Origin of the sequence: Kitasatospora sp. NPDC052896, from assembly GCF_044547075.1 — a bacterium.
In the GTDB taxonomy this organism is placed as follows: Bacteria; Actinomycetota; Actinomycetes; order Streptomycetales; family Streptomycetaceae; genus Kitasatospora.
In genome coordinates, this window is record NZ_JBITZU010000003.1 from 115,344 (window position 1) to 227,547 (window position 112,204).

At 74.0% G+C, this 112,204-nt stretch carries 96 protein-coding genes and 3 pseudogenes (1 of these 99 running past the window's edge); 46 read left to right on the forward strand and 53 right to left on the reverse strand.

The window, feature by feature from the left end; translation table 11 throughout:
• The first annotated feature begins 99 nt into the window (after positions 1-99).
• Together ACIGXM_RS09215 and ACIGXM_RS09220 are read left to right on the forward strand one after the other, a co-directional pair.
• Positions 100-876, forward strand: a complete 777-nt coding sequence (locus tag ACIGXM_RS09215; RefSeq protein WP_396558545.1) for an ABC transporter ATP-binding protein — start codon at positions 100-102, stop codon at positions 874-876.
• 4 nt (positions 877-880) lie between these two features.
• The gene (locus tag ACIGXM_RS09220; RefSeq protein ID WP_396558547.1) at positions 881-3,514 is read left to right on the forward strand and encodes an ABC transporter permease; all 2,634 of its coding nucleotides are present in this window, start codon (positions 881-883) and stop codon (positions 3,512-3,514) included.
• A 68-nt stretch (positions 3,515-3,582) separates the two neighbouring features.
• Here the strand turns inward: ACIGXM_RS09220 and ACIGXM_RS09225 are convergent, their stop codons facing one another.
• From ACIGXM_RS09225 to ACIGXM_RS09235, 3 genes are all read right to left on the reverse strand, one after another.
• The gene (locus ACIGXM_RS09225; RefSeq protein WP_396558549.1) at positions 3,583-4,140 is read right to left on the reverse strand and encodes a cysteine hydrolase family protein; all 558 of its coding nucleotides are present in this window, start codon (positions 4,138-4,140) and stop codon (positions 3,583-3,585) included.
• A gap of 2 nt (positions 4,141-4,142) precedes the next feature.
• Positions 4,143-5,789, reverse strand: coding sequence for an MFS transporter (locus ACIGXM_RS09230; protein WP_396559146.1), 1,647 nt, complete (start codon positions 5,787-5,789; stop codon positions 4,143-4,145).
• Positions 5,790-5,902: 113 nt separating this feature from the next.
• The gene (locus ACIGXM_RS09235; protein ID WP_396558551.1) at positions 5,903-6,352 is read right to left on the reverse strand and encodes a MarR family winged helix-turn-helix transcriptional regulator; all 450 of its coding nucleotides are present in this window, start codon (positions 6,350-6,352) and stop codon (positions 5,903-5,905) included.
• Between the two features lie 109 nt (positions 6,353-6,461).
• On the opposite strand from ACIGXM_RS09235, the gene ACIGXM_RS09240 reads away from it, so the two are divergent.
• The 3 genes from ACIGXM_RS09240 to ACIGXM_RS09250 all read left to right on the forward strand — a co-directional run bounded on the left by ACIGXM_RS09240 (position 6,462) and on the right by ACIGXM_RS09250 (position 9,020).
• Positions 6,462-6,749 carry a hypothetical protein gene (locus ACIGXM_RS09240; protein ID WP_396558553.1) on the forward strand — a complete coding sequence of 96 codons (288 nt, stop codon included), beginning with the start codon at positions 6,462-6,464 and terminating at the stop codon, positions 6,747-6,749.
• A gap of 171 nt (positions 6,750-6,920) precedes the next feature.
• On the forward strand, positions 6,921-8,495 hold the full coding sequence (locus ACIGXM_RS09245; protein WP_396558555.1) for a peptidoglycan-binding protein: 1,575 nt from the start codon (positions 6,921-6,923) through the stop codon (positions 8,493-8,495).
• A gap of 108 nt (positions 8,496-8,603) precedes the next feature.
• Positions 8,604-9,020: a DUF302 domain-containing protein gene (locus tag ACIGXM_RS09250; RefSeq protein ID WP_396558557.1), complete on the forward strand. Its 417-nt coding sequence runs from the start codon at positions 8,604-8,606 to the stop codon at positions 9,018-9,020.
• A gap of 10 nt (positions 9,021-9,030) precedes the next feature.
• On the opposite strand, the gene ACIGXM_RS09255 is transcribed toward ACIGXM_RS09250, so the two are convergent.
• Both ACIGXM_RS09255 and ACIGXM_RS09260 read right to left on the reverse strand, forming a co-directional pair.
• Positions 9,031-9,933: a CAP domain-containing protein gene (locus ACIGXM_RS09255; protein ID WP_396558559.1), complete on the reverse strand. Its 903-nt coding sequence runs from the start codon at positions 9,931-9,933 to the stop codon at positions 9,031-9,033.
• Between the two features lie 187 nt (positions 9,934-10,120).
• Positions 10,121-11,986 carry a SpoIIE family protein phosphatase gene (locus tag ACIGXM_RS09260; protein ID WP_396558561.1) on the reverse strand — a complete coding sequence of 622 codons (1,866 nt, stop codon included), beginning with the start codon at positions 11,984-11,986 and terminating at the stop codon, positions 10,121-10,123.
• A gap of 183 nt (positions 11,987-12,169) precedes the next feature.
• Between ACIGXM_RS09260 and ACIGXM_RS09265 the strand changes: the two genes are divergently transcribed.
• On the forward strand, positions 12,170-12,907 hold the full coding sequence (locus ACIGXM_RS09265; RefSeq protein ID WP_396558563.1) for a GNAT family N-acetyltransferase: 738 nt from the start codon (positions 12,170-12,172) through the stop codon (positions 12,905-12,907).
• A 75-nt stretch (positions 12,908-12,982) separates the two neighbouring features.
• Here the strand turns inward: ACIGXM_RS09265 and ACIGXM_RS09270 are convergent, their stop codons facing one another.
• Together ACIGXM_RS09270 and ACIGXM_RS09275 are read right to left on the reverse strand one after the other, a co-directional pair.
• A complete protein-coding gene (locus ACIGXM_RS09270; RefSeq protein WP_396558565.1) occupies positions 12,983-14,440 on the reverse strand; it encodes a catalase in 1,458 nt (485 codons plus the stop codon).
• Between the two features lie 174 nt (positions 14,441-14,614).
• Positions 14,615-15,256 (reverse strand): phosphoribosyltransferase, encoded by a 642-nt coding sequence (locus ACIGXM_RS09275; RefSeq protein ID WP_396558567.1) that lies wholly within the window; start codon positions 15,254-15,256, stop codon positions 14,615-14,617.
• A 246-nt stretch (positions 15,257-15,502) separates the two neighbouring features.
• On the opposite strand from ACIGXM_RS09275, the gene ACIGXM_RS09280 reads away from it, so the two are divergent.
• The 7 genes from ACIGXM_RS09280 to ACIGXM_RS09310 all read left to right on the forward strand — a co-directional run bounded on the left by ACIGXM_RS09280 (position 15,503) and on the right by ACIGXM_RS09310 (position 21,314).
• On the forward strand, positions 15,503-16,729 hold the full coding sequence (locus ACIGXM_RS09280; RefSeq protein WP_396558569.1) for a serine hydrolase domain-containing protein: 1,227 nt from the start codon (positions 15,503-15,505) through the stop codon (positions 16,727-16,729).
• A gap of 95 nt (positions 16,730-16,824) precedes the next feature.
• A complete protein-coding gene (locus tag ACIGXM_RS09285; RefSeq protein ID WP_396558571.1) occupies positions 16,825-17,127 on the forward strand; it encodes an urease subunit gamma in 303 nt (100 codons plus the stop codon).
• Positions 17,128-17,138: 11 nt separating this feature from the next.
• Positions 17,139-17,450, forward strand: coding sequence for an urease subunit beta (locus tag ACIGXM_RS09290; protein WP_396559148.1), 312 nt, complete (start codon positions 17,139-17,141; stop codon positions 17,448-17,450).
• The gene (locus ACIGXM_RS09295) at positions 17,443-19,170 is read left to right on the forward strand and encodes an urease subunit alpha (RefSeq protein ID WP_396558573.1); all 1,728 of its coding nucleotides are present in this window, start codon (positions 17,443-17,445) and stop codon (positions 19,168-19,170) included. Before ACIGXM_RS09290 ends, ACIGXM_RS09295 begins: the two co-directional genes overlap by 8 nt.
• Positions 19,167-19,835 (forward strand): urease accessory protein UreF, encoded by a 669-nt coding sequence (locus ACIGXM_RS09300; protein WP_396558575.1) that lies wholly within the window; start codon positions 19,167-19,169, stop codon positions 19,833-19,835. The genes ACIGXM_RS09295 and ACIGXM_RS09300 overlap by 4 nt, the downstream gene beginning before the upstream one ends.
• A gap of 34 nt (positions 19,836-19,869) precedes the next feature.
• Positions 19,870-20,535 carry an urease accessory protein UreG gene (gene ureG, locus ACIGXM_RS09305; protein WP_396559150.1) on the forward strand — a complete coding sequence of 222 codons (666 nt, stop codon included), beginning with the start codon at positions 19,870-19,872 and terminating at the stop codon, positions 20,533-20,535.
• Positions 20,520-21,314 carry an urease accessory protein UreD gene (locus ACIGXM_RS09310; RefSeq protein WP_396558577.1) on the forward strand — a complete coding sequence of 265 codons (795 nt, stop codon included), beginning with the start codon at positions 20,520-20,522 and terminating at the stop codon, positions 21,312-21,314. Before ureG ends, ACIGXM_RS09310 begins: the two co-directional genes overlap by 16 nt.
• 141 nt (positions 21,315-21,455) lie before the next feature.
• Here ACIGXM_RS09310 and ACIGXM_RS09315 read toward each other — a convergent pair whose 3' ends face one another.
• From ACIGXM_RS09315 to ACIGXM_RS09350, 8 genes are all read right to left on the reverse strand, one after another.
• On the reverse strand, positions 21,456-22,418 hold the full coding sequence (locus ACIGXM_RS09315; protein ID WP_396559152.1) for a cytochrome c oxidase assembly protein: 963 nt from the start codon (positions 22,416-22,418) through the stop codon (positions 21,456-21,458).
• 224 nt (positions 22,419-22,642) lie between these two features.
• On the reverse strand, positions 22,643-23,668 hold the full coding sequence (locus tag ACIGXM_RS09320) for a 6-phosphofructokinase (protein WP_396558579.1): 1,026 nt from the start codon (positions 23,666-23,668) through the stop codon (positions 22,643-22,645).
• Between the two features lie 373 nt (positions 23,669-24,041).
• Positions 24,042-24,770, reverse strand: a complete 729-nt coding sequence (locus tag ACIGXM_RS09325; RefSeq protein ID WP_396558581.1) for a type 1 glutamine amidotransferase — start codon at positions 24,768-24,770, stop codon at positions 24,042-24,044.
• Between the two features lie 62 nt (positions 24,771-24,832).
• Positions 24,833-26,101 (reverse strand): MurT ligase domain-containing protein, encoded by a 1,269-nt coding sequence (locus tag ACIGXM_RS09330; RefSeq protein ID WP_396558583.1) that lies wholly within the window; start codon positions 26,099-26,101, stop codon positions 24,833-24,835.
• Between the two features lie 240 nt (positions 26,102-26,341).
• Positions 26,342-27,718: a GNAT family N-acetyltransferase gene (locus ACIGXM_RS09335; RefSeq protein ID WP_396558585.1), complete on the reverse strand. Its 1,377-nt coding sequence runs from the start codon at positions 27,716-27,718 to the stop codon at positions 26,342-26,344.
• Positions 27,719-27,810: 92 nt separating this feature from the next.
• Positions 27,811-29,259, reverse strand: a complete 1,449-nt coding sequence (locus ACIGXM_RS09340) for a pyridoxal phosphate-dependent decarboxylase family protein (protein WP_396558587.1) — start codon at positions 29,257-29,259, stop codon at positions 27,811-27,813.
• Positions 29,260-29,296: 37 nt separating this feature from the next.
• Positions 29,297-29,932, reverse strand: coding sequence for a TetR/AcrR family transcriptional regulator (locus tag ACIGXM_RS09345; RefSeq protein ID WP_396558589.1), 636 nt, complete (start codon positions 29,930-29,932; stop codon positions 29,297-29,299).
• A gap of 31 nt (positions 29,933-29,963) precedes the next feature.
• Positions 29,964-31,280 carry an MFS transporter gene (locus ACIGXM_RS09350; protein WP_396558591.1) on the reverse strand — a complete coding sequence of 439 codons (1,317 nt, stop codon included), beginning with the start codon at positions 31,278-31,280 and terminating at the stop codon, positions 29,964-29,966.
• A 254-nt stretch (positions 31,281-31,534) separates the two neighbouring features.
• Between ACIGXM_RS09350 and ACIGXM_RS09355 the strand changes: the two genes are divergently transcribed.
• Together ACIGXM_RS09355 and ACIGXM_RS09360 are read left to right on the forward strand one after the other, a co-directional pair.
• On the forward strand, positions 31,535-32,554 hold the full coding sequence (locus ACIGXM_RS09355; RefSeq protein WP_396558593.1) for a PP2C family protein-serine/threonine phosphatase: 1,020 nt from the start codon (positions 31,535-31,537) through the stop codon (positions 32,552-32,554).
• 531 nt (positions 32,555-33,085) lie between these two features.
• Positions 33,086-33,475: a transglycosylase SLT domain-containing protein gene (locus ACIGXM_RS09360; RefSeq protein ID WP_396558595.1), complete on the forward strand. Its 390-nt coding sequence runs from the start codon at positions 33,086-33,088 to the stop codon at positions 33,473-33,475.
• 74 nt (positions 33,476-33,549) lie between these two features.
• On the opposite strand, the gene ACIGXM_RS09365 is transcribed toward ACIGXM_RS09360, so the two are convergent.
• Positions 33,550-34,734, reverse strand: a complete 1,185-nt coding sequence (locus tag ACIGXM_RS09365) for a hypothetical protein (protein WP_396558597.1) — start codon at positions 34,732-34,734, stop codon at positions 33,550-33,552.
• A gap of 233 nt (positions 34,735-34,967) precedes the next feature.
• Here ACIGXM_RS09365 and ACIGXM_RS09370 point away from each other — a divergent pair, with 233 nt between their 5' ends.
• A complete protein-coding gene (locus ACIGXM_RS09370) occupies positions 34,968-36,353 on the forward strand; it encodes an FAD-dependent oxidoreductase (protein WP_396558599.1) in 1,386 nt (461 codons plus the stop codon).
• On the opposite strand, the gene ACIGXM_RS09375 is transcribed toward ACIGXM_RS09370, so the two are convergent.
• Positions 36,320-37,198: a sigma-70 family RNA polymerase sigma factor gene (locus tag ACIGXM_RS09375; RefSeq protein ID WP_396558601.1), complete on the reverse strand. Its 879-nt coding sequence runs from the start codon at positions 37,196-37,198 to the stop codon at positions 36,320-36,322. The genes ACIGXM_RS09370 and ACIGXM_RS09375 overlap by 34 nt on opposite strands.
• 91 nt (positions 37,199-37,289) lie before the next feature.
• Between ACIGXM_RS09375 and ACIGXM_RS09380 the strand changes: the two genes are divergently transcribed.
• Positions 37,290-38,456 (forward strand): alkene reductase, encoded by a 1,167-nt coding sequence (locus tag ACIGXM_RS09380; protein ID WP_396558603.1) that lies wholly within the window; start codon positions 37,290-37,292, stop codon positions 38,454-38,456.
• On the opposite strand, the gene ACIGXM_RS09385 is transcribed toward ACIGXM_RS09380, so the two are convergent.
• Positions 38,366-40,003, reverse strand: a complete 1,638-nt coding sequence (locus ACIGXM_RS09385; protein WP_396558605.1) for an APC family permease — start codon at positions 40,001-40,003, stop codon at positions 38,366-38,368. The genes ACIGXM_RS09380 and ACIGXM_RS09385 overlap by 91 nt on opposite strands.
• 25 nt (positions 40,004-40,028) lie before the next feature.
• The gene (locus ACIGXM_RS09390; protein ID WP_396558607.1) at positions 40,029-41,120 is read right to left on the reverse strand and encodes a hypothetical protein; all 1,092 of its coding nucleotides are present in this window, start codon (positions 41,118-41,120) and stop codon (positions 40,029-40,031) included.
• A gap of 155 nt (positions 41,121-41,275) precedes the next feature.
• Between ACIGXM_RS09390 and ACIGXM_RS09395 the strand changes: the two genes are divergently transcribed.
• Complete coding sequence (locus ACIGXM_RS09395) at positions 41,276-41,806, forward strand: GNAT family N-acetyltransferase (RefSeq protein ID WP_396558609.1); 531 nt, start codon at positions 41,276-41,278, stop codon at positions 41,804-41,806.
• A 22-nt stretch (positions 41,807-41,828) separates the two neighbouring features.
• Here ACIGXM_RS09395 and ACIGXM_RS09400 read toward each other — a convergent pair whose 3' ends face one another.
• On the reverse strand, positions 41,829-42,710 hold the full coding sequence (locus tag ACIGXM_RS09400; protein ID WP_396558611.1) for an alkaline phosphatase family protein: 882 nt from the start codon (positions 42,708-42,710) through the stop codon (positions 41,829-41,831).
• 456 nt (positions 42,711-43,166) lie between these two features.
• Between ACIGXM_RS09400 and ACIGXM_RS09405 the strand changes: the two genes are divergently transcribed.
• Both ACIGXM_RS09405 and ACIGXM_RS09410 read left to right on the forward strand, forming a co-directional pair.
• Positions 43,167-43,586, forward strand: coding sequence for a GNAT family N-acetyltransferase (locus ACIGXM_RS09405; protein WP_396559154.1), 420 nt, complete (start codon positions 43,167-43,169; stop codon positions 43,584-43,586).
• Between the two features lie 347 nt (positions 43,587-43,933).
• Positions 43,934-44,110, forward strand: a complete 177-nt coding sequence (locus tag ACIGXM_RS09410) for a hypothetical protein (protein ID WP_396558613.1) — start codon at positions 43,934-43,936, stop codon at positions 44,108-44,110.
• 81 nt (positions 44,111-44,191) lie between these two features.
• Here the strand turns inward: ACIGXM_RS09410 and asnB are convergent, their stop codons facing one another.
• Positions 44,192-46,042 carry an asparagine synthase (glutamine-hydrolyzing) gene (gene asnB / locus ACIGXM_RS09415; RefSeq protein WP_396558615.1) on the reverse strand — a complete coding sequence of 617 codons (1,851 nt, stop codon included), beginning with the start codon at positions 46,040-46,042 and terminating at the stop codon, positions 44,192-44,194.
• A 328-nt stretch (positions 46,043-46,370) separates the two neighbouring features.
• Between asnB and ACIGXM_RS09420 the strand changes: the two genes are divergently transcribed.
• Complete coding sequence (locus ACIGXM_RS09420) at positions 46,371-46,913, forward strand: DUF4383 domain-containing protein (protein WP_396558617.1); 543 nt, start codon at positions 46,371-46,373, stop codon at positions 46,911-46,913.
• Positions 46,914-47,036: 123 nt separating this feature from the next.
• Positions 47,037-47,876, forward strand: coding sequence for an S-methyl-5'-thioadenosine phosphorylase (locus tag ACIGXM_RS09425; protein ID WP_396558619.1), 840 nt, complete (start codon positions 47,037-47,039; stop codon positions 47,874-47,876).
• Positions 47,877-47,993: 117 nt separating this feature from the next.
• Here the strand turns inward: ACIGXM_RS09425 and ACIGXM_RS09430 are convergent, their stop codons facing one another.
• The 7 genes from ACIGXM_RS09430 to ACIGXM_RS09460 all read right to left on the reverse strand — a co-directional run bounded on the left by ACIGXM_RS09430 (position 47,994) and on the right by ACIGXM_RS09460 (position 54,759).
• On the reverse strand, positions 47,994-49,124 hold the full coding sequence (locus ACIGXM_RS09430) for a hypothetical protein (RefSeq protein WP_396558621.1): 1,131 nt from the start codon (positions 49,122-49,124) through the stop codon (positions 47,994-47,996).
• A gap of 669 nt (positions 49,125-49,793) precedes the next feature.
• Positions 49,794-50,351 carry an SMI1/KNR4 family protein gene (locus ACIGXM_RS09435; protein ID WP_396558623.1) on the reverse strand — a complete coding sequence of 186 codons (558 nt, stop codon included), beginning with the start codon at positions 50,349-50,351 and terminating at the stop codon, positions 49,794-49,796.
• A 125-nt stretch (positions 50,352-50,476) separates the two neighbouring features.
• Positions 50,477-51,268, reverse strand: coding sequence for an ABC transporter permease (locus tag ACIGXM_RS09440; protein ID WP_396558625.1), 792 nt, complete (start codon positions 51,266-51,268; stop codon positions 50,477-50,479).
• A complete protein-coding gene (locus ACIGXM_RS09445; RefSeq protein WP_396559156.1) occupies positions 51,265-52,257 on the reverse strand; it encodes an ATP-binding cassette domain-containing protein in 993 nt (330 codons plus the stop codon). Before ACIGXM_RS09445 ends, ACIGXM_RS09440 begins: the two co-directional genes overlap by 4 nt.
• Positions 52,258-52,344: 87 nt before the next feature.
• Positions 52,345-53,193, reverse strand: coding sequence for a DUF4097 family beta strand repeat-containing protein (locus ACIGXM_RS09450; protein ID WP_396558627.1), 849 nt, complete (start codon positions 53,191-53,193; stop codon positions 52,345-52,347).
• Between the two features lie 80 nt (positions 53,194-53,273).
• Positions 53,274-53,792, reverse strand: coding sequence for a hypothetical protein (locus ACIGXM_RS09455; protein WP_396558629.1), 519 nt, complete (start codon positions 53,790-53,792; stop codon positions 53,274-53,276).
• Positions 53,793-54,087: 295 nt separating this feature from the next.
• Positions 54,088-54,759 carry a TetR/AcrR family transcriptional regulator gene (locus tag ACIGXM_RS09460; RefSeq protein ID WP_396558631.1) on the reverse strand — a complete coding sequence of 224 codons (672 nt, stop codon included), beginning with the start codon at positions 54,757-54,759 and terminating at the stop codon, positions 54,088-54,090.
• A 142-nt stretch (positions 54,760-54,901) separates the two neighbouring features.
• On the opposite strand from ACIGXM_RS09460, the gene ACIGXM_RS09465 reads away from it, so the two are divergent.
• Together ACIGXM_RS09465 and ACIGXM_RS09470 are read left to right on the forward strand one after the other, a co-directional pair.
• Positions 54,902-56,035 (forward strand): FAD-dependent oxidoreductase, encoded by a 1,134-nt coding sequence (locus tag ACIGXM_RS09465; RefSeq protein ID WP_396558633.1) that lies wholly within the window; start codon positions 54,902-54,904, stop codon positions 56,033-56,035.
• Between the two features lie 289 nt (positions 56,036-56,324).
• A complete protein-coding gene (locus ACIGXM_RS09470) occupies positions 56,325-57,692 on the forward strand; it encodes a glycosyltransferase 87 family protein (protein ID WP_396558635.1) in 1,368 nt (455 codons plus the stop codon).
• Here ACIGXM_RS09470 and ACIGXM_RS09475 read toward each other — a convergent pair.
• From ACIGXM_RS09475 to ACIGXM_RS09490, 4 genes and pseudogenes are all read right to left on the reverse strand, one after another.
• On the reverse strand, positions 57,652-57,873 hold the full coding sequence (locus ACIGXM_RS09475) for a dodecin (RefSeq protein WP_396558637.1): 222 nt from the start codon (positions 57,871-57,873) through the stop codon (positions 57,652-57,654). The two genes, ACIGXM_RS09470 and ACIGXM_RS09475, sit on opposite strands and share 41 nt — an antisense overlap.
• Positions 57,874-57,995: 122 nt before the next feature.
• Complete coding sequence (locus ACIGXM_RS09480) at positions 57,996-58,688, reverse strand: SAM-dependent methyltransferase (protein ID WP_396558639.1); 693 nt, start codon at positions 58,686-58,688, stop codon at positions 57,996-57,998.
• Positions 58,688-59,365, reverse strand: coding sequence for a DUF2064 domain-containing protein (locus ACIGXM_RS09485; RefSeq protein ID WP_396559158.1), 678 nt, complete (start codon positions 59,363-59,365; stop codon positions 58,688-58,690). Before ACIGXM_RS09485 ends, ACIGXM_RS09480 begins: the two co-directional genes overlap by 1 nt.
• Positions 59,339-60,013 (reverse strand): annotated as a pseudogene (locus ACIGXM_RS09490) (glycosyltransferase family 2 protein); the annotation flags it as partial. The pseudogene ACIGXM_RS09490 and the gene ACIGXM_RS09485, both read right to left, overlap by 27 nt.
• Before the next feature lie 175 nt (positions 60,014-60,188).
• Here ACIGXM_RS09490 and ACIGXM_RS09495 point away from each other — a divergent pair.
• Entirely contained in the window at positions 60,189-60,974 is a 786-nt protein-coding gene (locus ACIGXM_RS09495; RefSeq protein WP_396558641.1) for a response regulator transcription factor, read from the forward strand.
• Positions 60,971-62,152, forward strand: a complete 1,182-nt coding sequence (locus tag ACIGXM_RS09500) for a sensor histidine kinase (protein WP_396558643.1) — start codon at positions 60,971-60,973, stop codon at positions 62,150-62,152. Before ACIGXM_RS09495 ends, ACIGXM_RS09500 begins: the two co-directional genes overlap by 4 nt.
• A 45-nt stretch (positions 62,153-62,197) precedes the next feature.
• Here the strand turns inward: ACIGXM_RS09500 and ACIGXM_RS09505 are convergent, their stop codons facing one another.
• The 3 genes from ACIGXM_RS09505 to ACIGXM_RS09515 form a co-directional block, all read right to left on the reverse strand.
• Complete coding sequence (locus tag ACIGXM_RS09505) at positions 62,198-62,572, reverse strand: YybH family protein (protein ID WP_396558645.1); 375 nt, start codon at positions 62,570-62,572, stop codon at positions 62,198-62,200.
• 127 nt (positions 62,573-62,699) lie between these two features.
• Positions 62,700-63,410 (reverse strand): SDR family NAD(P)-dependent oxidoreductase, encoded by a 711-nt coding sequence (locus ACIGXM_RS09510; protein ID WP_396558647.1) that lies wholly within the window; start codon positions 63,408-63,410, stop codon positions 62,700-62,702.
• A 110-nt stretch (positions 63,411-63,520) separates the two neighbouring features.
• The gene (locus ACIGXM_RS09515; RefSeq protein ID WP_396558649.1) at positions 63,521-64,567 is read right to left on the reverse strand and encodes an alpha/beta fold hydrolase; all 1,047 of its coding nucleotides are present in this window, start codon (positions 64,565-64,567) and stop codon (positions 63,521-63,523) included.
• Positions 64,568-65,058: 491 nt separating this feature from the next.
• On the opposite strand from ACIGXM_RS09515, the gene ACIGXM_RS09520 reads away from it, so the two are divergent.
• On the forward strand, positions 65,059-65,889 hold the full coding sequence (locus tag ACIGXM_RS09520) for an alpha/beta fold hydrolase (RefSeq protein ID WP_396558651.1): 831 nt from the start codon (positions 65,059-65,061) through the stop codon (positions 65,887-65,889).
• Positions 65,890-65,909: 20 nt separating this feature from the next.
• Here the strand turns inward: ACIGXM_RS09520 and ACIGXM_RS09525 are convergent, their stop codons facing one another.
• Complete coding sequence (locus ACIGXM_RS09525) at positions 65,910-66,974, reverse strand: NAD-dependent epimerase/dehydratase family protein (protein WP_396558653.1); 1,065 nt, start codon at positions 66,972-66,974, stop codon at positions 65,910-65,912.
• Between the two features lie 208 nt (positions 66,975-67,182).
• Between ACIGXM_RS09525 and ACIGXM_RS09530 the strand changes: the two are divergent.
• From ACIGXM_RS09530 to ACIGXM_RS09585, 12 genes and pseudogenes are all read left to right on the forward strand, one after another.
• Positions 67,183-69,033 (forward strand): annotated as a pseudogene (locus tag ACIGXM_RS09530) (cholesterol oxidase substrate-binding domain-containing protein).
• 123 nt (positions 69,034-69,156) lie between these two features.
• Entirely contained in the window at positions 69,157-70,272 is a 1,116-nt protein-coding gene (locus tag ACIGXM_RS09535; RefSeq protein ID WP_396558655.1) for a PP2C family protein-serine/threonine phosphatase, read from the forward strand.
• Positions 70,273-70,335: 63 nt separating this feature from the next.
• Positions 70,336-71,163, forward strand: a complete 828-nt coding sequence (locus ACIGXM_RS09540) for a hypothetical protein (RefSeq protein WP_396558657.1) — start codon at positions 70,336-70,338, stop codon at positions 71,161-71,163.
• 170 nt (positions 71,164-71,333) lie between these two features.
• Positions 71,334-72,212 (forward strand): SigB/SigF/SigG family RNA polymerase sigma factor, encoded by an 879-nt coding sequence (locus ACIGXM_RS09545; RefSeq protein ID WP_396558659.1) that lies wholly within the window; start codon positions 71,334-71,336, stop codon positions 72,210-72,212.
• A 142-nt stretch (positions 72,213-72,354) separates the two neighbouring features.
• Entirely contained in the window at positions 72,355-74,781 is a 2,427-nt protein-coding gene (locus ACIGXM_RS09550; protein ID WP_396558661.1) for a SpoIIE family protein phosphatase, read from the forward strand.
• A 122-nt stretch (positions 74,782-74,903) separates the two neighbouring features.
• The gene (locus tag ACIGXM_RS09555) at positions 74,904-75,380 is read left to right on the forward strand and encodes an STAS domain-containing protein (RefSeq protein ID WP_396558663.1); all 477 of its coding nucleotides are present in this window, start codon (positions 74,904-74,906) and stop codon (positions 75,378-75,380) included.
• Positions 75,304-75,567 carry a hypothetical protein gene (locus tag ACIGXM_RS09560; protein ID WP_396558665.1) on the forward strand — a complete coding sequence of 88 codons (264 nt, stop codon included), beginning with the start codon at positions 75,304-75,306 and terminating at the stop codon, positions 75,565-75,567. The genes ACIGXM_RS09555 and ACIGXM_RS09560 overlap by 77 nt, the downstream gene beginning before the upstream one ends.
• Positions 75,568-75,711: 144 nt before the next feature.
• Complete coding sequence (locus ACIGXM_RS09565; protein WP_396558667.1) at positions 75,712-78,924, forward strand: HAMP domain-containing protein; 3,213 nt, start codon at positions 75,712-75,714, stop codon at positions 78,922-78,924.
• A gap of 47 nt (positions 78,925-78,971) precedes the next feature.
• Positions 78,972-79,532 (forward strand): hemerythrin domain-containing protein, encoded by a 561-nt coding sequence (locus tag ACIGXM_RS09570; RefSeq protein WP_396558669.1) that lies wholly within the window; start codon positions 78,972-78,974, stop codon positions 79,530-79,532.
• Positions 79,529-80,164 (forward strand): endonuclease, encoded by a 636-nt coding sequence (locus ACIGXM_RS09575; protein WP_396558671.1) that lies wholly within the window; start codon positions 79,529-79,531, stop codon positions 80,162-80,164. Before ACIGXM_RS09570 ends, ACIGXM_RS09575 begins: the two co-directional genes overlap by 4 nt.
• A 138-nt stretch (positions 80,165-80,302) precedes the next feature.
• Complete coding sequence (locus ACIGXM_RS09580; RefSeq protein ID WP_396558673.1) at positions 80,303-80,683, forward strand: STAS domain-containing protein; 381 nt, start codon at positions 80,303-80,305, stop codon at positions 80,681-80,683.
• 40 nt (positions 80,684-80,723) lie between these two features.
• Complete coding sequence (locus ACIGXM_RS09585; protein ID WP_396558675.1) at positions 80,724-81,182, forward strand: ATP-binding protein; 459 nt, start codon at positions 80,724-80,726, stop codon at positions 81,180-81,182.
• A 56-nt stretch (positions 81,183-81,238) separates the two neighbouring features.
• On the opposite strand, the gene ACIGXM_RS09590 is transcribed toward ACIGXM_RS09585, so the two are convergent.
• Positions 81,239-83,539, reverse strand: a complete 2,301-nt coding sequence (locus tag ACIGXM_RS09590; RefSeq protein ID WP_396558677.1) for a SpoIIE family protein phosphatase — start codon at positions 83,537-83,539, stop codon at positions 81,239-81,241.
• Positions 83,540-83,615: 76 nt separating this feature from the next.
• On the opposite strand from ACIGXM_RS09590, the gene ACIGXM_RS09595 reads away from it, so the two are divergent.
• Together ACIGXM_RS09595 and ACIGXM_RS09600 are read left to right on the forward strand one after the other, a co-directional pair.
• Positions 83,616-84,026 carry a hypothetical protein gene (locus ACIGXM_RS09595; RefSeq protein ID WP_396558679.1) on the forward strand — a complete coding sequence of 137 codons (411 nt, stop codon included), beginning with the start codon at positions 83,616-83,618 and terminating at the stop codon, positions 84,024-84,026.
• A gap of 49 nt (positions 84,027-84,075) precedes the next feature.
• Positions 84,076-84,276 (forward strand): annotated as a pseudogene (locus ACIGXM_RS09600) (DJ-1/PfpI family protein); the annotation flags it as partial.
• A 120-nt stretch (positions 84,277-84,396) separates the two neighbouring features.
• Here the strand turns inward: ACIGXM_RS09600 and ACIGXM_RS09605 are convergent.
• Positions 84,397-84,678: a hypothetical protein gene (locus ACIGXM_RS09605; protein WP_396559178.1), complete on the reverse strand. Its 282-nt coding sequence runs from the start codon at positions 84,676-84,678 to the stop codon at positions 84,397-84,399.
• A gap of 107 nt (positions 84,679-84,785) precedes the next feature.
• Positions 84,786-84,959, reverse strand: a complete 174-nt coding sequence (locus ACIGXM_RS09610; RefSeq protein ID WP_396558681.1) for a CsbD family protein — start codon at positions 84,957-84,959, stop codon at positions 84,786-84,788.
• A 251-nt stretch (positions 84,960-85,210) separates the two neighbouring features.
• Between ACIGXM_RS09610 and ACIGXM_RS09615 the strand changes: the two genes are divergently transcribed.
• Positions 85,211-85,525 carry a hypothetical protein gene (locus ACIGXM_RS09615; protein ID WP_396558683.1) on the forward strand — a complete coding sequence of 105 codons (315 nt, stop codon included), beginning with the start codon at positions 85,211-85,213 and terminating at the stop codon, positions 85,523-85,525.
• A gap of 107 nt (positions 85,526-85,632) precedes the next feature.
• Here the strand turns inward: ACIGXM_RS09615 and ACIGXM_RS09620 are convergent, their stop codons facing one another.
• Positions 85,633-85,956, reverse strand: coding sequence for a plasmid stabilization protein (locus tag ACIGXM_RS09620; RefSeq protein WP_396558685.1), 324 nt, complete (start codon positions 85,954-85,956; stop codon positions 85,633-85,635).
• A 209-nt stretch (positions 85,957-86,165) separates the two neighbouring features.
• Here ACIGXM_RS09620 and ACIGXM_RS09625 point away from each other — a divergent pair, with 209 nt between their 5' ends.
• The 3 genes from ACIGXM_RS09625 to ACIGXM_RS09635 all read left to right on the forward strand — a co-directional run bounded on the left by ACIGXM_RS09625 (position 86,166) and on the right by ACIGXM_RS09635 (position 89,032).
• Positions 86,166-86,591 (forward strand): VOC family protein, encoded by a 426-nt coding sequence (locus ACIGXM_RS09625; RefSeq protein WP_396558687.1) that lies wholly within the window; start codon positions 86,166-86,168, stop codon positions 86,589-86,591.
• Between the two features lie 121 nt (positions 86,592-86,712).
• Positions 86,713-88,107 (forward strand): class II fumarate hydratase, encoded by a 1,395-nt coding sequence (locus tag ACIGXM_RS09630; protein ID WP_396558689.1) that lies wholly within the window; start codon positions 86,713-86,715, stop codon positions 88,105-88,107.
• Between the two features lie 136 nt (positions 88,108-88,243).
• Entirely contained in the window at positions 88,244-89,032 is a 789-nt protein-coding gene (locus ACIGXM_RS09635) for a VOC family protein (protein WP_396558691.1), read from the forward strand.
• A gap of 27 nt (positions 89,033-89,059) precedes the next feature.
• On the opposite strand, the gene ACIGXM_RS09640 is transcribed toward ACIGXM_RS09635, so the two are convergent.
• Positions 89,060-89,560: a hypothetical protein gene (locus ACIGXM_RS09640; RefSeq protein ID WP_396558693.1), complete on the reverse strand. Its 501-nt coding sequence runs from the start codon at positions 89,558-89,560 to the stop codon at positions 89,060-89,062.
• Between the two features lie 449 nt (positions 89,561-90,009).
• Between ACIGXM_RS09640 and ACIGXM_RS09645 the strand changes: the two genes are divergently transcribed.
• Positions 90,010-90,222 carry an amidohydrolase family protein gene (locus tag ACIGXM_RS09645; protein ID WP_396558695.1) on the forward strand — a complete coding sequence of 71 codons (213 nt, stop codon included), beginning with the start codon at positions 90,010-90,012 and terminating at the stop codon, positions 90,220-90,222.
• Positions 90,223-90,289: 67 nt separating this feature from the next.
• Here ACIGXM_RS09645 and ACIGXM_RS09650 read toward each other — a convergent pair whose 3' ends face one another.
• The 12 genes from ACIGXM_RS09650 to ACIGXM_RS09705 all read right to left on the reverse strand — a co-directional run.
• The gene (locus ACIGXM_RS09650; protein WP_396558697.1) at positions 90,290-90,712 is read right to left on the reverse strand and encodes a cold-shock protein; all 423 of its coding nucleotides are present in this window, start codon (positions 90,710-90,712) and stop codon (positions 90,290-90,292) included.
• Positions 90,713-90,803: 91 nt separating this feature from the next.
• Positions 90,804-91,625: an SAM-dependent methyltransferase gene (locus ACIGXM_RS09655; protein WP_396558699.1), complete on the reverse strand. Its 822-nt coding sequence runs from the start codon at positions 91,623-91,625 to the stop codon at positions 90,804-90,806.
• A 117-nt stretch (positions 91,626-91,742) separates the two neighbouring features.
• A complete protein-coding gene (locus ACIGXM_RS09660) occupies positions 91,743-93,575 on the reverse strand; it encodes a glycoside hydrolase family 15 protein (RefSeq protein ID WP_396558701.1) in 1,833 nt (610 codons plus the stop codon).
• Positions 93,576-93,697: 122 nt separating this feature from the next.
• Positions 93,698-95,269 carry an AMP-binding protein gene (locus ACIGXM_RS09665; RefSeq protein ID WP_396558703.1) on the reverse strand — a complete coding sequence of 524 codons (1,572 nt, stop codon included), beginning with the start codon at positions 95,267-95,269 and terminating at the stop codon, positions 93,698-93,700.
• A 21-nt stretch (positions 95,270-95,290) separates the two neighbouring features.
• Complete coding sequence (locus tag ACIGXM_RS09670) at positions 95,291-96,499, reverse strand: acyl-CoA dehydrogenase family protein (protein ID WP_396558705.1); 1,209 nt, start codon at positions 96,497-96,499, stop codon at positions 95,291-95,293.
• A gap of 60 nt (positions 96,500-96,559) precedes the next feature.
• Positions 96,560-97,381 (reverse strand): 2,3,4,5-tetrahydropyridine-2,6-dicarboxylate N-succinyltransferase, encoded by an 822-nt coding sequence (locus ACIGXM_RS09675; RefSeq protein WP_396558707.1) that lies wholly within the window; start codon positions 97,379-97,381, stop codon positions 96,560-96,562.
• A 415-nt stretch (positions 97,382-97,796) separates the two neighbouring features.
• Positions 97,797-98,903, reverse strand: coding sequence for a class I SAM-dependent methyltransferase (locus tag ACIGXM_RS09680; protein ID WP_396558709.1), 1,107 nt, complete (start codon positions 98,901-98,903; stop codon positions 97,797-97,799).
• Positions 98,900-100,081, reverse strand: a complete 1,182-nt coding sequence (locus ACIGXM_RS09685) for a glycosyltransferase (RefSeq protein WP_396558711.1) — start codon at positions 100,079-100,081, stop codon at positions 98,900-98,902. The genes ACIGXM_RS09680 and ACIGXM_RS09685 overlap by 4 nt, the downstream gene beginning before the upstream one ends.
• A complete protein-coding gene (locus ACIGXM_RS09690; protein ID WP_396558713.1) occupies positions 100,078-100,920 on the reverse strand; it encodes an alpha/beta fold hydrolase in 843 nt (280 codons plus the stop codon). The genes ACIGXM_RS09685 and ACIGXM_RS09690 overlap by 4 nt, the downstream gene beginning before the upstream one ends.
• A gap of 2 nt (positions 100,921-100,922) precedes the next feature.
• Entirely contained in the window at positions 100,923-101,177 is a 255-nt protein-coding gene (locus ACIGXM_RS09695; protein ID WP_396559160.1) for a phosphopantetheine-binding protein, read from the reverse strand.
• A 68-nt stretch (positions 101,178-101,245) separates the two neighbouring features.
• Positions 101,246-105,748, reverse strand: a complete 4,503-nt coding sequence (locus ACIGXM_RS09700) for a beta-ketoacyl synthase N-terminal-like domain-containing protein (protein WP_396558715.1) — start codon at positions 105,746-105,748, stop codon at positions 101,246-101,248.
• Between the two features lie 14 nt (positions 105,749-105,762).
• Positions 105,763-112,204 carry the 3' portion of an SDR family NAD(P)-dependent oxidoreductase gene (locus ACIGXM_RS09705; protein ID WP_396558717.1) on the reverse strand. The gene runs 371 nt beyond the window's last position, so the window shows 6,442 of its 6,813 coding nt (coding positions 372-6,813); the start codon falls outside the window, past its right edge — the gene reads right to left on this strand; the stop codon is at positions 105,763-105,765.

Here is a 112,204-nt window from a genome sequence, read left to right on the forward strand (position 1 = left end):
ACGTCCCTTCAGGAGCGCTTCAGCTGCCGATGACTAGGGTCGCCGATCGTGTCCGGAGCCGAGCGGAGGCTCCTTGACTGCACCGGAGGTCAGCAGCCCATGTCCCTGCCCAGCACAGCGGTACCCGAGCCGGCCGCGAGCCGCGGCGACGTTCGGATCGCGGTCCAGGCGACCGGCCTGGTCAAGACCTACGGCAGCGGCGACGCCCAGGTCCGCGCCCTGGACGGGGTGTCGGCCGAGTTCGCGGCCGGTGAGTTCACCGCGATCATGGGCCCGTCCGGCTCCGGCAAGTCCACCTTCATGCACTGTCTGGCCGGCCTGGACACGCTGGACGGTGGTGCCGTCACCATCGGCGGCACCACCATCACCGGCATGAAGGACCGCAAGCTCACCCAGCTGCGGCGGGACCGGATCGGCTTCATCTTCCAGGCGTTCAACCTGCTCCCCACGCTCACCGCCGAGCAGAACATCCTGCTCCCGCTGAGCCTGGCCGGCCGCAAGCCCGACCCGGAGTGGTACGCCCGGCTCATCGAGGTGGTCGGCCTCAAGGACCGCCTGGGCCACCGCCCGTCCCAGCTCTCCGGCGGCCAGCAGCAGCGCGTCGCCTGTGCCCGGGCGCTGGTCGGCAAGCCCGAGGTGGTCTTCGCCGACGAGCCCACCGGTAACCTGGACTCGCGCTCCGGCGCCGAGGTGCTCGGCTTCCTGCAGAAGTCGGTGCGCGAGCTCGACCAGACCGTGATCATGGTCACTCACGACCCGGCCGCCGCCTCCTACGCGGACCGCGTGGTCTTCCTCGCCGACGGCCGCCCGGCCGGCGAGCTGGCCGACCCGACCGCCGAGTCGGTGCTGGACCACCTGATGCGCGCGGGGCGGTGACCTGATGTTCCGCACGACTCTGGCCGGGCTGCTGGCCAACAAGGTCCGGCTGCTGCTCTCCTCGGTCGCCATCTTCCTCGGCGTCGGCTTCGTGGCCGGCACCCTGGTGCTGAGCGCCTCGATGCAGCAGTCCTTCATGGACAGCTTCGCCCGTGACGCCAAGGGCGTCGACGCCGCTGTGCTCACCGACCAGGGCGCCGGCGGGTTCGGCGGTCCCGGCGGCCACGGTGGGCAGGGCGGTGACAACAGCGACCTGCTGCCCATCGCCGCGCTGGACGCGATCCGCGCCGTCCCCGGCGTCGCCGCCGCCGAGGGCCGGCTCAGCGGTTCCGCGCCGCTGCTCGGCGCCAACGGCAAGGTGATCACCAACGGTGACCGCCCCGGTGCCGGCATGGCCGTCGCGCAGGACGCCGCGCTGCGCGGCTTCACCCTCGACTCCGGCCGCGCCCCGACCGCCGACAGCGAGGTGGTGGTCGACCAGGCCACCGCCACCGCCCAGCACTTCACGCTCGGCCAGCAGGTCGGCGTGGTCGACCTGAACTCCACGGTCGAGCACTTCACCGTGGTCGGCACCATCGACACCGGCTCCAACAAGGCCTTCAGCAACGGCAGCGTGGTCGGCTTCACCACCCCAGTCGCCGAGCGGATCACCGGCGTCACCGGTTACAGCCAGATCAACGTCCGTGCCGCGAGCGGCACTTCGCCGGCCACCCTGGTCTCCCGGATCTCCGCGCTGAGCCAGGTCCACGGCGACCAGGTGCTCACCGGCAGCGCGCTGGCCACCCAGGAGGCCGACAAGGTCGTCCACTTCACCTCGGTCTTCACCGACGCGTTGCTGATCTTCGCGGTGGTCGCGCTCTTCGTGGCCTCGCTGGTCATCTACAACACGTTCACCATCCTGATCGCCCAGCGGATGCGCGAACTCGCGCTGCTGCGCTGCGTCGGCGCCTCGCGCAGGCAGGTCTTCGGCAGCACGCTGCTGGAGGCGGCGATCGTCGGTCTGCTCGCCTCGCTGCTCGGCATCGTGGTCGGCGTGCTGCTGGCGCTCGGCATGATGGCCGTGCTCAGCGCCTTCGGCGCGAGCTTCCCGAGCACCTCGCTGGTGGTCACCCCGCAGACGGCGCTGGCCTCGATGCTGGTGGGTACCGTGGTCACGGTCGGCTCGGCGCTGGTGCCGGCGCTGCGCTCCACCCGGGTGCCGCCGGTCGCGGCGCTCGGCGACCAGTACGAGCCGCCGGCCGAGTCCAGGAAGGTCGGCTGGCTGCGGCTCGCGATCATCGTGGTGTTCGGCTCGGCCGGCCTCGGCCTGGCGGTGCTCGGCCACGGCGACAGCTCCGGCCCCGACGGCCTGTTCAAGATCGTGGGCGGCGGCTGCGTGCTCTTCGTCGGCGTGCTGGCGGCCGGCCCGCTCTTCGTCGGTCCGCTGACCCGGGTCTTCGGCGTGATCCCGTCGCTCTTCCTCGGCGCGCCCGCCAAGCTGGCCACCGCCAACGCCACCCGCAACCCGTTCCGGGCCGCGTCCACCACGGCGGCGCTGACCATCGGCGTCACCCTGGTCACCCTGTTCACCATCATCTCGGCCTCGGTCACCGCCTCGGCGGCCGCGACCATCACCAAGCACTACCCGTTCGACTACCAGGTCGCGCCGCTCACCGGCGGCGGCCGGGGCCCGGGAGGCGACGGCGGACCGGTCGGCCACGGCGGACCGAACGCCCGGACCGTGCCGCAGTCGGTGGTCGCCGCGCTGCACGCCCGGCCGGAGCTGAACGTGGTCGCCGCCGAGTACGCCGACTCGCTCACCGTCAACGGCCACGACGCACGGGTGACCGCGATGGACCCGGACGCCTACGGCACGGTCTTCCTGCCCACCCTCACCAGCGGCTCGCTCGCCGACCTCCAGCCCGGCACCATCGGCCTGGACAGCGCCACCCTGGCCCGCACCGGTGCCCAGGCCGGCGGCACGGTGACCGTGCAGACCCCGGACGGCGGCACCGTCAACGCCAAGGTGGTCACCGTGATGACCAGCGGTGACGCGATCCCCGAGGTGCTGATGCCGGTCGCCGACTTCCAGCGCGACTTCCGGCCGAGCGGCGCGAGCAGTGTCTCCATCACCGCCAAGCACGGCGTCTCCACCGACGACTCGCTGGCCGCCGTGAACGCAGCCACGGCCAGCGACGCGCTGCTGACCGTGCAGAGCGCGACCCAGTACAAGGCCAGCCTCGGCGGTGGGATCAGCAGCGTGCTGACCTTCTTCAGCGCGCTGGTCGGCCTGGCCATCCTGATCGCGCTGTTCGGCATCGCCAACACGCTCTCGCTCTCGGTCATCGAGCGCACCCGGGAGTCCGCGATGCTGCGGGCGATCGGCCTGGGCAAGGGGCAGCTGCGCGGGATGCTGGTGCTGGAGGCCGTGCAGATGTCGCTGGTGGGCGCGGTGGTCGGCGTGCTGCTGGGCGGGCTGTTCGGCTGGGCCATCATGGGCGCCTTCATCAAGGGCAGCGGTGGCACCGGCGTCACCGTCTACCCGGCGGGGCAGCTCGTGCTGTACGTGGTGATCGCGGCGGTGGCCGGCGTCGTCGCCTCGCTGCTGCCGGCCCGGCGGGCGGCCCGGACCTCGATCGTCTCCGCCCTGGCGGGCTGAGGCCCCGGATACCGCCGACGGCGGTGACCAGCACCCGCTGGTCACCGCCGTCGCGGCGTTCTGGGGCGCTACTTGCCGACGGCGGTGATCCACTCGTCGATGGTGACGACCTCCGCCTGTCGGGGGAACACCTTCTCGGTGAGCACCCGGTGCACCTCGGGGTCGGCGTCCAGGCAGCCGTCCGCCAGGACGGTGAGGCCGAAGTCCAGGTCGGCGGCCTGGCGCAGGGTGGAGAGCACGACCCCGCTGGTGGCGATGCCGGTCAGGACCAGGCTGTCGATGCCACCGGCCCGCAGCACCATGTCCAGGTCGCTGCCGGCGAACGCGCTGACCCGCTTCTTGGTGACCACGAGCTCGCCGGGAGCGGGCGTGACGTCCGGGTGGATCCGCGCGTTGGGGTCACCCTCGGCGAAGGCGCCGCCCTGGGCGAGGCCGCCGAAGGCCTTGTTGCGCGGGCTGACCTCCGGGTGGCCGGCGCGGAACCCGATGACCACGTGGATCACCGGGAGACCGGCGGCCCGGGCGGCGTCGATCGCCCGGCCCAGCCGCGGCAGGTAGCCGTCGTCCGGCACGCGGTTCACGATGCCCTGCTGGACGTCCATCACGAGGAGGGCGCTACGCGACATGCTCACTGTCCTTTCTTCGAGCCGGTCGGGAGGTCCGAGCCGGCGGGGGTGGGGCGGCCGCGCAGCGCCGAGGCGAGCGCGCCGACCAGGGCCATCGCCGCGGCCGCGCCGAAGACGGTGACGAGCCCGTGGTGGAAGGGGCCGGAGACCAGCTCGGGGAAGAACCGGTTCCCGGTCAGGGCCCGTACGTTGGTCGCGGGCAGGGTGTTCAGCACGCCGCTGGGCCCGAGCAGGTGGCCGACCGGGTTGTTGCCGAGGAAGGTGGCGAACAGCGTGCTCACCGGCGGCAGCCCGGCCAACTGGTCGGCCGTAGCGGCGGGCACGCCCTGGGCCTGCAGACCGCTGGCCATCGTGTGCGGCAGAGATCCGGCCAGTCCGGCGACCATCAGCGAGAAGAACAGCCCGATCGACAGCGCGGTGCCCGAGTTCTGGAACGTCGAGCGCATGCCGGAGGCCACCCCGCGCTGCTCCGGCGGCACGCTGCCCATGATCGCCGAGGTGTTGGGGGCGGAGAACATCCCCTGGCCGAGCCCGCTGAGCAGCAGCAGGGCCGCGAACGCCGGGTAGGGGAAGTCGACCGGCAGCGCGACCAGTCCGACGAACGAGACGGCCACCAGCAGCAGGCCGGTGGTGGCGAACAGCCGCGAGCCGAACCGGTCCGAGAGGTAGCCGGAGGCCGGGCCGCCGATCAGGAACCCGACGGTCAGCGGCAGCATGAAGATGCCGGCCCACAGCGGGGTGCGCTCGAAGTCGTAGCCGTGCAGCGGCAGCCAGATGCCCTGCAGCCAGATGATCAGCATGAACTGCATGCCACCGCGGGCGATGGCGATCAGCAGCGCCGCCAGGTTCCCGGCGGCGAACGCGCGGATCCGGAACAGCCGGAGCTGGAACATCGGCTCGGCGATCCGGGTCTCCGCGACGCAGAACACCGCGAGCAGCAGGACGCCGGTGCTCAGCCCGCCCAGCACCCACGGGTTGGTCCAGCCGGTGGAGTGGCCGCCGTAGGGCTGGATGCCGTAGGTGATGGAGGCGAGCAGGGAGCCGGCCCCCGCGGTGAAGGTGAGGTTGCCGACCCAGTCGATCCGGCCCGGCCGGCGGGTGCCGGTCTCGCGCAGGCTGCGGTACGACCAGAAGGTGCCGACCACCCCGAACGGGACGCTGACCCAGAACACCGCCCGCCAGTCGACGGTGGCCAGCACCCCACCGGCGAGCAGGCCGAGGAACATGCCCGCCAGGCCGGTGATCTGGTTGATGCCCAGCGCCATGCCGCGCTGCCGGGCGGGGAAGGCGTCGGTGAGGATCGCCGCCGAGTTCGCGGTCAGCATCGCTCCGCCCACGGCCTGCACGATCCGGAAGCCGATCAGCCAGAGCGCGCCACCACCGCCCTTCAGCGGATCGAGCGAGAGGGCGAGCGAGGCGCAGGCGAAGACGGCGAAGCCCAGGTTGTACATCCGGACCCGGCCGAACATGTCGCCGAGCCGGCCCAGGGCGACCACCAGCACCGCGGAGACCAGCGTGTAGCCCAGGATCATCCAGAGCAGGTAGCCGATGTTGCCGGGGGCGAGCGGATCCAGCCCGATGCCGCGGAAGATCGCCGGCAGCGAGATGATCACGATCGAGCTGTCTATGGTCGCGATCAGCACGCCCATGGTCGTGTTGGAGAGTGCGACCCACTTGTAGCGTTCGCTCCTGCCGCGCCCGACGTCGGCGTGGTCGACGTCGGTGGCCGCGGTGGCCGAGCTCTTCGGCCCGGTCCCGGTCGTCACAACCGCTCCGCGAGGCGGTCGAGCAGTGGCAGCGCCGCGACCAGCTGCTGGCGCTCGGCGGGGGTGAACTCCTCCTCGACGGCGGTGGCCAGGAGCCGCACGGTCTCCGAGCGCCGGTCGGTCACCATCCGCCGGCCCGCCTCGGTGATCGTCATGACCGAGCGCCGGCCGTCGGCCGGGTCCGGCCGGCGGCTCACCAGACCGCGTTCCTCCAGCCCGGCCAGGGTGGTCGCCATGGCCTGCGGGCGCACCCGCTCCAGCTGGGCCAGCGCCCCCGGGGAGGCCGCGCCGTCCCGGTCCAGCCGGGTCAGCACGGACGCCTCGGAGTGGGTCACGTCCCCCACGGTGTGGGCCTGCCGCGCCCGGCGGGCGATCCGGCCCACGATCAGCCGGAGCGCCGCTCCGACCTCGACCGCGTCGGCCGCGGGTGATCTCATCTCGTCCATGGATAGTAACAGTAGCTTAATCAATTGATTGTTACTACTTCTGGGTGGCGATCTCCGGCCCGGCGGCCGCCGACGAGCGGGGCCGTGCCGCCGGCCGCAGACTGCAGGTATGACGACCTCGACCTTCGACGGCCCGGCGACGGTCTTCGGCCCGGGCGGCGCGATCCCGGTGCACGCCGAGCTCACCGGGGAGCGGCCGGCGCAGGGGCCGGAGAGCTGGAACGGCGACCTCTGGGCGGTCGCGCCGGAGGAGGACTTCGCCGCGCTGCTCGGCTCCCGCGCCGGGCGCCTGCAGTTCCGGGACGGCGAGACCCGGGAGTTCGTCGTCAGGCGTGTCGTCCAGGGGGAGGAGCGGGCGCTGCTGCACGTCACGGGGAGCGGCCCGGTTCCGTTCTGACCGGCGCCGACGCGGCTGACGGGTACCCGAACTCCGGCTGAACGGGGTTGCGGGCCGCGGGCGGACTCGGGGAGATTCGATGAAGTCGGCCGCCGCGATTTGCCGTTGACTGACTGTCATGGCAATGATCATTTGCGTCCCCAGCCGCAGCACCCTCCCGTGGAGCACCTGATGACGCACGCCCGAAAGCGATCACTCCGGCGCCGGGCCGCCCTGGCCCTGGCCGCCTGCACGTTGGCCGGATCGGCGGCCGTCGTCGTCGAGACCGGCGCCGAGGCCGGCATGACCACCCGCCCGAAGTCCGCCGCCGGCGCGACCGGTCAGTGGATCACCTTCGCCAACAACCACCTGAGCTACGGTCACGACGCCCAGGGCAACCGGATACCCGACTACTCGTTCGCCGGCTACGACGGAGGCGGTGTCCCGCTGCCCACCGTGGCCACCAAGGTGACCGTCCCGGCGCCCGGCGGCGGGGACGACACCGGCGCCGTCCAGGCGGCGATCGACAAGGTCTCCGCGCTCCCGCTGGACGCCAACGGCTTCCGCGGGGCGGTCCAACTCGCCGCCGGGAGCTACCAGATCGCCGGCAGCCTGACCATCAACGCCTCCGGCGTGGTGCTGCGCGGGGCCGACGGCAACGCCGCCGACACCACCCTGGTGGCGCGGGGCGCGAACGCGCGCACGCTGCTGGACATCGGCGGCAGGTCCAGCTACCAGACGCTGGGCACCGCGCAGCCGGTCACCGACGGCTACGTCCCGGTGGGCGCGACCTCGCTCACCATGGGGAGTACGGCCGGGTTCGCGGTCGGCGACCAGGTGGTGATCGAACGCCCCACCACCCAGTCCTGGATCGACGCGCTCGGCATGAACGGCGTCTGGTCGCCCAACTGGAGCCTGCGCTCGGAGCGCACCATCACGGGCATCCAGGGGAACCGGATCACCTTCGACGCGCCGCTCACCACCGCGCTGGAGAAGCAGTACACCCAGGCGACCGTCTACCACTACAGCTTCCCGCGGATCGACCACGTCGGCATCGAGAACCTGAGCGCCGACGGTCAGGCGATGGCTGCCGACCCCGACTACGCCACGGACTTCTACAACTCGGCCTTCGGCGTGTTCAACGCCGTCCAGGACTCCTGGGTCAGCAATGTGACGACCCATCACTTCGGCGACTACGGCGTGGCCCTGCCGAGCGAGCAGAGTCGCCGGATCTCCGAGGTGCACACCTCCGCCCTGGATATGGTGACCAACCTCAACACCTCGGCCAGGTCCTTCGGTTACCTCATCCAGGGACAGCAGAACCTGATCCAGGACTGCACCCTCACCGCCGCGAAGATCCACGCCTTCGTCACCGACGGCCGCCAGTCCGGCCCGAACGTGTTCTCCCACTGCACCGCGACCACCACTGACGTCAGCTACGACGCCGGCGGTCACGAGCGTTGGGGCAGCGGCACGTTGTACGACGACGTCAGCATCCAGGGCACCCTGGACCTGGTGAACAACGGCACCCGGGGCACCGGCCACGGCTGGTCGGACGCCAACAGCACGGCCTGGAACTGCGACACCACCGCGGGTTACGAGATCCAGAACCCGCCCACCGCCCACAACTGGGCGATCGGCTGCACCGGTTCGGTGCTGAAGGGCACCGACGGCGGGTTGCAGTCGGCAGGCGGCAACGTCGGACCGGCCAGCCTCTACGACGAGCAGCTCCGCGAGCGCCTCGCCGGTGCGCCTGCCGGGAGGTAGCGCTCCCCGGCACCCCGGCGACGCGTCCGGGTGTTTCCGGTCCTGACGTGGTACTCAGGACCGGAAGCACCCGGGCTCCGGGTGCCGCGGCCAGAAGGAGCAGCACACATGGCGGATGACGCGCAGGCCGGCCGGGCGCCCAGCGCCACCGGGACGGTGACGGTGCCCAGCCCGTTCCCGGTCGACGCCACCGCGGACCGCCTCGCGGCCGCGATCCGGCAGCGGGGCCTGATCCTGTTCGCGGAGGTGGACCACAGCGGCGGTGCCCACGAGGTGGGGCTCGCGATGAACGACGCCCGCCTGCTGATCTTCGGTCACCCCCGCGGCGGCACGCCGGCCATGGTCGCCGCCCCGCTGCTCGGCCTGGAGCTGCCGCTGCGGGCGCTGGTCTGGGCCGACGACGACGGGCGGTGCTGGGTGAGCTACCAGGACCCCGCCGACCTGGCCCGCCGCTTCCAGCTCACCGACGAGCTGGTGGCGCCCCTGTCGGGCGTCGCGCGGCTGGTGTCCGCCGCCCTGTCCTAGGCCTGGGGCCTCAGCCGGCGAAGTCCTGGGTGAGCCAGATCGTGCCGCTGGAGTCGCGCATGATCGCGATGCCGACCCGGGTGAAGGACGAGCTGAGGATGTTCTGCCGGTGGCCGTCGTTCGGCGGCTTCTCGTCGAGCATGGACTGGGTCAGGCCGACCGCCATCGAGGCGATCGACGAGTCCGTCGCGCTGACCGGGCCGCCCTCGCCGATGTTCTCACCGGCGGAACTCCACTGCACGCCCTGGTCCTGCTCGCGCTGCCCGAACGCCGGCTCGCCGGGGCACTGGTGGGAGAGACCGCAGCCGCCCGCCATCACCTGGTTGTGGGCCGCCGCGCTGCGGTTGAGGCCGTCGTCGAGGGTGTACGCGGGCAGGCCCTGGGCGGCGCGGGCCTGGTTGATCAGGTTCAGCACCTGCTGCACGGCATCGCTGTCGGTCGCCGAGGGGGTGACGGCCGGAACGGGCGCGGCGGGTGCCGAGGAGGCGGGGGAGGGGGCGGTGGACGACGCCCGGGTGGGCACGGCTGCCGCGGCGGTGGGGGAGGCCGCCGGGCTCGGCGTGGCGGAGGGCGCGCTGGTCGGGGCGGACGGGGTGGTCGGGGCCGGGTGGGTCGGGGGCTGGTTGGCCGCCCCGCCCGACCCCTGGGGTATCGGCGACTGCGACGGGCGCGCGGACGGCACCGGCTGCCCGCCCAGGGCCGCCGCCACCGGGGGGCTCTGCCGGTCAGCCGATCCGGCCGCCACCGGCGCCGGCCGGCCACCCGTGCCGCCGACGCACGCGAAGGCCGTTCCGCCGCCGATCACGGCGACGGCGGCGGCACTCGTCACGACCAGCCGCAGCCGTGGCGGACGTGGGCTGCGGTGTCTGCGAGTGGCCTGCGGCGGTATGTCGACACGGCGGTGGGAGCTCATCTGGGCTTTCACCTCGGGGAGTTGGTGAGTGGAGCCGGATCCCCGCTCGGCGGGCGGCTTCGAACAGCGAGTACGAACCTAGGCGGTTTCCGCGCTCCGAACCGCCCTGGAGGCCTGCCTTCAGTGGTTCTTAAGGAACCCCTCACCTGCTGCTTCACCGCGTCCGCGGGCGCGGTGGCCCCCGGGGTTACCGCGAGGCGGGGCGGGGGCGGACCCGGGCGGCGAGCAGCGCGATGTCGTCCTCGGCCGGGTGCGGGGTGAGGCCGTGCAGGACGGCGTCGAGCACGTCGTCGAGGTCGCCGGCGGCCGGCAGCGTCAGCGCTCCCAGCCGGGCGAGCGAGGCGTCGATGTCCTCCTCGCGGCGCTCGACCAGGCCGTCGGTGTAGAGCAACAGCACCTGGTCCGGCAGGAGTTCGCGGGTGGCCTGCTCGTAGCCGCCGAGCCCGGTGCCCAGCGGCGGGCCGGTCGGGACGTCGACGAACTCGTTGGGCCGGCCCGGCGTGAGCAGCGCGGGTGGCAGGTGGCCGGCGCTGGAGAGGGTCCACCGGTTGCGGGCCGGGTCGGCCAGCGCGAGCAGGCAGGTGGCCGGCCGGGCCGACTCGTTCTCGCAGATCAGGGTGTCCAGTTGGCGCAGGATCCGGTGCGGCGGCAGATCCGTGCTGGCCACGTAGCGCAGCATCGAGCGGTAGTTGCTCATGTCCACGGCCGCCTCGACACCGTGGCCCATCACGTCGCCCATCACCAGCAGGGTGCGCCCGAACGGCAGCCGGACGGTCTCGTACCAGTCACCGCCCACCACCGAGCTGGTGCCGGAGGGGAGGTAGCGGGAGGCGAGCTCCAGGTTGGGGTGCGGGTTGCCGGGCTCGGCCAGCAGCGCGCGCTGCAGCTCCAGCGCGATGCCCTGCGAGCGGGTGTAGCGACGGGCGTTGTCGACGCTGATCGCGGCCCGGCCGGCCAGGTCCTGGACCAGCTCGATCTCGTCCGTGGTGAAGCCCGCGCCGTCGTCGTGGGCCACGGTCCGGGCCAGCGACAGCACGCCGATCACGTGCCCGCGCGCCGCCAGCGGGACCGCCAGCAGCCAGCCGAGACCGGCTGCCCGGTAGGCCGCCGACGTCTCGGGGTCGGTCGGCGCGCTGCCCGGCGGCTCCTGCCGGCGCAGGCTCGCGAGCACCGGCCGGCCGCTCTCCAGGCTGCGCGCGGCGGCGGAGCCGTCCGGGTGGCGCACCGACTCGCCGGGCCGGGGCAGTTCCCGCACGTACGGGCGCAGCAGCCGCTTGCAGGAGACGGCGGTCCGGTGCAGCCGGGTGCCGCCGGCGGGGGCCGTGCCGCCGTGCTCCGCGGCGTCGTGGGGCACGATCTCCACGGTGGCGAGGTCGGCCATCCGCGCGACGGTGAAGTCGGCCAGCTCGGCGCAGGTGGCGTCGATGTCCAGGGTGGTGCCGATCCGGTCGGCCGCCGCGTCGAGCAGCGCCAGCCGGGCCCGGGCCTGGCCCAGCTCGTGCAGCTGCTGGGCGGCGGACGCCTCGGCCACGCTCGGCAGCGCGGCCGTCGAAGCCGTCGCCGTCTCCGCCGTCGCGGGCGGGGTGAGCACGGTCAGCAGCAGACCGGCCACCTGCCCGGCCGGCTCCAGCCGCCGGCACTGCGCGGTCCAGCCGGTCCGGGCGGTCCGGGCGGTCCGGGCGGACTGGCCGGCGGGGTCGCGAGGGCGGGCCGGGCCGACGGTGACCGGGCGCGACAGCCCGTCCGCGAGGACCTGGTAGAGGGTGTCGACGACCCCGGCGAGCGGCGTCGCGGCAGCCGACCGGCCCAGCAGCTCGGCCGGCGGCAGGCCGGTGGCCACGGTGAACGCCGGGTTCAGCCCCCGCCAGTACAGCCGCTGGTCGAGCACCGCGACCCCGAGCGGGAGCTGCTCGACGGCGGCCCGCAACAGGGCGCCGCTACCGCCCAGTACGGCGGCCGCCGCCGCGTCGACGGAGGCGTCGGCGGCGCTCGGGCCCGGAACGTCGGGGTGCACCGCTGCCTCCTCGAAGACCGTCCGACCACGCCTGCTCATGATCACGCTACCGGAATCCGCCCGCGCCGCTCGGCCTTTCGGGGTGGGAAGCGGATCTCTTCCGTATCGGCTGGTTCAGCTGTTCGACGTCCCGCCGAAAGACACCGGTCGGCGCGGTGAGCGGCCGGTCGGTCCGGCCGGAGTCCGGCGGACGAGCGCGCCGGGCCGTGTCAGGATGCCGGTATGAGCGATCAACCCGGCACGGTGGAGCAGGTCCTGGCCCGGGCCAAGCGGCTGTGGGCCGAGCTGGCGGGTGTCCCGGCGGCCTTCCCCGAGGCGCTCGGCCGGAGCACGATCGTGGTGGCACCCGAGTCGGGGCTCTGCCCGCAGGGCTGGGTGGGGGTGGTGGTGCTCGGGGGAGTGGCGCTGCTGACGGCCCCGAACGAGGCGGTGGCGGTGCAGCTGCGGCAGGCCGTGGTGGAGCTGCCGGCGGCGGCGCTCGCCGACCCGGCGGTCTTCGAGGTGGCACTGCACCCGGTCGAGGTGCTGGGCCCCGCGACGCTGGGCTACCTGGTGGCGGACGAGTTCCGGGCCGGCCCGGCGGGCGCCGTCGTGGAACTCGCGCCGGACGATCCGGCCGTGCGACTGCTGATGGACGGCTGCGATCCGACCGACGTGGACGAGAGCGGTCTGGCCGGGGTCACCTCGCCCGTGTTCGCCGTGGCCGGCGCCGGAGCGCGGGTACTGGCGGCGGCCGGCTACCGGACCTGGCCCGGCGGGGCCGCGCACCTCTCGGTGCTGACCGGCCCGGCGCACCGCTCGCGCGGGCTGGCCCGGCAGGCGGCCTCGGCCGCGGTGGCGCACGCGCTGGCCGCCGGACTGCTGCCGCAGTGGCGGGCCCGGGCGGCGGAGGCACGTCAGCTGGCCCGCGCGCTCGGATTCCGCGAACTCGGCGCCCAGCTCGGCCTGCGGCTGCCCTGAGCGGCCCGGCGCACGTCGCGAGGGACCACCCGCTCCTCGCGGGCAGCCCCTCGTGACCTCCGAAGGTCACCGCGGCTACTGCGGCTTGACCGCCGCCGCGATCCGGTCGCCGACCTTCTTGTCGATGTTCCGCCAGTACTGGTACGCGCGCTCCAGCACCGGCTGCGAGACGCCGTTCGACAGGTGGCCGGCCACGTTGGCGACCAGCCGGTCGCGGGCGTCGTCGTCCAGCACCTGCCGGACCATCGTGCCGGCCTGCCCCCAGTCGTCGTCCTCCCGGTGCAGCGGGTAGGCCTCGCGGACCATCGAGCCCGCGACGTCCCAGCCCAGCGGGTCACCGAAGCGTTCGGTGTCCGCCGCCGGACCGCCGTAGGAGTTCGGCGCGTACACCGCGCCGGTCCGGGCCGCGTCGAAGCGCATCGGGCCGTCCTTGGCGTACGAGTGCACCGGTACGTGCGGCCGGTTGGGCGGCAGCTGGGCGTAGTTCGGGCCGATCCGGTAGCGGTGGGTGTCGGGGTAGGAGAAGATCCGCCCGAGCAGCATCTTGTCGGGCGACACACCGATGCCCGGAACCATGTTCGCGGGCTCGAACGCGGCCTGCTCGATGTGGACGTGGTAGTTCTCGGGGTTGCGGTTGAGCGTCATCCGGCCGACCTCGATCAGCGGGTAGTCGCCGTGCGGCCACACCTTGGTCAGGTCGAACGGGTTGAACCGGTAGTCCCAGGCCTCGTCGAACGGCATCACCTGGACGTACAGCGTCCAGGACGGGTGGTCGCCGCGCTCGATCGACCGGTACAGGTCGCGCAGGTGGGCGTCCGGGTCCGCGCCGGCGATCCGGTCGGCCTCCGCCTGGGTGAGGAAGTCGATCCCCTGGTCGGTCTTGAAGTGGTACTTGATCCAGAACTTCTCGCCGCCCGCGTTCGCCCACAGGAAGGTGTGCGAACCGTAGCCGTTCATGTTGCGCCAGGTCTTCGGGATGCCGCGGTCGCCCATCAGCCAGGTCACCATGTGCGCGGACTCGGGGCTGAGGGTCCAGAAGTCCCACTGCATGTTGTTGTCGCGCAGGTGGGTGTCCGGGCGGCGCTTCTGCGACCGGATGAAGTCCTGGAACTTGATCGGGTCACGGACGAAGAAGATCGGGGTGTTGTTGCCGACCAGGTCGTAGTTGCCCTGCTCGGTGTAGAACTTGATGGCGAAACCGCGCGGGTCGCGCCAGGTGTCCGGCGTTCCGAGCTCGCCGGCCACCGTGGAGAAGCGGATCAGCAGCTCGGTCTTCTTGCCGGGCTGGAAGAGGTCCGCCTTGGTGAACTGACTGACGTCGTTGGTCACCTGGAAGAACCCGTACGCGCCGCCGCCCTTGGCGTGCACCACTCGCTCGGGGACCCGTTCGCGGTTGAACTGGGCCATCTTCTCGATCAGGTAGTGGTCGTGCAGCAGGATCGGGCCGACCGGGCCCGCGGTGAGCGAGTCGGCGTCGCTCTCGACCGGGACGCCCGCGTTGTTGGTCGTGTACGGGACCGCTGTTTCGGACATGAACGAAAAGCCTCCTTGCGGTACGGACGTACCAGCGGAGCCTGCGCCCGGGCGCAGACACGCCGGGGCTGAGCCGCACCTTTGCGGCTCTCCTTACGACTGAAGCACCGGCCGGGTGGTATCACAACCGCTACGTCGCCCGACCAGCCTCTGCTGTCCCATCCGTCGCGCCCGCTATCCGGCGGCGGCGCGGGCCGCGCTGAGCAGGCTCCGTACCTCCTCGTCGCTGGTCTGGTCGAAGTCCTCGTAGAACTGCCCGACCGCGTGGAAGCCGGGCGGGGCGGCCAGGCAGACCAGGTCGTCGGCGAGCGGTCCCAGCACCCGCAGCGCCTCGGGCGCGGTGACCGGCACCGCCAGCAGCAGCTCGCCCACCTGCCGTCGCCGCAGCACGGCCATCGCGGCCCGGACGGTCGCGCCGGTCGCGATGCCGTCGTCCACCAGCACCACCGCGCGCCCGGCCGGATCGAGCGGCGGCAGCGATCCGCGCAGCCGGACCGTGCGCTCGGCCACCTCGGTGGCGGTGGCGTCGGCGAGCCGCTCGAGCTCGGCGGACGACACGCCGAGGGCCGCGATGATGTCGTGGTTGTAGAGCCGGATCCCGCCCTCGCCGACCGCGCCCATGGCCAGCTCGGGCTGGCCGGGCGCGCCGATCTTGCGCACCACCAGGATGTCCAGCGACGCGCCGAGCGCCTTGGCCACCTCGGCGGCCACCGGGACGCCGCCGCGGGGCAGGCCGACCACGATCGGGTCGTCGGCCGCCCAGTCGGCCACTCGCACGCCCAGCCGGCGCCCGGCATCCGTCCGATCGCGGAACACGGTCATCGTCCTCACCGCCCGCCTGATACCTCCTCCAGCCTGCCACCGGTTTCGCCGGTCCGACCAGCCGGGAGCCGGAGCCGGCGGGCGGCCGGGCGGCGGGCCGGTCGCCCACCGGCCGGGCCGGAGCCCCGACGGGGTGTCAGGGACGATCCAGGGGTGGCTCAGGGGGATTCCGGAGCGCGCCGGCGAGGGTCGTTCGTGAAGCATCGGACCAGCACGTCCGACCGACTCCTGGGGGATCCGATGACCAAGCCGTCTCTGCTCGCCGCCGCGGCCCTGGTGCTGCTGCCGGCCGCCGTCCTGCCCGACACCGCCTGGGCCGCCGACGGCCCCGGCAGCGCGGCGCACGGCAGTGCCGCCTCCGAGCCGGCGCCCGGCCCGGACGCACCGGCCCTGCGGGCCGCGCTGGCCGCCCGCCCCGGCGAGCCGGTGGCCGGCGCACTGGGCCGGGTGGCCGAGGACGGCCGGACCTGGCGTGGCAGCACCGGCGACCTGGTCACCGGGCGGCCGGTGTCGCCCGACGCGGCGTTCCGGATCGGCAGCATCTCCAAGACCTTCACCGCCGTGGTCCTGCTCCAGCTGGCCGCCGAACACCGGATCGACCTGGACGGCACCGTCCAGCACTACCTGCCCGGGGCGATCCCCGACAGCTTCCGGCCGATCACGATCCGCCAGCTGCTCGACCACACCAGCGGCCTGCCGACCGGCACCGCCTGCGACCCTTCGGCCACCCCCGACCAGCAGATCGCCGGGCGTTTCGGCTACCAGAGCTTCGACGAGATCATCCAGCAGACCCTGCGTCCCACCGACTGCGCGTGGCCGGGGCCGGTCTTCGCACCCGGGACCGCCCAGCAGTACAACAGCTTCGGCTACCGGGTGGCGGGGGCGGTGATCGAGCACGTCACCGGTCACTCCTACCGGCAGGAGGTGACCGCGCGGATCCTCGCCCCGCTGGGCCTGCGGCACACCCTGGTGCCGTCCGGTGACCCGGAGCTACCCCCGCCGCACCTGCCGGGCTACTGGACGAACGGCGCGGGGCGGCCGGTCGACGTCAGCGAGGCGGGCGGCAATCCGGACTCGATGGTCTCCACCACCGGCGACCTGGACCGGTTCCTCCGCGCGCTGCTCGGCGGCGAGCTGTTGCCGCCCGCGGGGATGGCCGACCTGCTCGCGCTGCCGCGTGACCCAGCGGGACGGTTGGTCCCCTCGGTCGACCCGACCGCCTGCCCGTTCGGCCCGGACAAGGGGCTGGCCTGCTACAGCGAGGGCCTGATGCGCGTGCCGTTGCGGGACGGCACCGTGCTGTGGGGCAAGACCGGCCACGACCTCGGCTACGCCTCCGGCATGTTCGCCACGCTCGACCTGCGGGAGAGCGCGGAGTACGCAGTGGCCGAGACCGCCACCGAGCCGGGCCTGGCGGGGCCGGCCGAGCGACTCGGGGTGACGGCGTTCGGCCCGTTCGCCCCCTGAACGGCCGTCCGTCCGCTACCGTATCCGGCAGATCCGAACTCCCCGCGGCACAGCGCTGTGTCCGCGCCCTCTGAACTCCCCCGAGGTGCGCGCAGATGAGGCTCACCCCCCACGAGCAGGAGCGCCTGCTCATCCACGTCGCCGCCGACGTCGCCCGAGCCCGGCGGGCCCGCGGCCTGCGGCTCAACCACCCCGAGGCGGTCGCCGTGATCACCTCGTACCTGCTGGAGGGTGCCCGGGACGGACGCTCGGTGGCCGAGCTCATGGAATCCGGACGGCGGGTGCTGACCCGCGAGGACGTGATGGACGGCGTCCCCGAGATGATCCCGGACGTCCAGGTGGAGGCGACCTTCCCGGACGGTACCAAGCTGGTCACCGTGCACGGGCCGATCCTGTGACGGCCGAGTCGATCGTCCCGGGACAGATCCTCTACGGCGAGGGCGAGTTGACGCTCAACGCCGGCCGGCCGGTGACCACCCTGCTGGTCCGCAACGCCGCCGACCGGCCGGTGCAGGTCGGCTCCCACTACCACTTCTACGAGGCCAACCCGGGGCTGGAGTTCGACCGTGCGGCCGCCTACGGCCGGCGGCTCAACATCCCGGCGGGCACGGCGGTCCGCTTCGAACCGGGCATTCCGACGGAGGTCGCGCTGGTCCCGATCGGCGGCCGGCGCGAGGTGTTCGGGCTGCGCGGAGCGGTCGGCGGTGTGCTGGATGACTGATCGTCAGAATCCTTTGGTGGTGAGCCGGGAGCGCTACGGCGAGCTCTACGGGCCCACCGTCGGTGACCGGATCCGGCTGGCCGACACCAACCTGCTGATCGAGATCGAGGAGGACCGCTGCGCCGGCGGCGACGAGGTGGTCTTCGGCGGCGGCAAGGTGATCCGGGAGTCGATGGGCCAGGGCCGGGCCGCCCGCGCCGAGGGGGCGCCGGACACCGTGATCACCGGGGCGGTGGTGCTCGACCACTGGGGGATCGTCAAGGCGGACGTCGGGATCAGGGACGGTCGGATCGTCGCGCTCGGCAAGGCCGGCAATCCGGAGACCATGGACGGCGTCCACCCGGACCTGGTGATCGGCCCGGAGACCGAGGTGATCTCGGGCAACGGCCGGATCCTCACCGCCGGTGCGGTCGACGCCCATGTCCACTTCACCGCACCGCAGTTGGCCGACGAGGCGCTCTCCGCCGGGATCACCACACTGATCGGCGGCGGCACCGGTCCGGCCGAGGGGACCAAGGCCACCACGGTCACCCCGGGTGGCTGGCACCTGGCCCGGATGTTCGCCGCGCTGGACGACGTGCCGGTGAACCTCGGCCTGACCGGAAAGGGCAACACCGTCAACCGGGCTGCTCTGTACGCCCAGTTGAGAGGGGGTGCGATCGGCTTCAAGATCCACGAGGACTGGGGTGCCACCCCCGCGGTGATCGACGCCTGCCTGCGGGTCTGCGAGGAGAGCGGCGCCCAACTCGCGCTGCACACCGACACCCTCAACGAGGCCGGCTTCGTCGCCGACACGTTGGCCGCCATCGCCGGCCGCGGAGTGCACGCCTACCACACCGAGGGTGCCGGCGGCGGCCACGCGCCGGACATCATCAGCGTGGTCTCCGAGCTCAACATCCTGCCCAGCTCGACCAATCCGACCCGGCCGCACACGGTCAACACGGTGGACGAGCACCTCGACATGCTGATGGTCTGCCACCACCTCAGCCCGTCCGTCCCCGAGGACCTGGCCTTCGCCGAGTCCCGGATCCGGCCCAGCACGATCGCCGCCGAGGACATCCTGCACGACCTCGGCGCCATCTCGATCATCAGCTCCGACTCGCAGGCGATGGGCCGGATCGGCGAGGTGGTCAGCCGCACCTGGCAGACCGCGCACTGTATGAAGGCCCGGCGCGGCGCGCTGCCCGGTGACGGGCGGGCCGACAACCAGCGGGTCCGTCGCTACGTCGCCAAGTACACCGTCAACCCGGCCGTCGCGCACGGGATCGACCACGAGATCGGCTCGGTCGAGCCGGGCCGGCTGGCCGACCTGGTGCTCTGGAACCCGGTGTTCTTCGGAGTCAAGCCCGACCTGGTGCTCAAGGGCGGCCAGATCGCCTGGGCACAGCTCGGCGACGCCAACGCCTCCATCCCCACCCCGCAACCGGTCATGCCCCGGCCGATGTTCGGGGCGAAGGGGCGGGCGCCCGGCCGGAACTCGCTCAACTTCACCTCCTCGCTGGCGATTTCCGATCGGCTCCCGGAACGGCTGGGCCTGGCCAAGGAGTTCAGGGCGATCCGGAACACCCGGGCGGTCAGCAAGGACGACATGGTGAACAACACCGCGCGGCCGGAGGTCCGGGTCGACCCGGACCGCTTCACGGTGACCATCGACGGCGAACTGGTCACCCCCGCACCCGCCACCGAACTGCCGCTCGCCCAGCGGTACTTCCTCTTTTGACCGGGTCCGCCGCGCTGCTGCTGCTCGCGGACGGCCGGTTCCCGGCCGGCGGGCACGCGCACTCGGGCGGTGCCGAGGCGGCCGTCCGGGCCGGGCTGGTGCACGACCTGCCCAGCCTGGCGGCCTTCCTCGCCGGACGGCTGCACACCACCGGCCTGACCGCCGCCGGGCTCGCGGCCGCGGCCGCGGCCGGCCTGGATCCGGCCGAGCTGGACCGCGCCGCCGACGCCCGGACCCCCTCGCCCGCGCTGCGCGTCACCTCCCGCCGGCTCGGGCGGCAGCTGTTGCGCGCGGCCCGGGCCTGCTGGCCGGACCCGGCGCTGGCCCGGCTCGCCGCCGACCACCCGGGCGGTGCCCACCAGAGCGTGGTGCTCGGCCTGGCCGCTCGCGCGGCCGGTCTGGGACCGGCCGGGGCGGCCACCGCGGCCGCCCAGGAGAGCGTCAACGGACCGGCCACCGCCTGCGTCCGGCTGCTCGGCCTCGACCCGTACCAGGTCGCGGCCCTGCTGGCGCGGCTCGCCCCGGCGGTGGACGCGGTGGCCGCCGCCGCACTGGAAGCCGCCGAACACGGCGACCCGGCCCGGCTGCCGGCCGCCTCCGCCCCGCTGCTCGACCTCTACGCCGAGCAGCACCGCACCTGGAAGGTGAGACTCTTTGCATCGTGACCAACCCACGGACGCGTTCGGCGCGCCGGTGGCACTGGCCGCCCCGTTGACCCTGCCCGCCCCCGCGGTGTCCGCCGAGGACGGCAGGCGGCGGGCGCTGCGGATCGGGCTGGGCGGCCCGGTCGGCTCGGGCAAGACCGCGACCGTCGCGGCGCTCTGCCGGGAGCTGCGCGCGGAGCTGTCGCTGGCCGTGGTGACCAACGACATCTACACCACCGAGGACGCCGAGTTCCTGCTGCGCAACGCGGTGCTGCCGGCCGAGCGGATCACCGCGGTGGAGACCGGCTGCTGTCCGCACACCGCGATCCGGGACGACATCTCGGCCAACCTGGAGGCGGTCGAGCTGCTGGAGGCCGCGGTCGGCCCGCTCGACCTGGTGTTGGTGGAGTCGGGCGGCGACAACCTCACCGCGACCTTCAGCCGCGGCCTGGTGGACGCGCAGATCTTCGTCATCGACGTGGCGGGCGGGGACAAGATCCCGCGCAAGGGCGGGCCCGGGGTGAGCGGCTCCGACCTGCTGGTGGTGAACAAGACCGACCTGGCCCCGCTGGTCGGCGCCGACCTCGCGGTGATGGCCCGGGACGCCGAGGCACAGCGCGGTCAGCGGCCCACGGTGTTCTGCTCGCTGGTGCGGCCGGACGGGGTGGCGCCGGTCGCGGCCTGGGTGCGGGAGCGGCTGGTCGCGTGGCGGGCGCGCTGAGGCGTGACGTCGAGGTGGTTCCACCTCCGGACCCGGGGCTCACCGCGCAGGCCCGGATCGTGGCCCGCCGGGACGGGCACGGCGCCACCGTGCTGCCGGTGCTGGCCGGGCGCGGCGCGCTGGCGGTCCGCCGGCTGCGCGGCGGGCCACGGGCGGAGGTGGCGCTGGTCGGCGCGATGGCCGCGCCGCTCGGCGGCGACCGGCTGGCGGTCGCGGTGCGGGTCGAGCCGGGTGCGCGACTGCGGGTGACCAGCGTGGCGGCCACCGTCAGCCTGCCCGGGGCCGGGCCCGAGCCCGCCCACTACGACGTCGACCTGCGGGTGGGGGAGGGCGCCGAGCTGGACTGGCTGCCGGAGCCGGTGGTCGCGGCGGCCGGCAGCAGGCTGCTGCTGCGCACCCGGATCACCCTGGCCGCCGGCGCCCGGCTGCGCTTCCGGGAGGAGCAGGTGCTCGGGCGGCAGCACGACTGGGCGGTGCACGGCGCGCCCGGGCGGCTCACCTCGCGGCTGACGGTCTGCCAGGACGGCCTGACCGTCCTCGACCAGCAGACCGACCTGGGACCGGGCGCGTCGGGCTGGGACGGTCCCGCGGTGCTCGGCGGACGGCACGCGCTGGGCCAGCTGCTCTCGGTCGGTCTCCCGCCGGCGCCCGCCGAGCAGCGGGCCGCGCCCGCTGCGGGGGAGTGCGCGCTGCTCGACCTCCCCGGCCACGCGGCCCGGCAACTGGTGGCGCTGGCCCCGGACGCCCTGGCACTGCGCGCCATGCTGGGGCCTGCCTGACGGCCCGGCTCAGCCGGTGTGGGGGTACTGGTCGGCCGCCACCGCCGGGCTGCTCCCGCCCGCCGAGGACCGGCCCCGAAGCACCGGATCCCGTCCACCGCGGGCGGTGGACGGGATCCGGTGGGGAGGAGGAGGTTCGGCTCAGCCGGCCTGGGCCGGGCGGTTGCCGCGTTTCTCCAGCGAGGCCAGGTAGGCGTTGTAGGCGTTCAGCTCGGCGTCGCCGTCCCGATCGGCCGCCCGGTCGGTCCGTTTGGCCGAGCGCTGCTCGGACTTGGACCACTGGAACACCAGGGCGATCAGCACCACCGCGGTCGGGATCTCGCCGAAGGCCCAGGTGATCCCGCCGGCCATCTTCTGGTCGGCCATCAGATCGGTGCCGGGCGGGGCGCCGGCCGCGGTGAAGGTGGTGACCAGCGGGCTGGTCGCCATCATCACGGCCACCCCGAAGAAGGCGTGGAACGGCATTCCCATGAAGAGCTCGATGATCCGCATCACGTGGCCGGGTCGGTGCGGGCCGGGGTCGACGCCCATGATCGGCCAGAAGAAGAGCAGGCCGACCGCCAGGAAGTGCACCATCATCGCGACGTGGCCGAGCTGCGACCGCATCAGGAAGTCGAAGAGCGGGGTGAAGTAGAGGCCGTAGAGGCTGGCGATGAAGAGCGGGATGGTGAACGCCGGGTGCGAGATCACCTTGACGTAGCGGCTGTGCAGCAGCGCCACCAGCAGCTCGCGCGGCCCGCGCGGGCGGCCCTTGCCGGCCGGGCGCAGCGAGCGCAGCGCCAGTGTGATCGGCGCGCCGAGCAGCAGCAGGATCGGCGCCAGCATGCTGAGCGCCATGTGCTGGATCATGTGGGCGCTGAACAGCGCCATGCCGTACTCGTTCAGGCCGGAGCAGGTGATGAAGACGATGCTGGCCACGCCGGCCACCCAGGCCACCGAACGGCCCACCGGCCAGCGGTCGCCGCGGCGCAGCAGCCGGACCACGCCCGCGCCGTACAGGCCGAGCGCCAGCAGGCAGCCCAGCAGGAACGGCCAGTCGGGTGACCAGGTGAGCACCGAGGAGAGGGTGAACCGCGCGAGGCCCTCCCCCCCGTGGTGGTGCATCCCCGCCATGCCGTCCATTGGCCGCCCCGCTCTCCTTGTTGCCGGCGGACGGACCGCACCCGTGGTCCGGTTCGTCCGAATTTCTTCGGGTCCACACTACGGGCGGGCCGGCGCCCGGCTGCGGCCACCCCCCGGTTTCCCGGACCCGTTTCCCGGGGAAACGCGACGGGGAAACGCGACCGCCCCGCCGGTGAGCGGCGGGGCGGTGCGGAAGCGGTGCGGCGTCAGATGACCGTTTCGGCCTCGACGTACCGCTCGGCGGGCACGGTCTTCAGGTCGGCCACCGCCTCGCCCAGCGGCACCAGGTTGATCTGGGTGCCGTGCAGCGCGGTGATGTGCCCGAAGGCGCCCTTGTGCACGGCCTCGACGGCGTGCCAGCCGAACCGGGTGGCGAGCACCCGGTCGTAGGCGGTCGGGGTGCCGCCGCGCTGGGTGTGGCCGAGGATCACCGGGCGCGCCTCCTTGCCCAGCCGGTGCTCCAGCTCGCGGGAGAGCTGGGTGGCGATCCCGGTGAACCGCTCGTGCCCGTAGATGTCCCTGGTGCCCTCTTCCCAGGGCATGGTGCCCGGCTCGGGCTTGGCGCCTTCGGCGCAGACCACGATGGCGAACTTCTTCTGCCGCTCGAAGCGTTCCCGGACCACCTCGGTGAGCTTGTCGATGTGGAACGGGCGCTCGGGCACCACGATCGCGTGGGCGCCGGCGGCCATGCCCGCGTTGAGCGCGATCCAGCCGGTGTGCCGGCCCATCACCTCGACCACCATGACCCGCTGGTGCGACTCGGCGGTGGTCTTCAGCCGGTCCAGCGCGTCGGTGGCCACCGAGACCGCGGTGTCGAAGCCGAAGGTGACGTCGGTGCACGCGATGTCGTTGTCGATGGTCTTCGGCACGCCGACCACCGGCAGGCCGCCGTCGCTCATCAGCTTGGCGGCCTTCAGGGTGCCCTCGCCGCCGATCGGTATCACCGCGTCGATCCCGAGGTCGGCGCAGTACTTCTTGGCCCGCTCCACGCCGTCCCGCAGGTGGCTGGGCTGGACCCGGGACGAGCCCAGGATGGTGCCGCCCTGGGCCAGGATGCCGCTGACCGAGTCGAGGGTCAGCGGGCGGTGGGCGCCTTCGAGGAGGCCGCGCCAGCCGTCCTGGAAGCCGATGATCTCGTCGCCGTGGTCGACCACGCCCCGGTGGACCACGGAGCGGATCACGGCGTTCAGGCCGGGGCAGTCGCCGCCGCTGGTCAGCACACCAATACGCATCGTCTTTTGCAACTCCCCTGGGGGCACCTCCCAGCCGCCAGGCTGGGGGAAGAACCGGACGGCCGGACTACCACCTGCGAACCACCTGCCCGGCACCCTGGTAAGGCGTCCGCACGGGGGCGGGGCGGCTGACCGCGGAGTGACGGCAAGGGGTGGGCTCGGACATCGGCGTCCGAACCCGATCATAGCGGCCCCCGCCTCCGGCCGGGCGGGAGCAGGCGCGGGGGCGGCGTCGTCGGCGCGCCCGCGCGGGTATGCAGCCGGTTGCCGAGGAGGGTGTGCATCCGACGGTTCTTATTGTCCAACTTTCGCCCCGGAGCGGCCCCCGCCGCCAGATGCTGGACAGATCCGGCGGCGGGGACGGGACGGCGGGTCAGGCGGGCTGGCGAGCGGCGGCGATCCGCTCCGCGCGCAGCGCGTCGTACCAGGTGGTGTCCGCCGGCGGCAGCGCGTTGACGTCCAGCGCCAGCTTGATCAGCAGGTCGGCGAAGGCGGGGTTGCGGGCCATCACCGGGCCGTGCAGGTAGGTGCCGAAGACGGTGTCCCGCCAGGCGCCCTCGGTCCCGTTGCCGTCGCCGTTGCCACCGCCCGCGGTGACCTGGGCCAGCGGCATGACGCCCTGGCCGAGGTGGGTGACGCCCTGGTGGTTCTCGAAGCCGGTCAGGGTCGGCAGGCCGAGCCGGGGGTCCGCCTCGGCGAGCACGTCGCCGACACTGCGGGCACCCTCGCCGCGGGTGGACCAGACGTCCAGCAGGCCCAGGCCCGGCTCGCGCTGGCCCAGGTCGTTGATGAACTCGTGGCCGAGGATCTGGTAGCCGGCACAGACCGAGAAGACGATCGCGCCGTTGTCCACCGCGCGGTGCAGGCCGGAGTCCTGCCGCAGCCGCTCGGCGGCCAGCCGCTGCGGGCGGTCCTCGCCACCGCCGATCAGGTAGATGTCGCCACTGCTCGGCACCGGCTGGTCGGAGCGCACGTCGATCCGCTGGACGTTCAGCCCGCGCTGACGAGCCCGCCGCTCGACCACCAGGGCGTTGCCCCGGTCGCCGTAGGTGCTGAGCAGGTCCGGGTAGACCCAGACCAGCCGCAGGCTGCTGTCGTTCATCCTCGGAGGCCTTCCGTAGTGCTGCTGCTGCGGGTTGTATCCGGGGGGAGGAGGCATGGTCATCAGCCCGCCACCACCTTTCGCAGCTGCTGGAACGCCGTGTAGTTGGCGATCGCCTCGATCCGGCCGGGCGGTGCCATCCGGACCGCCTCCTCCAGCGAGTCGACCACGTGGAACTGGAGGCCCGCGACCTCCAGGCGGACCGCGAGGTCCAGCTTGCGCTGGCCCATCACGAAGACCGGGTGCCCGGCGAGACGCTCGTAGTCGACGTCCCAGAGCCAGGAGGTGTCGGTGCCGTCGGCGTCGAGCGCGTTGACCGAGAGGATCACCGGTGCCGGCGGGCCGTCGATCAGCGAGAAGGTCTCCAGCCAGCCGGCCGGGTTCTTGGCCAGCAGCAGCCGGACGTCGCGGCCCTGGTAGCTGACCACGTCGTAGCGGCCGGCGACCGCGGCCACCGACTGCATGCGCTCCAGCGCGACCTGCGGCGGGACGCCGAAGACCGCGGCCACCGCCGCCGAGCTGGTGGCGTTGGCGAGGTTCGCACGGCCGGGCAGCTGCAGCTGGATCGGCCAGGCGGAGCCGTTGGGGTCGATCACGTGGGTGCCCTGGAGCGCCCAGTGGGGCTGCGGGCGGCGGAAGCCGCACTCCTGGCAGTACCAGTCGTCGCCGGGGCGCTGCATCACGCCACCGCAGGACGGGCACGACCAGGCGTCCTCCTTCCAGGCCTGCCCGGCGGCCACCCAGACCACCCGGCGGCAGGAGGAGGCGGCCCAGGTCACCAGCGGGTCGTCCGCGTTGGCGATGATCACGGCCTCGGTGTTCTGCAGCCCCTCGCGCCAGCGCTCGGCGAGCATCCGGGTCTCGGCGGCCCGGTCCAGCTGGTCGCGCGAGAGGTTCAGCAGCGCTATGGCCTTCGGGCTGGTGTCACGGGCCACGCCGGCCAGGTACTTCTCGTCGACCTCGATCACGCCGTAGCGGGCCTCGCCGCCACCGGCGAGCGCGGCGGTGATGCCGGCCGGCATGTTGGCGCCGAGCGCGTTGGAGACCACCGGGCCGGCGGCGCGCAGCGCCTCGGCGATCAGCCGGGTGGTGGTGGTCTTGCCGTTGGTCGCGCTGACCAGGACCACGTCCAGGTGGTCGGCGAGCCGGGCCAGCAGGTCGGGGTCGAGCTTGAGGGCGACCTTGCCGCCGATCACCGAGCCGCTGCCGCGGCCGACCGTCCGCGAGGCGGCGGCGGCCATCTTGCCCGCGGTGACGGCGAGCTTGCTGCGGGCGGGCAGTGAGGAGTCGCGCGAGCCGGTGGCTGCGGCCTCCGATCCGGTGCCTGGCATGCTCAGGAGTTCCTCCTCATTGCTGACGACCCCCCTCCGGCCAGGTCTGCGGGCCGTCGGGCGGCAGGGACGGGGTCAGCCTAACGGCTCCGTCGCACCGGGCCGAGCCACGGCCCCCTCCGCGGCCTGCGCGCTCCGTGCTCTGACGGAGCTTTGACCAGGCCCGGAGCCGCCCGGGGAACGGTACCGGACCGCGCCCGGCGGCCCCGGACGGCCCCGCGCGGCCCGGCCCCGGACGGCTCAGGAGCGTCCCGGCACCGACGGCCACGGGTTGGGCAGCTGGGTGGCCGCGCCGGCCAGGTGCCCGGTGATCACCAGGGTGCCGTGTTCCACCTGGTAGTCCAACGGGATCTCCAGCCGCCGCATCGCGCCGATCAGCGCGGTGTTGCCGGCCTGGGTGACCGCGTAGACGGTGGCCACACCCGCCTCGGCGGCCAGTGCGGCCATCCGGCGCAGCAGGTCGAGCCCGAGGCCCCGGCGCTGCCACTCGTCCTCGACCAGCACCGCCAGCTCGGCGCTGTCGTCGTCCCACATCAGGTGGGCGAGCGCGACCAGCCGCCCGTCGGTGGTCTCCACGGCCAGGGTCTGGCCGTGCCGGGGGTCGAGCAGGTGGGCGAGGTAGCGGTCGGCATCGGCCACCGGCCCGTGGTAGCGGCGGCGCAGCGTGGCCGGCGAGCAGCGGTGGTGCATGGCCAGCGCGGCGGCCCGGTCGGTGGGGTCGGCCCGGCGGACGGTCAGGTCGGTGCCGGCCGGCAGCCGCAGCCGGTCCTCGACCCTGGGCACCCGCGGGCCGAGCACCGCGTCCAGCTCGACCAGGGCCTTGGCCCGGGCGAACTCGGTCGGGGTGAACGGCAGTTGCGGGCGGGAGAGCTCGATCAGCTCGCCACCCGGGGTGGGCAGCCGCATCACGTGCCCGGCCAGCGTCGGCACCGTCCGCTCGCCGCCCCGGCCCGGCGACTGCCGGATCGTGCACTGGCCGAACAACTGGCGTAGCGCGACCGGGAGTTCAGCGGCGTCCAGGGCGGTCCGGGTGGCCAGGCCGAGCACGTGGGTGGGCACGTCCACCAGGTCGTGCGCGTCGGCCTGGTCGGTCCAGATCTCCCGCCCGCCGGCCCCGGCCACCGCGGCGGCCAGCAGCGAGCGGGGCAGTGAGCCGGGGGCGCGCAGCAGGAACTCGTCGACGGTGGCGTCGGGCAGCGGGTGGGTCTGCAGGGAGATGATGCTGACCCGCAGCTCGGCCAGCGCGGCGCAGACCGTGGCCAGGCTGCCCGGGGCGTCCGAGACGGTGGCCCGCAACCGCCACAGCCGGGTCTGCCGGGGCAGCCCGTCCGGGTCGTCCGCGGCGGCGGGGACGGCCGGCGGGTCCGGTGGGCCGTGCGGGTGGCGCTGGGCCCACCAGGCGTGGCCGAGCGCGGTGGCCAGCAGGGCGGCGGCCGAGGCGACCAGCACCAGCGGGCCGTCGTGGCCGTGCACCACCACGTTGGCGACCAGGTCGGCGGTGCAGACGGCGAGGAAGACCGCGGCGAGCTCGACGGTCGCCCGCCGCCAGTGCTCCGCTCTGCGGTGGCGACGATCGGCGCGGGAGGGCTGGGTGGACGACGAGACGAGTTCGGTCATGCCACCACGATGCCGCCCGGGTGTTTCACGATCACGAATCCGCCGTGACCGGGCGGTAAAAGTCTGCGCGCCGGGTGAACAGCGGGTTCTGTTCAGGGGGTTGGTTGACCACCTGTCAGATCGGCGGCAGCGGCGCGTACTTCGGCCAGCAGCAGGTCCAGGTCGGCCTCGCTCGTGGCGGCGTTGAGCAGGCAGGCCCGGACCGCCTCCCGGCCGTCCAGCAACGTCCCCGTCACAAAGGCCCGGCCACGGCGCTGGACGGCGAGCGGCAGCGCCGCGTTGAGCGCGTCCAGCCGGTCCTCGGGCAGCCGCGCCGGGCGGGCCCGGAAGGCCACGATCGAGGTCTCCACCGGGGCCAGCAGCTCCAGCTCGGGATCGGCCGCGACCAGCCCGCCCAGCCGGCGGGCCAGTCGGGTGCAGTGCGCGACGTCGGCGGCCAGCCCGTCCCGACCGCGGTGGGCGATGGTCGCCCAGACCTTCAGCGCGCGGAACGGGCGGGTCTGCTCGATGCCGTACTCGGAGAACCAGCCGAGGCCGTCGCCGGCCTCGTCCTCCTCGTCGCGCAGGTAGGACGGCACCAGGCTGAAGGTCGCCCGCAGCCGCCCGGCGTCCCGGACCAGCGCGCAGCCGCAGTCCACCGGCACGCCGAGCCACTTGTGCGGGTCCAGCGCCAGCGAGTCGGCCCGCTCCAGGCCGGCGTAGCGGTGCGCGATGGCCGGGTCGAGCCGGCCGAAGGCGCCGTACGCGCCGTCCACGTGCAGCCAGAGGTCCTGCTCGGCGCAGAGGTCGGCGATCTCCTCGAACGGATCGAGCGCGCCGGTGTTCACCGTGCCGGCGGAGGCGACCACCAGGAAGGGCAGCAGTCCGGCCGCCCGGTCCGCCGCGACCGCGGCGCGCAGCGCGGCCACCTCGAGGCGGCCGGCGGCGTCGGTGGCCACCGTGCGCAGCCGGCGGCTGCCCAGGCCGAGCAGCTCGACGGCCTTCCGCACGCAGGAGTGGGTCTCCCCGGTGGCGTACGTGACCAGCGGGGGCAGCCCGGACAGGCCGTCGGCCCGCGGGTCCACCCCGGCCCGCTCGGCGGCCCGGCCGCGGGCGGCGGCCAGGCAGACGATGGTCGCCATCGAGGTGCCGGAGGTGAGCAGGCCGGCGCCGGGGACGTGGGGGAACCCGGCCAGCTCGGCGATCCAGCGCACCACCGCCCGCTCCAGGTGGACGTCCGCGTGGTCGCCGCCGGCCGAGCTGGGGTTCATCGCGGCGGCCGCCAGGGTGGCCAGCACCCCGGCCGGCGCGGGGGCCGAGTTGACCCAGCCGAAGAACCGCGGGTGCCCGTTGCCCATCGGCGCGGTCAGCACCCCGGCGCCGATCGCCTCGACCAGCTCCGCCAGCCCGCGCCCGTCGCGGGGCAGCGGGGCGTCCAGCAGGGCGCGCCGGGCCGCCGGGTCCATCGGCTGCCAGACCGGACGCTCGGGCACCGCGGCCAGGTAGTCGGCCACCAGGTCGGCGGCGAGGTGGGCGGCGGCGCGGAAGGGCTGGTCGGACATGCGGGTGATCGTACTGCTGGCCGGTCCGGCCGGGGGACTACTCGGGGGCGGCGGTCTCCCGGGAGATGCCACCGCCGTCCGAGTCCCGGGGCAGAGGTCGGGCGAGGGCGGCGTCGATCAGGACGGCGGCGGCCGCGCGGGCCGTGGCGGAGGCGGACGGATCGCCGTCCATCCGGGCGGACAGTCCGGCACCGTCGTAGAGCAGGTGCAGCTGCCGGCACAGGGCCTGCGGATCGGCAGCCCCGGCCTGCTCGGCCAGGTCGGTGAGGAGGCCGCGCAGCCAGCCGCGGTAGGCGGCGGCGGTCTGCTCGGTCACGTCGCCGGGCCGGGCCTCCGCGGTGGCGCTGGCGAACGGGCAGCCGTGGTAGCCGGGCTGGGCGAACAGCTCGGCCTGGGCGTCGAACACCCCGAGCAGGCGTTCGCGCGGCGTCCCGCAGCGCTCCAGCGCCCGGGTGATGCGCTCGACGGCGGCCGCGTGGCGGGCCTCCAGGTAGGCGCGGATCAGTCCGTCCTTGCTGCCGAAGGCGTTGTAGAGCGAGGCCTTGGCCACTCCGGCGTGCTCGATCACCCGGTCGATGCCCACGCTGCGCACGCCCTCGTCGTAGAACAGCTCGTCGGCGGCGGCCAGCAGGCGCTCCCGCGCCGAGGGCTTGGCGAGGCTCTTCGCGACCATCACGAGGACCACCTTCCTTAGACAGACCTGTCTATTCTATGCCGTCGGGTCGAAGGGTGGGGATGCTACCGGTCCGGGTGCGCAGCAGGCCGACCAGAGCCAGCCCGGCGAGCAGGATCAGTGCGAGGCCGTACTGGCGGGTGGTGGTGATCAGCCCGCCGCCGTGCACCACCAGGTACCCGGCGGCCACCGCGGGCAGGCCCATGCCCAGGTAGGAGACCACGTAGAGCAGCGACAGCAGGCCGGAGCGCTCGTGCGCGGCGGCCTGCGGCACCACGGTCCGGATGCCGCCCTGGAAGCCGCTGCCGAAGCCGACCCCGCTGATCGCGGTGCCGGCGAAGAAGGCGGCCGGGGACTTGGTGGTCAGGGCGATCAGTGTGACGGTCACGCCGACGATCAGCGCGAGGATGCCGGTCAGCATCACCGGCCGGGCCGGCGCGGCGCGCAGGACGGCGACCGACACCACCGCGGCCGCGGCGAGGGTGAACAGGCTCAGCGCACCTGTCACCACGTTGCCGGACCCGGTCAGGACGCGCACCAGGGCCGGACCGAGGGCACCGTAGAGCCCGGCCAGCGCCCAGGCGGCGAACAGCACCGGGGCGGCGGCCAGCACCGGGCCGCGCAGCGCACGCGGCAGCCGGATCTCCGGCACCAGGGTCGACAGCGCTCCGGGGGTCCGGCTCACCGTCTCGCGCAGCAGGGCGACGCCGATCGCCTGCACCGCGAAGACGCCCAGCAGGGCCAGGTAGATCAGGTGGGTGGGGGCGGGCAGGTAGCGCACCGTCAGTGCCGAGAGCAGGGCGCCGCTCGCGGTGCCCATCCCGGGGGCGAGCGCGTTCGCGAAGGTGCCGAGCTCGCGGTCCTCGTCCAGCATCGCCGCGCCGATCGCGCCGAGCGCGGCGCCGGTGGCCAGGCCCTGCATCACCCGGGCGGCCAGCAGGGCGCCGACGTCGCCGGCGGTGGCGAAGACCACCATCGAGACGGCCTGCACCGCGAGGGCGACCAGCAGCACCGGCCGGCGCCCGACGTGGTCCGAGAGCTTGCCCAGGGTCAGCAGTGCCGCGAGCACCGCGACCGCGTAGACCCCGAACACCACCGTGGTGGTGATCGGGGTGAAGCCCCAGTGCGCCTGGTAGGTCGCGTACAGCGGCGTCGGGGCGCTGGACGCCGCCAGCAGCCCCACGATCAGTGACGCCAGCAGGTACACCGCCGGCCGCCCGGTCAGCCGCCGATCGCGCCGCGGCCGTGTCGCGGCGGGTTCCGCCGGGCGGTGGGTCGGGACCGCGTCGGGTATCGGGATGGTGCCGGTCCCCGCCGCGCCCTGGATGGCGCCGCCGTGCTCAGTCATGACTTCCCCAAGCTTTTTGATTAGACCTGTCTGTCTACATCAAGAGGCTAGACAGACAGGTCTAATCAGTCAAGCGGGGCGAAGAAAGGGTGCGGCGGGGAAGCGCTGTCGCGGGCGGGTGGCCGAGGATTGACTGTGAAGAGGGGAACAGCTCGATGGGGGCGAGCGGGAAGGGCGGCGCGGTGGCTGGCGTCTTCAGTCGGGAAGTGTGGCGTCCACACCCGCTGCTGCCCCGGTGGTCGCGCAGGTTCAGGGTGGGCGGCTTCGTGCTGGTCGCGCTGGCCGTGGCGGCGGATTTCGTCACCGGGCCCGGCATCACGTTCGCCCCGGTCCTCGCCGCTGTTCCGGTGCTGGCGGGCACGGGAACCCGTCGGCCCACCCGCCCGTTGCTGGCCGGGGCGCTCGCCACCGCCTTCGTCGCCGGGCTGACGCTGTACGACGCCGAGGTGCCCGCGGTCGTGATGGTGACGGCGGCGGTCACGGTGGTCGTGGTCACCTTCTTCACCTGTGCCAACGTCGCGGTGGTGGCCGCCCAGGAGCGGGAGCTGGTCAGGGTCCGCACGGTCGCCGAGGCGGCGCAGCGGGCGCTGCTGCGCCTGGTGCCGCGACGCATGGGGCCGCTGGTGGTCGCGGTGCGCTACGTGGCGGCCGAGGCCGAGGCGCGGATCGGTGGGGATCTCTACGAGGTGATGCGGACCCCGTTCGGGGTGCGGCTGTTCGTGGGTGACGTGTGCGGCAAGGGGCTGGGCGCGGTGGAGACCGCCGCCGACGTGCTCGGGGTGTTCCGGGAGGCCGCGCGGGCCGAACCGGATCTGACGGAAGTCGCCCGGCGGCTGGACTCCGCGCTGGCCCGCCGTCCGGCGAGCGAGGAGTTCGTGACGGCGGTGCTGGTCGGGATCCCGGACACGCCGGGCCCGGCGGTGGTGGTCAACTGCGGGCATCCGCCGCCGCTGCTCTGCCACGCGGGGGAGGTCAGCGAGGTGCGGCCGCCCGTCGACGCGCCGCCGCTGGCGCTGCTGGGCCTGGTCGGCGGGGGCTACCGCGCCCGGTCGCTGGCCTTCGAGCGCGGCGACCTGCTGCTGCTCTACACGGACGGCGTGGCCGAGGCCCGGAACGCGGCCGACCGGTTCTACCCGCTCGCCCAGCGCCTGGCCCTCCTGCCGCACGCTGAGCCGGAGGCCCTGCTGGACGAGTTGCTGGTGGACGTCCGGGCGTACGTCGGCTCCGGGTTGACGGACGACGCGGCACTGCTCGCGATCCGCCGGGAACGGTGACCTCAGCACCGCACACAAACACTCGCAAATGCACAGAAAGCGGACATCGGGGTGGGGTGTCCAGTGACGGTGCCCACAGCTGTTTCGAGCCCACTACCGGCGATAGTGGACTTCTCCCGGCGCCCCGTCAGCTCCTCGCACCGTGCGGACGGTGCTCCTCGCGCCCGGCGCCACCGTTCTGGGTGTTCGCGCAGGTCGGGTGGCAGGTTTCGGCGTTCGGGCGAGTTTTCGAGCTGGGTGGTTTGGTCCGTTTTGTCCCGGGTAGCGGCATGCCCGGCCGACGCCCGCGCGCCCCGCGACCTACGACCGACCATCGTTTCAGCACCCCTTGGAGCCCACCCCAAGGCCCGCTAACAATGGCCAGGTCGCCAGATGCGGCAGCGGGAACCACACCCCGCAGTCGCACCTCCCGAACGGCACCCGCACCACGCGACGTGCCCGGCGCACGGCCCCGACCCGCGAAGCCCCTGTCCGGCCCGCGGAACCCACGTCGACAAGCCGGCGCCCAACCGATTGAGGTCGAACTCCCACATGCCCGTGATCACCACCCGCATGCGCAAGTCCGCCGCCCTGCTCCTCACCGCCACCGGCATCGCCACCCTCGGCGCCACCCTGGCCCCCACCGCCGCCTCCGCGGCCACCCCCCAGCAGATCGCCGCCAGCATCGTCCCGGCGAACCAGCTGGCCTCCTTCAGCCAGATCGTCTCCCACGAGAGCGGCTGGAACACCAGCGCCACCAACCCCTCCTCCGGCGCCTACGGCCTCGGCCAGGCCCTGCCCGCCAGCAAGATGGCCTCCGCCGGCGCCGACTGGAAGACCAACCCCACCACCCAGATCAAGTGGGCCTACGACTACATGAACTCCCGCTACGGCAGCCCCAACGCCGCCTGGGCCTACTGGCAGACCCACCACAACTACTGATCCCCGCGGATCAGCGCCCGAAGGGGCCCGGAGAGCGCCGCGCGCCCCGGGCCCCTTCGGCCGTCCCGGGCCGGTCAGTCGAGGTCGACGGCGATCACCGCGCGCTGCAGCGTGCCGAGCGGCATCGCCGCGGTGTTCTGGTCCACGTCGTCGGTCATCACGATGTTCATGTGCTGCGACAGCGGCGGTGCGCTCCACGAGCCGGTGAGCCGTTGCAGCAGCTGCGGGTTGAGCTGGTCCTCCTCCCAGAGGAGGTAGTTGTTCGCGATGTCCGGCGGGATCACCCCCAACGCCGCCTCCAGCTGCGCGAACACCGCGGCGGGGATGGTCACGGAAGGGTCGATGATGCCCTGCAGGACGAAGAACTTCCCGGCGTCCGACCCCGGGTCGGCGGCGAGCGCGGCCTGGTCGAGTGAGAGCGTGGTGTCGAACAGCGGCTGCGGGCTGGACCCGGTGAGGATCTCCTCGACGTACTGTTCCCAGCTGGGGCTCGCGTCCGAGTAGCTGCCCCGATCCGAGGAGACCGAGGACGGCCAGGCCCAGGGCTGCTGGACCGTGCCGGCGCTGTCGATCAGGACGACGTGCTTGCCGGCCGCGAGGTAGTCGTCGTAGGTCGACTGCGGCGACAGCTGCGGCTGGGTGGCGATGGCGCCGGTGCCGATCAGCCCGGCGAGGTCGGTGGCCGCCTCGGCGTCGTCGGCGCTCGCCTCGGCCGAGGGCGCGGCCGTCGAGAGCTGGATGACCACGATCTCCCGCGGGTGGGCGTCGATCCACCGGGCGATCGCGTCGGCCTCGCCCGTCTGGCCGTCGGCGTCGAAGAACAGGGCGCCCGTCGGACCGCCGTGGTAGGTGTACCAGGCGCCGTCCTGCTTGCACAGCCGCAGGTCGAGGTAGCGCGAGCCGGCGTTCAGCTGGTCCACGATCGAGCCGCTCTGCGAGCGCGACATGCTCGCCGCCACGGCCGGGGCGATCGCGGAGACGCCGTAGTTCTGCCCGGACGTGCACAGCCCCGAGCCGTCGTGGATGCTCCAGCTGCCGGCGTCATGGCTGCCGGGCATGGCGATGTTGTCCAGTGGCCGGGCGCCGATGGCCGGTTGCAGCTGGGACATCCAGTCGGCCAGGTCGAGGCCGGCCGTCGTGACTCCCGTGGGCGTGGTCGTCGCCACCGCCGGGGTGCCGGTGGCCCAGATCAGCCCGGCCGCCAGCAGTCCGGCGGTCGCCCCCGCCCACGCGCGGGTGCCGCTGCTTCTCGCCTTCAATGCCGTTCCTTCCGTCGGGGTGGTCGCAGTGCCTCCCGGCATCCGCTGACGTGCCGCCGCTGGCAGAGCGAACTCACGTGTAAGGAAAGGAACTTGAGTCGAGGCGGCGGCACGGACTGACACGTTCTTAGCCGTCTGGCGGTAACACGTCAATCCTTTGCGCGGGGCCGTGTCGGGGAGGTGGGACGATGGACTCGAGGTGTCCGCTCGGCCGGGAGCGGGAGGAGAGTCGCATGACCGTTCCAGGCCTCCGAGTGGCGGTGGTCGGTTCCGGGCCGGCCGGCCTCTACACGGCCGAGGCGGTGATCAGGCAGGCCACGGCGGACGGCATCGACGTCGCGGTGGACGTGCTCGATCGCCTGCCCACCCCGTACGGTCTGGTGCGCTACGGCGTCGCCCCCGACCACCCGTCGATCCGGTCGATCGCCGACTACCTGAAGCGGGTGCTCGAACACCCGCGGGTCCGTTTCCTCGGCGGCCTGTGCTTCGGCCGGGACGTCACCCGCGACACGCTCCTCGCCTGCTACGACGCGGTGGTGTACGCGACCGGCGCGGCGCGTGACCGGCGGCTGCGGGTACCCGGCGAGGAGCTTCCGGGGAGCGCCGCGGCCGCCGACTTCGTCCGCTGGTACTGCGGACACCCGGACTCCGACCCCGCGATGTTCCACCTGGACGCCACGGCGGTGGCGGTGATCGGAGCCGGCAACGTCGCGCTCGACGTGGCCCGGGTCCTGGCCAAGCCCGCGACCGAGTTCGGTGCCACCGACATGCCGGAGCCGGTGCTCGCCGCGTTCGCCGCCAGCAGGGTCGAGCAGATCCACATCATCGGCCGCCGCGGGCCCGCGCAAGCCAGGTTCACCACCAAGGAACTGCGCGAACTCGGTGAGTTGCCGGGGGCCGACATCACCGTCGACGTGGCTCAGGCCGACCTCGACGGGTTCGACGCGGAGCCGGACCGTCGGGTGCGCGGCAACCTGGCGGTGATCAGCGACTGGGCCGGCCGGCCGGCCCGGGGCTGCCCGCGGCGGGTGGCGGTGCGGTTCTGGCAGCGGCCGGTGGAGATCCTCGGCACCGACCGGGTGACGGCCCTGCGGGTCGAGCGGACCAGGCCGGACGGCTCGGGGCAGGTCACCGGCACCGGCGAGTACGCGGAGTTCCCGGTGCAGCTGGTCCTGCGCTCGGTCGGCTACGAGTCCGTGCCGCTGCCCGGCGTGCCCTTCGACGAGCGGCATGCCATCGTGCCCAACGCCGAAGGCCGGGTGCTGGACACCGACGGCACCCCGCGGCCGGGCGAGTACGTCGCCGGCTGGCTCAAGCGCGGGGCCACCGGCGTGATCGGCACCAACAAGTCCGACGCCGCGCAGACGGTCCGCGCACTCCTCGCCGACCGGGGGGCCGGCGTGCACCGCGCGGACCCCGCGGCGCCCCCACTACCGGACCTGCTGGCCGACCGCGGGGTGCGGCCGGTGAGCTACCAGGACTGGCTCGGCATCGACGAACGGGAGCACGAGAACGCCGCCGCCCTCGGCCGGGGCGAGCGCGTGAAACTGTCCGGCTGGGACGAGCTGAACCGGGCCAGCGGCCGTCAAGGGGCGAGGACGGCCAGGTCGAGCCGGTGAAGCCGGGCCGGGTCGGCGATCACCTCGTACTCGGTGATCCGCTCGCCCTCGATCCTGAAGGTGAGCGCGATGACCAGCCGGCCGTGTGCGGCCACCACGGCCCCCACGGCTCCGTCCACCAACGCCGGTGCCGCGAACCGCGCCCGCCGCCCGAAGACCATGGTCCCCGCCGCCACCGCCCGCGCACCGCTGACCACGGTCGCCGCACCCGCCGGCAGCGCCGCACGGTCAGCCCGGCGGACCACGTCGGGTGCCAACACCGCGAGGACCGCGTCCAGATCGCCGTTGCGCGAGGCGGTGAGGAAGGCCTCGACCACCTGCCGGTGCCGGGCGAGTTCGGCGCCGGGCGCGGTCGCGCCGCCGCGCGCCTTGCGCCGCGCGCGGCTGGCGAGCTTCTTGGCGGTGTCCGGCGAGCGTTCCACGATCTCGGCGATCTGGTCGAACGGCACGGTGAACATGTCGTGCAAGACGAAGGCGATCCGCTCGGCCGGGGCCAGGGTGTCCAGCACCACGAGCAGCGCGAGCCCGACCGAGTCGGCCAGCAGTGCCTCCTCCTCGGGGCCGTCCTCGGCATCCGCGGCCCGGTCGGGCATCCGCTGGCCGACCAGTTCCTCCCGACGTGAGGCGCGGGAGCGCAGCATGTCGAGGCAGATCCGGGAGACCACCGTCCGCAGCCAGCCGGCCAGGTTCTCGACCCCGCCGACGTCGGTGCGGCTGAGCCGCAGCCAGGCCTCCTGGACGGCGTCGTCCGCGTCGCTGAGCGAGCCGAGCAGCCGGTAGGCGACCGATCGCAGCTGGCTGCGCTGGGTCTCGAAGCGTTCCGCCAGCCGGTCCTGCTCGTCCATCGGTCACCTTTCGCCCTCGGGGTCCGTCGACTCTATGACGCACCCGGCCGGGCCGAGGTGACCGCGGTCCGACGACGAGGAGACACCCATCATGAGCACGACGCCGCACACCACCCTCGACCAGCCCCTGCTGCGGCCGGTGGACCTCGGAGACCTCCGGCTGCCCAACCGGGTGGTGATGGCCCCGCTCACCCGGGCCCGGGCGGCCAACCCCGGGCTGGTGCCGACGGAGCTGCACGCCGCCTACTACGCCCAGCGCGCCAGTGCCGGGCTGATCGTCACCGAGGCGACCTGGGTCGGCGAACAGGCGATCGGCTTCGTCGACGTCCCCGGCATCTACCACGAGGAGCAGGTCGCCGGCTGGCGGCGGGTCACCGACGCGGTCCACGCCCTCGGCGGGCGCATCGTGCTGCAGCTCTGGCACACCGGCGCCGCCTCGCACCCCGATCACCTCGGCGGACGGCGGCCCGCCGGCCCGTCAGCGGTCAATCCGCACCTGAAGTCCTTCACCCGCGGCGGATTCCAGGAGACCGTCACGCCCCGGGAGATGAGCACGGCCGAGATCGCGGCCACGGTCGCCGACTACCGCGCGGCCGCGGCGAACGCCCGGCGCGCGGGGTTCGACGGGGTCGAGGTCGCCGCCCACGGCTCGTACCTGATCGCGCAGTTCCTCCACCCGCGGCTCAACCGCCGCACCGACGGCTACGGCGGCGACCGCGCCGGTCGCCGGCGCCTGCTGCTGGAGATCGTCGACGCGGTCGCCGAGCCGTGGGACGGCCGGCGGGTCGGGGTGCGGCTGGCGCCGTACCTGGCCCTGGGGGACCGTTTCCCGGTCGACGAGGGGACGCTCGCCGACCACGAGGCGCTCGCGGTGGAGCTCAACGAGCACCCGGTGGCCTACCTGCACCTGCGCGGACCGGACGGTGCCCCCGGATTCGAGGAGATCGCCCGCTACCGGCGGCTGTTCCACGGCCCGCTGATCGCGAACAACGGTTTCGACCGCGAGTCCGCGAACGCCGCCATCGAGGCCGGAACCTCCGACGCGGTCTCCTTCGCCACCCACTTCATCGCCAACCCCGACCTGGTCACCCGCTTCGCCCAGGGCCGCGAACTGGCCGCCGGCGACCCGGGCACGTACTACGGGGGCGGGGCGGTCGGGTACATCGACTACCCCGCGAGCACCGACTCGTCCCGTTCCTCGGCCGTCACGGCCGCGTCCACCTCGTCCGGCTCCAGCGCCAGGCCCACGGCGAAGTAGTGGATCGCCAGGCTGAAGGCGATCACGATCAGCAGGTCCCACCAGTTGGGCAGCGCCCCGGTACCGCCGTAGCGGCCGTAGCGGCTGATCAGCACCAGGCCGGCCAGCCAGGGCCACACCCAGCCGGCGGACCGCCCGTGCAGTGGCCGTCGCCCGCCTGGCGGCAGCCCGAGCCGGGTGAGCGTGAGGACGGCCAGGCCGAGCAGCACGGTGATGCCGAGCTTCCAGTCCGCCTCGTACCCGGACCAGTAGAAGATCAGGTTGGCGGAGACGAAGGCCGCCGGTGCCAGCACCCGCCAGCCGGGCAGCCGGTACGGGCGCGGGCGGCCGCCGTCCCGCAGCCGCAGGGCGTGCAGGGCCACCGGGGCGAACGCGTACATGATCGCCGCCGCCGAGGTGATCAGGCTGACCAGCGCCTGCCAGCTGGGGAACGGCAGGAAGGCGATCTCGCCGACCACGACTGCCAGCAGGATCGAGACCACCGGGGCGCCGCGCCGGCTGATCCGGGCGACCGGTCCGGGCAGCACCCGCTCGTGCGCCATGGCGTAGGAGAGCCGGGAGGCCCCGGCCAGGTAGACCAGACCGGTGCTGGCGGGGGAGATCACGGCGTCGACGTAGAGGATGGTCGCCAGCCAGCCGGCCCCCAGCAGGGTGGCCAGGGTGGCGTACGGGCCGAAGTCCCCCCTGCCGACCGGCGCCGCCCAGCCGTGCGCCAGGGCCGCGGGGTTCAGCGCCGCGATGAACGCGACCTCCAGCAGGAGGTAGATCGCGGTGCCGGTCGCCATGGCGGCGATCACCGCGCGGGAGACGTCCCGCTGGGGGTCGCGCGCCTCGCCGGCGAGCTGGATCGCCTGCTCGAAGCCCAGGTAGGCGAAGACCACGCCGGCGGGCAGCGCCGCGAAGACGCCGTGCGCGCCGTGCGGGGCGAAGCCGCCGCCCGCGGTGAAGTTGGAGCCGTGGAAGGCCAGCGACAGCAGGGTCCCGACGGTCAGCAACGGCACGGCCGTCTTGACCACGACGGTGACCGAGTTGGCCGCCGACAGGAACCCCACCCCGATCACGTTGACGGCCGCGAAGAGCAGCATGAAGCCGGTCGCGACCACCAGACCCGCGCCGGTGAGGGTGCCGTCCGGGCGGAGCAGCACGACCTGGTCGTGGATCCAGCCGATCCGGTCCAGGTAGGAGAGGGTGGCCTCGACCTCGATCGGCGAGATCGCGACCGAGCGGATCCAGGCCATCCAGCCGGCGGTGAAGCCGGCCAGCGGGCCGAAGGCGAAGAACGGGAACCGTGCGGTGCCGCCGGCGATCGGGTAGGCGGCACCCAGCTCCGCGTGGACCAGCGCCAGCAGGCCGAGCATCAGAGCGCCCAGCACCCAGGAGAGCAGCGAGGCGGGGCCGGCGATGACGGCGGCGGTCAGCGCGCCCAGCAGCCAGCCGGAACCGATGATCGACCCGAGCGAGACGAACATCAGGCCCCAGAAGCCCACCGCCCGATGCAGCCGGCCGCCCTGGGCGCTCCCGCTCGCGGTCGTGTCGGTCCTGGTCATGTGTGTGCCCGAGCCGGCCTCATGGCTAGTCCAGTGACTTCGAGAGCCCGGCGGCGGAGCGGCAGTAGCCGGCCAGCTCCGGGTTGGTGATCTTGGCGCAGAGTCGGCCGGCCGCGCCCGCGTCGGTGTAGTTGACCGTGTAGTAGCTGACCATGCCCTCGGCGCAGGCCTTGCGCTGCCAGGCCTCGCCGGCGCTGGCGCACTGCTGGGCCACCCAGTCCTCGCGGTCCAGGTTGTACTTCATGGTCCGCGAGCCGACGCCGCGGCTGCAGTCGGTGGCCCCGCCGTCCTGCTTGGCGCTCAGGCACCAGGTGAGCGCCTGGGCGTAGACCTCCGGGTGGTCGGGGTAGTCGTGCGAGCTCAGGAAGAAGGTCGGCGCGTAGAAGTAGCAGGCGGACTGGAAGAGCGCCGGCTGCTCCGGGCACGGGTACTGCGGCTGGGCGGCGAGCTTGTCCGCGGGCAGCTGTGCCTTGGCGTTCTCGTCCTCCTCGTCCGGGCCGAAGAGCTGCATGAACAGGCCCTCGGAGCACTCGATCCGGCGGGTCTCGGTGGTGAACTTGTTGCACAGGTCGCGGGCGGCCGGCACGTTCTGCTTGGTCACGAACATCGTCCCGTGGCCGACGCCGTGCACGCACGGGCCGGCCATCTTCGGCTGGCAGAGCGTGAGCAGGTCCTTGCCGGGATCCGTGGAGGCGGCCAGCATCTCCTCGACCGCGCCGTGCAGGTAGCCCTCCGCACAGGTGTCGTGCGGGAAGGACAGCACCTTGGCGAAGTCGTGGTTGTAGCGCTTGACCGCCGCGTGGCCCAGCTCGTGCGCGATCGGATGGCAGAACCGCACGGTGTAGGGCTTGGCCTTGGTGATCCGGTCCAGGTCGGCCAGTGCCACTCCGGGGTCGGTGGCGTCCATCTCGGCCATCAGCTTGTTGCGCAGGGTGCTGCGGGTCCACACCGCCGGGTCGCCGGTCGGCGTCGCGGCGCCCTTGGCCGGGCGCGGCCCGGCGGCGGCCCGGACGGGGGCCGGGCCGCCGCCGGGCGTCCAGTCGGTGACGGCCGCCGAGCCGAGTCCGAGCACGCCCAACAACGCGGCGGCGACGACGGCGAAGAGGCGCGGGTGCATGGCGGCTCGGTTCCCCCGTTCAGCGGGCGGCGGCGGACCGTCCCATCCTGATCCGCCGCCGGAGCCACCCGCTCGCCGGGCTGAGCCGTCCGGGCGCCCGGCGGCTGTGGCACGATGCGGGGGACACGCCGGTCATTCACCTGTTGGGAGTACTCATGGACGCCGCTGAGCTGGCCTTCCGCACCGCCACCGCGCAGGACACGGTGGCCCTGGTCGAACTCGTCGAGTCGGCCTACCGCGGCGAGGCGAGCAAGGCCGGCTGGACCACCGAGGCCGACCTGCTGGACGGCCAGCGCACCGACCACGAGGCGGTCGCCGAGCTGCTGGCCGCGCCGGAGAGCCGGGTGCTGCTGGCCGAACGGGCCGGCCGGCTTCTGGCCTGCTGCCAGCTGGACCGGCGCGGCACGAGCGCCTACTTCGGGATGTTCTCGGTCCGGCCCGACCAGCAGGGCGGCGGCGTGGGCCGCGCGGTGCTGGCCGAGGCCGAGCGCTACGCACGGGCGCAGTGGCAGGCCACCGAGCTGACCATGACCGTGATCGTCCAGCGCGCCGAGCTGATCGCCTGGTACGAGCGGCGCGGTTTCCGCCGGACCGGGGAGCTCTCGCCGTTCCCGTACGGCGACGAGCGCTTCGGCGTCCCCAAGCGGCCTGACCTGGCCTTCGAGAAGCTGGTCAAGGCGCTCTGAGGCCGGCTCGGGCCGGTCTTCGTCAGCCGACCGGCAGCGGCTCGGCGACCGGGGTGAAAGGGCGACCTTCCAGGGTCCAGTGCGGGTCCGGGACGATCTCCAGCGCCGCGTAGACGTGCGCGGCCACATCGGTGTGGTGCAGCGGCTCGACCCGCGCGCCCGCCGGCAGGCCCGGCCCGCAGGCGGCGATCCAGGCGGTGCGCTCCAGCACGCTGCGCCCGCCGTGCCCACCCTGGTCCAGGTGCCCGTGGTCGGTGACCACGATCACCGTCCACTCCTCCTCGGCGTACGTCGCGCGGCCGCGGACCGCCGCCAGCAGCCGGCCGAGCCGCTCGTCGGCGTTCCGGATCGACTGCCGGTACTCCTCGCCGCAGCCCAGGAAGTGTCCGGTCTCGTCCACCGCGCCCAGGTACACGAAGGTGGCCTGCGGGTCGTCGTCGCCGGTCAGCACGGACACCGCTTCGGCGGTCACCCGCTCGTCGCAGACCTCCCAGGCCTCCGGAGTGTCCTCCAGCGGGGCTATGTAGGAGAGCCGGCCGGGCGCGGTGAACAGCGGCCCGCCCTGGCGGGCCAGGAAGAGCGGCTCCCAGCCGCCGACCGCGAAGGTGCGCCGGCGGTGGGTGGTGGCCAGCCGGGTGGTGAAGTCGGGGAAGACCTCCAGCCGGTTGCCGCCGAAGTGGTTGCCGTACACGCCGTGCTTGGCCACGCCGACGCCGGTGACGATGGTGGTCCAGCACGGGCCCGACATGGTCGGCGTGGCGTCGTCGACCTCGACCGGCGCGAGGAACCCGGCCGCGGCGACCGCGTCGAGGTGCGGGGTCGCCAGCTCCGGCAGCAGGTCGAGGCGGACGCCGTCGATGCCGATGACCAGGACGCGGCGCGAGCCGGCGGGCCAGAGAGACACAGGAAGACTCCGATCGGTCGGGGGCGGGGGCCTGCCCGGCACCCTAACCGGCCGTCGAGTCGTCAGAAGCCGGGTCCCGGGTCGGTTCCCGGAACGGCCGGGGTGGCGCGGGGCACTGTTCGCCCGGCGGTCACGAAGTGTTCGCCCACCGCTGCCCGGCCGTTTCCCGCTCCGGCGCGAGCCCGAGCGCGGCGAAATTCGCTCGACACCTCGAGCCGACGGCGGCAGCATCGGCTCCCATGAGCGACGGGGAGACTGCGAGGCGCATCCGGCTGGTCGAGTTGCCGGTGACGGCCCTGCGGGCGCGGGGGGGGGGGGGGGGGGGGGGGGGGGGGGGGGGGGGGGGGGCGGGGGGGGGAGGGGGGGGGGGGGGGGGGTGGGGTCTGGTGGGTTAGGGCCCGGCGGCGGGGGGCGGCCGGGGGGGCGGCCGGCGCCGGCCGCCTCGCCGGCCTCCAGCTGGACGAGTACTTCGTGACCGACGAGGCGCGCTGGCTCTGGCGGCTGCGGCTCGCCGAGATCGCCGTGGACCCGGCGTGCGCGCGCTGGGTCGCGCACGCCGCCGTCGTCGAGCCGGACGGGCCGGTGGTCGGCTACGCCGGTTTCCACGGTCCACCGGACGCGTCCGGGATGGTCGAGGTCGGCTACGCGGTCGCGCCCGCCCACCGCCGCCGGGGTCACGCCCGCGCCATGCTGGCCGCCCTGCTCCGCCGGGCCGCCGCCGAGCCCGCGGTACGGACCGTCCGGGCCAGCGTCTCGCCGTGGAACGCGGCCTCGCTGGCCGTGGTGGCGGCCTTCGGTTTCGCCCGGGTCGGCGAGCAGTGGGACGAGGAGGACGGCCTGGAGTACGTCTTCGAGCTTCCGGCGCCCGCGACCTGACGGCCGGGTGGTCCACGGCCGGCCGTCGTGCCCGCCGGCCGTCGTGCCAGCTGTCGGGGGCCGCGGGGGCGGGTCACCTCGACGGCGTTCGCGGGATCGTCCCGGGCGCCGCCGCGGGCACCCGCCGGAGGGTGCGGATCCGCTCGTCCGCCGCCTCGGGAAGGCCCGGGGCGAGCCGGGCCCGGGCCGTCACCCGCCTGGGTGAACGTCGGCGGTGGCCCCGCGCCGGCGGGCCGTGGCAACACGCCGACGGGCGGGCGAGGGTGCCGAGTGGGATGCCTCCGGTCGGGTAAGTGTTGGACAGATCGAGGGGCCGGTCGGGTCCCGGAGCCGTGAGGGGTGAGGTCATGACCGACAACGCCGCGGAGTTCGCCGTCGACTCACTGGACCCGGAGGAGCCGGAGCCGGTGCCGGTCGAGGAGCCCCCGTCACGCGACGAGTTGCCGCTGGACGCGGCGGCCGACGAGGGGGACGCCGTCGAGCAGAGCCGCGAGGTGCCGGTGGACGAGGACGAGTACCGCTGAACCGCGGCTGAAACGGTCGCGCCGGCCGCCCGGGTCCGAGACGGACCCGGGCGGCCGGCGCGTCGAGCGGCGCTCCGGAACTCAGAGCCGCAGCGAGACCGGGTAGGTCCGCAGCCAGCTGTCCATCCACAGCAGGGTCTCGGTCGCGTTCCGGACGCCCTGCGGGTCGCTGCCCGGCGCGACGGCCTCGGCGACCGCGGCCCGGTTCGCCAGCGCGAGCGAGGGCGACTTGGGGTCGGCGGCGAGGGCCGCCAGGTCCCGGTTGAGGGCCACCGGGTAGGTCGGGTCCGAGGTGCTCGGGTAGGGGCTCTTCACCCGCTCCACGATCTCCTTCGGCAGCACCTCCCGGGCCGCCGCGCGCAGCAGGCTCTTCTCCCGGCCGTCGAAGTTCTTCATCGACCACGGCGCGTTGAAGACGTACTGCACCAGCCGGTGGTCGCAGAACGGCACCCGGACCTCCAGCCCGCTGGCCATGCTCATCCGGTCCTTGCGGTCCAGCAGCAGGCAGACGAAGCGGGTCAGGTGCAGGTAGCAGATCTCCCGCATCCGGCGCTCGGCCGGGTCGGCGCCGGGCAGGCGCGGGACCTCGCCGAGCGCCGTGCGGTAGCTGTCGGCGATGTACCCGGGCAGGTCGAGCCGGGTCAGCAGGTCGGGGTCGAGGAGCCCTTCGCGCGGCAACCGGCTGGGCCCGGCGAGCAGGTCGGCGGCGGCCAGCCAGGGGAAGGTGTCGGCCGCGATCGCCTTCGGGTCGTGGAACCAGGGGTAGCCGCCGAACACCTCGTCCGCCGACTCGCCCGAGAGCGCCACCGTGGAGTGCTTGCGGATCTCCCGGAACAGCAGGTACAGCGAGACGTCCAGGTCACCGAAGACCGAGGGCAGGTCGCGCGCCCGCAGCACGGCCGCGCGGTGCGCGGGGTCGGTCAGCGCGGCGGTGTCCAGTACGATGTCCTGGTGGTCGGCGGCGACGTGATCGGCCAGCAGGTGGGCGAACGGGCTGTCCAGGGTGGCCCGTAACGCGTCCGGCCGGAAGTTCTCGCTCTGGCCGACGAAGTCGACCGAGAACGAGCGGACCGGCCCGGCACCGGCGGCGGCCAGCCCCTCGGCGGCCAGCGCGGTGACCGTGCTGGAGTCCAGGCCGCCGGAGAGCAACGTGCAGAGCGGCACGTCGGCGATCAGTTGCCGGCGCACGATGTCGCGCAGCAGCTCGCGCACCGTGGTGATGGTGGTGTCCAGGTCGTCGGTGTGCTCCCGGGCCTCCAACCGCCAGTAGCGGTGGACGGTCAGGCCCTGCCGGCGGATCCGCAGGTAGTGGCCGGGCCGGACCTCGTACATGCCCTGGTAGACCGCGTGACCCGGGGTCTTCACCATGGTCAGCGTCTCGCGCAGGCCGTCCGTGCCGACCACCGGCTCGACCGACGGGTGGGCCAGGATCGCCTTGGGTTCGGAGCCGAACAGCACCCCGTCCGGAGTGGGGAAGTAGTACAGCGGCTTGACGCCCATCCGGTCGCGGACCAGCAGCAGTTCCTCGCGGCGGGCGTCCCAGAGCGCGAAGGCGAACATGCCGTTGAGGCGCTCCACGAACCGCTCGCCCCACCGCAGGTAGGCGTGCAGCACCACCTCGGTGTCGCTGGCGGTGTGGAACCGGTGACCGTGGTCCTCCAGTTCGGCCCGCAGTTCCTGGTAGTTGTAGACCTCGCCGCTGTAGCTGAGCGAGGCGAGCAGTCGGCCGTCCTCCTCGACCGTCATCGGCTGGGCGCCGCCGTCGATGTCGATCACGGCGAGCCGCCGGTGGCCGAGCGCCGCGTGGGGCGTGAGGTGCACTCCACCCGCGTCGGGGCCGCGGCAGGCCATGGTCGCGGTCATCCCGTCCAGTGTCCGCCGTTGCTCGGTCAGGTCCCGTTCGAAGGCCACCCATCCGGTGATCCCGCACATCCGCACTGACTCCCTCGGTGATCCGCCCGTCTCCGGGCAGGCAGGAGCGGCTCCCACCGCGGTACGAATGTCGGGGCCGGGTGGTGCGCCGCTTCGTTCCGTGTGCAGATCGTGACGCTACGCCCGCGGCGGGCCGGGCGCCAGGAGAGCGGGGCAACCGAATGGCGCCGGAAATCGGGTGGCCGGCCACCGTTGACGGATCGGCCCGGTGTGCCGGGGGCACCGGGGCGCCGACCGCGTGCAGCGGGCGCGGGCCCGGCGGGTCCGGCGTAGCGTGGGTGGCGGAGGGGGGTGACTTCTGTCCTCGAACCGTTTGGTGGAGGCCGTCATGAGACTGCGGGACGAACTTCCCGTCGACCACAAGCTGGCCCAGGTCTACCGCTTCGGTGCCGGTTTCGGTGGTCTGTTGCTGCTGATCTGGGGTGCGTTCGGCCTGGCCGGGTCACCGGGCTTCCTTTCCACGCACGGCAGGAGCCTGGTGGGGCTGTCCAGCAACGGCACGCTCAGCGTGCTGTCCATCATCGTCGGCGGCCTGCTCATGATCGGCGCCGCGATCGGCGGCAACGTCGCCTCGAACATCAACATGGGCGCCGGGCTGGTCTTCTTCGTCGCCGGTTTCGTGGGCCTGTGCGCCCTCGGCAGCAGTTGGAACATCCTGGCCTTCCGGATGACCAACGTGATCTTCAGCTTCGTCTTCGGGCTGGTGATCGCCACCTTCGGGATGTACGGCAGGGTCAGCGGCCGGTTGCCGCACGACAACCCGTACTGGCAGCAGCGCCACTCCCAGGTGGACGGCTCCGAGGAGATCCAGAACCGCTGGCACGTCCCCGGTTTCAAGACCGTGCTGAAGCCGAAGCCGTCCGGCCACTGAGCGAGTTCCGTCAGGTCGTCCGCATTCCGTAAGGACCGCGGGGCCGACAGCGGGTCCGAGCCCTCGTAGGGTGCCCGTGGAGCGGGAACGCCGCCCCACGGGCACCGGACGAAGGGCTCTGTCATGACCGAGAGCGCGCAGATCGGGGTGATCGGAGGCTCCGGCCTCTACGCCCTGCTCGACGACGTCACCGAGATCACCGTCGGCACCCCCTACGGGCCGCCGAGCGACTCGCTCTTCCTGGGCGAGATCGCCGGCCGGCGGGTGGCGTTCCTGCCCCGGCACGGGCGCGGCCACCGGATCCCGCCGCAGCGGATCAACTACCGGGCCAACCTGTGGGCGCTGCACGCGCTCGGGGTGCGCCAGGTGGTCGCGCCGTGCGCGGTGGGCGGTCTGCGGACGGAGTACGGGCCGGGCACGCTGCTGATTCCCGACCAGTTCGTCGACCGCACCTCGGGCCGGGAGCAGACCTTCTACGACGGGCTGCCGCTGCCGGACGGCACGGTCCCCGAGGTGGTGCACGTCTCCACCGCCGACCCGTACTGCGCGGACGGCCGGGCCGCCGTGCTCACCGCGGCCCGCAGTCAGGACTGGGAGCCGGTGGACGGCGGCACCCTGGTGGTGGTCGAGGGCCCGCGCTTCTCCACCCGGGCCGAGTCGCGCTGGTTCACCCGCAACGGCTGGTCGGTGGTCGGCATGACCGGCCACCCGGAGGCCGTGCTCGCCCGCGAGCTGGGGCTCTGCTACACCTCGCTGGCACTGGTGACCGACCTGGACGCGGGCGTCGAGACCGGCCAGGGGGTCACCCACGCCGAGGTGCTGGAGGTGTTCGCGCGCAACGTGGAACGGCTGCGCGGGGTGCTCTTCAAGGCGGTGGAGAGCCTGCCGGCGGCTCGGGACTGTGCCTGCGCGCACGCCCTGGACGGCCTGGCCACCGGACTGCCGGGCGTCCCCGGCGCCTGAGCCACCGGCCCGTCCGGCGCGCCCGGCCCCAGCGCGAGAAGTACCGTGACCACCGCGACCAGGGCGGGCGGCAACAGCCGGTCGCGCGGGGCCGAGGCGGTGCGCAGGACCCGCGGGTCAGACCGCCGACCGCGCCTGCAGGTGGACGGCCTCCTCCCACTGGCGATGAAGGGCTTCCATGCCCGGCAGCGCGGGATCGGTGACGAAGTGTGCGGACGAGCGTCCCCGGTAGGTGAGCAGGAGGACCGAGGCCGGTGCACCGGCGGGCAGTGTGGTGAGGCTGTCCACCGCGTGCACCGGGTCGCCCCGGAACTGCAGGGGGTGGCGCAGAACGTGGCTTGAGCACAGGACACCGCCCGTGCGGGTGGTGCGCACGGACCGCATGGCGTTGTGGAGGAACCGCCGCGGCATCGCGCGTTGCAGGCGGCGGATGGCTTCGCGGCCGGATGCGGTCTTGATCCGGGCGGTGGCGCGGACGGCTGCCCGCAGGCTCCCCTCGACGGACACTTCGCGTCCCGGCCCGGCCAGGCGGGCACCGAAGACGTAGTTGCCGAGGGCATCGGCCTCGGCGGGACGGCGAAGGTTGACCGCGACCATCAACGGCAGACCGTCCGGGGCGATCCGGGGCGCGTGCTCCGCGGCCCAGGCCGCGACGGCGCGGGTGAGCGAGGCGATGTAGGCGTCGTTGGCGCTTCCCCCGTACGGACGCGACGCCGAGCGCAGCAGCCCGGTCGGCACCGAGGCCCAGTGGAAGGCCCTCCTCCCCGAGCAGGGATGTTCGGGCATCGGCCAGTCGGCGCGGGCGGAGAGGCGGGCCAGACCGACCGCCGCGGCGGCCACGTCCAGTGGCGCGGCCCGGCGGAAGTCCCCGAGAGCGCGGACGACGCCGGAGGAGTGCGCGGCGGGCACCGGCTGGGCGCTGAACAGAGCCTCCAGGGCGTACACCACACCACCCATGTCCTGCACGCCGTGGTTGACGCGGTACACGAGTGCGTACCGGTCCGGTTCGTGACCGTGCAACAGCGTCATGTCCCACTGCGGGCCGTCGGGAGGGAACGGGTCGTCGTCGAGGTCACGAACCGCGTCCTTCACCGATCCGCCGAGGGGCAGCCGCCGAACGCGCAGGCGATCCGTGACGACGGGTGCCGACTGCTCCCAGCGGACGGCGGTCCCCGAACCGACGATGGTCGCGGAGAGCGCGGGTACCGAGGCGAGGCGCTCCGTGACGTGCGTCCGCAGGTCCGCCAACCGTGGGGGAGCGCCCGTGAAATGGAGAACGGCTCCGATGCGGAACGTTGGACCACTGGCCATGGCCAGATCAATCGGAGACGGTCGACGATCCCAGACAGACATGTTCACCTCCCAGTCACGCCGATGCGTGGGTAAGGCCGTCAACGGCCGTGTGGTGCGATCCACCGAGGGTCAGGAGTCCTTTCCGCCGCTGGCGGTTCGGTGCGCCGCCGGCGGCGGCCGGGTGTCTCCCCGCCTGGTTGGACGCTGATCCCGAACGGCGGAGCGGGTCGCGGAGCGACGGCGCGGTACGTCCCGGGACGGGTGCGGCCCCAGAGCCGGGGGACCGGGTCGACCGCGAGCGAGGCCGTCCCCTCGGAAGCTGGCAGGGGGTGGGACAAGCAGGGGGTGGGACAGGACCGAGTGCCGGCGCCTCCTCAGCATGAGGCTCCCGCGCGCGTCGACGGCAGGGCGTGCGGCCCCGCGCGCGGCAGCACGGAGCACCGCGAGACCTCGCCCTGGGGCGGCCGGAAGGCGGAGCGCGCCGCCCTTCGATCCGCCCGCTTCCGCCCCCGCGCGCATCACGTCGCCCGGGCCACCGCCGTGGCCGGTCCGCGGCCGACAGCCTGGCTGTTGACGGTGACGCCGGGCAGCGGGTCGGCGAGCCCGGCGTCGGGCCTCGACACGTCAGGAGCCCTCTCGGATGCGGCTGGCCGCGTCCGGCCACGGCCGTGGTTCGGCAGCGTCGTCCGCGAACATCACCGCCTCCTCCCACCAGCCGGTGCCGGACAGCCACGCCTCCAACCAGGCGGCCAGCGACGGCGAATCCTCGAACCACGCGTCCGCCCAGTCCTCGGGCCCGGCGTTCGGTTCGAAGAGCAGCACGGGGGCCCCGGGGCGCAGGCAGTCGACGGCCGCGTACATCGCGCAGCCCCAGTCCAGGATCGGGAGCACCCCGCGTGGCCAGTGTGCTGACGGACCGCCCTCCTGCCCCGGGCCGTACTCCGCCCGGTAGGCCGACGTGGCCGTCCGACCCTCGCCGGTCAGGGGGAACAGGCAGTAGTCCGGGCCGAAGCCACCGTTCGCCACCTCGGTGTAGAGGCGCCTGAGCAGGACGGGCAGCGTGAATCCCAGCCGCCGCTCCGCTCCGGCGACGTCATCGGGGCCGGCCGCGGGCGGGAGCGTCCGGGATCGGCTTCGGGCGTGCGCCGCGACTCGACGGAGCAACTCGTCGTGGTTGGTCATGCCGGGGATCGTCGCAGCCGGCTCCGACAGGGAACGCGGACGGGCGGCGCACGCCGACGCGGTGTCGGAGTACGCCGCCCTCGGGCGGGACGAGCCGCGGGAGGCGGCCCGTGCGGACATGACGGTTACTTCGGGTCGCGGTTGAACTTCGAGGTCGACCAGACGTAGCCGAGCACCGCGAGACCCAGGCACCAGACGACCGCGAGCCACCCGTTGTCGCCGATCCCGCTGCCGAGCAGCAGCCCGCGCAGGGTTTCGATGGCGGGTGTGAACGGCTGGTACTCGGCGATCGGCTGGAACCAGCCGGGCATCGAGTGGACCGGGACGAAGGCGCTGGAGAGGAGTGGCAGCAGGATCAGCGGCATCGCGTTGTTGCTGGCGGCCTCGGGGTTCGGGCTGACCAGGCCCATCCCGACCGCGATCCAGGTGAGCGCCGTGGCGAAGAGCACGAGCAGGCCCAACGCCGCCAGCCACTTCAGGACGTCGGCATCCCTGGACCGGAAGCCGATGGCCACGGCGACGGCGCCCACCAGGACCACGCTCGTGATCGACTGCAGCACGCTGCCGACGACGTGCCCGACGAGGACCGAAGGGCGGTGGATCGCCATCGTGCGGAAGCGGGCGATGATGCCCTCGGTCATGTCGTTGGAGACGGACACCGCGGTTCCGACCACGGTGCTGCCGATGGTCATCAGCAGCAGGCCCGGGACGACGTACGCGACGTACGCGGAGCGGTTCGGACCGCCGCCGCCGATGCCCGAGCTCATCGTGTCGCCGAAGACGTAGACGAAGAGCAACAGCAGCATGATCGGGGTGAGCAGCAGGTTCAGGGTGAGGGAGGGGTAGCGCCGCGCGTGCAGGAGGTTGCGCCGCAGCATCGTGGACGAGTCGCGCACGGCGAGGGAGAGGGAGCTCATCGGACGGTCTCCTCGGACTGGTCGGGGACGCCGGTGCCGCCGGTCAGGGCGAAGAACACGTCGTCGAGGTCGGGGGTGTGCACGGTCAGCTCGTCCGCCTCGACGCCGGCCGAGTCCAGTCGGTCGAGGATCGAGCGCAGCTCGCGCTGGCTGCCGTCGCTGGGGAGTTGGAGGGTGAGGGACTCGTCGTCGCGGGTGACCCCGCGCAGGGCGAGGGCGGCGGACCGGTACGCGGCCGGGTCGGCGAAGCGGAGGCGGACGTGCCCGCCGGGGACGAGCCGCTTGAGTTGCTCGGCGGTGCCCTCGGCGGCGATCCTGCCGTCGTTGAGCACCGCGATGCGGTCGGCGAGCTCGTCGGCCTCCTCCAGGTACTGCGTGGTGAGGAAGACGGTGACGCCGTCGGAGACGAGCTCGCGGATGATCTGCCACATGTTGTGGCGGCTGCGCGGGTCGAGGCCGGTGGTCGGCTCGTCGAGGAAGATGATCCGCGGGTTGCCGACCAGGGTCATCGCGATGTCGAGGCGGCGCTTCATGCCGCCGGAGTAGGTGGAGGCGGGCTTCTTCGCGGCCTCGACCAGGTCGAAGCGTGCCAGCAGCTCGGCGGCGGTGCGGCGGCCCTCGCGCCTGGGGAGGTGGTGCAGGTCCGCCATGAGGAGCATGTTCTCCTCGCCGGTGATCAGGTTGTCGACGGCGGAGAACTGACCGGTGACGCCGATCGCCGCGCGTACCGCCTGCGGGTCGGCGGCCAGGTCGTGGCCGCCGACGCGGATCTCGCCGGAGCCGGGGTCGGCGGAGACGAGAGTGGAGAGGATCTTGACGACGGTGGTCTTGCCGGCGCCGTTCGGGCCGAGCAGGGCGAAGACGGTGCCTGCCGGGATGCGCAGGTCGATCCCGTCGAGGACGTGTTTGTCGCCGTAGGACTTGCGCAGGCCGACGGTGGAGATGGCGGCGGGCGGCTCCTGGCCGTCGCTCTGCCTGGGCGTGGGCATGACAAAAGAGCGCATGGGCCCTCCCGTTCGAAGGCTGAAGTGGCAGGGGGTCGGGCGAGTTGGGACTGGTGCCGGGTGCGGGGGCGCTCAGGCCCTGGCGCGGAGGACGTCGATGTTGCCGTTCCGGGTGCGGGCGCGGACCTCGACGGTGTCCTCGGTCTGCTCCGGGGTCTCGGAGGCGGTGAGCGTGTTGCGCACCTGGCCGGAGCCGGAGCTGACGTCGAGCCAGGCGGCCGTGCCCTCGCGGATGCCGACCTCGATGGCGCCGTAGGAGGTCTCCAGCTGGACGGTGCCGCGGGCGACGTCGGCGACGCGCAGCGTCCCGTGGGCGGTGGTGGCGGTGACCGAGGCCTCGGCGCGCGCGATGTCGATGTCGCCGTGGGCGCCGCTCACCCGCAGGTCGCCGGCCGCGGCGCCGACGGTCGTGGTGCCGTGCGAGTTCTTCAGGACGGCGGGGCCGTTGACGAGGCCCACGCGCAGGCTGCCGGAGCTGGTGGTGATCTCGGCCGCGCCCTCGACCCGGTCGACGGTGATCGAGCCGTGCGACGCGGTCAGCTTCAGCGGGCCGGTCGTGTCGAGGCGGACGTCACCGGAGGAGGTCTTCACGCGGACCTCGCCGAGCCGGCCCTCGCCGAGCACCTGGGTCCAGGCGCCGGTCAGGTCGACGCTCGAGCCCGTGGGCAGTTCGACCGTCACGTCGACGGTGCCGGTGCGGCCGAGGCCGAGCAGATTGGACTTGGGCGTCCTGACGGTCAGTACGCCGCTCGCGTACGTGACCTCGGTCTGGCCGGCCGACCGCACGTCCCGGTCCTTCTCCGGGTCGCGGGGTCGCACCTCGACGACGGTGTCGAGGCGGTCACCCGCGACGAACTGGATGGAACCGGCCTCCACGTGCGCCGTGGCCGAGATCGGTTCGGGGGTGTCGAAAGAAGGCATGGCTGTCCCGTCCTCTTGGGTCTTCAGGGCGTCCCCGCTGGTGGGACGTGGTGTGGGTGAAGTGGTGGGGCTGGGCGCGGCTAGCGCACCCAGCCCGTGATGCTCTGTCCGATGCTCTGCGTCTTCCCCGTGGCGCGCGGCCGGGCGCCGCCGTCGACCGCGGCCGACACGGCCCGCACCAGCCACGCGTTGACCGACAGGCCCTCGCGGCTCGCGGCCTCCTCGGCGCGCGCCTTGAGGTGGGCCGGCAGGCGCAGATTGACGCGGGCGGTGCCGCCCTCGTCGCCGTCGGCCGGGGCCGCGGTCCTGAGCGGCTCGAGGGGCGCGGCCGGCTTCGCGGTGGTGCCACCGTCGGCGGGCGGCGGTGTCACCACGAAGTCGGGGTCCAGCCCACGCAGCCGTACGTCGACCGAGCCGGGGGCGAGCTCGCGGGTGATCTCGTCCATCGCGGCGGAGAGCACGTTGAGCATGGTCAGCCGGGTCGCCGACTCCAGGGGGGCGATGAGCCGCTCAGCCAGCTCGCGGGCATCTTCCCCACCGGCTTCGGCGGCCACCGTCAGTTCGCGGCGGAGGGTGTCGACATACGGGGTGAGGTCCATGACGTCATCATGGCACCACTATGGCGCCATGTGCAAGCCCGGATGGCACCTTGTGCGGGATGGACTCGGGGATGGCTGTCCGACCTGCGGAAACGCGGAGAGGGCACCCTGAGTCGTGGTGGCGTCAGGCGCATCTTGGTGCACGTGATGGCGCCGGGTGGTGCCAGGTGGTGCCACTTGGTGTCATCTGGTGTCATGTGGCGCCATCCGGTGTCGCCGGGTGGCCCTCCGCGCCTCGCACGCGGCCGCCGGGCCGAGGGGCGCCGGTCGTGACGGTGTCGGGTCGGCCGGTCGGCTACTGGTGAGCGGTGATTCCGGTGAGGATGAGGTCGATGCCGGCGAGGAACTCCGCCCGGTCGTCGTGCTTGCGCAGTTGTCCGGCGACGTTCCGGGTGAACGCGTACTCGTCGGGGTCGAGTTCTGCCCATGCGGTCGCCGTGGCGTCGAGGAACTCGGTCCGGTCCGTGTCCGGCTGGATCGTCCGAGCGTTGGCAGCGTTCTGGCCCGCCACTCCGAGGATGTAGTTCATCAGCGCGGACGCCGCGGTGAACTGGGCGGCTTCGGGCACTCGGAGCGCCTGGACCTGGCGTCCGATGCGTTCGAAGATCCGCAGCATCGGCGACTGTCCCGGCACGTGGGTGAGGTGCGTGCCGACCCACGGGTGGGTGTCGATCGCGTCGAACATGCCGAGGGCGAGGGTGCGAATCACTTCCCGCGGCGTCGCGTCGGCGTCGTCGACGGCGAGGGCGGTGGCGATGACGGCGTCGGTGGCGGCACCGAGGAGTTCGGTCCGGCCCGCGACGTGCCAGTAGATCGCCCCGGGGCCGGTCGTGAGGCGCTCGGCCAACGCGCGGAACGTGAGTCCGCCCTCGCCCACCGTGTCGAGGAGTTCGACCGCGGCCTCGACGATGCGCTCCCGGGAGAGCGGTTCATGCCGTCTTTCCGAACGACGCGTCCTGGTTGCCATGCCTTCATCCTAGCCACTCTGGAACATCGTTCCAGCTTGACAGTGGCTGGAACGCCGTTCCATCCTGGGGTCGCTGGAACGGCGTTCCAGGGATGACCTGCCGGGTGTCCGCCCAGCGGTCCGCGATCAGGAAGGAAGCACCATGACCACTCCGGTCACGATCATCGGCGCGGGGCTCGGAGGGCTGACGCTCGCCCGCGTCCTCCACGTCCACGGCATCCCGGCGACGGTCTACGAAGCGGAGACCTCGCCGACGGCTCGCGCCCAGGGCGGCCTGCTCGACATCCACGAGGACAACGGGCAGCCCGCGCTCAGGGCGGCCGGGCTGTTCGAGGAGTTCCTCGGCATCATCCACAAGGGCGCCGAGGCGTCGCGGGTACTCGACAGGGACGGAAGGGTCCTGCTGGACGAGCCCGACGACGGTACCGGTGGGCGTCCGGAGGTGCCCCGCGGCGCCCTCCGGCGGATTCTGCTCGACTCGCTGCCCGCCGACACGATCCGGTGGGGGCACAAGGTCACCGCGGTCCGGCCCCTCGGCGGCGGCCGGCACCAGGTGACGTTCGCGGACGGAGCGACCGTGACGACCGACCTGCTGGTCGGCGCGGACGGGGCGTGGTCGCGGATCCGTCCACTGCTGTCCGACGCCGAGCCCGAGTACGTCGGCACGGCCCTGATCGAGACCTACCTGTTCGACGGCGACACCCGCCACCCGGCCAGTGCCCGGGCCGTCGGCGACGGTTCGCTCTTCGCGCTCGCCCCCGGCAGGGGGATCTCCGCCCACCGTGAGCCGGACGGGGTCCTGCACGCCTACGTGACGCTCAACAAACCGCGGGAGTGGATGGACGCCATCGACTTCACCGACGCCGACGCGGTCAGGGCCCGCGTCGCCGCGGAGTTCCACGGCTGGGCACCGGAGCTCACCGCCCTGATCACGGACGGCGAGACCGCCCCGGTCCCGCGCACCGTCAACGCCCTGCCGATCGAACACCGCTGGGACCGGGTGCCCGGCGTGACGCTGCTCGGCGACGCCGCCCACCTGATGTTCCCGTCCGGCGAGGGAGCCAATCTCGCCATGTACGACGGCGCCGAACTCGGCAACGCCCTGGCCGCGCACCCGGACGACATCGAGGCCGCGCTCACCGCGTACGAGGAGGCCCTGTTCCCGCGCAGTGCCTCCGCTGCCGCCGGGGCTGCCCACATCCACGAGCTCTGCCTCGGCGACAACGCCCCGCACAGCCTCGTCGGCTTCTTCACCAGCCACGGACAGGCCGGGTGAACCGCGGCCGCTCCGGCGCGGGCCCGTCAACCGGAAGCCGCCCGCGCCCCTGACCCTGCCGCTCGGACCGGTTCGACGGGCACCGGCAGCACGCCGACCCATCACCCCCGCCGTGCCGGATGGCCGCGCTCACGTCGGAGTCCCGGGGCGCGCCGGCGTTCGGCGGGGACGGCGGCGGTCGCCCAGCTGGCGCCCACCGTAGGTCTGTGGCGGGACCAGGGCTTACCGAAGTGCTACGGCCGGGGGCGGGGGACGCGTCGCGCGCCGCCGCGGTGGCAGGGTGACGGGTGTGTCCGGTACCCGATCCCCCTGGCCGTGCGCCGCCCTGCTGGCCGCGCTCACCGCCGCGCTCGCCCTCACCTTCACCCGTGGCGGCACGCTCGGCCACCGCGATCCGCTCTACGGCTGGTACGCGGTCGACCTGGCGCTCTTCGCCGCCGCCGTCCTGGCGCTGCGCCGGGCGCCGGGGCGGCACGTCACCGCGCTGGTGCTGGCGGGCGGCGTCGCGGTGGCCCTGAGCGGCCTGCTGGTTCCGCCGCGGACCAGCGACGACGCCTACCGCTACCTGTGGGACGGCCGGGTGCAGGCGGCCGGGATCTCGCCGTACGCCTACCCGCCGGACGCGCCGCGACTGGCCGGACTGCGGGCCGAGGCGCCCGCGCTGTTCCCGCCGCACGGACCGTGCGTCGGCTGGGACGAGCGGATCGCCGCGCCCGGCTTCTGCAGTCACGTCAACCGGCCGAACGTGGTGACCATCTACCCGCCGGTCGCCGAGGTCTGGTTCCTCGGCCTGCACCTGGTCGAGCACGGCCACGGGGTGCGGGCCGCACAGGCCGGCGGTGCGCTGCTGGCGGTCGCCACCACGGCGTTGCTGCTGTTGGTGCTGCCGGCGGAGCGCCGGCGCCGGGCGGCGCTCTGGGCCTGGTTCCCCGGCACCGCGGTGTGGGCCGTCAACGACGCCCATGTGGACACCCTCGGTGCGCTGTTGACGGTGGCCGGGCTGGCCCTGGCGGTGCGCGGACGGCGGGTCGCGGCGGGCGCCGCGCTGGGCGGCGCGGCGGCGGTGAAGCTGATCCCGGCGCTGGCCTGGCCGGGTGCGCTCTCCGGGGTGCTGGCCCGCCGGCCGCGCTGGCGCGACCTGCTGCTGCCGGGCGCGGCGGTCGCCGTCTTCGTCCTGAGCTACCTGCCCTACCTCCTGCTCTCCGGGCGCAAGGTGGTCGGCTTCCTGCCCGGTTACCTGCGTCAGGAGGGCTACGACCAGGGCGACGTGCAGCGGTTCGGGCTGTTGCGGCTGGTGCTGCCGGACTCGGCGGCGGCGGTCGGCGCGGTGCTGGCGGTGCTGGTCGCCGTGCTCTGGGTGCTGCGGTACGGCGATCCGGCCCGGCCGTGGCGCGGGGCGCTGCTGGTCACCGGGACCGCACTGCTCGCCCTCACGCCCGGTTACCCCTGGTACGGGCTGCTGCTGGTGGCGCTGGTCGCGTTGGACGGCCGCTGGGAGTGGCTGGCCGTGCCGGCCGCCGCCGAGGTGGTGTACCTGGCCGGCACCAGGACCGAGCAGCCGGCCTACGCGGCGGCGCTGGTCCTGGTGCTGGTCGGGGCGGCGGTGCGGTGGCGGCTCACCCGGCGGGGGTGTCCTCCAGCCGGAAGCCGACCTTGACGGTCACCTGGTAGTGCTCGATCTGGCCCTCCGCCACGTGGCCGCGGACCTGCGTCACCTCGAACCAGTCGATGTGGCGCAGGGTCTGGCACGCACGGGCCAGCGCGTTGCGGATCGCGGCGTCGGTGCCCTCGTGCGAGGAGCCGACGATCTCGGTGACCCGGTAGGTGTGCTCGGTCATGGCGGCCTCCGTGACGGTGGCGGGTTCCCTCCCTCCACCGTGCGGCATCGGCCACCGGCCCGCGCGCCGGGCGCGGCCCGTCGCGGGGCTCGGCGGTGCGGGGCTCGGCGGTGCGGGGCGGCTCAGCGGTGCAGTGCGAGGAAGCAGCGCCCCCGCACGCTCCAGCGCTCGCCCGCGGTCAGCCCGACCTCGGCCGCGCAGCGGGCCGCCGCGCTCGCCCCGAGCCGGGCCCAGGCGAAGGGCGGCCCGCACCGGCCGGTGGCGTCCTCCACCCGGACGGTGACCCGCTCGTCCACCGCGCCCGGCTCGACCTCGGCCAGCAGCACTCCGCCGGGCGCCAGCAGCTCGGCGGTCCGGGCGAGCAGCGCGGCGGGGTCGCCGCCGATCCCGAGGTTGCCGTCGGCCAGCAGTGCGGTGCCCCAGCGGCCCTCGCCCGGCAGCCGGTCGAAGACCGACCGGCAGAGCGCGGCGCCGCCCAGCCCCCGGGTCCGGGCGACGGCCGCGCCGGTCAGGTCGACGCCGAGCGCGGGCAGTCCGAGCGCGAGCAGTTCGGTGACCAGGCGGCCGGGCCCGCAGCCGATGTCCAGGACCGGGCGGCCCGCCACCAGGCAGCGCAGCAGCAGGCCGCGGTCGGCGGCGTCCGGCGGTGCGCACCAGCGGTCCACGTCCAGCCGGTGCCGGCCGCCGTCGGCGCGGCGCAGCCAGAGCGGGCCGCGGCCACTGCGCATCGCCTCGGCGAACGGGTCGTCGATCCACGGGCGCGGGCCGACGGTCGGTTGACCGATGATCGGTCGGCTGACGGTGGGCGGCGTCATCAGGCCACCTCGCCGGTCCGGGCCAGCGCTCGCCAGCAGGCGGCGAACCGGCCGTCCGGGGCCAGCGCGGCGACCTCGGCCGCGTCCGCCGCGGTGTCCACGTCGGTCAGCTCGGGCAGCCGGCGCACCGACAGCCCGGCCCTGGCCAGCCGTTCGAGCAGCACCGCACCGGTGTCCGGGGTGGACATCGGGACCCCGACCAGCAGCCGGCGCGCCAGCGCGGGCTCGGGGCGGGCCAGGCCCAGCGCCCAGAAGCCGCCGTCGCGGGCCGGGCCGTACCAGGCGTCGGCTCCGGCCCGGGCAGCGGCGGAGAGCGGCGCGGCGAGCGTCTCGGCGCGCAGCTGCGGGGTGTCCATGCCGACCAGCAGGGCCGGGGCGGTCGAGGGCGCGTGCCCGAAGGCGGCGGCCAGCCGGACGTCCAGCCCGCCCGCCGCCTGTGGCACCACCCGCCAGCCGGGCGGCAGCCAGCGGCCCGGCTCGCCGTCCAGCACCAGCACTCGCTGCCCGGCCGGGACGGTACCGAGGGTGGCCAGGGTGTCCGCCAGCGCCGCCTCGGCCAGCTCGGCGGCCTGCCCGGCGGTGTACGCCGGGCTGAGCCGGGTCTTCACCCGGCCCGGCACCGGCGCCTTGGCGATCACCAGCAGGGTGGGCGGGGGAGCGGCCAGCACCGTCCGCATGTCCCGGACGGCCTGCCGGGTGCCGCGCAGCGTCCCGGTCACCTTGGAGCGGCCGGCCCGCGGCCGGTAGTCGACGTCCACCTCGGCGATCGCCAGCCCGGCCGCACTCGCGCTGAGCACCATCTCCAACGGATAGCCCGAGCGCCGGTCGCCCAGGCCCAGGGCGAGCAGCCGTTCGCGCCGGGCCGCCCGCATCGGGCCCAGGTCGTGCAGCGCGGCGCCGGTCCGGGCACGCAGCCGGCGGGCCAGCTCGGCGTTGGCCAGCCGGGCGTGCAGTGGCCAGGCGCCACGGACGGTCGGGCGCCGCCGGCCGAGCACCAGGTCGGCCGCGCCGGAGCGGACCGGGTCGACCACGCGCGGGAGTTGGGCCGGATCCAGCGAGCCGTCGCAGTCCAGGAAGCAGACCAGCTCGGCGCCGGCCGCCAGCAGACCGGCGTGGCAGGCGGCGCCGAAGCCGCGGCGTGGCTCGGCGACCACGGTGGCGCCCAGCGAGCGGGCCAGCTCGGCCGAGCCGTCCCGTGAGCCGTTGTCCACCACGATGGCCCGCCAGCCGGCGGGGATCCGGTCGAGCACCCAGGGCAGCGCGGCCGCCTCGTCGAGGCAGGGCAGCACCACGTCGACCGGAGGAAGGGGAGTTGGTGAGGTCACGACCTCCACGCTAGGCAGCCGGAGCGTGCTCGCCGGGCCAGCGGCACCTTACGGAACTCCTACGGTCCGGCCGGCTCCCCGCTCAGGCGCCCATCGGCCGGCCGGCTCCTTACGGAAGTCGTACGGTCCGCCCCGGACCCGGCTCCGAGGGGCGCGGGTTTCCTATCCTCGAAGGGTGACAGTGACTCCCCCCACCGCTCCGGCCGCGACCCCGCCCGCCGCCCGGGTCCTGGTGGTCGACGACGATCCGACCGTCGCCGAGGTGGTGACCGACTACCTGCTGCGGGCCGGCTACGCCGTGGACCGCGCCGCGGACGGCCGTGCTGCCCTGGACCGGGTCGCCGTGGGGCGCCCCGATCTGGTGGTGCTCGACCTGATGCTGCCCGAGCTGGACGGTCTGGAGGTGTGCCGGCGGCTGCGCGCCGAGCCGGCCGGGCCCGCGGTGGTGATGCTCACCGCCAAGGGTGAGGAGTCCGAGCGGATCCTCGGCCTGGAGCTGGGCGCCGACGACTACGTCACCAAGCCGTTCAGCCCGCGCGAGCTGGTGCTGCGGATCCAGGCGGTGCTGCGCCGGCAGACCGCCCCGGCGGCCGTCGCCGACGCCGCCGCACCGCTGACGGCGGGCGACCTGCGGCTCGACCCGCAGGCCCGCCGGGCCTTCCGTGGTGAGCGTGAACTATCGCTCACGGTGCGGGAGTTCGACCTACTGAGCTTCTTCGTCAAGAACCCCGGCACGGCCTTCGGGCGGGACGAGCTGATGCGCCGGGTCTGGGGCTGGGACTTCGGTGACCTGTCCACCGTCACGGTGCACGTGCGGCGGCTGCGCGAGAAGGTCGAGGACGACCCGGCCGCGCCGGTGCTGATCAGCACGGTCTGGGGGGTGGGCTACCGGTTCGATCCGGCGGGCCCGGTGGCCGGTGCGTCCGGCCCGGTGGCCGGCGCGGGAGGTGCGTCCGCGTGAAGGACCTGCTGGTGATGGCGCTGATCGCGGCGGCGGGCGCGGGCGCGGCCGGGCTGCTCGGCTGGCCCGCGGTGCGCTGGCTGCGCCGTCGGTCGGTGGCGCTCTCGCTGTTCGCGGTCGCCGTGGTGACCGTGCTGGCGATGGCCGCGGGCACCCTGGCGGTCGCCCAGGCGATGTTCCTCTCCGGGCACGACCTCGGCGTGGTGATAGCGGTGCTCTGCATGGCAGCCGTGGTCTCGTTGGCGACGGCCGCCGTGCTGGGACGTCAAGTGGTCGCCGGTAGCCGGGCGTTGGCCCGGGCCGCGCGGACCGTCGGCAGTGACTCCGGCTTCACCGCGCCAACCGGGCCGCTGGGCTCGGAACTCGCCGAGCTGAGCGCCGAACTCGCCGCCACCAGTGCCCGGTTGGCCCAGTCGCGGGAGCGCGAGCAGGCGTTGGAGTCGTCCCGGCGCGAGCTGATCGCCTGGATCTCGCACGACCTGCGCACCCCGCTGGCGGGGCTGCGCGCGATGGCCGAGGCGCTGGAGGACGGCGTGGCTCCCGAGCCCGCCCGCTACCACGCCCGGATCCGCACCGAGGTGGACCGGCTGACCGGCATGGTGGACGACCTGTTCGAACTCTCCCGGATCCAGGCCGGCGCGCTGACCCTCTCGCTCTCCCGGGTCTCGGTCTACGACCTGGTCGGCGACGCGATCGCCGGAGCCTACCCGCTGGCCCGTGAGCGCGGGGTGCGGCTGAGCGGCGAGCAGGTGGCGCCGGAGCCGGTCGAGGTGGACGGCCGGGAGATCACCCGGGTACTCGGCAACCTGCTGATCAACGCGATCCGCTCGACCCCCACGGACGGTGTGGTCGCGGTGGCGGCCCGGCGCGAGCGCGGCGAGGTGGTGCTGTCGGTCACCGACGGCTGCGGCGGGATCCCGGAGCAGGACCTCGCCCGGGTCTTCGAGACCGGCTGGCGCGGCGGCACCGCCCGTACCCCGCGGGCCGCCCGCCACGCGGCCGGGCGCCCACCCGGCGCGGCCGTCCAGCACCACGGGGACACCGGCGCCGGCCTGGGCCTGGCGATCGTCCGCGGCATCGTCGAGGCGCACGCCGGCCGCGCCTCGGTGCGCAACGTCCGCGGCGGCTGCTGCTTCGAGATCGCCCTCCCGGCGGCGGGCCCGTTCAGCACGGTCTGACGCCCGGAGCCCGGCTGCCGGGGCGGTCTCGGCTCCCGCCGACGGTCAGTCGAGACGGGAGACCTGGTAGTGGCTGACGTACCAGCCGTCCGCCGTGCGCTTCACCACGACACCGAGATGGACGCCCACCGTGGGTCGGTCGGTGAACGAGAAGTCGACGCTCAGGTAGCCGAGCACGAGGTCGTCGGCGAGCCGCCTGGTTTCGCGGATCCGGTACGCGGCCGTCATCCCCGCTGGCTGGGAGGCGTAGTAGTCGACGACACCTTGCCGTCCGACGCTGTAGGGGCGCAGCCCCTGGAAGATCGCGTCCTCGGTGAAACACGCGGCGACGTGCTGCGGTTCGTGCGCGTCGACGGCCGCTCTCCACCGGTCGAGGACGCCACGCAGGATCGCCTCGCTGTCCGTCGTGTTCCGGCTCATCAGGGTTCCTCCGCCGGTGTCGGGGCGGCGCCCCCGGGCCCGCGCCCGGTTGCCGGGCGAGGGGGGCAGCGGCGTGCCGCGGGGTGTCGGGTGGGGGACGGTGGGTCCGCGGGGCGTGGGCGCGTCCTCAGCGCCCGGCACTCCGGCCGCCGTCGACGTGCAGGATCTCCCCGGTGACGAACGGGGCGTTCTCGAGGTAGACGATCGCTCCGACGACGTCGTCGACCTCGCCCACCCGGCCGAGCGGGTGCGACGCGGCAAGGGCCTGGTAGGCCTCCGCCGGATGCATCGGGGTGCGGATGACGCCGAGCGCGACGGTGTTGACCCGGATGCCGCGGGCCGCGTACTCGATCGCCAGCTCCCTGGTGACCGCGTTGAGGCCGCCCTTGGTCAAGGACGCGAGCGCCGAGGGTTCCTTCGAGTCGGCGTGGTCGACCAGGCTGGTGGAGATGTTCACCAGGTGGCCGCTCCCCCGGGAGAGCATGGCCGCGACGGCGCTGCGCGAGACCTCGAAGAAGCCGCGCAGGTTCACGCCGGTCACGGTGTCGTAGTCCTCGTCGGTGTAGTCGGTGAACGGTTTGGCGATGAACACCCCGGCGTTGTTGATCAGCGTGTCGACCCGGCCGAACCTCGTCAGAGCCGCGCCGACGACACGGTCGCCGACGCCCGGCTCGGCTATGTCGCCGGGCACGGTGAGCACTTCGGGATCCTCGGACTCGCCGATCGAGCGGGACGTGGCCACCACCGCGTAGCCGAGCTTCCGGTAGGCGGTGACCAGGCCCGCGCCGATGCCCTGGGAGGCACCGGTGATGACGGCGACCTTCTGCGTACTGCTCATGGTTGGACATCGCTTTCTTCCGTCTCCCGCCGCTTCGCGCGACGCGGATCGCTCGGGAGGGCATCCGACCTCGCCGCCGGTCCTGGCGCCGAGGGCCGGTCGCGCGCCCGTCAGCCGCCGATCGCGGCGGGCACACCGGTGGTCGAGCGGAGTCGGCTGACCTCCAGGACCGCGGCGGCGAAGGCCGCCGGGGCCTCCTGCGGGAGGTTGTGGCCGGCGTGGGGGATCACGTGGTGGACGCGCGGTCCGGTGAAGTGTGCCGCGGACGCGGTCCCGTCGGTCCACGGCAGGCTCCCGTCGGCCTTGCCGTCGAGCGTGACGGCGGGGACGGTGATGGGAGGCTGTTTCAGCAGACGCTCCTCGAGCTCGTCGTAGCGCGGGTCGCCGGGGGCCGCGAGGCGCCGGACGCGGTAGCAGTTCAGCACGACGGCGACGTAGTCCGGGTTGTCGAAGAGAGCGGCCGCCCGGTCGAGGTCGGCTTCGGTGTACCGCCATTCGGGCGAGTTCCGCGTCCAGACGACACGGGCGAGCTCCTTGGTGTACTTCGCCAGCCCGGCCGCGCCGCGCTGGGTGAGGAAGTAGTAGTAGTACCAGTGCGCGGCCTCGACCTGCGGAGGGTCCGTCGGCAGGTCGATGACCGCGGGGTCGAGGTCCTGGATGAGGTAGCTGTTCACCGAGACGAGTCCGGCGCAGCGCTCGGGCCACAGCGCGGCGGCGACACACAGACCGCGGCCGCCCCAGTCGTATCCGCCGAAGACGGCACGTCGGATGTTCAGGGCGTCCATGAAGGCGATGACGTCCGAGCCCAGGGCGGCCTGCTGACCGGACCGAACGGTGTCCTTGGCGAGGAACCGCGTGGGCCCGTGGCCGCGGAGGTAGGGGACGTAGCAGCGGAAGCCCTTGCGGACCAGTTCGGGGACGACCTCCTGGTAGGCGTCAGGACTGTAGGGCCAGCCGTGGCAGAGGATGACGGGGTGGCCGTTGGCCGGGCCGACTGCGTGGTAGGCGAGGTCGAGCAGGTCCGTGCGGACGTGGCGGACCGGCCCGAGCCCGACGATCGGCCATGAGGTACCGGTCGCAGCGGGCTCCGCCCCGCCCGCCGTGGAGTCGGCGGAGGCCGCCGAGAGGCCGGCTATCGAGAACGACGCCGCGCCCACCGTGAGCACTTTGGAAAAGGTTCGCCTGTCGACCACTTCGAATCCCTCCTGCGGAGGTGCGACCTCAAGCGCGGAGAACGTGCGCGAGGAACTACGGCCCGTCGGGATCGTGCGCACCGGCCGCGCCGGACCGGCAAGTGAATGCTAGGAGGAACGAATCCGGTCCGCCACGCAGGGCCCGCACCCGGTGACGCAGGGTGTCGCCCCGGCGCGTCGCGTCGGTGTCCGCTGGCCCCGCGGGCCCTTCCGGCTCTTCTCCGCGTGGTCACGCGTCGGCGGCGCGCCGACCGGCGGCCACGGTGCCGCGAACGACCGGGCCCCGCCCTGGCCGGCACCCGGGCGGCCACCGGCGCGGGGCTTCCGGTGAACCACCCGGTTGGATCTTGTTCCGGGGCCCCGGTCACCGTAGCGTGCGTCGGGGTGCCCGGGGTGGGTGCCCGGGGGTGGGTGTCCGGGTGCGCGACCGCGGTCGCCGGAGAGCGGGGTGTGGCATGGCCAGAGCGATGCTGAAGGGGCTGGAGGTCGAGTACCGGACGACGGGTCGTCGGACCGACCCGGCGCTGTTGCTGATCGCCGGACTGGGATCGCAACTGACTTTCTGGGAGGACGAGTTCTGCGAGCTGCTGGCCGATCACGGGCTGTGGGTGGTGCGTTACGACAACCGCGACACCGGCTTGACCAGCACCGTCGATGAGGCGGGACCGCAATCGCCCTACGGTCTGGATGAGTTGGCGGATGATGCGGCAGGCCTGCTGGACGTGCTCGGGGTGACCGCCGCGCACGTGGCCGGGTTCTCGATGGGTGGGATGATCGCCCAGCGGCTGACCATCGACCACCCCGCCCGGGTCCTGAGCCTCTGCTCGATCAGCTCGCTGCCCGGCGACGGGGTGAGCGGCCAGGCCCGGCCGGGGGTGATCAGCACGCTCTTCCCGCCGGCCGAGCCGGGGCGGGAGAGTGCGGTCGAGGCCGGGGTGTTCTTCTGGGGCGCGGTCGCCTCGCCGGACTATCCGACCGACCCGGTGCTGCGGCGCGCGCGGGTGGCGGCCGCCGTCGACCGCGCCCACCGGCCGGACGGTCTGCTGCGTCAGCTGCTCGCGCTGCGCAACGCCACCGACCGGACGGCGGCGCTGGGCGCGGTCACCGTGCCGACCCTGGTGGTGCACGGCGAGGCCGACCCGCTGATCGAGGTGAGCGGTGGCCGGGCCACCGCGGCGGCCGTCCCCGGTGCCCGGCTGTGGTCGGCGCCGGGGATGGGCCACGAGCTGCCGCGTCAGCTGTGGCCCGCGCTGGTCGCCGAGATCGTCGCCAATGCGCGGATTTGACGTCCTGTCCGTCATGCCGGTCAACTCCCGCAACGAAGTGGCGCGTTGGCGAACTCGGCCATTCCGGCGGCGAACGGGACGGCCGGGTGCCAGCCCAGCTCCGTGCGCAGCCGGGCCGAGTCGGCGGTGATGTGCCGGACGTCGCCGAGCCGGTACTCGCCGGTCACCACCGGTGCCGGGCCGCCGGAGCCGGCCGCCAGCGCCTCGGCCATCTCGCCGACCGTGTGCACGCTGCCGCTGCCGGTGTTGTAGACCCGGACGCTGCCGGCCGGGCGCCCGCCGACCGCGGTGAGCGCCAGCTCGTTGGCCGCCGCCACGTCGTCGACGTGCACGAAGTCGCGGCGCTGGCGGCCGTCCTCGAAGACCCGGGGTGGGCGGCCGGCGGCCAGCGCCGAGCGGAACAGTGCGGCGACCCCCGCGTACGGCGTGTCGCGCGGCATCCGTGGCCCGTACACGTTGTGGTAGCGCAGCGCGACGAGCCGTCCGCCGGTCGCGCGGGCCCAGGCGGCGGCCAGCTGCTCCTGGGCGAGCTTGGTCACCGCGTAGACGTTGCGCGGGTCGGGCGGGGCGTCCTCGCCGACCAGGCCGGGTGTCAACGGCGCGCCGCAGCGTGGGCAGGGCGGCTCGAAGCGGCCGGCGGCCAGCTCCGCCGGGTCGCGCGGGCCCGGGGACACCCGGCCGTGCGCCGCGCAGTCGTACCGGCCCTCGCCGTACACCACCATCGAGCCGGCCAGCACCAGCGCGCCCACCCCGGCCCGGGCCATCGCCGCCAGCAGCACGGCGGTACCCAGTTCGTTGCAGCTCACGTAGTCGGGCGCGTCGTCCAGGTCCAGGCCGAGGCCGACCATCGCGGCCTGGTGGCAGACCGCGTCCACCCCGTGCAGCGCCCGCTCGACGGTGGCGCGGTCGCGGACGTCCCCCTCGACGAACTCGACCTCGCCCGGTAGCACCACCCCCGCCCGCCCCTCGGGGTGGACGGCGGGCAGCAGGGCGTCCAGCACCCGGACCCGGTGTCCGGCCCGCACCAGGCGGGTGGCGATGGCCGAGCCGATGAATCCGGCGCCGCCGGTGAGCAGAATGTCCATGCCCTCGACGCTAGCCGCCGCGGACCAGGCCGGACCGGCTCGGCGACGGTCCGTCAGCGGACGGTAAGAACCTCGAGCGGCTCGCAGAAGAAACAAGATTCACTCGAACGAGTGAGGTGTCGGCCAGGCATGCTGACTCCGTGCCCGTTTTCCCTACCGTGTCCTCGGCAGATCGACAACACGAACCCAGGGGCGGGGAGTCATGAGCATGGACGGCACGGACGGACCAGCGGCGGCCCGGGCGGCCCGGACGGACGGCCTGACCCGCCGTCGCCTGCTCGCCGGCTCCGCCGCGCTGGGCGGGGCCGGCTGGCTGCTGCGCGGCCTGATCGGGCCGGACTCGGCCGAGGCGGTCACCCCGGCGCCGCCCGCGTTCCCGGCCGGAATCGACCTCTACCAGCGGGTCTTCGAGAACTGGGCCGGTGAGATCCGCACCGACCAGCTCTGGACCTGTGCCCCGGGTACCCCCGACGACGTGGTCACCCTGGCCAACTGGGCGCACGCGCAGGGCTGGCGGCTGCGCGCGCAGGGCTTCCGGCACACCTGGGCGCCGCTCGCCGTCGCCGACGGTACCCCGGCCTCGACCGCCGTGCTGCTGCTGGACACCACCCAGCACCTCACCGCGCTGAGCGACGCCACCGCGCCGGGCGGCCTGCCCGCGGTCCGCGCCCAGGCCGGCGCCGCCATGGACCAGCTGCTCGACTTCCTGGCCGCCCGCGGCCTCGGCTGGACCGCCTGCCCCGCCCCCGGCGACGTCACGGTCGGCGGCGTGCTGGCGATCGGCGGCCACGGCACCGCCGTCCCGGCCACCGGCGAGCAGCCGCCGCCGGGCCACGCGTACGGCTCGGTCAGCAACCTGGTCACCAGCCTGACCGCGGTGGTCTGGGACGCTCCGGCCGGCCGCTACGCGCTGCGCACCTTCGACCGCGCCGAGGCGGACAGCGCCGCGTTCCTGGTCCACCTCGGCCGGGCCTTCGTCACCGAGGCCGTGCTCCGCGCCGGCCCGGACCAGAAGCTGCGCTGCCTGAGCCGGCTCGACATCCCGGCCGGCGAGCTGTTCGCCCCGCCCGGGGCAGGCGGTGGATCCCGTCGGTTCGCCGACTTCCTCGACCAGGACGGCCGACTCGAGGCGATCTGGTTCGCCTACACCGAGTACCCGTGGCTGAAGAGCTGGAGCGTGGCCCCACAGCGCCCGTTCTCCTCGCTGGAGGTCGAGCAGCCCTACAACTACCCCTTCTCCGACAGCATTCCGCAGCCGGTAGCCGACCTGGCCGGCCAACTGGTCAGCGGGTCCTGGGCATTGGCCCCGGTCTTCGGTCAACTCCAGTACCTGGTAGCCCAGCTGGGACTGACCGGTGACCTCACCTCGGTGTTGCTCTCCGGCGGGCTGCTGCGCGACCTGCTGAGCCTGGACGCGGTCACCCACCTGCTGGCCGGCGGCCTGCGCTCGGACCTCTGGGGCGCCTCGCGCAACCTGCTGCACTACGTTCGCCCGACCACGCTGCGGATGACCGCCAACGGCTACGCCGTGCTGGCCCGCCGGGCCGACGTCCAGTGGGTGGTCAGCCAGCTGGCGGTCGGCTACCAGAAGCTGCTCGGGCAGTAGCAGGCGCGCGGCCAGTTCCCGGTGAACGGCGCGGTGGAGATCCGGGTGACCGGCCTGGACGATCCGGCCGCCTGTGGCGTCCCCGGGGCCCAACCGGCCCTGCTCTCGCCGGTCCGGCCACGGGCCGACCACCCCGAGTGGGACACCGCCGTCTGGTTCGACGTGCTCACCCTGCCCGGCACCCCCGGTCTGCACGCCTTCGGCCGCGACCTGGAACGGTTCCTGCTGGCCACCTTCGACGGCAGTCGGGCCGGACTGCGGGCCGAGTGGTCCAAGGGCTGGGCCTACACCGCCGACGCGACCTGGGCCGACCCGGACGTGATCGGCCGGGTGATCCCGGCGAGCTACCGGGGTGGCGGCGGACCCGGCTGGGACGAGGCGGTCGCCGTGCTGGACCGCTACGACCCGCACCGGATCTTCGGCTCGCCGCTGCTGGACACCCTGCTGCGCTGACCCGGATCCGTCCCATCGCTCTCGCCAGGGCGGCCGGAACGGGGGAGAGTGAGGGAAAGGCATCCGGCCGGCGTGCCCACCCGGGCGGCGACGCGGGCCGGGCCACCCCGGGAGGAGCCTGCCGTGTCCGAGCAGAGCGCCGTGTCCGAGCGGAGCGCACCGTGGCGCCGCGCCGGCCCGTCCTGGCCGCCGGCGGCGTCCGGCTCGGGCCGGCTGATCACCGGGGCGTACGCGCTGCTGGTGCTGGCCGTGGCGATCGACCTGCTCACCGGACCGGGCAGCACCACCTCCCCGGTGCTGGCCGCCGTCCCGGTGCTGGCCGGCGCGCGGACCCGCAACGTCCGGGTGCCGCTGCTGGCCGGCGCGCTGGCCACCATCGGGGTCGGCCTGCTGGCGCTGGCCAACCCGGACGTCGCGCTCCCCGTGCACGTCGCCGCGCTGGTCGCGGTCGTCGCCGTCACGTTGGCCAGCATCGCCAACGTGGTGGTGGTCGGCGCCCGGGAGCGCGAGCTGCTCCAGGTCCGGACCGTCGCCGAGGCGGCCCAACGCGCCCTGCTACGCCCTCCGCCGGACCGGCTGGGCCCGCTGCGGATCGCCGTCCGGTACGCGGCGGCCGCCGCCGAGGCGCGGATCGGCGGTGACCTCTACTCGGTGCTGGACACCCCGTACGGCGCCCGGATCCTGCTCGGCGACGTCCAGGGCAAGGGCCTGGCGGCCGTGGAGACCGCGGCCGACGTGCTCGGGGTCTTCCGCGAGGCGGCCCGCAGCGAGCCCGACCTGGCCGTCGTCGCCGAGCGGCTGGACTCCGCGTTGGCCCGCCGGCCGGCCAACGAGCGCTTCGTGACCGCCGTGCTGCTCAACCTGCCGACCGGGTCGGGGCCCGGCACGCTGGTCAACTGCGGCCACCCGCCGCCACTGCTGCGCCGGGCGCACCGGGTCGAGGAACTGGCACCGCCGGAACCCGCCCCACCGCTGGCGCTGCGCGCCCTCACCGGCGGGCACTACCAAGCCCGCCCGGTCGAGCTGGACCCCGGCGACCTGCTGCTGCTCTACACCGACGGGATCTCCGAGGCCCGGGACGCCGCCGGCCGGTTCTACCCGCTGGCCGCCCGGCTCGCCGCCGCGCCGCAGCGCGAGGCCGGCGCGGTCCTGGACCACCTGCTGGCCGACGTGGCGGCCTACGCCCCCGGCGGGCTGACCGACGACGCCGCCCTGCTCGCGGTGGGCCGGCCGAGCTGAGCCGCCGTGCCGCCGGCGGACCCCGTGCGGGTCCCGCGCCGGCCTGCGGCGACAATGTCCGCCATGACTGCCCACAGCGAGAAGCACCCCGACGATCCGGTCGAGGCCGTCGGTACCCCTCCCGCCCCCGGCAACGGCGCGCACGACCTCGCCGAGCTGCTGCGCCACCGGTTGGACCGGATCGAGCGGCTGCTGGCCCCCGAGCCGGCCGCCACCGACGGCGAGCCGCCGCGGCCCGCCTGGCGGGCGGAGACCGAGGGCGAGCAGCGCTGGGCGGTGACCGCGGCGATCCTGTGCGCCATCGGACTGCAGCTCTTCCTGCCCGAGCGGCTCACCATCCACCCGCACTGGATACTGCCGGCGCTGGAGGGCGGGCTGCTGGTCGCGTTGGTCGTGCTGAACCCGCACCCCCGGATCGACCACGGCACCCGCCAGCTGCGGGCGCTCAGCCTGACCCTGGTCGCGGCGATCAGCCTGGCCAACGGGTGGTCGGCGGTGCGGCTGGTGCACGATCTGGTGAAGGGCACCGGCGGCTCCAACGCGGTCGCCCTGCTGAGCACCGGCGGCGCGATCTGGGCGACCAACGTGATCGCCTTCGCGCTCTGGTACTGGGAGTGGGACCGCGGCGGCCCGGCCTCCCGGGCCCGCGGCACGCACGACTACCCCGACTTCCTCTTCCCGCAGATGCAGCAGCCGGACCTCGCCCCGGCCAACTGGGAGCCGGGCTTCCTGGACTACCTCTATGTCGCGTTCACCAACGCGACCGCCTTCAGCCCGACCGACACCATGCCGCTCTCCCGCTGGGCCAAGCTGCTCATGCTGGTGCAGTCGGTGGTCTCGCTGCTGACCGTGGTGCTGGTGGTCGCCCGGGCGGTCAACATCCTGCAGTGACCGTGCCTGCCAGGGTTGGACGGAACATCGAGGGGTAGGTGACAGAAGCGGCACGGACAACCGTGCCGGGCTGCCCTCGCCTGAAGCAGCCGGGCGGGCGGTATCCCCTTCCCGGGGCCGTGGTCCATCGTTCCGACCGGCCCGCGGGAGGTGTCCCGCCCTGCCAGGAGATGACCACCGTGTCCGTCCAGGCTGCCGTCACACCCACCACAGAAGCCGTCGCCCTCGCCGACCTACCGCCGCGCCCCTCGCGCGAGCGGATGCGCGCGATGGGGAAGGCCGAGGCCCGCGAGCTGGGTGACGCGCTCTTCCGCCGGCTCGCCGAACTGCCCCCGGAGTGCACCGCGCACAGCTACGTCCGCGGCACCCTCATCGAGTTGAACATGCCGCTGGTGCGCTTCGTGGCGGCCCGGTTCCAGCACCGCTCGGAGGACCGTGAGGACATCGTGCAGATCGGCACGGTCGGGCTGATCAAGGCGGTGGACGGCTACGACCCCAGCCGTGGCGTCGAGTTCGTCACCTACGCGATCCCGACCATCTCGGGCGAGATCAAGCGGTACTTCCGCGACACCTCGTGGCCGGTCCGAGTGCCGCGCAGTGTCCAGGAGTTGTACCTCGCGGTGGTCCACGGCGCGGACCGGCTGGAGCAGGAGCTGGGCCACGCCCCGCTGGCCGCCGAGATAGCGGCCGAACTCGGCCTGGAAGTCGACGAAGTGACGGAAGGTCAGCAGGCCGCGCGGATCTGCCGGACCGAGTCGTTGGACGCGCTGCGCGCGGACGACGACCCGGCCGGCGGTTCGCTGCTGGACCGGATCGGCGAGGACGACGGGCAGTTGGCGCTGGTCGAGTTCCGTGCGGCGGTCCGGCCACTGCTCGCCGAACTGCCCGAGCGTGAACGGACCGTCCTGCTGCTGCGCTTCTGGGGCGACCGCACGCAGAGCCAGATCGCCGAGCGGATCGGGGTCTCCCAGATGCACGTCTCGCGGCTGCTCTCGGCCACCCTGACCCGGTTGCGCGAGCGGCTGGAGGACCGCGCCGCGGACCGCTGACCGGACGGGGCGGTACCGGCCGGGGTGGTACCGGCAGGGTCGGGCCGTCGCCGGCCGGCGCGTGCTGGCCCACCACCGGCGGGCGGCCTAGGCTGGAGCCCCCGGTCCGTCCACGGGCCCGCACGGAAGGCGGCGGCTGGCGATGACCGCTGAGCCGACCGGCACCGAGCCGCCGGAAGCCACCATCGACCGCATGCGGTCCGAGATCACCGGCCTCCGGCAGGCCATGCGGACCCGGGCCGTGATCGAGCAGGCCAAGGGCCTGCTCGTGGCGCGGCTGCGGTGCACCCCGGAACAGGCCTTCGACTGGCTGGTGCGACGCTCGCAGGACAGCAACCGCAAGCTGGTCGACCTCGCCGCCGAACTGCTCGGCCGGGCCGCGCCGCCGACCGGCGCGGACGACGCCGGCGCCCCGGTGGCCGCCCGCGCACCCGCCAACGCACCCGCCCCGGACGCCGCCCCGCCGCCCGTCCCGCCCACCGCGCCGCGCCGCCCCGCTCCGGCCGCGCTCACCACGGAGCTGGCCCGCAAGTACCACCTGGCGGCCGCGGCCCTCGGCGCGGCCCGGACCCCCGACGAGCTGGCCCGCGCGCTGCACGAGGTCGGACTGGCCCCGCTGGCCGCCGGCGCGGTGGCGCTCACGGTGCTGGAGCCGGACGGCGCGCTGCGCCTGGTCGGCAGCCACGGGGTGCCGACCCACCAGCTCAGCCAGTGGCAGCGGATCCCGCCGCACACCGCGGTGCCCAGCGTGCGGGCGGCCCGCGGCGGCTCCCCGGTCTGGGCCGAGCAGGCGGCGGACCCCGGGCACGCGACCTCCACGGTGCCCGGCCGGTCCGTCTGCGCGCTGCCGCTGGAGATCGGCGGTCGCACCATCGGCTCGCTGGCCGTCGGCTGGCCGGAGCAGCGCGGTCCGGACCGGGCGACCACCCGCTACCTCGCGGCGCTGGCCCGGCTCTGCGCGGGAGAGCTGCCCCGGGTGCTGCCGGACCGGGCCGGGGAGAGCCCGGGCGAGCCGTGGTTCCGCGCCGTGCTGGACGCCCTGCTCGACCCGGTGCTGATCCTGGAGAGCGTCCGAGCGCTCGACGGCGGGCCGGTGGACCTGCGGGTGCGACACGCCAACGCGGCCACCGTCGACCTGGCCGGCCGCACCGCCGCCGACCTGGTGGGCGGCCGGTTCACCGAGCTGTACCCGGGCCTGGTGGCGGCCGGTGTGCTGGCTCGGCTGCTGGCCGTGGTCACCGGCGGCGAGCCCTACCAGGAGCAGGTGGAGCCGTTCGTGGAGCTGGTCGGGGGCGCGCCGCGGGCCGCCAGCCTGACCCTGCGGGCCACCCCGTTCCTGGACGGCGTGCTGGTCAGCTGGCGCGCACACGACGAACTGGCCCGGCGGAAGACCCAGCTGGAGCAGGCGCAGCGGCTGGCCGGGCTCGGCACCTGGCACTGGCAGTCGGGCTCGACCGAGATCGTCTGCTCCGCCGAGTGCTGCCGGCTGTTCGGCCGGGAGGCCGTCGGAGCCGTCGGTGTCGTCGAGACCGTCGGAGTCGTCGACGCCGCGGACGCCGTCGACCGGCTGCCGGTGGCCGCCGTCGAGGCGGCCGTCCTCCCCGCCGACCTGCCGGCCGTCCACGGGTCGACCGCGCGACTGCTGGCCGGTGAGTCGCCCGCCACGCTGGAGTTCCGGATCCGCCGCCCGGACGACTCGGTCCGCGCGCTGAGGGTGATGGCCGAGGCGGTCGGCGCCGGTGAGCGGGCGGTGGTGGCGGTCCGCGGCGTGGTGCAGGACGTCACCGCCTGGCGGCGGACCGAGCGCGCGCTCAGCTCCACCCGGGTCCAGCTGGCCGAGCAGCGCCGGCAGACCGTGGTCGAGCACCGCACGGTGCGGTCGTTGCAGCACGCGCTGCTGGACGCCCCGCGCGGCCCGGCCGTCGCCGGCCTCGAGGTCGCCGCCCGCTACCTGCCCGCCGAGCGGGAGGCCCACGTCGGCGGCGACTGGTACGACGCGCTGACGCTCCCCGACGGCAGCGTGCTGATCGTGGTCGGCGACGTCTCCGGCCACGGCCTGCCCGCCGCCGCCGGCATGGCGCAGCTGCGCTACGCGTTGCGCGGCCTCGCCTTCACCGGGGTCGGCCCGGAGGTGCTGCTGGGGCGGCTCAACCGGATGCTCTTCCACCAGGGCAGCGACTACATCGCCACCGTGGTCTGCGGCCGGCTCGACCCGGCGACCCGGGTGTTCGGCTGGGCCCGGGCCGGGCACCCGCCGCCGGTGCTGCTGCGCGCGGGCGCCGCCCGGCTGCCCGAGGTCCCCGCCGGCATCGTGCTCGGTGCCGTGCCGAACGCCCGGTACACCCGCGCGGAGCTGCCGCTGACGTCCGGCGAGGCGGTGCTGCTGTACACCGACGGTCTGGTCGAGCGACCCGGCGAGGATCCCGACTCCGGACTGGACCGGCTGCTGCGCGCCGCCGAGGAGTACCGGGCGGCCGGCCTGGAGGGCTGCCTGGATCACGTGCTGCGCAGGTTGGGCGCGCCCAATCCGCGGGACGACACCTGCCTGCTGGGTTTCCGTCTCGGGTGATTGGTTGAGGAATGAATGGTTGACCGGCGCGGGGGCGGCCGGGTAGAAAGTCGGCGCCGGCATGTTTGCGTCAGCCCCGACCGGGCAGACGCGGCGCCGGTAACCAGCCGAGGAGCGTCCACATGCACATGGACGACATCGTGCAGCAGTCGACCGGCCCCGCGCTGACCGCGACGGTCCGGCCGTGGGCCCGTGGTGTGGTGATCGCACCGATGGGCGAGCTCGACCACGACACGGCCGGAATCCTGGCCGCCGTCTTGGAGGAGGTGCTGGAAGTCCCCGAACCCTGGCTGCTGGTCGACTGCGGCCGGTTGGCGTTCTGCGACTCCACCGGCCTCAGCCTGCTGCTCCGGGCCCGGCTCGCCGCCGAGCGGGCCGGAGGCCGGCTCGACCTGGCGGCGCCCGGGCCGACGCTTCGCTGGCTGCTGTCGCTCACCGGCACCACGGAACTCTTCTCGATCCACCGCACCCCAGCCGACGCGCGGTCGGCCGGAACCCCGGGCCCCGGGGCAAGGAGACGTGATGAACCACTGGGACCGTCTGACCACCCGGCTCCGGTTCGCCCTGCGCAGCCGGCTGTGGACGCTGCTGCGCGGTAGCCGGCTCACCGAGGCGGTGCTGCTCGGGCTGCTGTCGCTGGCGGTACTGGCCGCCGGGCTCAGCCTGGCCCCGGCCCCGCTGTTCTGGCTCTTCGGAGCGGTCTGGGTGGTCGGTCTCGCCCTGCTCTGCGTCGCCGCCGGCCCCCGCGGGACCCCGGCGCCCCGATCCTCCGACGGCGAGTCCTAGGACCGTCCGGCCACCCGTCGGCGGGCGCACGATAGCCGCCCCCCGGCCGTCTGTCGAGGCCGCGCCGGGCGTGCCACAGTGGGAGGGACGGGACACCGGGGCGGCCGTGTCCCGTGCCGATCCGGCCACGGTGAGGAGCGGCGGATGAGCGAGCCGGCGGAGCGGTGGCGGGCGGGGACGGCGAGACCGGACGGGCTGGACGAGGCGGCGCTGCGGCGGTTGCTCGCGGGGCTGACCGCGGTGCGTGACGGCGACTTCTCGATCCGGTTGGCCGCCGGTGCGGACGGCCTGTTGAGCGAGATCGCCGGCGTCTTCAACGGGATGGTGGACCAGCTGTCGCTGATCGCCGCCGAGGTGACCCGGGTCTCCCGGGAGGTCGGCGGCGAGGGCCGGCTCGGCGGGCAGGCCCGGGTGCCGGGCGCGAGCGGCGTCTGGGCGGAGCTGACCAGCGGCGTCAACGCGATGGCCGGCAACCTGACTGACCAGGTGCGCAACATCGCGCAGGTGACCACGGCGGTGGCCCGGGGTGACCTCTCGCAGAAGATCGACGTGGACGCGCGTGGCGAGATCCTGGAGCTGAAGAACACCGTCAACACGATGGTCGACCAGCTGGGCGCGTTCGCCGGCGAGGTGACCCGGGTGGCCCGCGAGGTGGGCACCGACGGCCGGCTCGGCGGCCAGGCCCAGGTGCCCGGGGTGGGCGGCACCTGGCGCGACCTCACCGACTCGGTCAACTTCATGGCCGGCAACCTCACCGCGCAGGTCCGCTCGATCGCCCAGGTGGCGACCGCCGTCGCGCTCGGTGACCTCTCGCAGAAGATCCGGGTGGACGCGCGGGGCGAGATCCGCGAGCTGAAGGAGACCATCAACACGATGGTCGACCAGTTGGGCGCGTTCGCGGACGAGGTGACCCGGGTGGCCCGTGAAGTGGGCACCGAGGGCCGGCTGGGCGGCCAGGCGACCGTCCGCGGTGTCTCGGGCACCTGGAAGGACCTCACCGAGAACGTCAACTTCATGGCGGACAACCTGACCAACCAGGTGCGCAACATCGCCCAGGTGACCACCGCGGTGGCCCGCGGCGACCTGACGCGCAAGATCGACGTGGACGCGCGCGGCGAGATCCTGGAGCTCAAGACCACCATCAACACCATGGTCGACCAGTTGGGCGCGTTCGCCGCCGAGGTGACCCGGGTGGCCCGTGAGGTGGGCAGCGAGGGCCGGCTGGGCGGCCAGGCCGAGGTCGGGGGCGTCTCCGGCACCTGGAAGCGGCTCACCGAGAACGTCAACGAACTGGCCGGCAACCTCACCCGCCAGGTCCGCGCGATCGCCGAGGTGACCGGTGCCGTCGCCGAGGGCGACCTCACCCGCTCGATCACCGTGCAGGCGCCCGGCGAGCTCGGCGAGCTCAAGGACAACATCAACTCGATGGTCGAGTCGCTGCGGCAGACCACCCGGGCGAACCAGGAACAGGACTGGCTCAAGACCAACCTCGCCCGGTTCTCCGAACTGGTCCAGGGCCGGCGGGAGCTGGCCGCCGTGGCCGAGCTGGTGATGGCCGAGCTGGCCCCGCTGGTGGCGGCCCAGTACGGCGCGTTCTACCTCGCCCAGGAGGGTCCGGACGGCACCGAGCTGGTCGCCATCGGCAGCTACGGCTCGCCGGACGACCCCGCCGCCGGGCCGCGCCGGTTCCGACTCGGCCAGTCCCTGGTCGGCCAGGCCGCGCGCGGCCGGCGCACCGTCCTGGTCGAGCACGTGCCGGCCGGCTACGCCACCATCGCCTCCGGCGCCGGTGCCACCGACCCCAGCGCACTGATCCTGCTGCCGGTGCTGATGGAGGACCAGTTGCTGGGCGTCGTCGAACTCGCCGCGGTGCGCCCGTTCACCGCGATCCACCGCGACTTCCTGGAGCGGCTCACCGCCACCATCGGGGTCCACGTCAGCTCACTGCTCGCCAACGCCCGCACCGACGAGCTGCTGGAGGAGTCGCAGCGGCTGACCGGCGAACTGCGTGCCCGCTCACGTGAACTGCAGGCCAGGCAGGAGGAACTGCAGTCCTCCAACGCCGAGTTGGAGGAGAAGGCGAAACTGCTGGCCGAGCGCAACCGGGACATCGAGGCGAAGAACCTGGAGATCGAGCATGCCCGCCAGGAGCTGGAGACCCGGGCCCAGCAACTCTCGCTCACCTCGATGTACAAGTCCGAGTTCCTCGCCAACATGAGCCACGAGCTGCGCACCCCGCTCAACAGCCTGCTCATCCTGGCCCAGTTGCTGGCACAGAACCCGACCCACAACCTGACGCCGAAGCAGGTCGAGTACGCCGGCGTGATCCACTCGGCCGGCTCCGACCTGCTCCAGTTGATCAACGACATCCTGGACCTGTCCAAGGTCGAGGCGGGCAAGATGGACGTCAGTCCGGAGCGCTTCCCGCTGCACGAGCTGCTGGAGTACGTCGAGTTGACGTTCCGCCCGCTCACCGGGCAGAAGAGCCTGGAGTTCCGGGTCAGCACCGCGCCCGACGTGCCCTCCGAACTGGTCACCGACGAGGCCCGGTTGCGTCAGGTGCTGCGCAACCTGCTGTCCAACGCGGTGAAGTTCACCGAGGTCGGCCGGGTGGAGCTGCTGGTCGAGCGGGCCACCGCGGGCGAACTCCCGCCGCAGCTGGGGGAGTCGGCCGACGTGCTGGCCTTCCGGATCACCGACAGCGGCATCGGCATCGCGGACGAACACCTGGAGACCATCTTCGGCGCCTTCCGGCAGGCCGACGGAACCACCAACCGACGCTACGGCGGCACCGGCCTCGGCCTCTCGATCAGCCGCGAGATCGCCAGGCTGCTCGGCGGCGCCATCGTCGCCCGCAGCCGGGTCGGCGAGGGCAGCTGCTTCACCCTCTACCTGCCCGCGGGCGAGCCGCCCGCCCGTCCCGGCGCCCCCGCCCAGCTGCCGGCACCCGCCGCCGGCCGGGTGGTCGAGCCGGACCGCACGCTGGCCGGCCGGGTGGTGCTGGTGGTCGACGACGACGCGCGCAACGCCTTCGCGCTGGCCGGCGTGCTGGAACAGCACGGCCTGCGGGTGCTGCACGCCGACAACGGCCAGGCCTGCCTGGACCTGCTGCGGGCCCGCGAGGACGTGGAACTCGTCCTGATGGACCTGATGATGCCCGAGCTCGACGGCTACGCCGCCACCACGGCGATCCGCGCGATGCCGCAGTACAGCACGCTGCCGATCATCGCGCTGACCGCGAAGGCGATGCCCGGCGACCACGCCAAGAGCCTGTCGGCCGGCGCCGACGACCACGTCACCAAGCCGGTCGACACCGGTGACCTGCTCGGCCGGATCCGACACTTCCTGGCGCGTTAGCCGCCCGGGTGGCCGGGCAGACGCCCGCGTGGACCGAGGAGGCTGAGATGGAACACGACCGCGACATCCTGCAGGAGCTGACCGCGGACCACGACGACATCCGGGTGCTGTTCAGCCGGATGATCGGCCTGCGAATCGGTGACCCGCGGCGCAAGGCGCTGGTGGACGAGGTGACCGGCGAGCTCGTCCGGCACGCGATCGCCGAGGAGTCCTGCCTCTACCCGCTGGTCCGCCAACTGCCCGACGGCGAGGTGGTGGCCGGCCAGGAGCTGAGGGACCACGCCGTCGTCGAGACGCTGCTGCGCCATCTGCAGTGGCGCACCGCCACCACCGCGGGCTTCGACCGCCTGGTGGCCCAGCTGGTGGAGCTGGTCACCGGCCACCTGGGCCACGAGGAGGCGCGGATCTTCCCCGCCCTGCGCGCCGTGATCCCCGGGTCCGAGCTGCGCCGGCTCGGCGAGCAGGTGCGCGAGGTGAAGCGGCACGCCCGCACCAGCCCGCGTCCGGGCGCGTCCGCGACCATCCCACCCGACAACCTGCTGCCGCCCGAGCGCGGCCCGGTGGCGCGGCTGCACGACCTCCTCGTGTCCCACCGGGGCACCCGGTGAGCGCCGAGGAGCAAACCCGCCGCCTGCTGCGCGAGCACGGCCGGACCTTCGCCGCGGAGGCCGGTGTCACCCTGCGCGACACGCCCGCCCCGCTCTACCAGCTGCTGGTGCTGGCCATGCTCTGCTCCACCCGGATCAAGGCGGGGATCGCCGTGGCCGCCGCCCGCGAGCTCTTCCGGGCCGGGCTGCGCACCCCGCGCGCGATGGCGGACGCCGAGTGGCAGGACGTCGTGGACGCGCTCGGCCGGGCCCACTACCGCCGCTACGACGAGAGCAGCGCGACCGCGCTGCACGCCGGTGCCGAGCTGGTACTGGAGCGCTGGCACGGTGATCTGCGGCGGCTGCGGGCCGAGGCCGGTGGCGAGACCTCCGGGATCCACCGGCTGCTCCAGGAGGTGCCGCGGATCGGCCCGGTCGGCGCGGACATCTTCTGCCGCGAGGCCCAGGCGGTCTGGCCCGGGCTGTACCCGTTCTTCGACCGCGCGGCGCGCGAACAGGCCGCCGCCGAGGGCCTGCCGAAGAGCGCCGAGGAACTCGGTCGGCTGGTCCGGCCCGCCGACGCCGCCCGACTCGCCGCGGCCCTGGTCCGGGTCCGTCTGGGCGCGGACGACTCCTCGAGCGAGGCCGCATGACCGGTGTCCGGCCCCTGACCGCCCGGCGCCTCGCGGCGGGACCGGGCAGGATGGTGGCGGTGCACCGGGCGGTGGGGGACCGGGTGGCGAAGATCCGGGCAGCTTGTTCGGAGGCGCTGTGAACCGCGAGGAGCCGTGATGGCAGAGGACGGCGTGGGAACGACCGGGGTCGGCGAGGGCCGGCTCAGCGTGGCGGTGCGCGGAGCACCGGGCAGCCGGGTGCTGGTGCTGCACGGCGAACTCGACCACGACACGGCGGACGTGTTGCGCGAGGCGCTGGACGGCTGTCTGGCCGCCGCCCCGGCGCGGATCCTGCTCGACTTCGCGGACCTGCGGTTCTGCGACTCCACCGGCCTGAACGTGCTGCTGCGGGCCCGGCTCGCGGCCCGGGAGTCCGGCCGGGAGGTGGAGCTGTGCGGGCTCGGCCCGCAGGTGGCCCGGCTCTTCGAGATCACCGGTGCCGGCGGGGTCTTCCGGGTTCATCCGAGCGTGGCGCAGGCGCTGTCGTCGGACGGCTGACCGGATGGGTGGCATGGCGATGAGTGGCGAGCGCGGGTCGATGTCCCGACCCTTCGGCGACCGCGGATCGTCGGACGGCGCGCCGGCCGAGCGCACGCGCCGGCTGCCGCTGCCCGGCCCGGTGGCCGGCACGGTCGGGCGGTGCCGCGACTTCGCCTGGAAGGCGCTGGTCGACTGGGACTGGCTGCCGGCCTTCGACAGCCGGCGGCAGACCGTGGCCGACGACGTGCTGTTGGTGGTCTCCGAGCTGGTGGCCAACGCCTGCCAGCACGCGGGCGGGCCGAGCGAGCTGGTCCTGTACTGCGACGCCGAGCGGCTGCGGGTCGAGGTGGCCGACCCCAGCCCGCTCCCGCCGGTGCCGCGCCCACCGGGCGATCCGGTCGGCCCGGGCGGGCACGGGCTGCGTGTGGTGGCACTGCTGGCCCGTGACTGGGGGGTGCTGTCGGCCGACGATGGCAAGCGGGTCTGGGCGGAGATCGCGGCGCCGGACCCGCGCTGATGCCCCCGGCCCGTTCCGCGCGGGCCCGGCCGGTCACCGGTCCGCTCCCGGAGCGGTCACAGGATCCGGATGATGATCAGGCTGCTGTCGTCGTCGGTGTCGCCGGAGGCCTGGGAGAGCAGCCGGTCGGCCTGCTCGTCGAGTTCCGCCGAGGCCAGCCGTTCGGCCCTCGCCCGCAGGTCGGCCAGCGAGCGGTTGAGGTCGTCGTGCCGGCGCTCGATCAGGCCGTCGGTGTAGAGCACCAGGGTGTCGTCGGCGCGCAGCTCGGTGCTGCTCTCCTGGTACCGCGCCGAGGGCAGCGCGCCGAGCAGGACGTTGCGTTCGGGTTCCAGGAACTCGGCCCGGCCGTCCCGGATCAGGAGCGGGGGCAGATGGCCGGCACTGGACCAGGTCAGCAGGCGGGTCTCCGGGTCGTAGCGGGCGCAGACGCCGGTGGCGGTGGGGTGGCCGACGGTGCCCAGGGTGAGTTCGTTGAGCCACTGCAGCAGCCGGCCCGGGCGCTGCCCGGTGAGTGCCAGGCCGCGCAGCGCGTTGCGCAGGGCGACCATGCCGGTGGCCGCTTCGATGCCGTGCCCGGCGACGTCGCCCACCGCGACCATCACCCGGCCGTCGGACAGCGGCAGCACGTCGTACCAGTCCCCGCCCACCCGGTACTCCTGGGCGGCCGGACGGTAACGGGCGGCGACCTGCAGACCGGGCAGCTTCCGCAGGTCGGGCACCTCGGGCACGATCGCCCGCTGGAGCTGCAGGGCCAGCCGGTGCCGGACCGCGGCCTGCTCCCGGACGGTGGTGAGCTGGTCGAAGGTGGCGGCCAGCGCGAGCTCGGTGTGGTACTGGGCGGAGACGTCCTGGAAGATCCCGGTGATGCCGGTCAGCGTGCCGTGGGTGAGCAACGGCTCGGCGACGACCCGGACGTGCCGCTGGCCACCCCCCGCCCGGGGGGTGCGGACCACCAGTTTGAACGACTCCCGCCGGGTGGTGAGCGCCTGCAGCGCGGCCCTGAACCCGGCGGCGTCCACCGGGTCGAGCAGCGCCTGCAGCCGGGCGAGCGGGAGCGGGACGGCGGTCGGCGGCAGACCGAAGAATGCGAAGGACTGTTCGCTCCAGCGGGCCGTCCCGGTGGTGAGGTCGTCCTCGAACGCGCCGATGTTGCCCAGGCCGCCGGCGATCCGCAGCACCGAGAAGCTGTGGTCCAGGCTGCCGGAGTGCCAGAGCACCACGGTGTGTGCCGGGTCGACCGGCAGCACCCGGACGTTGACCAGCGCGCCGGGTTCACCGGGATGGGTCTCGGCGGGTAGCCGGGCGGCCCGCTGCGGGGCGCCGGAGGCCTGGGCGCGGCGGATCAGCTCGGCGATCCCGGCGGACGAGTGGGGCAGGAACCGCGCCAGCGGCCGGGGGACGGATGGTTCCGCCGCGGTGCCGATCCGGCGGGCCGCCGCGTTGGCGTGTTCCACTCGCAGGGTCGGCTCCTGCTCCAGCTGTCTGACGATCAGAGCGGGTTGGGCGAGCAGGTCGAGCAGGGTGGCGATCACCGGTCGGTCGCTGGGACGGGCCGGGGCCATCCGGTCGGTGTGCGGCTGGACGGCCAGCAGCCGGGCGGCGACCTCGGTCAGCTCGGCCAGCCGATCACGAACCGGCTCCGGAAGCTCGGTGGCGGCGGGCCAGACGGCCAGCGCGACGCCGACCGGTTTGCCCGCGTGCCACAGCGGCAGGACGGCCCGGGCGGCGTCCACGGCCGGCCCGGGCAGCCGCTCGGGGTCCGGCGGTCCGGCGGGCAGCCAGAGCGGCGCGCCCTCCAGGACGGCCCGGCGCAGCGGGTTGGGCCACTGCGGCGGCAGCCACTGCCAGTGCGTGCGTTCCAGGACGCTGAAGCCGGTGCCGCCGACCAGCTCCAGGCGGTCCGCGTCGGTCAGCCGCCAGAGCAGCAGCCCGCACACGCCGAGCGGGCGCAGCAGCTCGTCCAGCAGCGTGGCGGCGACCTCGTCCAGGCTCTCCCGGGTGGCGGCCGTCTCGGCGGCACGGCGCAGCGGGCGGGCCCGTGCCAGCTCCTCCGGGGCCGCCGCCGGGTCCTCCGGGCCCATCGGCGGGATCCTGCCGGTGGGCTGGTTGAGCAGGTCGGCGGCCAGGTCGGCGGGCCGCTGCCCGATGGATTCGGCGAGCGAGACCAGATGGCTGGTGGCCTCGGTCGGCTCGATGCCCAGCCGGGCGACCAGCACCCCGGCGGCGAGGTCCAGCAGATGGCACTCGGCGCGTTGCCGGCGCAGCTCGGCGACCTCGGCGGCCAGCTCCGAGGCGGCACCGGTCGAGGGCTCGGGCCCGGACTCCGGCTTGGGCCCGGACGGTTCGACTTCTGTCATGTCCACTCCGTGGCGCATGCTCCCGCGGCGATTTTACCGGTGTTCGTCCGGAGGAGGACCCGGGTAGGCGCGAAGCATGGACGACATGGATCCCGACGACCTCCCGGAGCTGTGCGACAAGTGCGGGACGGTGATCACCGAGGACGACGAGCTCTACGCCCTGGTACCCGACTCCTCGGCGCTGCACGAGGACGATCCCCGGTTGGACGGCAAACGGGTGCTGACCGCGTGCTCGATCGACCACCTGGGAGATCTGGTGGAGGAGTACCGTCGCCGCCCCTACCTCGACGAGGAGCAGTGGGCCGGCAAGGTCTGCCGGGTCCTGGAGGAGCAGGACGGCGAGGTGAGCCTGGAAACGCTCGCGCTGGCCACCGGTCTCTCCGAGCAGCAGGTCGACCGCGGGGTGGCCTGGCACAACGCCCGTGCCCGCGCCTGGCAGGAGCGCTACGGCGACGGCTGTGCGGACGACCGGGAGGAGCACGCCTGAGCACCACGCGGGAACGGGGTCGACCTGGCGGTCCCCGCTGACACGGCCCGTGGACGCCGATCGAGGCGGGAGCGGTGGGATCGAGGCGGGAGCGGTGGACGGGCGGACGGTCACCTCCGGGCCGAGCCTGCGCACCGACCTGGTCAATGCCGGCGCGTCCTGGGTGGACCGCGAGGTCGAGGTCTGCGAGAACGGTCCGAACGTGCTGATCTCCAGCCGCGAGCCGGCCGATCTGCCGGCCTTCAACCGCGTGCTCGTCGAGCGGTTCGCCCACCGATCCGGCGATCCGGCCACGCCGGGTGACCGCACGAGCACACGTCGACGCCCCGGCCCGGTTCGGTGTCGGGCCAGGCACGGGGCAACCGGTCGGTCAGCCGGTACCGAGCCGGCGGCGCAGCTCGTCCGGGAAGTCCTGGTAACTGGCCACGACGTCGTCCAGGTCGACCCACTTCGGGAGGTCCTGGGCGTCCTGCCGGTCGACCAGGAAGCCCGCCGTCTGCTCGACGGCCCGCCGCTCCTTGTCGGCGCCGATGCCCAGCTCGTCCAGGACGGCCGGATCGGCCCGGAACCAGGACGCGGCATCCCGGCCGCCCGCGGTCAGCCGGACCAGGTACTCGTGGTCGCCGACCGGCTCGACGCTGATGCGTTCCATGCCCGGCGGTTGCCCGATGGGGCGAGGCCTCAAACCCCGCGAGGCCCGGCCACCGACGGCGAGCGGCCGGCGCCGCCGTGGCGGGGCACCGGCCGCTCGCGGTGACGTCACCGCTTGAACGCGTCCTTGACCTTCTCGCCGGCCTGCTTCATGTCGCCGCTGATCTGCTCGGCCTTGCCCTCCGCGGCCAGAGCGGGATCGCCGATGGCCTCACCGGTCTTCTTCTTCATCTTGCCCTTGGCGTGTTCCGCCATGTTCCGGACCTTGTCCCCACCGCTCATGGTGTCCTCCTCGTTCCGTCCTGGGACTCCTTCTCGCGTATACCCGGCGTCTGCCCGGGATCCGGCGGCGGACACCCGGATCGGTCGTCCCGAAACGGTGCGGCGGACTGCGATGGGTTAACCGCCGGACCGGACCGGAGACGATCGGTTCCGATCGCCACCCGGCTCCGATCGGCTACCCCGCCGTAGGGATCGAACGGCGGTACGTGGGAATACGCCAGAGTGACAGCCGTTCCGGAAGGAGAGAAGCGATGCTGCTGCTCGGACTGCTTCTGCTCGCGGCGGCCGGCGCCTTCACGGGCCTGCTCATCGCGGGGAACCTCAACGCCGGCCCCGACTACAGCGTCACGCTGTTCGGGAACCATCTCGCCACCATGAGCAGCTTCGCGATCTTCCTCGCCGGGCTCGCCCTCGCGCTGATCTTCGCCCTCGGCTATCTGCTGGCCACCGGATCGGTCCGCCGCCACGCGCGCCGCCAGGTGGCTGCCGATGCGACCCGAGGTGGTCCTCCCGTCGGACGCGAGCAACGACCGCGGCACCGGCTGATCCACCGTCCCGGCCACTGAGGAGCCCGCTCGCTCCCTGACCAGGGGCGCGGTGGCTCCGGAGCCGGGCCGGCCGGCGGGATCGGCCCGATGGAGACCGGAACCTGGCTGTGGTGCTGCTCCTCCCGCTACCTGCCGAGCGCGCCGGCGAGCTGCCTCTTGTTCATCTTCGAGCGGCCCTTGATGTTGCGCTGCCGTGCCTCGTTGTACAGCTGGTCGTACGTGGGCCCCTGGGCGCCCTGGTGCGAACGCAGGCCACCGCGCCGGCCGGACGAGATGTCGTCCACGGAGGTGCGGCTGGCGGTCTTGGACTCGCCGTGCCGGGCGCGTTCCTTGTTGACCGTGCGGGCGGCGATCTCCTCGGCCCGGTCCTCCTGCGCGCCGCGTTCCAGCAGGCTCTCCTTGATGTGCTCGTACTGACGTTCCCGCTTGGGACTGGCCCCTCGTGGCATGGTGGCCACTCCTTCCGAATCGGTCGGTCGGGTGTTCCCGGCGGTGCGCCTACCCCTCCGCCCGCCGGGAAACCCGGCGCCGACCGGGGGCGTGCCCGCGACACCGGTCGGGCAGGTCGGGCAGGTCCGGGGTGGCGGCCGGTCCGTACGGGACGCTGGAGAGGTCCCGGGCGGACCGGGGCGAGGACTACCGAGGAGGTCCGGTCGAGATGGCCGATCCCACTGATGCCGTGCCGCCGCCGCAGGTCTGGCCGACCGTGCGGGCCCGTGACGCGCAGGCGCTGATCCGGTTCCTGGTGGACGCGTTCGGGTTCGAACAGACCGTTGTGTACGTGGACGACGGCGTGGTCGTCCACGCGGAGCTGAGCTGGCCGCCCGGAGGCGGCATCATGCTCGGCGCGGCCCGGGGGGGCGACCCCGGACACGGCTGGCCGGTCGCCCCGGGCACCGCCGGGATGTACGCGGTGACCGACCAGCCGGACGCGCTGTGCGCCCGGGCCAGGGCCGCCGGTGCCGAGATCGTCAGCGAGCCGCACGACACCGACTACGGCTCGCGCGACTTCACCGCCCGCGACCTCGAGGGCAACCACTGGTCCTTCGGCAGCTACCGCGGCGCGCCGCGCAAGATCCACTGAGCGCTCCGTCCGCTCGGCCCGGTCCGCCGATCACCGTCAACCCGCTGCCGCGAAGATCACCCGGCCCGGTGGAAATACCGCGAGGGCCGGGTGAGCTGTGCTGGGTGGGAGGTGTGGTGCCATGGGCGACGAGCAGGCGTACCGGACGGAACACGACTCGATGGGGGAGGTGCGGGTCCCCGCCACGGCCAAGTGGCAGGCGCAGACGCAGCGAGCGGTGGAGAACTTCCCGGTCTCCGGGCAGCGGCTGAGCCGGGCGCACATCGCCGCGCTGGCCCGGATCAAGGCCGCGGCGGCCAAGGTCAACGCCGAGCTGGGGATCCTGGACGGCCGGGTCGCCGAGGCGGTGGTCGGTGCCGCCGAGGAGGTCGCCGAGGGCCGCTGGGACGACGACTTCCCGTTGGACGTCTTCCAGACCGGCTCCGGCACGTCCTCGAACATGAACGCCAACGAGGTGATCGCGACCCTGGCCGGCGAGCGGCTGGGCCGTCCGGTCCATCCGAACGACCAGGTCAACGCCAGCCAGTCGTCCAACGACGTGTTTCCGTCCTCGATCCACATCGCGGCCACCGCGGCGGTCACCGCGGACCTGTTGCCCGCCCTGGAGCACCTCGCGGTGGCGCTGGAGGCCAAGTCCGCGGAGTTCGCACAGGTGGTCAAGGCCGGCCGGACGCACCTGATGGACGCCACGCCGGTCACCCTCGGCCAGGAGTTCGGCGGCTACGCGGCCCAGGTCCGCTACGGCGAGGAGCGGCTGCGGGCCACCCTGCCCCGGGTCGCCGAGCTGCCACTGGGCGGCACGGCGGTCGGCACCGGCATCAACACCCCGCCCGGCTTCTCGGCCGCGGTGATCGCCGAGCTGGCCCGGAGCACCGGCCTGCCGCTGCGCGAGGCCCGCAACCACTTCGAGGCCCAGGGCGCCCGGGACGCGCTGGTCGAGCTCAGCGGTCAGCTGCGGACCATCGCGGTCGGGCTGACCAAGATCGTCAATGATCTGCGCTGGATGGCCTCCGGCCCGCGCACCGGGCTGGGCGAGATCAACCTGCCCGACCTGCAACCCGGCTCCTCGATCATGCCGGGCAAGGTCAACCCGGTGATACCCGAGGTGGTGGCGATGGTCGCCGCCCAGGTGGTCGGCAACGACGCGACGGTGGCGATGGCCGGGGCGAGCGGCAACTTCGAGCTCAACGTGATGCTGCCGGTGATCGCCCGCAACCTGCTGGAGTCGGTCCAGTTGCTCGGCAACGCCGCCCGGCTGCTGGCCGACCGCACGGTGAGCGGCATCACCGCCAACGCCGAGCGGGCCCGGGAGTACGCCGAGTCCTCGCCGTCCGTGGTCACCCCGCTCAACCGCTACATCGGCTACGAGGAGGCCGCCAAGGTCGCCAAGCAGTCGCTCGCGGACGGCCGGACGATCCGTCAGGTGGTCCTGGACCGCGGCTACGTGGAGCGCGGCCTGTTGACCGAGGCCCAGCTGGACGAGGCGCTGGACGTGCTGCGGATGACCCGGCCGTAGCGACGCCGCCCCGCCAGCCCGCTCCGGCCCCGCCGCCGCGGCGCCTCCGTCGCTGGTCCGTGCGGTGCGGACGCGGTGCGGGTACGGTCGAGTCGACGGGCACGGCCGGGGCAGGGCAGGCACAGGAGGCGCAGCGATGACCGAGGTAGCACCGGCGGCCGGCGCGGCGGTGCGCTGCGTGCCGGCGGTTCCCAGCTGGGTGAGCCTGATGGCCGGCGACCTCGAAGGCGCCCAGGCCTTCTACGGGCCGCTGCTCGGCTGGTCCTTCGAACGCGGGCCGGACCGCTGGGGCCCGTACGTCCGCGCGGTGGTGGACGGCGTCGCGGTCGCCGGCCTGAGCACCTCCACCGGCCTGCAGCTCCCGGTGGCCTGGACCACCTACTTCGGTACCGAGGACGCCAACGAGGTCGCCGAACGGGTCCGGGCCCGCGGCGGCACGATGGCCATCGGCCCGCTCGGCTTCGACGCCGGCCGGCTGGCCATCGCGGCCGATCCGGCCGGTGCGCCGTTCGGCGTCTGGGAGGGCGGGTGCGACCACGGGCGCTCCTGGCTGAGCTCGTCGGGCGCGCCGGTCTGGATCGAGCTGCGCACCCGGGACGCCTTCGAGGCGGCCCTCTTCTACGGCGAGGTGTTCGCCTGGGACACCCGGGACCCGAAGGACCTGGAGGTGCGCTGGGAACACGACCGGGTGGTCCTGCGCACCCACGGCCGCAGCGTCGCCGCGCTCGCCACGGGGACCGACCCGGCCGCCCGCCCCAACTGGCAGGTGTTCTTCGCGGTCGCCGACACCGACGCCTCGGTCGACCAGGCCCGGCGGCTCGGCGCCGCGGAGACCGGTCCGGTCCTGGACACCCCCTACGGCCGGGTGGCCCACCTCGCCGACCCGCACGGCGGCCGCTTCGCCGTGATCAGCGTCCGCCCGTAACAGCGAGGCCGGCGGCGCGGGTGGGCTTCAGCGGGTGGGGGCGACGACGATGGTGACCGTGAGGTTCGCCGCTTCGGGGATGCACGCCAGGGCCTCGCCGCAGCTGGTGCGGGTGGTGGTGAGCCGGCAGGTGCCAGGGGTGAGGGCGAGGAAGTCGGCGGTGACCGTGCCGCAGCCCGTGCCGGGGTGGCAGCCGGTGCCGGCCGAGGGTGCGGTGCCGGGCGCGCCGAGCGGTCGCAGGTGCGCGGGGTCGGAACTCCGTGGTGGTGTCCAGTAGGTGCTGTGCAGGACGAGCTGGACGGTGTCGCCGGTCGGGACGGTGACCGGGGTGCCGGCGTCCTGTTCGGTCACCTGGACCACCGCTCCGCCCGGGCGTGCCGTCAGTGTCACCGCGGCGGCCGGGGCGGGGCCGGAGGAGAAAGCGGCCAGCGCCAGCGCCCCCGTGAAGCCCAGGACGGCGACGGGGGCGAGCAGCCGCGACAGCCGGTGCCGGCGCGGTGGGTCGGTGGTGAACCGCTGCGAGGTCAAGGCATCTCCTTCGCGGGCCGGCCGACGGGCGTCGGCCGCTGGGTCCGGATGGGACGCGGTGGAGCGCGTGCGGGTTCCGGAACGTCGGTGGAGACGCGAAGGGACTCGGGGGCGGCCCGCGGTCCGCCCCGAGGAGTCCCACCGGAAGTGACGTCGGACCAGCTCGAGTTGGGCGCGGCGGCGTCGGGCGGCTGCGTCGGGGAGACCTTCCGAGGCCGCAGGGCGGAACGATCCGCAGCTGGCCATCCGGTCCGACGGTCGGTCGACCAGGCCAACTGTGGAAGCACACAGGCGAGTTGTCGGGCAGTCATGGCACGCGGTGCGGTGCGCCGGTTGGCGCGCCGAAGCAGAACGGAGTTGGCGAACACCGGTGAACGGCCGCTGTTCCGCCCGTCGGGCGGTGGCCGCTGGAGTGGGGGCCAACCGCCCTTCGGGGAACGGGAGTCGGAGTGGATGCGGGCCCCTCCTGGGACCGCGCCATCGACATGGCCACCGTCGAGGCCGCCCGCGCCCTCGGAATCGACGCCGACACCGGCCGGCTCGCCCCCGGCCACCGCGCCGACCTGCTCGTCGTCGACGGGGACCCGCTCCGTGACCTGAGCGCGCTGCGCGCGGTGCGCCTGGTGGTGGCGGGAGGGCGTCCGTACGGCAACGGCTGGTGAGCCGGGCGGCCGTTCTGCCGGGCGGTGCCGGACGGACGGCAGAACGGCCGGTGCCGGACGGCCGGTATCAGCCCTCGGTCCAGCCGTGGTCCGTGCCGAACCGCACCAGCCCGGTCCGGATCCGCAGGATCTGCTCCCCGGTCAGCGACGGCGCCGCCGCCAGCAGGAGCTCGGTGACCTCCCGGGTGAACTCCGCCACGCTGAGCACGTCGCACAGCGCGTCGTCGCCCTCCGGATGGCGGGACTCCGGGTGTCGGGACGATGCCACCGCCGGCTTGCCCTCCGCTCCCTTGGCCAGTCGGACCGCGGACGCCTTCAGCCCGCGATCGCCGTCCTCCACCTCGAACTCGACCGCCAGCCCCGAGCGCAGCTGCACCTCGGGGATCAGCAGGTCGTTCACGTGCAGAAAGACGTCCTCACCACCGTGGTCAGGCGCGATGAAGCCGTAACCCCGCGAACTGTCGAATCGCACCACACGACCAGCAACCATGACAACCCCCAACAGAATCGGGCCCCTTGCCCGAAGAACCTGGCCCGATGGTAGCGGCCCCGGCGGTGGTCGGGGCGCGTGAGGCAGGCGGTCAGGGCTTGCGCGCCACGCCGGCCGCGGCCAGGCGCAGCACGGGGCTGGCGCTCAGCGGCGGGGTGTCGGCGTCGGGGCGCCACTCGGAGACGGTGACCACACCGGGGTCGACCAGCGCCAGGCCGTCGAGGAACGCGGCGACCTGGTCCATGGTGCGGAACCGGGCCCGGCCGACCCCCTGCCGCAGCACGGCCTCCGCCGCCGCGGCGTCGGCGTCCCCGGCGGCCAGCAGGTGGTGGACGAAGACGTGGCTGCCGGACGGCAGCGCGTCGACCAGCTCGCGGACGATCCGGGCCGGCTCCTCCTCGTCCAGCACGTAGTGCAGGATCCCGCAGAGCAGCAGCCCGACCGGCTGGTCGAAGTCGATGTGGTCACGCAGTCCCTGGTCCGCGAGCAGTTCGGCGGGTTCCCGCAGGTCGCCGGCGACCACCACGGTCTCCCGGTTGTCGGCCAGCAGCGCGCGGGCGTGCGCCAGTACCACCGGGTCGTTGTCGACGTAGACCACCCGGGTGGCCGGGGCGATGGCGTGCGCGATCTGGTGCACGTTGTCCGCGGTGGGCAGGCCCGAGCCGATGTCGACCAGCTGCCGCAGCCCCGCCTCGCCGACCAGGTGGCGCACCACGCGCCGCAGCACGGCCCGCTGCTCCCGCACACCGAGGTGCACCTCGGGCAGCGTCTGCTCGATCCGCCGGCCGATCTCGCGGTCGGAGGCGTAGTTGTCCTTGCCGTTCAGCAGGTAGTCGTAGACGCGGGCGATGTTCGGCGGCGGGTTCTCGAAGGCCGTGGGCTGCCAGTCGGCGGCCGGCTGCTGCTCGGGCACTGCGCTCTCCCCTCGTCGCGGCTGCCGCGGCGGGACGCGCGCCGCCGATCGTCCGCTCCGCGGAATGATGGCCGATCATGATGCGGCACGCAACGCCCGGCCGAGCCCTGGGAGGCCTCAGCCGAGCGCGCGGTCGAGGTTGAACGCGGCGCTGATCAGCGAGAGGTGGGTGAAGGCCTGGGGGAAGTTGCCCAGCTGTTCGCCGGTCGGGCCGATCTCCTCGGCGTAGAGGCCGAGGTGGTTGGCGTAGGTGAGCATCTTCTCGAAGGCCAGCCGGGCCTCCTCGAGGCGCCCGGCCCGGGCGAGCGCCTCGACGTACCAGAAGGAGCAGATCGAGAAGGTGCCCTCGGTGCCGCGGAGGCCGTCCGGGCTGGACGCCGGGTCGTAGCGGTAGACCAGGGAGTCGGAGACCAGGTCCGTGGTGAGTGCGTCCAGGGTGGTGAGCCACTTGGGGTCGGTGGGCGAGACGAACTTGGCCATCGGCATCATCAGCACCGAGGCGTCCAGCACGTCGCCGTCCAGACTCTGCACGAACGTCTGCCGCTCGGCCGACCAGCCGCGTCGCATGATCTGCCGGTAGATCGCGTCCCGGCTCTGCCGCCAGCGCGGGAGGTCGGCCGGCAGGCCGCGCCGGGTCGCCATCCGCATCGCCCGTTCCACCGCCACCCAGCACATCAGCCGCGAGTACACGAAGTTCCGGCGGCCCCCGCGGGTCTCCCAGACGCCCTCGTCGGGCTGGTCCCAGTGGTCGCAGAGCCACTCCACCACCGCACTGACCTCGTCCCACCGGTCGCTGCTGATCGGCTGCCCCCACTTGTCGTACAGGTAGACGGAGTCGATCAACGCTCCGTAGATGTCCAGCTGGAGCTGGCCGGTGGCGGCGTTCCCGACCCGGACCGGGGCGGACCCGAGGTAGCCCTCCAGGTGGGACAGCTCCTGCTCGGGCAGCTCGCAGCGCCCGTCGATGCCGTACATGATCTGCAGCGGGCCGGTGTCACCGGGGCTCCCCGTGCCCCGCTCGGAGAGGAAGCCCATGAACGCCTCGGCCTCCGAGGTGAAGCCCAGCCGGAGCATGGCGTAGACGCAGAAGGCCGCGTCGCGGACCCACACGTACCGGTAGTCCCAGTTGCGCTCGCCGCCGATCTGCTCGGGCAGGCTGGTGGTCGGCGCGGCGACGATCGCGCCGCTCGGGATGTAGGTGAGCAGCTTGAGCACCAGCGCGGACCGGTGCACCATCTCGCGCCACCGCCCGTGGTAGCGCGAGTCGGCCAGCCAGTGGCGCCAGAACCGGACGGTCGCCGCGAACTCGCGCTCCGCCTCGGCCTGCGGGCAGGCCCGGGGGAAGACGCCGTCGGTGATCTGGTCGAGGGCGAACACCACGGACTCGCCCTCCAGGAGCTTGAAGCTCGACCAGACGTCCACGTTGTCGCAGTCGAGCGGCGCCGTCGCGGTCAGGGCCAGCGTCATCGACCGCGACTCGAAGATCGCCTCGCGGCCCCGGAGGTACACCGAGTGCGGTTCGGCCCCGTAGCCGAAGCGGGGTGCCACCCGGGCCCGGAAGGGCAGGCTGCCGCGGACGCAGATCACCCGCCGGATCAGCCGGTGCCGGGCCTCCTCGCGCGACCCGTCGATGATCGGCATGAAGTCCTGGATCTCGGCCACCCCGTCGGCCGCGAAGAACCGGGTGATCAGCACGTTGGTGTCGGGGAAGTAGAACTGCCGGGTGCGGGTCGGCACCTCGGCGGCCAGTTCGAACGAACCGCCCCGCTCGGCGTCGAGGATCGACGCGAACACACTGGGTGAGTCGAAGCGCGGGCAGCAGTACCAGTCGATGGTGCCGTTGGTGCCCACGAGCGCGGCGGTACGAAGATCGCCGATCAGGCCGTGCTCGGAGATCGGCAGGTAGCGGGAGCCGTTCGCCCGCCCGGATCCGGCATTCTCGAACACCACACCGGCCTCCCTGACGCTGAGGTGGGCAGCAAGAGAGCATCGGCTTTCATGCTAAATCGCCGCGGGTGCCGCGTGCCTGCGGATCGGGTCCCGGCACCCCCCCCGGTACCGGGACCCAGCGGTTACGCTCCGGCACTCTCCCGGAGCCGTTCGGCCTGCCGTCGCAGCAGCTTCTTGTCGGGCTTGCCGGCGTCGGTCAGCGGCAGCGCGTCGAGGAAACCGACCTCGGACGGCTCGTGGACCGGCCCGCGCCGCTCGCGCACCAGGGCGCGCAGCTCGTCCGCGGTGATCCGACCGCCCGGTGCCGGGACGACCACGGCGTGTACCCGCTCCACCCGGTTCTCGTCCGGGACGCCGAAGACCGCGCTCTGCCGCACCTCGGGGTGGGAGTTGAGCAGGTCCTCCAGCTCGGAGGTGTACACGTGGCCGCCGCCGGTGTTGATCAGGTCCTTCAGCCGGTCGACGACGTACAGGTAGCCCTCCTCGTCCAGGTACCCGACGTCACCGGAGTGCAGCCAGCCGTCCCGGAGGACCGCGGCGGTCAGCTCGGGCTGCTTCCAGTAGCCCAGCATCAGGCTGTCGGACCGCACGCAGATCTCGCCGTGGCCGCCGGCGGGCAGCTCCCGGCCGGACTCGTCGCGGATCGCCACCTGGTACCCGGGCGCGATCCGGCCGACGGACCGCAACCGTTCCGGGCGGTTCGGATCGTGGTCCTCGGCGTCGAGGACGCTGACGATGCCGGCCTCGTGCTGCCCGTAGAGCTGGACCAGCACCGGTCCGAAGCGCCGGATCGCGTCGGTGAGCCGGGCGGGTGACGCCTGGCAGCCGCCGTAGGTGAGGCGACGCAGGCTGCTGGTGTCGGTCCGGTCCGCGTGCGGGTGGTCCATCAGCTGGTACAGCAGCGGTGGCATCAGGAAGACGTCGGTGATGCGCTCCCGCTCGATCGCGCCGAGCACGGCGGCCGGCTCGAAGTCGTCCAGCAGCACCGCGCTGCCGCCGGCCCGCAGGACCTTGTCGGTCAGCTGCCCGGCCGCGTGGGCGATGGTGGTGCACACCAGCAGTCGCGGCGGTTCCTCCTCACGGGGCAGGTCGGGGCCGAAGCGACGGACCTGTCCGTAGCCGACGCAGATGCCCTTGGAGTGGCCGGTGGTGCCGCCGGAGTGGCGGATGGTGCGCACGTCCTGCGGCCGGGCTCGCGAGGCGAACGGATCGGCCGGCTGCTCGGCGGCCAGCGCCAGCAGGTCCGTGCCGACCGTGGCGGGACCGCCGACCGGCGTGGGGCCGAGGACCAGGACGGTCGCGACCGGGACCTGACCGGTGAGCTCCGCGGCCCGGTCGGCGTGGCGGGGGTCGACGATCAGCGCATGGGTCTCGACGTCCCGGACCATGGTGGCCTGGGTCTCGGCCGGCAGCTTGTTGTAGAGCTGGTTGACCCGGCAGCCGATCAGGTTGGCGGCGTAGCGGGCGGCGATGGCCTCCGGCAGGTTGCCGCTCAGCAGGGTGACGGTCTGGCCGCGGTCGATGCCCCGGGCTCGCATGGCCCGCGCCAACTGGTGGGTGAGATCGCGCAGTTCGCCGGCGGTGACCGAACGCCCCTGGTACGTGAGGACGTTCCGCTCGGGATGGGCCGCCAGGGTGTCGAGGATCTGCGCTACCTCGGTCCGGAAGGGCGGGGTGGTCGTGGTGGCGGGCATGGGTGCTTCGGTGCCTCGGTCTCAGTGATGGGCCAACAGCTGGGCTTCCTCGGTCTGCTGATGCTCCGTCAGCAGCGAGTGGGCCAGGACGCTGTAGAGCGTGTCGTTGGGGCCGTCGGCGATCCGCAGCCCACGGATGTCGCGCAGTCGCTTCTCCATCGGGGTGTGCCGGGTGTAGCCCTCGCTGCCGTGCAGCTGGAGGGCGAGGTCCACGGCGCGGTAGGCGGCGTCGGTGGCCAGCGCCTTGGCGGCCGAGCAGGCGGCGACGTCGATGTCGCCCCGGTCGATGCGCTCCAGCAGCGAGAAGCACCAGGCGGTGGCGGCCTCGACCTCGGCCGCGGCGGTGCCCAGCCGGGCTGCGACCGAGGGGATCGCGGCCAGCGGCATCCGGCCCACGCTCCGGCTGCTGGTACGGGCCATCGACTCCTGGATCGCGGCCGCCGCGGCACCGAGGCAGACCAGCGACATCATCAGACGCCAGGCGGAGAAGTGCGAGTCGAAGATCAGGCGGCCGTCGCCGGGCTCGCCGAGCAGGAAGTCCTTGTCCAGCCGGGTGTCGACGAAGTGCAGGTGGCCGAAGCTCCAACCCCGCATGCCCAGCGGGTCGGTGGTCTCGGTGAGCACGCCCTTGGTGTCCATCGGCACCCACACCGCGGAGAGCGGGACGGTACGCAGGTCGATCACGCCGACGTCCCGCCGGTCGACGAGCTTGCAGAACACGACAAACCCGTAGGCCTCCTCGACCCGGCTGATCAGGCCCTTCGTGCCCGACAGGACGAAGTGGTCGCCGTGGTCGACCAGCAGGGTGCGAAAGCCCCGCAGGTCCGAGCCCGAGTGCGGCTCGCTGGACGCGACACCAACCAACTTCCCTGCCGCCACGGCCTGTTCATGGGTCTGCTGGGAGAGCGCCGGCGAGCCGTAGCGCAGCGGCATCGCGGCGTGACCGGTGCTGAAGATCTCGCGCGCGTCGCAGTCCCGCTGGCCCGCGAGGAACATGGCCATGCCCTGGGCCACCCGTCCGGCCGGTCCCCGCCCCTCGGGGGACGCGACATCGATGCCGGTCAGCCCGGCCGCCGAGGCCCGGGCGCGCAGCGCCAGCCAGTCGGGCCGGCTGTCGTTCTCGCGGACCGGCGAGGGCAGGTGGGTGTCCAGAAAGGCCGTGAGTCGGGACCGCAGGTCCTCGAGCTCGGGGTGACGGTTCAGAACCGGGTCGATACCGGTGGCAGACATGCGGAGGATTCCTCGAACTTGTCGATGAGAGAGGGGAGTTGTTGCTGGCGGTGACGAGCGTCAGAGCACCGGCGGCTGGGTGCGCACCGCGTCGTTGAGCTTGGCCTTGTCGTGCCGCTCGCCCTTCTTCAGGTGCTTGATCACCAGCAGGCAGGGCAGGCCGAAGGTGCCGCCGGCGAACTCGCGCGGACGGTTGGCCGGGACGGCGACCGTCCACGGCGGGACCTCGCCGCGGCTGAGCTCCTCGCCGGTGGCGGCGTCGATGACCGGGATGGTGTCGGTCAGCAGCGCCCCGGCGCCGAGCAGCGCGCCCTCGCCAACTCGCGCACCGCTGTAGACCATTGAGCGGGCGCCGATGAAGGCGTCGTCCTCGATCACCACCGGCTTGGCCATCGGCGGCTCGATCATGCCGCCGAGCCCGACCCCGCCCGACAGGTGCACGTTCCGGCCGATCTGGGCGCACGAGCCGATGCCGACCCAGGAGTCCACCAGGGTGCCCTCGCCGACGTACGAGCCGATGCCGATGTGGCTGGGCATCACCACGGCGCCCGGCTCCTGGTAGCTGCCCCGCCGGATCACCGCACCCGGCGAGACCTGGACGCCGGAGGTGTCGATCCCGGTCTTCAGCGGGATCTTGTCGGCGCACTCGAACGGGCCGAACCGCGAGTTCACCGGCTGGGCCTGCTTGTAGAGCAGCAGGATCGCGTTCTTCAGCCACTCGTGGACCACGACCTCGCCGGCCACGAGCTCGGCCACCCGCGCGCGGCCGGTGTCCAGCAGGCCGATCGCCGCGTCGACTGCGGCCACCGCCTCGGCGGAGTGCAGCGCGACCCCGTCCCGCCGCTCCCAGAGGTCCTCGATCTCGCTTCGCAAAACCGTCATGTCGGCAGCACGACTGCCCATCGTTCTCCACGCTTCCCAAGTTGGCTGGAAGGCCCTTCCGGTGACGACCGGGGCCCCTGGCCGGACGGCTCGCACGAACTCCCGTGGTGCGGTCTCCGGCTGTGGCGTGCGACGCCCGTCGCCCCCCGAGGGCGTCGGCACGCGACAGGCACGACGGGTTATCGCCCGGTCACGACCTGCCAGGACACAGCCTTGCATACCTGCGATTCGTAGATCAAACCCGCCGATAGGCGTTGATATAGAGGTTGAAAAGTAAATTTTTGCCAACATCAAAGGTAGACTTATTGGTGGTCGGCCGCGCCGACCCGGACGTACGCGGCGGGTGCGCGCGGGGCGCCACGTGGGCACGTGTCTGTGGCGCCAGCCGAACCGACCGGTCGACCGGCTCGCCGGATCAGGACGGGGAGTCGCGGCGGGCGAGCAGGCGGTAGGCGTTGCCGAGCCCGGTGCGGGCGGCGAAGGGGGCGAGCAGGCGGTCGGCCAGGGCGGAGAGGAGGAGTAGGGGAGCGGCGGCGACGAGCAGGGTGGTCCGCAGGGCGCGGCGGAGGCGGCCCGGAGGGCGGGTGGCCAGCCAGGGGGCGTCCTCGCGGGGTGCGACGGCGTCGAGCAGGAGCCAGCAGGCGGCCAACAGGTCGACCGGGTCGTGCGGTTCGGCGTGCTGTTCCAGCAGTACGGTGAAGCCCAGGTCGGCCAGCCGCCGGCGGAGGTTGGCGACCGGTGCCAGGTTGAGGTGCTGGGGTTGCAGCCAGGGCAGCCACCACCGGCCCAGCAGTCGGGCGTAGCGGCACTCGGGGTCCGGGACCTCGATCAGCAGCAGGCCGCCCGGGCGCAGCACCTCACCGGCGGCGACCAGCTCCCGTCGGGGATCCGTGCTGTGCTCCAGGTAGTGGAACATGCTCACCACGTCGTACCGGCCGGCCAGTTGGGGCGCGAGCTCGGGGAACGGGCCGCGGAAGCCGCGGGTCACCCGGCCGTGCCGCTCGGCCAGGTCGACACCCTCGCTGAGATCCAGGCCGTCGAAGGTGGTGTCGGGAAAGACCTCGCGGGCGGTCTCGCAGAAGTGGCCGTGTCCGGTGCCGACGTCCAGCCAGCTGCCCGGCGCGCCGGAGAACGGGAGTACGGACCGGGCGCGGTTGCGGTAGACGCCGGTGCGGGTCCCGAAGGTCCCGCCGAGCCGTTGCTCGCCCAGGCCGTCGTAGAAGTCGCGGTAGTAGAACTCCAGGCCGGTGCCGTTCAGTTGGGGGTTCTGGAAGACGTGCCCGCAGTCCGCGCACTCGTCCAGGACGAACCGCCCGGGCTTGTGCTGCAGCAGGTCCGTGGTCCGCAGCCGTACCCGCAGCCGCGTCGAGCCGCACCACGGGCAGTCGGTGCGGCGCGGCGCGAAGAACCGGTCGGTGCCGCCGGCGAGTTCGGCCTGGTAGCCGGGACGCAGTTCGGCGACCCGTCGGGACCTGGCCGCTGCCCCGGTGCGGGATGCGGCCGCTTCTGGTGTGGTGGTCACGGGTTCCCCCTGTCCGTCGGTCGCAGCTGTTCGAGGTGGCCGGCGGCGGCTGCCGCACCGCCGGCCGCGTGGAAGGAGGCGGCGATCCGCCGGGCGGCGGACCGGTAGCCGGGGTCGTCGAGCACGGCGTCCACCGCCTGCCCGAGCCGGGCCGCGTCGGTGCGGCCGAACCGGACCCGGACGCCCGCGCCGGCGTCGGCCACCTGGCGGGCCACCACCGGCTGGTCGTCGCGGATCGGGGCGACCACCAGCGGGACGCCGTGCCACAGGGCCTCGCAGACCGTGTTGTGGCCGGCGTGGCAGACCACGGCGGCGGTGCGGGCCAGCAGCCGCAGCTGCGGTACGGCGGGCCGCACCAGAATGTCGGGATCGGGCACGGGCTCGCCCAGCACGCCGCCCGGGTCGACGAGCACCGCCTGCAGCCGGCCGGCGCGGGCCCGTAGCGCCTTCTGGCAGACCGTCAGAAACGCCGCCCCCGCGTCGGTGTTGGCCGTACCCAGGGTGACCAGCAGGGTCGCCCGGTCCGGGTCCAGCCACGCCCACGGGAAGGCCGGGTCCGCCGGACGGGCCGTGATCGACGGGCCGACGAAACGGATCGGGCCCGCCGGCACGGTGACCGGTCCGGTCAGCTCCGGGGTGCTGAAGGCGAGGACCAGCCGTGGTGAGAAACGCGGGTCGTTCGTCGCCGCCGGGTCGCCGATGCGCCGCCGCAGGTCGGCGAGCAGCCCGGAGACCCAGGCATCCACCAGGGGCATGCCGTCCAGCGCTCCGGTGAACTCCGCCGAGGTGGTCGCCGAGGTGGCCCAGGGCAGGCCGAGGCGCTCGGCGACCAGCGCGCCGGCGACCGCCTGCTGGTCCACCACCAGGACGTCGGGGCGGAAGCGTGCCACCGCCGCCACCACGCCGGGCGCCATCGCCTCGGCGAGCGGGGCCAGGAACTCCTCCCAGAGGAACTTCAACGCCGCCGGTCCGCGCAGCTCCGGCGGCCGGTACGGTGCTGCTCCGCGCACGACGGCGCACGGGAAGACCTCGGCGTCGGGACCCGCCAGTCGGCGGATCACCTCGGGGACCCCCGCCCAGGCCGTCGCGTGTCCCCGGGCGGCCAGCTCGGCGGCCACGCCCACGGCCGGGTTCACATGGCCGACCAGCGGCGGGACGACGAAGAGGAAACGGGTCACCGGGCGCCCCGCCACGGTACGAGCGCCGGGTCGGCGACCGGGCCGCGCAGCTCGACGCCCTGCTCCCGCAGCCAGGAGAGGGTGAGCTCGCGGACCGTGTCCGGTGCCTCGACCAGGACGGAGTGTTCCTGTCCCGGTACGAAGGCGCTCCGGCAGTCGGGCAACAGCCCGTCCAGCCAGGCGGCCTGATCGGCCAGGTCCGACTCGGTGCCGTACACGGCCAGCACCGGGCAGTGGATCGCGCGCAGCTCGGCCTCGGTGGGCAGTCGGCTGGCGGGGATGTCCCGGGCCAGCGAGGTGCCGGCCAGCAGCCGGCCGGCCGAGCGGGCGAGCCGGGCGGTGTGCGCGCCGCGCTGGGCGGCGACCCAGGCCAGCGTGGACTCCTCGGCCAGCTCGGCCTCGGCCCGGCGCAGGATGCCGTCCAGCTTGCCGGCCCAGGCCAGGGTGGCCGGCTCGGACTCGATCGCCAGGATGCTCAGGACCCGTTCCGGGTGCCTGGCGGCGAGGCCGAACGCCACCGTGCCGCCGAAGGAGTTGCCCAGCAGGTGCACCGGCGCGGCCACCTCCAACCGGTCCAGCAGGCCCATCAGGTCGTCGACGAACCGTTCCAGCCGGTAGCCGGTCGGCGGCCGCCCGGTGCGGCCGTGGCCGCGCTGGTCGTACATCACCACCGCCACCCCGGCGGCGGCGAGGGTGGGGGCCAGGGTGAAGTAGTAGCTGGCCAGGCTGTCGGTGAGCAGCCCGTGCAGCAGGACGGCGGTGGCGGCGGGCGGCCCGCCGTCGCGCGGGTCGAGCCGTTGCACGTGGCAGCGCAGGCCGTCGAGGTCCAGGAAGGCCACGGTCAGCTCCGCTCGGCGGTGCGCAGCCGGTCCACCACGTGGTCGACCAGCCGGCCCACCGTCAGGCCGATGATCTCGTCGAGCTCCATGCCCGCGAGGAACTCGGCGAAGTTGATCCGGTCGCCCCAACGCTCCTGGAGCTTGCCGGCCAGGGTCACCAGGTCGATGCTCTCCAGTTCGAGGTCCTCGGTGAACCGGGTCGCCATGGTGACCTCGGTGTCGTCGAGGCCGTACTCGTCGAGCACCGCGGCCAGCATGCCGGCGATCTCGCTGAGGACCTCCCGCTCGGTGGGCGGGTGCTGGTCCACGGTCTGCTCGGTGATGGTCACTTGAGAGCTGTCCCTTCGTACCTCATGGCGTCGCGGTCGTCGGTCTCGGCGCGGTCCGTGGTGTCCGTGGTCCAGGCCACGATGTAGTCGCGCTCCGGCAGGTCGGGCGGGCTGCCGACGCTGCGGCAGCGCACCTGGTGGCGGCGGGGTCCGGTGGGGCCGGGGACCGCGACCAGCAGGCTGGACGGGTCGGCGGCGATCACCGCGAAGTCGCGCGGGCGGCCCCGGAGCCCGGTGCCCTCGGCCTTGGCCGCCGCCTCCTTCGCCGCCCAGAACCGGGTGAACCAGAGCGGCTCCGAACCACCGTGCGCGGCACGGCAGGCCGCCAGCAGCTCCAGCTCGTCCGGGCCCAGCGCCACCGCCAGGGTCTCGGCGGGACGTTCGGTGACCTCCGCGAGGTCGATGCCGACGCCCGGCCCGTGGTCGGGGCCGGACGGGCGGACCAGGGCCACCGCCGCCTCGGCCTGGTGCGCGAGCGTGACGTCCAGCTCCGGGAGGGTCCGGCCGTGCAGCCCGGAGACCCGGGGGCGCCCGGTCGGGTCGTTGCGCACCTCGATCTCGGCGGGGAAGACCGGGCCCTCACCGTGGGCCCACAGCCACCGCCGCACCGCGTCCTTCACGGCGATCCGGCCCAGCAGCCAGGCCCGGCGACCGCGCGGCGGTTGTCGCTCGTAGCGGGCCCGCTCGGCGGAGCCCAGGTGGTTGCGCATGATCAGGTCGCGGGAGGCGAGGTCCGGCCAGCGCTCGTGCAGCAGGACCCAGCCGTCGGGTTGCGGCGCCGACAGGGTGTTCCGGTCGGCGAAGCGTTCGACCGGCCGGGTGTCGGGGTGGCTGTCGAAGCGGCGGTCCTGCCAGCCGTGCGCCTCCGCCCAGACGACGTCGCCGGAGCGCAGCTGCATGTCGGCTTCGAGGAGGGTGTCGGTGAGGGACGTGACGCGGATGTGGCAGTGCAGTTCGGTGCCGGGCCGGGGCTGCGGTCCGTGGAAGCGCAGTCGCCGGATGCCGACGGGGAAGACGACGCTGCGCTCGGCCCGGGTGGCCATGATCCAGTAGCCGAGCAGCTGGCCGACGTTGTCCAGCAGCGCGCCGGGGGCGGACGGTGCGGTGATCACGCCGCGGACGTGCGCCTCGCCGAGCGCGGTCAGTTCGGTCAGGCCCTGGAACGCCGGGCCGTGGAACATCCAGCGCTGCGCGTAGAGTTCGGCGGCGGTCAGCCCGGGAGCGTGCTCGCCCGCCGGATCCACCGGCCAGGGCGCCGGGGGTGTCGGGTGGCGGTCGGTCAACTCGACCACGCCTGAGGCGAATCCGCCGAAGGAGGTGGTCAGTCGACCGGGACCCGCCTCCTTCTGGGTGATCTCCACCTCCAGTGGTGTCGCGGCCGGTACCCACTGTCCGAACCGCAGGTCGTGCACGGCGCCGGCCACCCGCCCGGGCGCGCTGAGTTCGGCGGCGTCCATCAGGTGCCGGATGATCGTGGTGGCCGGAACGACCGGCCAACGGTCCACCGGATCGGGCCAGTTGGGCGGCTGTCGGAAGAAGCAGTGGTCGAGCAGGTACGGCATGGTGTCGAGGGAGATCCGCAGCCGGGTCGTGGACGGCCCGAACCGCTCACCCGTGCCGATCAGTTCGACCGCCGTGCGCTCGGTGTCGCGCAGCAGCGCGTCGAGCTCGGCCGCCATCGGGAAGCGATCGGCCAGCGCGGCCAGCGGGGTGGCGGGGAGCGGGCCCGACGAGGCCTGCCGGGTGCCGAGTTCGGGGCGGAGCGTGGCGAGGGTGGCGGGATCCAGCGAGACCAGCGGCGAGCCGAGGTCCAACGGCACGGCCCGGTGCGAACGTTCCTCCGGGGGCTGCCGCGGCCCCGCGGGCAGCAGTGCGCCGGCGTCCGGCTCGGCGCCGTCCGCCCACAGCGCCGCGGCGACCCGCCGGAGTTGGGCCAGCCCGTCGCGGTGCGGGGAGTTGGCCGCGACCGCCAGGTGCTCCCGGTCGTGCAGCGTGTCGCCCACCAGCGAGCTCAGCTGCCCGGTGCCCACCTGGACGAACGCCCGGAACCCGGCCGCGTACAGGGCCTCGACCAGTGGCCGGAACCGAACCGGCTCCAGCAGATGGCGCACGAAGAGCGCGCGCACCTCGGCCTCGGTCGCCGGGAACGGTGCGGCGGTCGTCCCGGACCAGACGGGCACGGTCGGCGGGTGCAACTCGAAGCGGTCGGCGGCCTGCCGGATCGGCTCCAGGTAGGGGCCCAACATCGGGGTGTGGAAGCCCGACTGGAAGGGCAGCAGCTGGCCCAGCACGCCGCGCGCGCGGAACCGGCGGACCAGTTCCGCGACGGGCCCTTCGGGGCCGCAGACGATGGACTGTTGCGGCGCGTTGTCGTGGGACAGCACGACCTCCGCCATGCCGTCGAGCGTCGCCAGCGCGTCGAGCACCTGGTCCGCCGAGGCGCCCAGGGCGGCGAAGGCCAGCCCGGGAACACGCAGCGCGTCCGGGTCGAAGGCGGCCAGGAAGGCGTCCACGGTGGCGCCGGAGTACAGGCCGGCGGTGATCATGGCGGTCCACTCGCCGACGCTGTGCCCGGCCACGCCGTCCGGCCGCAGCCCGAGCCGGCGCAGCGCCGCGTCGAGCAGCCGCCCGACGGCGACCACGCCGACGCCGTGCCGCCCGATGTCGTCCACCCGGGCGGCGAGGCCGGGACGCGGCAGGCCGAAGTGGTCCGCGACCTCGTCCACCCGAGGAGCGAACTCGCCCTCCAGGCCCGGGAAGAGGAACGCCAGCCGCCCGCCGCCGGCGCCCAGCAGCGGCTCCGGAGCGAACCACACGTCGCCGCGCCCGCGCCAGGCCCGCCCGCGGCCGACCGCGCGGCGGGCCAGCGCCAGCCGCTTCGCACTCGGATCGACGACCGCCACCCGACAGCGCGCCGCCGGCCCGCCGTGCTCCGGCAGGCCGGCGGCCAGCACCGCGCTGTCGTCGGCCGCCAGCAGCTCGGCCAGCCGCCCGGGGGTGTCGGCGGCCAGCCGCAGCACCCGCTCGGGTTCGGCCACCAGAGCCGTCGCGGTCGGCGGCGCGGGGGAGGGGCCGCTGCCGGTGGGCGCCTGCTCCAGCACCACATGGGCGTTGATGCCGCCGAAACCGAAGGCGTTCACCCCGGCCCGGCGCGGTTCGCCGTCGCGAGTCTCCCAGGGCCGCGCGGTGCCGACGGTGCGGAACCGGGTGCCGGCCAGCGCCGGGTGCGGGTCCTCGCAGTGCAGCGTGGGCAGCAGCACCCCGTGGTGCACCGCCAGCGCCGCCTTGACCAGACCGGCGACGCCGGCGGCCGGCATGGTGTGGCCGATCATCGACTTCACCGAGCCGAGCACCGCCCGTTCCTCTCCGGCCGTCGCCGGGCCGAACACCTCGGCCAGCGTGGCCAGTTCGGCCGCGTCCCCGGCCGGGGTGGCAGTGCCGTGCGCCTCCAGCAGGCCGAGCGCGCCGCGCGCCGTCGGGTCGAGCCCGGCCGCCCGCCAGGCCGCCCGCACCGCCCGGCTCTGACCGCCCGGGTCGGGGGTGGCGGGACCCGCCGTCCGCCCGTCGCTGGCCACGCCGGTGCCGCGGATCACCGCGTACACCCGGTCGCCGGCCCGCTCGGCGTCGGCGAGCCGCTTGAGCAGCACCACGCCGGTGCCCTCGCCGATCAGCAGGCCGTCGGCGCCCCGATGGAACGGACGGATCCGCTGGCTCGGCGAGAGCGCCCGCAGCTGCGCGAACACGCTCCACAGCGTGACGTCGTGACAGTGGTGCACGCCGCCCGCCAGCACCGCGTCGCAGCGCCCGGTCGCCAGCTCGCCGACCGCCTGGTCCACCGCGACCAGCGAGGACGCGCAGGCGGCGTCCACGGTGTACGCGGGGCCGCGCAGGTCGAGCCGGTTGGCCAGCCGGGAGGCGGCCAGGTTGGGCACCAGGCCGATCGCCGACTCCGGCTGGTCCGGGCCCAGTCGTTCGGCGAACGCCGTCCGCACCCGGTCGAGTTGACTTTCCGTCAGCTCAGGCAGTAGCTCGCCGATGGTGTGCGCCAACTGGTGTGCGCCGCGCACCCGTTGGTCGAGCCTGACCAGGCCGGGCGTCAGATAGCCACCCCGGCCCAGTACCACCCCGATCCGGTCCCGACTCGGCAGCCGGTGCGGGCCACCCGCGTCCGCGATGGCGGCGGACGCGACCTGGAGCGCGATCAGCTGGTCGGGCTCGGTGCCGGGGAGCGAGTTCGGCATGATGCCGAACCGGGTCGGCTGCACCTGGGCCAGCCCGTCCACGAAGCCGCCGCGCCGGCAGTAGAGCCGGTCCGGCACGGCCGGTCCGGAGGCGGCCCGCGGGTCGTAGTAGCCCGCGTCCCAGCGCCCCGCGGGCACCTCGGTGATCGCGTCCACCCCGCCGACCAGGTTCCGCCAGTAGCTCGCCAGGTCCGGGGCACCGGGCAGCAGCACCGCCATCCCCACCACGGCCACCGGCGGGAGTTCGGTTCCCGACATCGAGGTCATCGTGGTCACCAGCCGGACGCCGTGTAGACCACGGCCCGGGCCTCCCGCTCGCCCCAGGCCAGTTCGCGCAGCAACGCCAGGGTGCCCGCGCCCGGGTCGATCAGCCGCACGCCCCGGCGGGCGTAGTCCTCGGCCAGCTCCGGCGACACCATGCCGCCGTGCGCGCCGGACGGCGCCCACGGGCCCCAGTGCACGGTCAGTGCCCGGTGCCCGGTGCCGGCCGCCCAGCGGGCGCCCAGCTCCTCCAGGGCGTCGTTGGCCGCCGCGTAGTCGGCCTGGCCCCGATTGCCCAGCGCGGCGGCGATGCTGCCGAAGAGCACCGTGAACCGCGGCCCGCCGGGCAGCTCGGTCAGCGCGTCGAGCAGCGCCCGGGCACCGTCCGCCTTGGTGGCGAAGACCCGCCGGAAGGACTCCGGGTCCTTCTCGGCGAACACCCGGTCCTCGATCACACCAGCCGCGAAGACCACGCCGTCGAGGCGGCCGTGCTCGGCGTACACCTCCTTGACGGCCTGCCGCAGGGCGGCCGGATCGGCCGCGTCCACGGCCCGGTAGCGGGCCGCCGAGCCCAGCGCCGACAGCTCGTCGAGGGTCGCCGCGACCTCGCGCCCGGCCAGCAGGCGGGACGCGGCGGCGTCGATCTCCGGCAGCGGTACGCCCCGCCCGGCGAGCACGGCCCGCAGCGCGGACCGGTCGTGGGCGGTGGCCGTCACCGGGTCCTCGGGGCCGTCCGGCGGCGCGGTCCGGCCGAGCAGCTCCAGCCGGCAGCGGGCGGCCGTCGCGAGGGTCGCCGCGAACCGCGCGGTGATCCCGCGCGCCCCGCCGACCAGCAGGACCACGGCGTCCCGGTCCAGGCCCAGCGCGGCGGCCTCGGCCACCCCGTCGCCGGCCGGCCCGGCGCCCGTGCTGCCCAGCACGCCGAGGCCGGACTCCGTGAGCACCAGGCCCTGACGGCCGGCCGGGCCGTGCAGCACCACCGGCTCGCGGTCCTCGGCCAGCAGCTCGCCGACCAGGGCGTCGGTGGCCTGCGCCGGGTCATCGACCTCGACCAGCCGTACCGAGGCGTCCGGGTACTCGCGGGCCAGCGTGCGGAACAGTCCGCGCAGCCCGTCCGCCCGGCCGGCGGTGGACGGTGCCGCGGTCCGGGCGGCGAGCAGCCAGCGGGGCGTCCGGGCCAGGGCGGCCTGCAGCACCGGCACCCGGCCCGGCAGCACCGGCGTGCCGTGTGCGGCGAGCGGGTCCAGCAGCAGCACGCCGTCCAACGGGCCGTCCGCCGAGGAGAGTTCGTGTGTCGCGTCGCGGGCCAGCACGGACGCGCCGTGCTCGGCGAGCCGTGCCGCCAGGGCCGCGGCGACCCCGTGGCCGTCCTCGCCCAGCACGGCGAAACGCTTGCCCGCCAGCGACTCCGGTGTCCCGGCCGGCCTGCTCAGCGGTACGGTCGCGAAGCGCAGTCGCACCGGCTCGTGGCCGACGAGGGCCGGCGCGGCGGGCGCGGGCACGGATTCGGGCTTCGCGGTGGGCCCGGCCGACCCCAGCCGGGGGCTGAGCCAGCCGGCGATGGCGGCGGCGGTGCGGGTGCGGGCGAGCTGCTCCAGCTCCTGGTCGCCCAGCGCGGTGAGGCCGGCGTCGGGGTGGTCGGCGAGCCGTCGGACCAGCCGGCCGACGATCTCGGTGCGCTTGATGGAGTCGATGCTGAGGTCGGCTTCGAGGTCGAGGTCGGGCTCGATCATGTCGGCCGGGTAGCCGGTCCGTTCGCTGATCACCTCCACCACGGCGCGCAGCACGTCGTCCTCGCCGAGCGCGGGTGCGGGCGCGTCGGCTGTGACCGGCTGATCCGGCCGTGCCGGCAGCACGACGGGTTCCTGCGGCAGTGCCGCCGCCGGAAGCGGGACGGCCGGGAGCGGGACGGCCGGCACGGCAGCCGGAGCGCCAGCCGCACCGAAGTACGTCAGCAGGACGTCGCGTTGAGCCGCGATCAGCTCCCGGCTGCTGCTGAGGAACTCCGAGACCAGGGCGTCCGCGCTCGCCTGCCGGTCGTCTCGCTGTGGTTCCCGCGTTGTCACCAAGGCCTCCGGCACGGGTCGGGCCGGTGCGAGCGCACCGGGCAGTAGGTCTCCTGCGGCGGTGCGCACCAGCTGTCCGTCCACCGTCCAGCCGGGCCGGCGCGGTGCTCGGGCCCGGCCGGCGTCCACCGCGTCGCGTCCGCGCAGCAGCCGATCGGTCCGCACCGGCACGCCCGCGACGGCCAGTTCGGCCAGCGCGTCGAGGAAGCCGGGCAGGCCGGCGCGGCGTCGCTCGAGGGGGACCGCCCGGTGAGGCCGCTCCCCGAGCACCTCCGACACCAGCCGGGTCAGCACCGACCCGGGACCGGCCTCGACGAAGACCCGGGCACCCGCTTCGTACATCGCCTCGATCTGTGCCGTGAACCGCACGGGCGCGCCGATCTGCGCGGCGAGTTCGGCCCGGATCGCCGCCGGGTCCGCCGGGTAGGCGGTGGCCGTCCGGTTCGACCAGACCGGGAACTCCGGCGCCCGCACGGGCCGGCTCGCCAGTGCCGCGGCGAACCGCTCGCCCGCGCCCGCCACCAGCGGGCTGTGGAAGGCGCACGCGACCGGCAGCCGCTTCACCCCGTACCCGGCCTCGCGCAGCAGCCGCGTGGCGGCCGCCACCTCCTCGGTCGGGCCGGACACCACCGTCTGCCGTGGTGCGTTGTGGTTCGCCGTCACCACCCGTCCGGCCGAATCGGCCGCCGCCAGCGCCTGTTCGACCTCCTCGGCGGAGGCCGTCACGGCGGCCATCGAACCCGGGTCGGCGCCCTCGCCGACCGCGTCGAGGATGGCCCGCGCCCGCTCGGCGCTGAGCGCCGGCAGGTCCTCCGCCGCCAGCGCCCCCGCCGCGCACAACGCGACCAGCTCGCCGTAGCTGTGGCCGCCCGCGAGCTGAGGCCGCACCCCGGCCAGCGCCAGCAGCTCGTACGCCGCCAGGCCGGTGATGCCCAGGGCCGGCTGGGCCACCCTGGTGTCGGTCAGTGCGGCCCGCTGCTCCTCCCGAGCCTCGGGCGTGAAGGCGGCCGGTGGGTACAGCGCGTCGGCGTACGCCCGACCCAGCCGCAGCTGTCGCCGCACCCCCGGGAACACCGTGAAGAGTTCCGCGAACATGCCCGGGCGCTGGCTGCCCTGCCCGGGGAAGAGGAACGCGACCTCGCCACCGGCTACCTGCTCCGCCTCCGCCAGGTACAGCCCGGAGGCCGGCGCGTGCTCCTCGGCGATCGCCCGGTGCAGCAGGTCGGCCAGCTCCGGAACGCTCGACGCCACCACCGCGGCCTGGACCGGCCCGCGCCCCGTCTCCGCCCGCCGGGAGGCGGCCAGCGCCAGGTCGCGCAGCCGCCAGGGCGCGCCGTCCGCCTCCGCGAGCCGCAGCAGCTCCGCCACGCCGCGCAGTGCCCGGGCCCGGTCCGCGCCGCGGAAGGTGAACAGCTCGGCCGGCCACTCCAGCAGTCCGTGCACCGGTGGCGGGCCGTCGTAACCCTTCAGCACCACGTGGAAGTTGGTGCCGCCGAAGCCGAACGCGCTGACACCGGCGACGCGTTCGGCCGGTGGCGCGGCCCAGGGTTGGGCCCGGGTGTGGAACGCGAACGGGCTCTCGCCCGGCCGCCAGGCCGAGTTGGGCTGTTCCAGGTGCAGGGTCGGCGGCTTCACTCCGGTGTGCAGCGCCAGCGAGGCCTTGATCAGGCCGGCCAGCCCCGCCGCGCACTTGGTGTGCCCGATCTGCGACTTGACCGACCCCAACGCACAACTCCCGGGCGTGGCCCCACCCTCCGCGAACACCGCGCTCAGTGTGGACAGTTCGGTCTGGTCGCCGACCACCGTCCCGGTGCCGTGCGCCTCCACCAGACCCACCTCGGCCGGCCTGACGCCCGCGCCGCGGTAGGCCCGCTCCAGCGCCGCCCGCTGCCCCTCGGGCCGGGGGGCCGTCAGACCCAGCGAACGTCCGTCGCTCGCGCTGCCGATGCCCTGGACCACCGCGTACACCCGGTCGCCGTCGCGTTCCGCGTCCACCAGCCGCTTCAGCACCAGGCAGGCCACCCCCTCGCCGAGCGCGATGCCGTCCGCCGACGCGTCGAACGGGCGGGACCGGCCGGTGGGGGAGAGCGCGTGCACCGAGGCGAAGAGCAGGTAGTCGTTGATCCCGTTGTGCAGGTCCGCGCCGCCGCACAGGGCCAGGTCGCTGGTACCCGCGACCAACTCCTTGCAGGCCACGTCCAGGGCGGCCAGCGAGGACGCGCACGCGGCGTCCACGGTGAAGTTGGCGCCGCCCAGGTCCAGCCGGTTGGCGATCCGCCCCGAGATGACGTTGGCCAGCATGCCGGGGAAGGAGTCCTCGGTGAGCTTCGGCAGTTGGGCCGCGATCGCCTCCGGCACCTCACCCAGGTAGGCCGGCAGCACCGCGCCCAGCACCCCCGCGTTCGACAGGTCGCTGCCCGCCTCCGCGCCGAACACCACACTGGTGCGGGAACGGTCGAAGGCCCGGCCGCCCTCGCCCCCGCCACCGTCGTACCCCGCGTCCAGCAGGGCCCGGCGCGCCGCCTCCAGGGCCAGCAGCTGCACCGGTTCGATGCTGCCCAGCGCGGACGGTGGGATGCCGTAGCCCAGCGGATCGAACGGGATGCGCGGTAGGAAGCCGCCCCACTTGGACGGGGTGGTACCGGGCTCGCCGTCCGCCGAGTGGTACAGCGCCGGGTCCCACCGCTCGGGCGGCACCTCGGTCACCGCGTCCACCCCGGCCACCACGTTCGCCCAGAACGCGGGCAGGTCGGGGGCCTGCGGGAACATGCCCGCCATGCCGATCACGGCGATCTCCAGCGGCGCCGGTGCCGGCTCCCCGGCCGCGAGGTCGGTGCGGCCCAGCCGCTCCGCGAGCTCCGCGGCCCGCCTGTCCAGGAAGTCGGCCGCGCCGATGCTCACGGCGGCGTGCAGTTCGGCCAGCGTGGTGGTGGCCGAACGCAGCACGGCGACCTGACCGGCCATGAACATGCCCCGCGCCAACTGCCCCTGCTCGTCCACCGTGGTGAGTTCCCCCGCCACCCGGTCGACGCCCTTGCTGGCGATCCGCAACCGGCCGACGTTCAACCGCTCCAGCTGCTCCCAGACCTCCCGGTCCGGCACGCTCGCGGCCCGCAGCCGTTCCCGGGTGGCCCGGAACTCCGTCGTGAACGGGCTGGGCACGCAGCGGGTGGCGTGCCCGGGGGCGGTCCGCAGCAGTTCCGTGCCGCGTGCCGCGAGCACCTGCCGCTGGAACTGTGGTTGCACCGCGCCGAGCGCCACCGCCTCCTCGGTGAACAGGTAGGCCGTGCCCATCAGCAGGCCCGCCGCCACCCCGCGCTCGGCCAGCGGCGCGGCCATCGCCGCCACCATCGCCGCCGAACGCTCGTCGTGCACGCCGCCCGCGAAGAGCACCTCGACCAGCGGCCGGTCGGGCGTCTCGTCGAGGAAGTCCGTCAGCACCGCCAACTGCGCCTCCCACAACGGGAAGGCGTACCGCGGACCGACGTGCCCACCGCACTCCGATCCCTCGAAGACGAACCTGCGCGCCCCGTCGTCCAGGAACTGCCGCAGCAGGCCGGGGGAGGGCACGTGCAGGAAGGTGCGGATGCCCGCGTCCTCCAACACCCGGGCCTGCGAGGGTCGTCCACCCGCGATCACCGCGTGGCTCGGCCGCGCGGCCAGTACCTGCGCCAACTGGGCACTGCGCACCTCCTCCGGTGCGAAGCCCAACACGCCGACTCCCCAGGGGAGTTCGCCGATGGCGACGGCGGTCCGCGCGAGCAGCTCGCGGGTCTGCTCCGGGCCGGCCAGTGCCAGTGCCACGAACGGCAGCGCGCCCGCCCCGGCCACCGCCGCCGCGAAGCCCGGCTGGTCGCTGACCCTGGTCATCGGCCCTTGTGCCACCGGGAGCCGGGTGCCCAAGGTGTCGCACAGCGGCGCACCGGGGCCGAGCGGTGCCGCCGTCGCGGCGGTCCGGGCGCCGTCCAGCGCGGCCTCGCGCACGGCACGTACGGCCGCTCCGGCAGTTCTCCACCGGTCGGCGAATCTCGCCGCGAGGAAGCCGTCCTGACCGACAGTCAGCTCACCGCATCCGGGTTCGCCCGGTCCGCCGCGTCGCAGCACGCGGCGCCCCTCGAGCACGGTGGTCTCGGAGCCGTCCATGCCGCGCACGATGGCGGCGGCCTCCTCCGGTGCGGCGGACTCCGCCAGCAGCGCGAGTTGACTGTCGAGCACCACCCCGGCCGCGCCGCCGGCCACCGCCGCCGCGGCGGTGTGCACCCCGATCCCGCCCGCGGCCCACACGGGCACCGTGATCTCCGGTGCGCTCAGCAGCAGTTGGAGCAGGACGAAGGTGCTGAGCTCGCCGACCCGGCCCCCGCTCTCACCGCCGCGGGCGACGAGTCCG

Excerpts from the sequence above, each read along its gene's own strand:
- ACIGXM_RS09215 (WP_396558545.1), top strand. The coding sequence starts at position 100 with ATGTCCCTGCCCAGCACAGCGGTACCCGAGCCGGCCGCGAGCCGCGGC.
- ACIGXM_RS09220 (WP_396558547.1), top strand. The coding sequence starts at position 881 with ATGTTCCGCACGACTCTGGCCGGGCTGCTGGCCAACAAGGTCCGGCTG.
- ACIGXM_RS09225 (WP_396558549.1), bottom strand. The coding sequence starts at position 4,140 with ATGTCGCGTAGCGCCCTCCTCGTGATGGACGTCCAGCAGGGCATCGTG.
- ACIGXM_RS09230 (WP_396559146.1), bottom strand. The coding sequence starts at position 5,789 with ATGGGCGTGCTGATCGCGACCATAGACAGCTCGATCGTGATCATCTCG.
- ACIGXM_RS09235 (WP_396558551.1), bottom strand. The coding sequence starts at position 6,352 with ATGGACGAGATGAGATCACCCGCGGCCGACGCGGTCGAGGTCGGAGCG.
- ACIGXM_RS09240 (WP_396558553.1), top strand. The coding sequence starts at position 6,462 with ATGACGACCTCGACCTTCGACGGCCCGGCGACGGTCTTCGGCCCGGGC.
- ACIGXM_RS09245 (WP_396558555.1), top strand. The coding sequence starts at position 6,921 with ATGACGCACGCCCGAAAGCGATCACTCCGGCGCCGGGCCGCCCTGGCC.
- ACIGXM_RS09250 (WP_396558557.1), top strand. The coding sequence starts at position 8,604 with ATGGCGGATGACGCGCAGGCCGGCCGGGCGCCCAGCGCCACCGGGACG.
- ACIGXM_RS09255 (WP_396558559.1), bottom strand. The coding sequence starts at position 9,933 with ATGAGCTCCCACCGCCGTGTCGACATACCGCCGCAGGCCACTCGCAGA.
- ACIGXM_RS09260 (WP_396558561.1), bottom strand. The coding sequence starts at position 11,986 with ATGAGCAGGCGTGGTCGGACGGTCTTCGAGGAGGCAGCGGTGCACCCC.
- ACIGXM_RS09265 (WP_396558563.1), top strand. The coding sequence starts at position 12,170 with ATGAGCGATCAACCCGGCACGGTGGAGCAGGTCCTGGCCCGGGCCAAG.
- ACIGXM_RS09270 (WP_396558565.1), bottom strand. The coding sequence starts at position 14,440 with ATGTCCGAAACAGCGGTCCCGTACACGACCAACAACGCGGGCGTCCCG.
- ACIGXM_RS09280 (WP_396558569.1), top strand. The coding sequence starts at position 15,503 with ATGACCAAGCCGTCTCTGCTCGCCGCCGCGGCCCTGGTGCTGCTGCCG.
- ACIGXM_RS09285 (WP_396558571.1), top strand. The coding sequence starts at position 16,825 with ATGAGGCTCACCCCCCACGAGCAGGAGCGCCTGCTCATCCACGTCGCC.
- ACIGXM_RS09295 (WP_396558573.1), top strand. The coding sequence starts at position 17,443 with ATGACTGATCGTCAGAATCCTTTGGTGGTGAGCCGGGAGCGCTACGGC.
- ACIGXM_RS09315 (WP_396559152.1), bottom strand. The coding sequence starts at position 22,418 with ATGCACCACCACGGGGGGGAGGGCCTCGCGCGGTTCACCCTCTCCTCG.
- ACIGXM_RS09320 (WP_396558579.1), bottom strand. The coding sequence starts at position 23,668 with ATGCGTATTGGTGTGCTGACCAGCGGCGGCGACTGCCCCGGCCTGAAC.
- ACIGXM_RS09325 (WP_396558581.1), bottom strand. The coding sequence starts at position 24,770 with ATGAACGACAGCAGCCTGCGGCTGGTCTGGGTCTACCCGGACCTGCTC.
- ACIGXM_RS09330 (WP_396558583.1), bottom strand. The coding sequence starts at position 26,101 with ATGCCAGGCACCGGATCGGAGGCCGCAGCCACCGGCTCGCGCGACTCC.
- ACIGXM_RS09335 (WP_396558585.1), bottom strand. The coding sequence starts at position 27,718 with ATGACCGAACTCGTCTCGTCGTCCACCCAGCCCTCCCGCGCCGATCGT.
- ACIGXM_RS09340 (WP_396558587.1), bottom strand. The coding sequence starts at position 29,259 with ATGTCCGACCAGCCCTTCCGCGCCGCCGCCCACCTCGCCGCCGACCTG.
- ACIGXM_RS09345 (WP_396558589.1), bottom strand. The coding sequence starts at position 29,932 with ATGGTCGCGAAGAGCCTCGCCAAGCCCTCGGCGCGGGAGCGCCTGCTG.
- ACIGXM_RS09350 (WP_396558591.1), bottom strand. The coding sequence starts at position 31,280 with ATGACTGAGCACGGCGGCGCCATCCAGGGCGCGGCGGGGACCGGCACC.
- ACIGXM_RS09360 (WP_396558595.1), top strand. The coding sequence starts at position 33,086 with ATGCCCGTGATCACCACCCGCATGCGCAAGTCCGCCGCCCTGCTCCTC.
- ACIGXM_RS09370 (WP_396558599.1), top strand. The coding sequence starts at position 34,968 with ATGACCGTTCCAGGCCTCCGAGTGGCGGTGGTCGGTTCCGGGCCGGCC.
- ACIGXM_RS09375 (WP_396558601.1), bottom strand. The coding sequence starts at position 37,198 with ATGGACGAGCAGGACCGGCTGGCGGAACGCTTCGAGACCCAGCGCAGC.
- ACIGXM_RS09380 (WP_396558603.1), top strand. The coding sequence starts at position 37,290 with ATGAGCACGACGCCGCACACCACCCTCGACCAGCCCCTGCTGCGGCCG.
- ACIGXM_RS09385 (WP_396558605.1), bottom strand. The coding sequence starts at position 40,003 with ATGACCAGGACCGACACGACCGCGAGCGGGAGCGCCCAGGGCGGCCGG.
- ACIGXM_RS09390 (WP_396558607.1), bottom strand. The coding sequence starts at position 41,120 with ATGCACCCGCGCCTCTTCGCCGTCGTCGCCGCCGCGTTGTTGGGCGTG.
- ACIGXM_RS09395 (WP_396558609.1), top strand. The coding sequence starts at position 41,276 with ATGGACGCCGCTGAGCTGGCCTTCCGCACCGCCACCGCGCAGGACACG.
- ACIGXM_RS09410 (WP_396558613.1), top strand. The coding sequence starts at position 43,934 with ATGACCGACAACGCCGCGGAGTTCGCCGTCGACTCACTGGACCCGGAG.
- asnB (WP_396558615.1), bottom strand. The coding sequence starts at position 46,042 with ATGTGCGGGATCACCGGATGGGTGGCCTTCGAACGGGACCTGACCGAG.
- ACIGXM_RS09420 (WP_396558617.1), top strand. The coding sequence starts at position 46,371 with ATGAGACTGCGGGACGAACTTCCCGTCGACCACAAGCTGGCCCAGGTC.
- ACIGXM_RS09425 (WP_396558619.1), top strand. The coding sequence starts at position 47,037 with ATGACCGAGAGCGCGCAGATCGGGGTGATCGGAGGCTCCGGCCTCTAC.
- ACIGXM_RS09435 (WP_396558623.1), bottom strand. The coding sequence starts at position 50,351 with ATGACCAACCACGACGAGTTGCTCCGTCGAGTCGCGGCGCACGCCCGA.
- ACIGXM_RS09440 (WP_396558625.1), bottom strand. The coding sequence starts at position 51,268 with ATGAGCTCCCTCTCCCTCGCCGTGCGCGACTCGTCCACGATGCTGCGG.
- ACIGXM_RS09445 (WP_396559156.1), bottom strand. The coding sequence starts at position 52,257 with ATGCCCACGCCCAGGCAGAGCGACGGCCAGGAGCCGCCCGCCGCCATC.
- ACIGXM_RS09450 (WP_396558627.1), bottom strand. The coding sequence starts at position 53,193 with ATGCCTTCTTTCGACACCCCCGAACCGATCTCGGCCACGGCGCACGTG.
- ACIGXM_RS09455 (WP_396558629.1), bottom strand. The coding sequence starts at position 53,792 with ATGGACCTCACCCCGTATGTCGACACCCTCCGCCGCGAACTGACGGTG.
- ACIGXM_RS09460 (WP_396558631.1), bottom strand. The coding sequence starts at position 54,759 with ATGGCAACCAGGACGCGTCGTTCGGAAAGACGGCATGAACCGCTCTCC.
- ACIGXM_RS09465 (WP_396558633.1), top strand. The coding sequence starts at position 54,902 with ATGACCACTCCGGTCACGATCATCGGCGCGGGGCTCGGAGGGCTGACG.
- ACIGXM_RS09475 (WP_396558637.1), bottom strand. The coding sequence starts at position 57,873 with ATGACCGAGCACACCTACCGGGTCACCGAGATCGTCGGCTCCTCGCAC.
- ACIGXM_RS09480 (WP_396558639.1), bottom strand. The coding sequence starts at position 58,688 with ATGACGCCGCCCACCGTCAGCCGACCGATCATCGGTCAACCGACCGTC.
- ACIGXM_RS09485 (WP_396559158.1), bottom strand. The coding sequence starts at position 59,365 with ATGCGGACGGTGCTGGCCGCTCCCCCGCCCACCCTGCTGGTGATCGCC.
- ACIGXM_RS09505 (WP_396558645.1), bottom strand. The coding sequence starts at position 62,572 with ATGAGCCGGAACACGACGGACAGCGAGGCGATCCTGCGTGGCGTCCTC.
- ACIGXM_RS09510 (WP_396558647.1), bottom strand. The coding sequence starts at position 63,410 with ATGAGCAGTACGCAGAAGGTCGCCGTCATCACCGGTGCCTCCCAGGGC.
- ACIGXM_RS09520 (WP_396558651.1), top strand. The coding sequence starts at position 65,059 with ATGGCCAGAGCGATGCTGAAGGGGCTGGAGGTCGAGTACCGGACGACG.
- ACIGXM_RS09525 (WP_396558653.1), bottom strand. The coding sequence starts at position 66,974 with ATGGACATTCTGCTCACCGGCGGCGCCGGATTCATCGGCTCGGCCATC.
- ACIGXM_RS09540 (WP_396558657.1), top strand. The coding sequence starts at position 70,336 with ATGACTGCCCACAGCGAGAAGCACCCCGACGATCCGGTCGAGGCCGTC.
- ACIGXM_RS09545 (WP_396558659.1), top strand. The coding sequence starts at position 71,334 with ATGACCACCGTGTCCGTCCAGGCTGCCGTCACACCCACCACAGAAGCC.
- ACIGXM_RS09550 (WP_396558661.1), top strand. The coding sequence starts at position 72,355 with ATGACCGCTGAGCCGACCGGCACCGAGCCGCCGGAAGCCACCATCGAC.
- ACIGXM_RS09555 (WP_396558663.1), top strand. The coding sequence starts at position 74,904 with ATGCACATGGACGACATCGTGCAGCAGTCGACCGGCCCCGCGCTGACC.
- ACIGXM_RS09560 (WP_396558665.1), top strand. The coding sequence starts at position 75,304 with ATGAACCACTGGGACCGTCTGACCACCCGGCTCCGGTTCGCCCTGCGC.
- ACIGXM_RS09565 (WP_396558667.1), top strand. The coding sequence starts at position 75,712 with ATGAGCGAGCCGGCGGAGCGGTGGCGGGCGGGGACGGCGAGACCGGAC.
- ACIGXM_RS09570 (WP_396558669.1), top strand. The coding sequence starts at position 78,972 with ATGGAACACGACCGCGACATCCTGCAGGAGCTGACCGCGGACCACGAC.
- ACIGXM_RS09580 (WP_396558673.1), top strand. The coding sequence starts at position 80,303 with ATGGCAGAGGACGGCGTGGGAACGACCGGGGTCGGCGAGGGCCGGCTC.
- ACIGXM_RS09585 (WP_396558675.1), top strand. The coding sequence starts at position 80,724 with ATGTCCCGACCCTTCGGCGACCGCGGATCGTCGGACGGCGCGCCGGCC.
- ACIGXM_RS09590 (WP_396558677.1), bottom strand. The coding sequence starts at position 83,539 with ATGACAGAAGTCGAACCGTCCGGGCCCAAGCCGGAGTCCGGGCCCGAG.
- ACIGXM_RS09595 (WP_396558679.1), top strand. The coding sequence starts at position 83,616 with ATGGACGACATGGATCCCGACGACCTCCCGGAGCTGTGCGACAAGTGC.
- ACIGXM_RS09605 (WP_396559178.1), bottom strand. The coding sequence starts at position 84,678 with ATGGAACGCATCAGCGTCGAGCCGGTCGGCGACCACGAGTACCTGGTC.
- ACIGXM_RS09610 (WP_396558681.1), bottom strand. The coding sequence starts at position 84,959 with ATGAGCGGTGGGGACAAGGTCCGGAACATGGCGGAACACGCCAAGGGC.
- ACIGXM_RS09615 (WP_396558683.1), top strand. The coding sequence starts at position 85,211 with ATGCTGCTGCTCGGACTGCTTCTGCTCGCGGCGGCCGGCGCCTTCACG.
- ACIGXM_RS09620 (WP_396558685.1), bottom strand. The coding sequence starts at position 85,956 with ATGCCACGAGGGGCCAGTCCCAAGCGGGAACGTCAGTACGAGCACATC.
- ACIGXM_RS09625 (WP_396558687.1), top strand. The coding sequence starts at position 86,166 with ATGGCCGATCCCACTGATGCCGTGCCGCCGCCGCAGGTCTGGCCGACC.
- ACIGXM_RS09630 (WP_396558689.1), top strand. The coding sequence starts at position 86,713 with ATGGGCGACGAGCAGGCGTACCGGACGGAACACGACTCGATGGGGGAG.
- ACIGXM_RS09635 (WP_396558691.1), top strand. The coding sequence starts at position 88,244 with ATGACCGAGGTAGCACCGGCGGCCGGCGCGGCGGTGCGCTGCGTGCCG.
- ACIGXM_RS09650 (WP_396558697.1), bottom strand. The coding sequence starts at position 90,712 with ATGGTTGCTGGTCGTGTGGTGCGATTCGACAGTTCGCGGGGTTACGGC.
- ACIGXM_RS09665 (WP_396558703.1), bottom strand. The coding sequence starts at position 95,269 with ATGCCCGCCACCACGACCACCCCGCCCTTCCGGACCGAGGTAGCGCAG.
- ACIGXM_RS09670 (WP_396558705.1), bottom strand. The coding sequence starts at position 96,499 with ATGTCTGCCACCGGTATCGACCCGGTTCTGAACCGTCACCCCGAGCTC.
- ACIGXM_RS09675 (WP_396558707.1), bottom strand. The coding sequence starts at position 97,381 with ATGACGGTTTTGCGAAGCGAGATCGAGGACCTCTGGGAGCGGCGGGAC.
- ACIGXM_RS09695 (WP_396559160.1), bottom strand. The coding sequence starts at position 101,177 with ATGCTGGCCGCGGTGCTCGACGAGTACGGCCTCGACGACACCGAGGTC.
- ACIGXM_RS09700 (WP_396558715.1), bottom strand. The coding sequence starts at position 105,748 with ATGTCGGGAACCGAACTCCCGCCGGTGGCCGTGGTGGGGATGGCGGTG.